The sequence below is a fragment of the Pseudorhodoferax sp. Leaf267 genome, assembly GCF_001422405.1.
Taxonomy (GTDB): Bacteria; Pseudomonadota; Gammaproteobacteria; order Burkholderiales; family Burkholderiaceae_C; genus Pseudorhodoferax.
The window spans coordinates 220,858-333,415 of sequence record NZ_LMMV01000001.1 but is presented as its reverse complement, the minus strand read 5'-3'; the positions used below and the strand labels follow the sequence as shown (position 1 = coordinate 333,415).

Sequence of the window (112,558 nt, the reverse complement as noted above, 5' to 3'; positions counted from 1 at the left end):
CCAAGTTGGCAGGCCATGCCCCGTGCCAGCGCGCGAAAAGCCTCATTTGATGAGTATTTGCGTGGCACGGCACTTGCACTGTCTCCTGCGTTCCGAGGCAGCGTTGCCCCGGACCGGGCGGCCCCCACGCCGCCCAACCCTCCGCCAATGATGGCGGAACCCCGCACGCACTCTAAGCCCCTCTAGGCCCGGCGCGGCGGACGTTCCAAGTTCATCAACCCCACGGCGGACGGATGCGCAAGCGCCACCGCCAGGGTCGGCCGAGGCGCAGTCTCCTGCACCCTTCGTGTCGATCCGAACGTGCAGGACTCCACATGAAGATCATCCTCGTCGGCCACGGCATGGTGGGCCACAAGTTCCTCGAAAGCCTGGCCGAAAGCGGCCTGCCAGACCTGGACGTGACCGTGCTGTGCGAAGAGCCGCGCGCCGCCTACGACCGCGTGCACCTGTCCGAGTTCTTCAGCGGCAAGACGGCCGAGGAACTCTCGCTCGTCGAAGCCGGCTTCTTCGACAAGAGCGGCTTCAAGCTGCGCCTGGCCGCGCGCGCCGTCGCCGTGGAGCGGCGCAACCGCACCGTGACCACGCTGGAGGGCGAAGTGCTGCCCTACGACAAGCTGGTGCTGGCCACGGGCTCCAACCCCTTCGTGCCGGGCGTGCCGGGCCGCGACCGCGACGCCTGCTTCGTCTACCGCACCATCGAAGACCTGGAAGGCATGCGCGCCGCGGGCGCCAAGTCCAAAAGCGGCGTGGTCATCGGCGGCGGGCTGCTGGGCCTGGAATGCGCCAAGGCCTTGCGCGACCTGGGCCTTCAGACACATGTCGTCGAGTTCTCGCCGCGGCTCATGGCCGTGCAGGTGGACGAAGGCGGCGGCCGCGTGCTGCGCCACAAGATCGAGGCGCTGGGCGTGCAGGTGCACACCGGCCGCAACACGGTGGAGATCACCGACGGCGCCACCGCGCGGCACCGCATGGTGTTCGCCGACGGAACCTGGCTGGAGACCGACATGATCGTGTTCTCGGCCGGCATCCGGCCACGCGACGATCTGGCCCGCCAGTGCGTGCTGGCCATCGGCCCGCGCGGCGGAGTGGCCATCGACAGCGCCTGCCGCACCAGCGACCACGACATCTATGCCATCGGCGAATGCGCATCGTGGAACGAGCAGGTGTTCGGCCTGGTCGCACCCGGCTACGACATGGCCCGCGTGGCCGCGCGCCACATCGCAGGTGACATGGACGCCGCCTTCGTCGGGGCCGACATGAGCACCAAGCTCAAGCTGATGGGCGTGGACGTGGCCAGCATCGGCGACGCGCAGGCCAGGACGCCCGGCTGCCGCAACTACCAGTACGTGGACGAGCGCAAGCAGGTCTACAAGAAGATCGTCGTCAGCGAAGACGGCAAGCAGCTGCTGGGCGCAGTGCTGGTGGGCAACGCCGACGAATACGGCACGCTGCTGCAGATGGCGCTGAACGGCATCGCTCTGCCCGAGGAGCCTGAATTCCTGATCCTGCCTTCCAGCGACGGCAAGGCCAAGCCCGGCCTGGGCGTGGACGCATTGCCCGACACGGCGCAGATCTGCTCGTGCAACAGCGTGAGCAAGGGCGCCATCTGCGCCGCCGTGGGCGAAGGTGCCTGCACGATTGCCGACATGAAGACCTGCACCAAGGCCGGCGCCACCTGCGGCGGCTGCGTGCCGCTGGTCACTCAGGTCATGAAGTTCGAGATGACGCGCCGCGGCATGGCCGTGAACAACCATGTCTGCGAGCACTTCGCCTACTCGCGCCAAGAGATCTACCACCTGGTGCGCGTGGGGCAGATCAAGACCTTCGACGAGCTGCTGGCCCGGCACGGCAAGGGTTTGGGCTGCGACATCTGCAAGCCCGTGGCCGCCAGCGTGCTGGCCTCCATCTGGAACGAGTTCGTGCTCAAGCCCCAGCTCGCGGCACTGCAGGACAGCAACGACTACTTCCTCGGCAACATCCAGAAGGACGGCACCTATTCCGTGGTGCCGCGCATGCCGGGCGGCGAGGTCACGCCCGATGGGCTCATCGCCGTGGGCTCCGTGGCCAAGAAGTACGGCCTGTACACCAAGGTCACGGGCGGCGCGCGCGTGGACATGTTCGGCGCGCGCCTGGAGCAGCTGCCGCTGATCTGGGAAGAGCTGATCGCCGCCGGCTTCGAGAGCGGCCACGCCTACGGCAAGAGCCTGCGCACCGTGAAGAGCTGTGTCGGCTCCACCTGGTGCCGCTACGGCGTGGACGATTCCGTGGGCCTCGCCGTGCTGCTGGAGAACCGCTACAAGGGCCTGCGCGCGCCGCACAAGATCAAGTTCGGCGTTTCGGGCTGCACGCGTGAATGCGCCGAGGCCCAGGGCAAGGACGTGGGCATCATCGCCACCGACAAGGGCTGGAACCTGTACGTGTGCGGCAACGGCGGCATGAAGCCACGCCATGCCGAGCTCATCGCCAGCGACCTGAGCAAGGACGCGCTGATCGCCTTGATCGACCGCTTCCTGATGTTCTACGTGCGCACGGCCGACCGGCTGCAGCGCACCAGCACCTGGCGCGACGGTCTCGAAGGCGGCCTGGCCTACCTGCAGGACGTGCTGATCCGCGACAGCCTGGGCCTGGGCGCCGAGCTCGAGGCCCAGATGCAGCACGTGGTCGACACCTACCAGTGCGAATGGAAGAGCGCCGTCACCGACCCGGCCGTGCGCCAGCGTTTCAAAAGCTTCGTCAACAGCGACAAGCCCGACGAGCACATCGTGTTCGTGCAGGAGCGCGGCCAGATCCGCCCCGCCCGTGCCGAAGAGCGCGAACCTGCCGCCACTGTCTGAGGACCCCACCATGCTGACCAAGACCGTGAACTGGACCGCCGTCTGCGCAACAGGCGACATCGTGCCCCACACCGGCGTCTGCGCGCGCGTGGACGCGCGCCACGTGGCCGTGTTCCGCCTGGGCGAAGACCGCTTCTTCGCCATCGACAACGTGGACCCGAAGTCCGGTGCCAGCGTGCTGTCGCGCGGGCTGGTGGGCAGCCTGGGCGCGCGCATCGTCGTGGCCTCGCCGCTCTACAAGAACCACTTCGACCTCGTCACCGGCGAGTGCCTGGAGGCGCCCGAACACTCGGTGCGTGTGCATGCCGTGCGCGTGGAAGACGGCCGCGTGCTCGTCGCCCTGAACTGATCACTCCTTCATTTTTCAAAGAGACTTCCATGGCCTACCTCGCCCCTACCGAATTCGTGACCAAGATGGTCGACGCCGGTGAATCCAAGCTGCTGATGTCCACGCGCGACACGCTGATCCGCTCCTACATGGCCGGCGCAATCCTCGCGCTGGCCGCGGCCTTCGCCGTCACCGTCACGGTCAACACCGGCAACCCGCTGGTCGGCGCCATGCTGTTCCCGGTCGGTTTCATCATGCTGTACCTGATGGGCTTCGACTTGTTGACCGGCGTGTTCACGCTGGCCCCGCTGGCCGTTCTGGACCGGCGCCCGGGCGCCACGTGGAAGGGCGTGCTGCGCAACTGGGGCCTGGTGTTCTGCGGCAACTTCGCCGGCGCGCTGACGGTGGCCGTGTTCATGGCCATCATCTTCACCTTCGGTTTCAGCGAGGCCCCCAATGCGGTGGGCGAGAAGCTCGGCCACATCGGCGAAGGCCGTACCGTGGGCTATGCCGCGCACGGCGCCGCCGGCATGCTCACACTGTTCGTGCGCGGCGTGATGTGCAACTGGATGGTGTCCACCGGCGTGGTGGCGGCCATGATGTCCACCACCGTATCGGGCAAGGCCATCGGCATGTGGATGCCGGTCATGATCTTTTTCTACATGGGCTTCGAGCACAGCATCGTCAACATGTTCCTGTTCCCCACCGGCCTGCTGTTGGGCGGCAACTTCACGCTCATGGACTACCTGATCTGGAACGAGATCCCCACCGTGCTGGGCAACCTGGTGGGCGGCCTGACCTTCGTGGGCCTCACGCTGTACGCCACGCACTACAAGACCGGCGCCAAGCGCAAGATCGCCTGATCCTTTGCATGGCCCCGTCGCTTCGCATCACGCTGGGCCAGCATTCGCAGCCCGGGGGCCAGAGGCCGAACCAGGACTTCCACGGCGCCGTCGTCCCGACCGGTTCGGCGCTGCAGACCAAGGGCATCGCCGTCGCGCTGGCCGACGGCATCGGCTCCAGCCCCGTGAGCCAGGTCGCCAGCGCGGCGGCCGTGCGCGGCTTCCTGGAGGACTACTACGCCACGTCCGACGCCTGGACCGTGCGCCGCGCCGCGCAGCGCGTGCTGGGTGCCACCAACGCCTGGCTGCATGCGCAGAACCAGCGCGGCGATGCGCGCTTCGACAAGGACCGCGGCTACTGCTGCACCTTCAGCGCGCTGGTGCTCAAGGGCCGCGAGCTGCATGTGCTGCACGTGGGCGACACGCGCATCTATTGCGTGCACGCGCAGGCGCTGGAGCAGCTGACCGAAGACCACCGCGTGCACATCGGCGCTGGCGAGTCCTGCCTGGGCCGCGCGCTGGGCGCCACGGCGCATGTGGAGATCGACCACCGGTGCCTGGAGGCGGAGCCCGGTGCGCTCTACCTGCTGGCCACCGACGGCGCCTACGAGCGGCTGGACGCCGCCGCCGTGCACACTGCGCTGGCCTGCTGGCCCGACGACTTCGACGCCGCGGCCCAGACCCTGGTAGCGGTGGCGCGCGAGCGCGGCAGCGGCGACGACGCCACCGTGCAATTGCTGCGCATCGACACCCTGCCCGAGCATGACGCCCAGCCCTGGCAGGCCCGGCGCGCACAACTGCGGCTGCCGCCACCGCTGGCACCCGGCATGTTGTTCGAGGGCTATGCCGTGGTGCGCGAGCTGCACGCCAGCGCGCGCAGTCAGGTGCACCTGGCCATCGACCAGGCCAGCGGCGCGCAGGTGGCGCTGAAGACGCCCGCCACCGAGCTGCGCGAAGACGCCGAGGCGCTGGACCGCTTCCTGCTGGAAGAGTGGGTGGCACGCCGGCTACACAGCCCGCATGTGCTGCGTCCCAGCACCACCGAGCGCCCGCGCGAGCACCTGATCGTGGCCATGGAGTATGTGGACGGCCAGACGCTGGGCCAGTGGATGACCGACCACCCGCGCCCGGACCTGGACCGCGTGCGCCAGCTCGTCGCGCAGCTGGCCAAGGGCCTGCAGGCCTTCCACAGCAAGGAGATGCTGCACCAGGACCTGCGGCCCGAGAACGTGATGATCGACCGTGGCGGCACGGTGAAGATCATCGACTTCGCATCGGCCCATGTGGCGGGCCTGGCCGAAGGCACGCACGCCGCGCGCGCCGATCGCATCGTCGGCACGCTGCAATACACGGCGCCGGAATACTTCATCGGTGGCGCAGGCACGGCCGCGTCCGACCTGTTCGCGCTGGCCGTGCTCGCCTACCAGATGCTGAGCGGCCAGCTGCCCTATGGCCTGCAGGTGACGCAGCTGCGCCAGTCGGCGGACCTGAAACGACTGCGCTACGTGCCGCTGCGCCACCACCGGCCCGATCTGCCGGCCTGGCTGGACGCGGTGCTCTCGAAGGCGCTGCAGCCGGAGCCGCGCAAGCGGCAGGAGGCCGTGTCCGAGTTCGTGCACGACCTGCACGCGCCCGGGGCAGCGTTCCACGGCGCACGGCGCATGCCGCTCGTGCAGCGCAACCCGGTCGTGTTCTGGCAGGCGTGCACGGCGGCGTTGGCCTTTGCGCTGCTGGGCTTGTCGGGTTACGTGTTCGGTCGGTGAGGCCGCGTCGGGTTATGGTCGAAGCCATGCCCCCTGCCATCCGCCACCTGATCGTTGTCCTGGGCGACCAGCTCGACCGCCAGTCCGCTGCCTTCGACGGCTTCGACGCGGCGCAAGACCTGGTCTGGATGGCCGAGGTGGCCGAGGAATCCACGCAGGTCTGGAGCACGCAGCCGCGCATCGCGATGTTCCTGGCGGCCATGCGCCATTTCGCCGAGGCCCTGCGCGCGCAAGGCCTGCCGCTGCACTACCGGCGCCTGGACGACGTGGCCAACCGCGGCACGCTGGCGGCCGAGCTGGCCGAGAGCCTGGCGGCGCTGCGACCGGCGCGCGTGGTGCTGGTGCAGCCTGGCGAGTGGCGTGTGCGCGAGGCGCTGCGCCAGGTGGTGGCCGAGGCCGGCGTGGCGCTGAACGAGTGCGAGGACCGGCATTTCCTGTGCACGCCGGCTGCCTTCGCGCGCCATGCCCAGGGCCGGCCGGAACTGTTGATGGAGACCTTCTACCGGGCCATGCGGCGCCGCCATGGCGTGCTGATGGACGGCGACCAGCCGGCCGGCGGGGCCTGGAATTTCGATGCCGACAACCGCTCGGCCTTCGGCCGCGACGGGCCGGGTTTCCTGCCCGAGCCGCCCGCGTTCGCGCCCGACGCCATCACGCAGGACGTCATCGCGCTGGTGCGCAGCCGCTTCGGCGAACACCCCGGCCGGCTCGACCGCTTCGCCTGGCCGCTCACGCGCGCGCAGGCACTCGCGGCGCTGGACGCCTTCATCGCCGACCGGCTGGAGTTCTTTGGCCACTGGCAGGACGCGATGTGGGGTGGCCAGCCCTGGCTCTACCACGCGCAGCTCAGCGCGGCGCTGAACCTCAAGCTGCTGGACCCGCGAGAGGTGATCGCGCGTGCCGAGCAGGCGTTCCGCGACGGCCGCGTGCCCATCGCCTCGGCCGAGGGCTTCATCCGCCAGATCCTGGGCTGGCGCGAATACGTGCGCGGCGTCTACTGGCTGCAGATGCCAGGCTATCTGGACCTGAATGCACTGGACGCGCACGCGCCCCTGCCGGCCTGGTACTGGACCGGCGAGACCGACTTGGAATGCCTGCGCGACACCATCACGCAGACGCTGGACCTAAGCTACGCGCACCACATCCAGCGCCTGATGGTGACGGGGCTGTACGCGCTGCTGCTGGGCGTGGAGCCGCGCCAGGTGCATGCCTGGTACCTGGCGGTCTATGTCGATGCCGTGGAATGGGTGGAGCTGCCCAACACGCTGGGCATGAGCCAGTACGCCGACGGCGGCCTGCTGGGCAGCAAGCCCTACGTGGCCAGCGGGCAGTACATCGCGCGCATGAGCGACCACTGCCGGCACTGCCGGTACCGGCCCGAGGAGCGCACGGGCGCGCGCGCCTGCCCGTTCACGACGCTGTACTGGGACTTCCTGTTGCGGCACGCCGAGCGCTTCGCGGACCACCCGCGCATGCAGGCCCAGGTGCGCAATGCCGCGCGGCTGCCTCAGGCGGAGCGCCGGGCGATCGCCGAGGCGGCAGCTGCGATCCGCGCCCGCGTCTAGGCGCCCTGCAGCCGCTCGTACAGCGTCGCGCGCGAGATGCCCAGCAGGCGCGCGGCCGCCAGCTTGTTGCCGCCGGTCTCGGCCATGGCGGCCGCGATGGCGCGGGCTTCCAGCTCGGCCACCTGCTCGCCCAGCGGGCGCAGAAGGCTGGCGCGGCCGTCGTCCGCATGGCGTGGCACGGGCTCGGCCGCGGCGATGGCGTGCACGCCGGTCTCGGCCAGCACGCGGCGCACCTCGTCAGCGTCCACGCGCTGGCGGTCGCTGCGCATGGCCAGCTGTTCCAGCACGTTGCGCAGCTCGCGGATGTTGCCGCGCCAATGCTGGCCGGCCAACAGCGCCAGCGCGTCGGGCGTGAGCTCGGGCGGGGCTTCGCCGCTGCGCTGGGCGAGGTCCTCGCTGAGCGCCTCGACCAGGGCCGGGATGTCGCTTCGGCGCTCGCGCAGCGCGGGCACCTGCAGCGGCAGCACGTTGAGCCGGTAGTACAGGTCTTCGCGAAACCGCCCCTGGCGCACCAGCGTGGCCAGGTCGCGTGAGGTGGCGGCGATCACGCGGGCGTCGAAGGCCACCAGCCGGTTCGAGCCCAGCGGCTCGATCTCGCCCTCCTGCAGCGCACGCAGCAGCTTGGCCTGCAGCGCGGCCGGCATGTCGCCGATCTCGTCCAGGAACAGCGTGCCGCCGTCGGCCAGCTTGAACTTGCCGTCGCGCCCGCGCCGGTCGGCGCCGGTGTACGCGCCGGGCGCGACGCCGAAGAACTCCGCCTCCAGCAAGGTGTCGGGAACGGCTGCGATGTTCAGGCTCACGAAAGGCCCGCGCGCGCGGTTCGACGCGGCGTGGATGGCGTGCGCCAGCAGCTCCTTGCCGGTGCCGGTCTCGCCCAGCAGCAGCACCGGGCTGGACGACTGCGCGGCGCGGCGCGCGTGGCGCTTCACATCGACCGCCGCAGGGCTGCTGCCGATGAAGCTGGCGAAGGTGTACTTGGCGCGGCGCTGGCCGGCACCGCCGTCGCCTTGCAGCAGCACCTGGCTGCGCTGGCTGGCCAGCTCGCGCCGCGCGTCGTCCAGGTCGCGTTGCAGCCGCGCGAACTTCTCGATCAGCGGCTTGAGCGTGGTCTCGGGGTGGTCGAACAGCACGATGCCGATGGCGCCGATCACCTGCTGCGCCTCGTCGCGCAGCGGGATGCGGCTCACGACGAAGGTGCCGGCCTTGTTGGTCAGCAGGTCCACCAGGATGGGCTCTCCCGTTTCCAGCACGCGGCGCATCTGGGTGTTGGGGATCACCTCGTCCACCGGGTGGCCCTGGAACTCGTCGATGGACGAGAAGCCCAGCGCCGGCAGGAAGCGGCGGTAGCCGTCGTTGACCCAGACGATGGTGCCGGCATGGTCGACCAGAAACATGCCCTGGCTCATGCTGGAGAACAGGTGGAACATGGAACGCGCGGCCAGCGCCAGGATGCCCTGGGCATCGAGGGGCAGCGCGCGGTTCGGCGGGTCGGTCGTCGGCATCGCGCGCATGGTAATCGGCGCGCCCGGCTGCGCGCTGCAGGCGCATACCGGTGAGAGCACAATGCCCCCCGATGGAAAAAGTTCGGATCGACAAGTGGCTCTGGGCCGCCCGGTTCTACAAGACCCGCACGTTGTCGGCGGAGGAAGTGAACCGGGGACGGGTGCAGGTGAACGGGCACGAGGTGAAGCCTGCGCGCGAGGTCAAGGCCGGGGACACCATTGCGGTGCGCCAGGGGCCCACCATACGCACCGTCACGGTGCTCGGGATCAGCGGCACGCGGGGGTCAGCGCCGGTGGCACAGGCCCTCTATGCCGAGACCGCGGAAAGCCTCGCAGCGCGCGCCCAGGCCGCCGAGCAGCGGCGCCTGGCGCCCGAGCCTGCCCTGGCCCACGAACACGGCCGCCCGACCAAGCGCGAGCGCCGCACGCTGGACCAGGCGCAGGACCAATGGGGTGAGCGCTGGAGCGCCTCCATCGACAACTAGAACGCCAAGGAGACCAGCCCGTGACCAAAACCGTCGTCATCGCCCTGTGGGCCATGGCCTTGCTGACCGGATGCCCGGACGCCAAGCCGCCCAAGGACCCGACCAAGCTGCCGATGCCGACGACGGCACCGGCAGGCGAACCCAAGAGCGGGGGCTGAACGTCGTCAGCCGCAGGCGGCCTTGACGACCTGGCCACGGCCGTCGAGCGTGAGGCTCAGGCGCGCCGCGTTGAACTCCATGGTGACGGCCTGGCCCGGGCTGAGCCAGCGCACGATGCTGGCGCCGGACCGGGCACGAACCTCGCGTTCGAGTTCCGGCCCGAAGGATTTGCCCAACGCGAACTGGGCCGCCGCGGCGTCGCAGGCCGCACGCGGTGCCGGCGGCGCACTGCCCGGCAGGCCCACACCCGCACAACCCGACAGCAACAGGGCCGCCGCAGCAGCGCCCATCCAAGGCCAAGATTTGAAACGCACCGTGAATTCCTTCCTGATTGTTCGATGACGACACATCCTACGCCCGCCCCCAGTAGCCCTGGCCCGGCGCGGCATGCCCCGTCGCCCTACACTGCCGCGGCCGCATGGCCACGCCGCGATGCCATCGCACCGTGCAACCCCCTCACGCCAGGTACCCCCAGTTGAGCATCGAAGAACGCCTGACGCAGCTCGAAAGAAGCAACGAAGAACTCATGGGCCTGGTAACGGGTTTGACCGCCGTGAGCACGGCGCTGGCTGCCACCCATCCGCAGCGCGCGATGCTGCTCGACGCGCTGGCGCGGGCCGCGCCCGGCGTGCGCGAGGCGACGCAGGCACATGGCGTCTCCGAGCGCACCCAGTTGGTGCTGGAGGCATTCACCAATTTGTTGCATCAGACCCTGACCGAGCCCGTGCCCGCGCAGCTGGACGAAGCGGAGCAGGTGATCCGCAGCCTTTTGCAGAATCCACCGCGGCGCGACGACGCGCAGGATTGACCGGCGAGGCGGCCCGGGACTTGCTATTTCCGGCTCATGCGCTCAGAGCCCACCGTCATCCTCGAAGTCGACAGACGCCTGGCGCACTTCATCCAGTCCTCCCGCCCCGCCCGCCCTGACCGCGCCTCGCCGCTGGAACTGGGCCGCTGGCATGCCGCGCTGGAGGTTCGCAGGATCCTGCAGGACGCCTGCCCCTACGACGCCAGCACGAGCGCGCGCCGCGCCTGGTTCGACGAGAAGTACGGCGACGCCGCCGACTCGGTCATCGGCGAGCTTTGAAATGCAATCGCCGCAGGCCCTGGCGGGCGCTGCGGCGATGCAGTGGAGCGCGGTACGCGATCAGTTTGGCACGGGCACCAGGAACTCGCGGCTGACGTAGCTGCCCAGCTCGTTCACGCGGTCCAGGAACTGCGTCAGGAATGCATGCAGGCCGGTCGCCAGGATCTCGTCGATGCGGGCGTACTTCAGGTCGGCGCGCAGCTTGCCGGCGCGGCGCAGCGTCTCGCTGGACGGGTCGCCCGACACCATCTCCAGGTTGGTCAGCACTTCGTTCAGGCTGGCTGCCAGCGAGCGCGGCATGTCCGAGCGCAGGATCAGCAGCTCGGCCACGCGCTCGGGGCGGATCACGTCGCGGTACACCTTGCGGTAGACCTCGAAGGCCGAGACGCTGCGCAGGATCGCGCTCCAGTGGTAGAAGTCGTATTCCTGGTCCTTCTCACTGGCGGCGCCGTAGAAGTCGCTTTCCACCGCATGGAACTTCACGTCGACCAGGCGGGCCGTGTTGTCGGCGCGTTCCAGGAAGGTGCCCAGGCGCAGGAAGTAGAAGGCCTCGTCCTGCAGCATGGTGCCCAGCGTGACGCCGCGCGACAGGTGCGAGCGGAACTTGACCCACTCGAAGAACTGCGCGGGGTCCGACTCGAACTCGCCGCTCTTGAGCATGCGGTTGACGTCCAGCCAGGTGGTGTTGGCGGTCTCCCAGACCTCGGTCGTCAGGCTGCCGCGCACGGCACGCGCGTTCTCTCGCGCGGCACGCAGGCAGGAGATGATGGACGAGGGGTTGCTCTCGTCCTTGACCATGAACTCCATGACGTTGCGTGACGTGACGCCATCGTGCTTGCTGGCATAGGCCTGGCGCAACTCACTGATGGACAGCAGGCCCTGCCAGCCGAGCTGGGCCACGGCGGCGGACTGCGGCAGCAGCGAGGACTGGTAATTCACGTCCAGCATGCGTGCGGTGTTCTCCGCGCGCTCGGTGTAGCGCGACATCCAGAACAGGTGATCGGCGGTGCGACTCAGCATGGCTTACTTCCCTTGGCTTTGTTTCTGGCTTTGCGCGGGCACGTCGGCGGGTGGCGCGGTGGGGCTGTCGTCCTCCAGGATCCAGGTGTCCTTGGTGCCGCCGCCCTGCGATGAGTTGACGACCAGCGAACCGTCCTTGAGCGCCACGCGCGTCAGGCCACCCGGCACCATCTGCACCTCCTTGCCCGACAGCACGAAGGGCCGCAGGTCGATGTGGCGCGGCGCGATGCCGGACTCCACGAACGTCGGGCAGCTGGACAGCGACAGCGTGGGCTGGGCGATGTAGCCACTGGGGTTGGCCTGCACGGCCTTGCGGAAGTCCTCGATCTCGGCCTGGGTGGCGGCCGGGCCGACCAGCATGCCGTAGCCGCCCGCGCCGTGCACTTCCTTGACGACCAGGTCCTTCAAGTTGTCGAGCACGTACTTCAGGTCGTCGGCCTGCCGGCACATGTAGGTCGGCACGTTGTTCAGGATGGGCTTTTCGCCCAGGTAGAACTCGATCATCTTGGGCACGTAGGGGTAGATCGACTTGTCGTCGGCCACGCCCGTGCCCACGGCATTGCAGATCGCCACGTTGCCCGCCTTGTAGGCTTCCATCAGGCCCGCGCAGCCCAGCGTGGACGTGGGGCGGAACACTTTGGGATCGAGGAAGTCGTCGTCCACGCGGCGGTAGATCACGTCGACCCGCTTGGGGCCGCGCGTGGTGCGCATGTAGACGAAGTTGTCCTTGACCAGCAGGTCCTGGCCCTCGACCAGTTCCACGCCCATCTGCTGCGCCAGGAAGGCGTGCTCGAAGTAGGCGCTGTTGTACATGCCGGGCGTCAGCACCACGACGGTGGGCTCGGCCGTGGCGGGCGGCGCCGAGGCGCGCAGGGTTTCGAGCAGCAGGTCGGGGTAGTGCGCCACCGGCGCCACGTGGTGGTGGCTGAACAGGTCGGGAAACAACCGCATCATCATCTTGCGGTTTTCCAGCATGTAGCTCACGCCGCTGGGCACGCGCAGGTTGTCCTCGAGCACGTAGTACTCGCCCTTGCCCTGGGCATCGGGCGCGCGCACGATGTCCACGCCGGCGATGTGCGAGTACACGTGGTTCGGCACGTCCACGCCCACCATCTCGGGGCGGAACTGCGCGTTGTTGACGATCTGCTCCTTGGGGATCAGCCCGGCCTTGATGATCTCCTGGCCGTGGTAGACGTCGTGGATGAAGCGGTTCAGCGCGGTCACGCGCTGCACGAGGCCCTTTTCCATGCTCGCCCATTCGGCGGCGGGAATGATGCGCGGGATCAGGTCGAACGGGATCAGGCGCTCGGTGCCCGAGCCGTCCTCGTCCTTGGCGCCGTACACCGCGAAGGTGATGCCGACGCGGCGGAAGATCACCTCCGCCTCCGAGCGGCGCTTGGCCATCATGTCGCCCGGCTGCTTGGCCAGCCAGGCATCGTAGACCTTGTAGTGGTCCCGGATCTGCGTCCCCTTCGAGAAGAACTCGTAGGGAAGCTTGGTATACATCTCGTCGTATTTCAGCATGCGGCCTTCTCCTGTACCGAGGATAGCAAGTTGCAAGCCAGCTTCTCACGCATTGGCTCGCCCATAGAGCAAATAAAAAAGCCGCCAAAACCTCGGCAGCCGTTCGGGGGCGAGAGCGCTCAAACGAACCCACGGACGCGGGCGCATCATCGCCGAGGACCGCCCGGCAAGCCGGCCGGTGGATCGAGATCGGCGCGCATCGGCACGGCTCCATCCACCGCGTGGTGCCAGTAGCGCGGTGCACGTGCACGCTCGCAATGCACGCGTGCGGGCGCGTCGCTGCGCCAGGCCATGGCGCCGCAGCGCGCCGATGCCTGCACCGCGATGCCATGGGCCTGCAGGCGCTGCACCACCTCGGGCGCCGGATGACCGAATCGGTTGCGGTAGCCCGCCTGCACCAGGGCGATGCGTGGCGCGACCTGGGCGAGGAAGCCGGGGCTCGACGACGTCTTGCTGCCGTGGTGCGGCACCAGCAGCACGTCGGCGCGCAGCGCGACCCGCGCAGCGACCAACGCGGCCTCCTGCGGTTGCTCGATGTCGCCGGCCAGCAGCACGGCCTGGTGCGCGTTCGCGATGCGCAGCACGCAGCTGTCGGCATTGGCCTTGGCACTGGCCGGCGCGCCGGGCGCGGGATGCAGCACCGTGAACGCCACGCCATCCCATTCCCAGTGCTGGCCTGCGGCACAGGGCGCACCGGGCCGCAGAGCGCGCAGCGCGTGCTCCGCCGGCAGGGAGGCCAGCAGCGCCGCCTGCGGCTGCATCGCCAGCACCGTGGCGGCGCCGCCGCTGTGGTCGCCGTCGCTGTGGCTCACGACCACCGTGTCCAGCCGCTCGCCGAGTGCGCGCAGCAGCGGCACGAGCACGCGGTGGCCGGCATCGCTGTCCTGGCCGTAGCGTGGGCCGGTGTCGTACAGCAGACTGTGGCGTGCCGTGCGCACCAGCACGGCGTTGCCCTGGCCGATGTCGGCCGCCAGCAGCTCGAAGCTGCCATGCGCCGGCCGCGGTGGCTGCCAGAGCAAGGCCGGCAGCAGCAGCGGCAGACCGGCCAGCCGCAGGCCCACCGGGGCGCGCAGCACCAGCAGCACGGCGCCGAGCAGCGCGGCTGCGCCGACGGCCAGCGGCACGGCCGGCGTGCTGAAGGTGGCGAACGGCCAGCGCGCCAGTTCGGCCAGCACCAGCGCCAGCGCCGCGACGGCCCAGGCGGCCACATCCCACAGCGGCGGCAGCAGCACGCCGAGCAGGGCCAGCGGCGTGAGCACCAGCGTGACCCAGGGGATCGCCAGCAGGTTGGCCAGCAGCCCCACGAGCGAGACCTGCTGGAACAGCAGCAGCGACAGCGGCGCCAGCGCGACGGTCACGATCCACTGCTCGCGCAGCATGCGCACGAACGCACCGGCCGCGCGCCAGCCGGGCGAGGCCGGCGCAGCACGCGGTTGCCCGGCATCGGTGGCGAAGAGCACGCCCACGGCCACGAAGCTCAGCCAGAAGCCGGGCTGCAGCAGCGCCCACGGGTCCAGCACCAGCACCACGCTGCAGGCCAGCGCCCAGACCAGCGGCCATGGCCACTGACGGCCCGCCAGTCGCAGCAGCGCGATGCTGGCCAGCATCAGCAGCGTGCGCTGCGCCGGCACGCCCCAGCCACTGAATGCGGCATAGGCGGCCGCCAGCAGCACGCCGCCGACCAGGCCTGCCTGCTGGGCCGGCCACCACAGGCAGGCGTGGCCGCCGCGCCAGGCCAGGCGGCGCCACGCGGCGGCGACAGCGGCACCGGCGAGCCAGGCAAACATGGTCACGTGCAGCCCCGACACGCTCAGCAGGTGGCTCACGCCTGTCGCGCGGAACAGCTCCCAGTCGGCGCGCTCCACGGCCCCCTGGTCGCCCATGGCCAGCGCGGCGACCACCCCGGCCTGCGCGCGGTCTGCAATGCGCGCAAAGATGGCCTCGCGCACCGCCTGGCGCGCACGCTCCACGGGATGGCGCCAGCCGCGCGCCATCAGCTGCGGCGGCAGGTCGCTCGGCCCGGCGCGCACGTAGCCGGTGGCCTGCACGCCGCGCTCCCACAGGTAGAGCTCGTAGTCGAAGCCGTGCGGGTTGAGGTTGCCGTGCGGCGCACGCAGCCGCACCTGCAGCCGCCACCGGTCGCCCGCGCGCAGCTCGGCGCTGCGCTGCACGGCCGCGTCCGGCTGGCCATCGGCGCCCGTGGACCACAGCGTGCCGTGGTACCAGGACAGGTCGATGCGCGGCGGCACGTCGACCGGCCGGCCCTCCAGCTGGGCGCCCTGCACGTCCAGCCGCAGCCGCGTGGCGAGCTCGCCAGGCTGCGGCATGGCCGACACCGTGCCAACGACGACGAGGTCGCGGCCCTCCAGTTCGGGGTCGAGCGCCGATCGCAGGTACCAGCCCGCACGCGCCCCGCACAGCGCGGCGACCAGCAACGCCATGCCCGAGAAGGCCACGAGTGCGCTGCCTCGCCACCCGCCGCGCAGCGGCCGCCCGGCCCAGGCCAGCAGGGCCGCACCTGCCAACGTCAGGCCGCCATAGGCCCACGCTGGCCACAGGCTGGCCTGCTGCACCTGCGCCGCCGTGCCCGCCAGCACACCCAGGCAGCACGGCAGCCACAGGCCGGCGCGCGCCTCGCCCGCCAGCCGTTCCTGCCCGCTTGCCACCTGCGCCGCCATAGACCCCCACTACACTGCCTGCAACGCACAGGGGGAGCCGCGACCCGCACGCACCCACTGGCTCGCCTCTTGCTAGCAGCCTGTTGCTAGTATCCAGCACCGCTGGCGAGGGCCAGATCTTTCTACGGCATACCAAGAGACACGCATGTCCACACACGCAGCGCTGAACCACATCACCCACTACCGCTACGACAGGCCTGTGCAGCTGGGGCCCCAGGTCATCCGCCTGCGCCCGGCGCCGCATTGCCGCAGCAACATCATTTCGTACTCGCTCACGATCGAGCCGGCGCAGCACTTCATCAACTGGCAGCAGGACCCATTCGCCAACTACCAGGCGCGACTGGTGTTCCCCGAGAAGTCCACCGAATTCAAGGTCACGGTGGACCTGGTCGTGGAGATGGCGGTCTACAACCCGTTCGACTTCTTCCTGGAGCCGACGGCCGAGAACTTCCCGTTCCAGTACGACGCACTGCTGAAGGAAGAACTGGCGCCATACCTCGCCGTCGACGCGATGACGCCGCTGGTCGAGCAGTACCTGAAGACCATCGACATGAAGGAGCGTCGCACCATCGACTTCCTGGTGGCGATCAACCAGCAGGTGGCCAAGGACATCCGCTACCTGATCCGCTTGGAGCCCGGCGTGCAAACGCCCGAGGAAACACTGGCCGCTGCCAGCGGCTCCTGCCGCGACTCGGGCTGGCTGCTGGTGCAGCTGCTGCGCCGCTGCGGCCTGGCTGCGCGCTTCGTCTCGGGCTACCTGATCCAGCTGACGCCGGACGTGAAGGCGCTGGACGGCCCCAGCGGCACCGACCACGACTTCACCGACCTGCACGCCTGGTGCGAGGTCTACCTGCCTGGCGCCGGCTGGATCGGGCTGGACGCCACCTCGGGCCTGCTGGCAGGCGAAGGCCACATCCCGCTGGCCTGCACGCCGCAGCCCTCGGGCGCCGCACCGATCGAAGGCCTGGTCGATGACGCCGAGGTCACCTTCGAGCACCACATGGGCGTGACGCGCATCTACGAATCGCCGCGCGTGACCAAGCCCTATACCGAAGAGCAATGGGCCGAGGTGCTGACGCTGGGCCAGCAGGTCGATGCTGAACTGGTTGCCGGCGACGTGCGCCTGACCATGGGCGGCGAGCCGACCTTCGTGGCCACCAGCGACCGCGACGCAGCCGAGTGGAACACCGACGCGCTGGGCCCGACCAAGCGCGGTTATGCCACCGAGCTCGTGCAAAAGCTGCGCGCCGAATACGGCGACGGCGGCTTCCTGCATTTCGGCCAGGGCAAGTGGTACCCGGGCGAGCAACTGCCGCGCTGGGCGCTGTCGATCTTCTGGCGCGCCGACGGCCAGCCGCTGTGGCGCAACCCGGAGCTGTTCGCCGACGAGCGCGTGCCCGCCCAGTACAGCAGCGAGGACGCGCGTCGCTTCACCGAGCTGCTGACCAAGAAGCTGCGGATCTCCGCCAACTACATCGAGCCGGGCTACGAGGACGTCTGGTACTACCTGTGGCGCGAGCGACGCCTACCCGTCAACGTCGACCCGTTCAACTCCAAGCTCGACGACGAGATGGAGCGCGTGCGCCTGCGCCGCGTGTTCGAGCAGAAGCTGGACGCCGTCGTCGGCTACGTGCTGCCGATCGCGGTCGATGAGGGCCCGGCGCTGGCCGGCCCGAAGTGGACCACCGGCCCCTGGTTCTTCCGCGACGAGCGCATGTACCTCATGCCCGGCGACTCGCCCATGGGCTACCGCCTGCCGCTCGATTCCCTGCCCTGGGTCAGCAAGGGCGACTTTCCCTACATGGTCGAGCGCGACCCGACGGCGCCGCGCGAAGCCCTGCCCGCGGCCGAGGCCATCCGCAGCCGCTATGTGTCGGCGCTGAACGCCGGCCAGGATCCGACGCGTTACCTGGCTGGCCAGCAGCCCCCTAGCGCATCGCCACGCCTGCTGCAGGACCGGCTGGGCTCCGGTGGCGTTGGTGCAGCCGCTGGCCCCGGTGGCCCCGGCGGCACCGGCGGCACCGGCCCGTTCCCGCAGACCGGGCCTGCAGATCCAACGCGCAGCCCGCACCGCTTCGAATCGGCCCACTGGATTACCCGCACCGCCCTGTGCGTGGAAGCGCGCGACCCGCGCCGCGCCAACGGCCCCAAGGCCGAGCAGATCGGCACCAAATCCGGCCAGCTCTACATCTTCATGCCGCCGCTGGCACGGCTGGAGGACTACCTGGAGCTCGTCGCCGCGATCGAGGTGACGGCCGAGGAGCTGGGCGTCAAGATCATCATGGAAGGCTACCCGCCGCCACGCGATCCGCGCCTGAAGATGCTGCAGGTCACGCCCGACCCTGGCGTCATCGAGGTCAACATCCACCCCGCGCACAACTTTCGCGAGCTGGTGGACCACACCGAGTTCCTGTACCAGGCCGCGTTCGAGACGCGCCTGTCGGCCGAGAAGTTCATGACCGACGGCCGCCACACCGGCACCGGCGGCGGCAACCACTTCGTGCTGGGCGGCGCCACGCCCATCGACAGCCCCTTCCTGCGCCGGCCCGAGTTGCTGGCCAGCCTGGTGCTGTACTGGCACAACCACCCCTCGCTGTCCTATCTGTTCAGCGGCATGTTCATCGGCCCGACCAGCCAGGCACCGCGCGTGGACGAGGCGCGCAACGACCAGCTGTACGAGCTGGAGATCGCGCTGCGCGAGATCAGCCGCAACCGCGAGGTGCATGGCCAGGACATGCCGCCCTGGCTGGTGGACCGCACGCTGCGCAACATCCTGATCGACGTGACCGGCAACACGCACCGCAGCGAGTTCTGCATCGACAAGATGTACTCGCCCGACAGCGCCACGGGCCGCCTGGGCCTGCTGGAGCTGCGCGCGTTCGAGATGCCGCCGCATGCCTGCATGAGCATCGTGCAGCAGTTGCTGCTGCGCGCGCTGATCGCCCGCTTCTGGAACAACCCCTACCAGGCGCCGGCCACGCGCTGGGGCACCGAGCTGCATGACAAGTTCCTGCTGCCCACCTTCGTGCAGATGGACTTCGCAGACGTCATGCGCGAGATGCGCGAGGCCGGCTATGCCTTCGACACGGCCTGGTTCGCGCCGCACCTGGAGTTCCGCTTCCCCATCGTCGGCCAGGTGCGCAGCGCCGGCATCGAGCTGACCATCCGCAACGCGCTGGAGCCCTGGCATGTGATGGGTGAGGAAGGCACGTCCGGCGGCACGGCGCGCTACGTGGACTCCTCGCTCGAGCGCGTCGAGGTGCGCGTGACGGGCCTGAACGAAAGCCGCTACGTCGTCACCTGCAACGGCCGCGCCATGTCGCTGCAGCCCACCGGCACCAAGGGCGAGTTCGTCGGCGGCGTGCGCTACCGCGCCTGGAACCCGCCCTCGGCCCTGCACCCCAGCATCGGCGTGCATGCGCCGCTGACCTTCGACATCGTCGACACCTGGATGAAGCGCTCGCTGGGCGGCGGCCAGTACCACGTGGCCCACCCGGGCGGTCGCAACTACGACACCTTCCCGGTGAACTCGTACGAGGCCGAGAGCCGGCGGCTGTCGCGCTTCCTGACCATTGGCCACACGCCGGGCACCATGCTGGTGCCGCCGGCCACCATCAACGTGGCGGGCAGCCGCGAGTTCCCGTTCACGCTCGACCTGCGCCGATGAGGCAGCTTTCCATGGCCGTGGTGTGACAATGCGGACCTGTGGACAAGTACAACAACAACCTCTTTGATGCGCAAACACAGGAGAGCCCCGCGGGGCTCGCCTCCTCGCTCGCGCGGCTGGCCATGCCGGGCCATTTCGATGAGCTGCGCGGCCGGGCCCGCACGGCCCATGAGCACGCCGCGCGCGCCGCAGCGGCGCAGCCCGATCTCACCAAGGACTGGGCTGCGTTCTTCGACCTGCTGGGGCGCGACGGTTTCTCCGACCTGAATCGCCGCACGGCGCAGCTGCAACGCCAGCTGCGCGACAACGGCGTCACTTACAACGTCTACGCCGACGCTGCGAACCCGCAGCGCCCCTGGTCGCTCGACCTGTTTCCGCTGATCGTGACACCCGCGAGCTGGCGCCAGATCGAAGCCGGCGTGCTGCAGCGCGTGCGCGTGCTCGACAGCGTGATGGCCGACGTCTACGGCCCGCAGCGCCTGCTGGCCAAGGGCCTGCTGCCGCCGGCACTGGTGCAGGGCCACCCGGGCTATCTGCGCTCCATGCACGGATGCAAGCCACGCGCCGACACGCACCTGCACATCACGGCTTACGACCTCGCGCATGGCGCCGACGGCAACTGGTGGGTGGTCTCGCAACGCACGCAAGCGCCTTCGGGCCTGGGCTACCTGCTGGAGAACCGGCTGGCCATCTCGCGCCTGTTCCCGCAAGCCTTCGAGTCGCTGAACGTGCAGCGCCTGGCCGCCACCTACAGCGCGCTGATCGACGGCATCAAGAAGATGAGCCCGGCCGGCGCCGACGCCCACATCGCGCTGCTGACGCCCGGCCCCTACAACGAAACCTACTTCGAGCACGCCTACCTGGCGCGCTATCTGGGCATCACGCTGGTCGAAGGCAGCGACCTGACGGTACGCGACCAGCGCCTGTACCTGAAGACGCTCAAGGGGCTGGAGCCCGTGCACGGCCTGCTCAAGCGCCTGGACGACCAGTACCTGGACCCGCTGGAGCTGCGGCCCGACTCGCGCCTGGGCGTGCCCGGCCTGCTGCAAGTGATCCGCGCCGGCAACGTGCTGATCGCCAACGCACCAGGCTCGGCCTTCCTCGAATCGCCCGCGCTGCTGGGTTTTCTGCCGGCGCTGGCGCGCCATCTGCTGGACGAGGAACTGCTGCTGCCGGCGCTGCCCACCTGGTGGTGCGGCGAGCGCGCGGCGATGGAGGCCGTGCTGCCGGACCTGTCCGGCTGCGTGATCAAGCCCACCTACGGCGACCACCCGGGCGCCGCGTCGTTCGAGGCCAAGCTGGGCGGCACGCTGTCGCGCCGCGAGCTCGACGAGTGGGCGGGCCGCATCGTGCGCCAGGGCGACGAGCACACCGTGCAGACCTACATGCCGCTCTCGCAGATGCCGACCTGGACGGCCAGCCCGAACCACCCGGCGCGCATCGCGCCGCGCTCGGTCATGCTGCGCGTGTTCGCCGTGTCCGACGGCCCGCGCTCCTGGCGCGTGCTGCCGGGCGGCCTGGCACGCATGGTCAGCGAACACCACAGCATCGCGTCCATGCAGCGCGGCGGCAGCAGCGCCGACGTCTGGGTGCGCACGGAGGGCGAGGTCGACCGCACCACGCTGCTGCCGACCAACCTGTCACCCACCGCCGTGGTGCACCGCAAGCGCATGGTCACGAGCCGCGCGGCCGAAAACCTGTTCTGGCTGGGCCGCTACGCCGAGCGCACCGAGAACACGCTGCGCCTGGCGCGCGTCACGCTGAACGTGCTGAACGGCGAGGACCAATCGTCCGCCTCCCTGCTGAGCTGGCTGCACGACATGGCCGTCTCGTTCGCGCTGGTGCTGCCGGCCGTGCCCTCGCCGCTGCAGGCGCGGCGCGTGTTCGAGCGCTCGCTGATCGCCGGCCTGGGCAGCACCGACCGGGTGCAGAGCGTGGGCTACAACCTGCGCTCCACGCGCCATGCGGCCTCGGCCGTGCGCGAGCGGCTCTCGCAGGAGCACTGGAACGTGATCGTGCGGGCCGAGGAAGACTTCCTCGCCCGCTGCGCCGACAGCGCGCGGGACGGCGACTTCTCCGCCGTCGAGGCGCTGCGCCTGCTCGAATCGACCAGCACCGCCACGGCTGCGATGACCGGTGCGCAGACCGACCGCATGACGCGCGACGACGGCTGGCGCCTGCTCAGCATCGGCCGCCATGTGGAGCGCCTGGGCTTCCTGTCGTCGGCGCTCGCGCGCGGTGTGGAGGCCGGCGCCACGGCCACCAATGGCGGCTTCGAGGCCATGCTCTCGCTGTTCGACAGCAGCATCACCTTCCACTCGCAGTACCAGCAAAGCCGCGAGATGGCGGCCCTGCTCGACCTGCTGGTGCTGGACCGAGACAACCCGCGCTCGCTGGGCTGGGTGGCGCACACGCTGCGCGGCCGTGTCGCCAAGCTGGCCGGCACTGCGCCGGCCGAACTGACGCCGCTCGCGCAGGACGTCGTGGCGCCTGACTCCTGGAGCCTGGAGGAGATCTGCGCGCCCGATGCCGACGACAAGTACCCGGTGCTGCTGGAGCGGCTGGAGCAGTGCACGCAGTGCGCCTACGACGTGTCGGACGCGATCGGCTCCATCTACTTCACGCATTCGCGCGATGTCAAGAAGAGCGTGGGCGCATGAAGCTGCAGGTCACGCACGAGACACGCTACCGCTATTTCCCCGCGGTGGAGACCGCGCAGCATGTCGCCCACCTGCGGCCGCGCGACACGCCCAGCCAGCGGCTGCTGGAACACAGCCTGCGCATCGAGCCCGAGCCCAGCGAGCTGCACAACGGCAAGGACGTGTTCGGCAACACCAGCGCTTTCTTTGCGCTGGCGGCCACGCACGAGAACCTGCGCGTGGTGGCCGATAGCCTGGTCGAGACCCAGCGGCCGACGCCGCCCGTCAGCCCCATGGGCTGGGAGCAGGTACGCGAGCGCTTTCGCTACCGCGCCGGTGCGGCGTTCGACGCGGCCTCCGAGTTCGTTTTCAGCTCGCCCTACGTGCCACGCCACACCGACTTCCTGGACTATGCGCGGCCCAGCTTCGTGCCGGGTACCAGCCTGCTGACGGCGGCCAACGACCTGATGCGGCGCATCTACCGCGATTTCGAATACTCGACCGAAAGCACCGAGATCAACACCCCGGCCGTGGAGGCCCTGGCACTGCGCAAGGGGGTGTGTCAGGACTTCGCGCACATCATGGTCGCGTGCTTTCGCATGATGGGCCTGCCGGCACGCTACGTCAGCGGCTACCTGCTCACGCAGCCGCCACCCGGCAAGGCGCGCCTGATCGGCGCCGACGCATCCCATGCCTGGGTCTCGGTCTACGTGCCCGACGTGCCCGGCCATGACGGCTGGTACGACTTCGACCCCACCAACGACCGCGTGCCGGGCGAAGACTATGTGACGCTGGCCGTGGGCCGCGACTATTCCGACGTTTCGCCCATGCGCGGCGTCATCCATGGCGGTGCCAGCCACACCCTGCACGTGGGCGTGACCGTGGCGCCTCTTTCAGAATCGGAACCGGCCCCAAGCCAAAGCCAAAGCCAAAGCCAAAGCCAAAGCCAAAGTCAGGAGCGCAATCCATGAGCATTTACGACAAGCTGAACCAACTGGGCATCGCCCTGCCCCCGGTCGCCACGCCCGCCGCCGCCTACGTCCCCTTCGTGCAGACCGGCAAACTGGTGTTCCTGTCCGGCCACCTGGCCAAGAAGGACGGCAAGGTCTGGGTCGGCCAGCTCGGCAAGGACACCACGACCGAACAGGGCAAGGCTGCGGCACGCGCCATCGCCGTCGACCTGCTGGGCACGCTGCACGCCGCCGTCGGCGACCTGAACAAGATCACGCGCATCGTCAAGCTCATGAGCCTCGTGAACTCCACGCCCGACTTCACGGAGCAGCACCTCGTCACCAATGGCGCCAGCGAGTTGTTCGGCGAGCTGTTCGGCCCGGCCGGCGCCCACGCGCGCAGCGCGTTCGGCGTGGCGCAGATCCCGATGGGGGCCTGCGTCGAGATCGAACTCATCGCCGAGGTGGGCTGAGCATGCCGGTCGCGATCGTCACGGCCGGCGGCAGCGGCATGGGCGCCGCCGCGGCCCGCGCGCTGGCGGCCCAGGGTTTCGAAGTGGCGATCCTGTCCTCGTCCGGCAAGGGCGAGGCGCTGGCCACTGAACTGGAGGGCATCGGCATCACCGGCTCGAACCAGTCGGACGCAGACTTGCAACGCCTGGTCGACGCCACGCTGGCGCGCTGGGGCCGCATCGATGCGGTCGTCAACAGCGCAGGCCATGGCCCCAAAGGCGACCTGCTCGCCATCTCGGACGCCGACTGGCACCTGGGGATGGAGTTCTACCTCCTGAACGTGGTGCGCATCGCGCGCCTGGTGACGCCGGTGATGCAGCAGCAACAGGCCGGCTCCATCGTCAACATCTCCACCTACGCCACCTTCGAGCCAGAGGCCGCGTTCCCGACCTCGGGCGTGTTCCGCGCCGGCCTGGCCTCGTTCGCCAAGCTCTATGCCGACCGCTACGCCGCCGACGGCATCCGCATGAACAACGTGCTGCCGGGCTACATCGACAGCCTGCCCGAGAAGGAAGAGCGCCGCGCGCGCATCCCGATGGGCCGCTATGGCACGGCCGCGGAGGTCGGCGAACTGATCGCCTTCCTGGCCTCGGACAAGTCGGCCTACATCACGGGGCAGAACATCCGCATCGACGGCGGCATCACGCGCGCGGTGTGAGATCGCCGGCCGCCACCTGCGGCCATCATTCGACCCGGATCACGGCCGCCGGCGTGAAGCCCAGCTCGGTCGCCTTGCCCTTGCGCCCGCGCCCGGCCAGCGCGTTGTTCAGCGAGCGGATTTCCAGCGTCACCTCGCGCGCCTTGCCGCCGCGGCCCACGCCTTCGATGCGCACGCTGCGGGTGTAGGCGGCGGCGCCGGCCAGGCTGTCCTTGTCGTCCAGGTCCATCAGCATCAGGCCGCGCCCGCCCTTCTCCATGAGCTTGAGCTCGCCGATGGCAAAGCCCAGGATGCGGCGGCCGGCCGTCGAGGCGCAGACCACATGGGTGGCATCGGGCAGCGTGAGCCCCTGGGCCACGCCGGAAACGTGCGACGGACGGCACAGCGTCTCGCCCTCGCCCAGGCTCACGAACGCCTTGCCGCCGCGCTGGCGCGACAGCATGTTCTCAACCGTGGCCAGAAAGCCGTAGCCGCCAGAGCTCGACAGCAACAGCGTGGCGCTGGGCGGCCCGGCGAAGAAGTGCGCCAGCTGCGTGCCGCTCTCCAGTTCGATCAGCGAGCTGACCGGCTGGCCGTCGCCCCGGGCACCGGGCAGCGTGGCCACTGCCACGGTGTAGACCCGCCCGTTGCTGCCGAACACCAGCAACGTGTCCACGCTGCGGCATTCGAAGGCCGCGTACAGGCTGTCGCCCGACTTGAAGCTGTAGTCGGCCGGGGCGGTGTTGGCGCGGTCCTTGGTCCAGCCCTTCTGTGCGCGGACCCAGCCCTTTTGCGAGACGACGACGGTCACGGGCTCATCGACGACGCGCACCTCGGCCACGGCGCGCTTGTCGGCCTGGATCAGCGTGCGGCGCGCGTCGGCGAAGGTCTTGGCATCGGCCTCGATCTCTTTCACCATCAGCCGGCGCAGCGACGCCGGGTTGTTCAGGATGTCTTCGAGCCGGCCCTGCTCCTCGCGCAGTTCCTTGAGTTCCTGCTCGATCTTGATGGCTTCCAGCCGCGCGAGTTGGCGCAGCCGGATTTCCAGAATGTCCTCGGCTTGGCGGTCGCTCAAGTTGAAGCGCGCGATGAGCGCAGCCTTGGGCTCGTCCGACTGGCGGATGATGGCGATCACCTCGTCGATGTTCAGCAGCACGATCTGCCGGCCTTCGAGGATGTGGATGCGGTCCAGCACCTTGTCCAACCGGTGCTGCGAGCGGCGCTGCACCGTGGTCTGGCGGAACTCCAGCCATTCGGCGAGCAGCTGGCGCATCGACTTCTGCATCGGCCGCCCGTCCAGGCCCACGCCGGTCAGGTTGATCGGCGCCGTGGTCTCCAGGCTGGTGTGGGCCAGCAGCGCGGTGGTCAGCTCCTGCTGCGAGATGCGGCTGGTCTTGGGCTCGAACACCAGGCGCACGGCTGCGTCCTTGCTGGACTCGTCGCGCACCACGTCGAGCACGGCCAGCAGCGCGGCCTTGAGCTGCACCTGGTCCTGGCTCAGCGCCTTCTTGCCGGCCTTCACCTGCGGATTGGTCAGCGCCTCGATCTCCTCCAGCACACGCTGGTTGCTGACGCCGGGCGGCAGCTCGTTGACGACCAGCTGCCACTGGCCGCGTGCCAACTCCTCGATCTTCCAGCGCGCGCGCACCTTGAGCGAGCCGCGGCCGGTCCGGTAGGCCTCGGCAATCTCGGCCGGGCTGCTGATGATCTGGCCGCCTCCGGCATAGTCCGGGCCGGGGATGAACTGCAGCAGCTCCTCCTCGGTCAGCTTGGGCGTCTTGATCAGCGCGATGCAGGCGTCTGCCACCTCGCGCAGGTTGTGGCTGGGGATCTCGGTCGCCAGGCCCACGGCGATGCCGCTTGCGCCATTGAGCAGCGTGAACGGCAGGCGTGCCGGCAGCTGGCGCGGCTCCTCGGTCGAGCCGTCGTAATTCGGGATGAAGTCGACCGTGCCCTCGTCGATCTCGTCCAGCAGCAGCCGCGTGATGCGTGCCAGCCGGGCCTCGGTATAGCGCATGGCGGCCGCGCCGTCGCCGTCGCGGCTGCCGAAGTTGCCCTGGCCGTCGATGAGCGGGTAGCGCTGGCTGAAGTCCTGCGCCATGCGCACCAGCGCGTCGTAGGCGGCCTGGTCGCCGTGCGGGTGGAAGCGGCCCAGCACGTCGCCGACCACGCGCGCGCTCTTCACCGGCTTGGCACCGACCGTGCCGTTGGCGCCGCCGAAACCCAGGCCCATGCGCGCCATCGAATACAGGATGCGGCGCTGCACCGGCTTCTGCCCGTCGCAGACATCGGGCAGCGCGCGGCCCTTGACCACACTCATCGCGTATTCGAGGTAGGCGCGCTGGGCGTAGCGGCCCAGGTCCAGCGAATCGTCGCCCTCGCCGTCGGCGGGGCCGCTCGCGCCCGGGCCTTGCGGCGGGCCGTCGGAAAAGTCCAGGGTGGAGGAATCAGTCATGTCCATGCGAAAAGCTGCGTGCAGCGCCCAGGGCGCCGACGTTCAGGAAAACGGATGCCGCAAGCGGCGTGGAAAGCCGCTCAGGGCTGCTGCGCGACGCGCGTGACGGCAGTGGCCGGCGGCTCGGGCAGGTTGCCACGGCCCTGGGCACCACCGCGCAACTCCATGCGCACACGCAGCGGCGACTCCCGGCGTGGCTCGATGGCGGGCGCGGGCTTGAGGCCCTGGTACAGCCGCATCACGGTCTGCACGTAGGCTTGCGTTTCCTTGTAGTTCGGGATGCGGTTGCCGGCACGCTGCACGGCGCCCTCGCCGGCGTTGTAGGACGCCAGCGCCAGCTCCAACTGGCCCGGGAACAGGTCGAGCAAGAAGCGCAGATAGCGCGCGCCGATACCGATGTTGGTCTTGGGGTCGGTCAGCTTGACTTCGATCGGAGCCTTGGCGTCGCCGGCCAGGCCATAGCGCTCGGCCGTGGCCGGCATGATTTGCATGAGCCCGACGGCGCCCTTGGGCGAGACGGCGGCACGGTCGAAACCCGACTCGGCCACGATCAGCGCCTGCAGCAGTTCGTAGTCGATGCGGTGCTTGAGCGAGGCCTCGCGCAGGTGCGGCTTGACCAGCTTGTAGCTGGGCGAGACCTCGAAGAAATTGAGCAGCTTGGCCGGCACGGGCACCGCCGGGCTCTCGGGGCCAGGGTTGAAGGCACCCACGCCGTCGCGCGTGTCGAAGCTGTCGTCACCCTTGTAGAACAGCGCGTAGCGCTCATCCACGCGCTCGGCCGAGAAGTGCGCCACGCCGCGCGCATCGATGTAGCCCCAGACATCGGCCTGCGCCGCCAACGGCATGCCGGCAGCCAGCAGCACCAGCCAGCCGGCCACCGTCCTGGTCACAAGATTTGCAAACATCAGATATCCACCTCGACCGCGTCGCCATGCAATTCCATCAGTTCACGACGGGATGCGGCTTCGCCCTTGCCCATGAGTTTGGTGATCAGCTGTTCGGTCCCCGTGAAGTCGACCTGGCCCAGTTGCACCGGCAACAGGCGGCGGGTATCAGGGTTCAGCGTGGTATCCCACAGCTGCTCGGCGCTCATCTCGCCCAAGCCCTTGAAGCGGCTGATGGTCCAGCTGCCTTCCCGTACGCCTTCCTTGCGAAGTTTATCCAGGATCGCCGTCAGTTCACCCGTATCCAGCGCATAAGCCTTGGAAGCCGGCTTCTTGCCGCGCGCCGGGGCGTCGATGCGAAACAGCGGCGGGCGGGCCACGAACACATGGCCGGCCTCGATGAGCTTGGGGAAATGCCGGAAGAACAGCGTGAGCAACAGCACCTGGATGTGCGAGCCGTCCACATCGGCATCGGCCAGGATGCAGACCTTGCCGTAGCGCAGGCCGCTCATGTCGGGGCTGTCGTTCGGGCCGTGCGGGTCCACGCCCACGGCGACCGAGATGTCGTGGATCTCGGTGTTGGCGAACAACCGGTCGCGCTCGACCTCCCAGGTGTTGAGCACCTTGCCGCGCAGCGGCAGCACGGCCTGGCATTCCTTGTCGCGGCCCATCTTGGCGCTGCCGCCGGCGGAGTCGCCCTCGACCAGGAAGACTTCGTTGTGCGAGGTGTCGCGGCTTTCGCAGTCGGTCAACTTGCCCGGCAGCACGGCCACGCCGGAACCCTTGCGCTTTTCGACCTTCTGGCCGGCCCGCTGGCGCGACTGCGCGGCGCGGATGGCCAGCTCGGCCAGCTTCTTGCCATAGTCCACATGCTGGTTCAGCCACAGCTCCAGCGCCGGCCGCACGAAGCTGCCCACCAGGCGCACGGCGTCGCGCGAATTCAGGCGTTCCTTGATCTGGCCCTGGAACTGCGGGTCCAGCACCTTGGCCGACAGCACGTAGCTGGCGCGCGCGAACACGTCCTCGGGCAGCAGCTTCACGCCCTTGGGCAACAGCGAATGCAGCTCGATGAAACTCTTGACGGCCGTGAACAGGCCTTCGCGCAGGCCGGCCTCGTGCGTGCCACCGGCGCTGGTGGGAATCAGGTTGACGTAGCTCTCGCGCACGACCTGGCCTTCTTCGGTGAAGCCCACGCACCACTGCGCGCCCTCGCCCTCCGCGAAGGTGTCATGGTTTTCGGCGTAGCCCTCGCCTTCGAACAGCGGGATGAACGGGTCGGCCGTCAGAGTCTGCGTGAGGTAGTCGCGCAGGCCGCCCTTGTATTGCCAGGTCTGGCTGTCCTTGGTCTTCTCGACCGTCAGCGACACGGTGACGCCTGGCATCAACACGGCCTTGCTGCGCAGCAGGTGGGCCAGCTCGTTCATGGGCAGCGTGTCGCTGTCGAAGTACTTGGCGTCGGGCCAGGCGCGCACGGTGGTGCCGGTGCGCCGGTCGCCCGCGTCGGCCTTGCGCACGACCAGGGGCTCGACCACATCGCCATGCGCGAACACGAGGCGCGCGACCTGACCTTCGCGGTAGCTGGTCACTTCCAGGCGCTTGGCCAGCGCATTGGTCACCGACACGCCCACGCCGTGCAGGCCGCCGGAGAAGCTGTAGGCGCCGCCCTTGCCCTTGTCGAATTTGCCTCCGGCGTGCAGCCGTGTGAAGACCAGCTCGATGACCGGCGCGTTTTCTTCGGGGTGCATGCCGAACGGGATGCCGCGGCCATCGTCTTCGATACCGATGGAGCCGTCGGCGAACAACGTGACGCGGATCCGCTTGCCGTAGCCGGCCAGGGCCTCGTCGGCCGCGTTGTCGATGACTTCCTGGATGACGTGCAGCGGGTTGTCGGTGCGCGTGTACATGCCCGGGCGCTGCTTGACGGGCTCCAGGCCCTTGAGCACACGGATGGAGGCTTCGCCATACTGCGGCTGGGCCTTCGAGGGAGGTTGGGTTGCCATGGCGCGGGATTGTAGGGGCCAGCCCCGCCAACCACTGGATGCAACCACATGCAGCCGCCACAACGGAGCGGACAGGTCGCGGCAAAGGTCGGCCAAATTCACTACAGTCGACGCCCATGACAAGCACAACAAAGACAACCTTGCCGCTTGCCCGCATCCTGATTTGCGGCGGGCTCATCGTGACCCTGTCCATGGGCATCCGCCACGGCTTCGGCCTGTGGCTGCAGCCCATCACGCAGGCGCAGGGCTGGACGCGCGAGGCCTTCGCGTTCGCCATCGCCATCCAGAACCTGGCCTGGGGCGTGGCAGGCATCTTCGCCGGCATGGCGGCCGACCGCTTCGGCGCGTTCAGGGTGCTGCTGGTCGGCGCGGCGCTCTACGCGCTGGGCCTGTTCGGCATGGCCCATGCCAGCACGCCAGTGCTGTTCGCGCTATCGGCCGGCGTGCTGCTGGGCATGGCGCAGGCCGGCACCACCTATGCCGTGATCTTCGGCGTGATCGGCCGCAATGTGTCGGCCGAGCGCCGTTCGTGGGCCATGGGCATCGCCGCGGCGGCCGGCTCGTTCGGGCAATTCCTCATGGTGCCGACCGAGGGCTTCCTGATCCAGCGCTTTGGCTGGCAGGAGGCGCTGGTGATCCTCGGGGTGGCTGCCCTGCTGATCGTGCCGCTGGCCTTCGCGCTGCGCGAGCCGGGCTTCGCCGGCAGTTCACCCGTGCGGCGCGAGCAGACCATCGGCCAGGCGTTGGCCGAGGCCTTCAAGTACCCCAGCTTCCAGTTGCTGATGGCTGGGTACTTCGTCTGCGGCTTCCAAGTGGTCTTCATCGGCGTGCACCTGCCCAGCTACCTGAAGGACAAGGGCCTGACGCCGGAGGTCGCCAGCTATGCGCTGGCCCTGGTCGGCCTGTTCAACGTGTTCGGCACCTACATCGCGGGCAGCCTGGGCCAGCGCATGCCCAAGAAGAACATCCTGGCCTTCATCTACTTCGCGCGCGCCGTGGTGATCAGCCTGTTCCTGCTGGCGCCGCTCACACCCATGAGCGTCTACCTGTTCGCCGCCACCATGGGCTTGCTATGGCTGTCCACCGTGCCGCCGACCACGGCCGCCGTGGCCTCGATCTTCGGCATCCAGCATCTGTCCATGCTGGGCGGCTTCGTGTTCTTCTCGCACCAGATCGGCTCCTTCCTGGGCGTCTGGCTGGGTGGGGTGCTGTATGACCGCCTGGGCAGCTACGACGTGGTCTGGGGCATCACGATCGCGCTGGGCGTGTTCGCCGGCCTGGTCAACCTGCCGGTCAAAGAAGCCGCGATCCAGCGGCCCCAGCTCAAGCCCACCTGACATGGCGCGCGGCAAGAAGATCGCCCTGTATGCCGCTGCCATGACCGCGCTGGCGGGCACGTTCGCGCTGTACCTGCGGCCGGACTTCCTGGTCGATTTGTCCAACCAGGTCTGGGCCTGCTTCTGATGGCCGTGCCTTCGGCATGGGTGCTGCGCTGGCAGCACCTGATCCCGGCCGGCGGCAGCGTGCTGGACGTGGCTTGTGGCCCGGGGCGGCACATGTTTCCACTGCACGCCGACGGCTTCCGTGTCATCGGCGTCGACCGCGACCCCCAGGCCATCGCCAGCCTGGGGCCACTGGCCGATGCTGGCGCCGAGATCGTGCAGGCCGACATCGAGGACGGTCCCTGGCCGTTCGCAGGGCGCCGGTTCGATGCCGTGCTGGTCACCAACTACCTGTGGCGCGCACGCCTGGCCGACATCGTGGCGGCCGTGGCGCCGGGCGGGGTGCTGCTGTACGAGACCTTTGCCCAGGGCAACGAGACCGTCGGAAAGCCGTCGCGGCCCGATTTCCTGCTCGCGCCGGGCGAACTGCTCGCGGTGGCCAGCGGCCTGCGCGTCGTGGCATTCGAAGACGGCTTCCTGGATGCACCAGCGCGATTCATCCAGCGCATCGCCGCGGTGCGCGAATTGCCGGGATCGGCCCTGGAACTCCCTGCGCGCCACCGGCTCTGAGCCTGCAGCCCGCGCATGGTGCGCTGGGTAGAATGCTCGTTTTTCCGTTTCAGACCGCGGACATGACACCCATCACCGGCAGCATCGTGGCGCTCGTCACCCCCATGTTCGAGGACGGCAGCGTCGATTACCCGACGCTGCGCACGCTCATCGACTGGCACATCGCCGAAGGCACGGACTGCATCGGCGTGGTCGGCACGACGGGCGAGTCGCCCACGGTCAATGTCGACGAGCACTGCGAGATCATCCGCGTCTCGGTCGAGCAGTCCAAGGGCCGTGTGCCGATCATGGCCGGCTGCGGCGCCAATTCGACGGCCGAGGCCATCGAGCTCACGCGATTTGCCAAGAAGGTGGGCGCCGACTGCCAGCTGCAGGTCGTGCCCTACTACAACAAGCCCACGCAAGAAGGCCAGTACCAGCATTTCAAGGCCATCGCCGAAGCCGTGGGCGACCTGCCCATGGTGCTGTACAACGTGCCCGGCCGCACCGTAGCCGATATGGCCCACGACACCGTGCTGCGCCTGGCACAGGTGCCCGGCATCGTCGGCATCAAGGAAGCCACCGGCAACATCGAACGCGCGCAATGGCTGATCCGCGACCTGCCCAGGGAGTTCGCCGTCTATTCCGGTGACGACCCGACCGCCGTGGCGCTGATGCTGTGCGGCGGCCAAGGCAATGTGAGCGTGACGGCCAACATCGCGCCGCGGCTGATGCACGAGCTGTGCGTAGCGGCCATCGCCGGCGATGCGCGCGGCGCGATGGAAATCCAGCGCCGGCTGCTGCCGGTGCACAAGCATCTGTTCGTCGAGGCCAACCCTATTCCGCTGAAGTGGGCGATGGCCCGCATGGGCCTGTGCGGGGGCACGATGCGCCTGCCGATGACGCCGCTGGCCGCCAGCAACGAACCCGTGGTCGAAGGCGCCCTGCGCGCAAGCGGCCTGCTCTGAGCAGGCCCGGTTTTTCAACAGGAATCCGTACGTGAACCCAACCGCAAGATTCGCGCTGCTGGCGCTGTCCTTGTCGCTCGCTGCCTGCTCGGTACTCGATGGCGACAAGATCGACTACAAGAGCGCCGGCAAGGCCCCGACCCTGGAAGTGCCCCCCGACCTCACACAACTCAGCCGGGACAGCCGCTACGTCGTGCCCGGCAGCGCCGTGACGGCCAGTGCCTACCAGACGGCCCAGCCGCAACAGACGGGCGCGCCCGTCGCCGCCAGCACACTGGGCGACGTGCGCATCGAGCGCGCGGGCAACCAGCGCTGGCTGGTCGTCGGCCGGACGCCCGACAAGCTCTGGGAGCCGGTGCGCGACTTCTGGCAGGAGAACGGTTTCCTGCTGACGCTGGACCAGTCCAACCTGGGCATCATGGAAACCGACTGGGCCGAGAACCGCGCCAAGCTGCCGATGGACTTCATCCGCAGCACGCTGGGAAAGGTCCTCGATTCCGTTTACTCCACAGGCGAGCGCGACAAGTTCCGCACGCGCCTGGAGCGCACGCCGAACGGCACGGAGATCTTCATCAGCCACCGCGGCATGGTCGAGGTCTATCCGGACAACCAAACGCGTGACAGCACCGTCTGGCAGCCCCGCCCGGTCGACCCGGAGCTCGAGGCCGAGTTCCTGCGCCGCCTGATGGTCAAGCTCGGCGCCAGCAAGGAACAGGTCCAGACCGCCGCCGCGGCCGACGCGGCCGCACGCCCGACCTCGCGCATCGCTACTGTCGGCAGCACGCCCGTCGTGCAGATCGACGACGGCTTCGACCGCGCCTGGCGCCGTGTCGGCCTGGCGCTGGACCGCACCGGCTTCACCGTCGAGGACCGCGACCGCAGCCAGGGCACCTACTTCGTGCGCTACGTTGAGCCCAATGCCGACCGCAAGGAGGCCGGCTTCTTCGGCAAACTGTTCAACTTCGGCAGCTCGCCGACCGAGGCGCCTCTCAAGTACCGCATCGCAGTGCGCAGCCAGGGCGAATCGACCACGGTCTCGGTGCTCAACGCCGAGGGCGCGCCCGAGTCGTCCGCGAACGCGCAGCGCATCGTCAAGGTCATCGCCGACGACCTGCGCTGAACCGCGTCCCGTGCTGCGCTTCAAGAACCTGGGGAGCGGCAGCTCGGGCAACGCCACGGTGGTGGAGGCGACGCAGGACGGCCGCCCGACCCGCCTTCTGGTCGACTGTGGCCTCGGCCCGCGCGCATTGGCCATGCGGCTCGGTCAAGCGGGCCTGGCCGTCGCCGACCTGGACGCGATCTTCGTCACGCACGAACACAGCGACCACATTGGCAGCGCCTGCAAGATCGCATTGCGCCACCGCATCCCGCTGTGGATGAGCCACGGCACCTTCGAAGCCATCGGCGCGCCGGCCCTGGACGGCCTGCTGCGCGTGGCCAGCGACGGCATCGCGATCACGCTCGATGGCCTGCAGGTGCGGCCCTTCACCGTGCCGCACGATGCGCGCGAGCCGCTGCAGCTGCGGCTCAGCGACGGCGCCGCCTGCGCAGGCATCCTGACCGACCTGGGCCACGCGACGACGCATGTGCTGGACCAGTTGGCCGGCTGCACCGCCATGCTGCTGGAGTGCAACCACGACCCCGACCTGCTGGCGGACTCGCCCTACCCCCTGTTCCTCAAGCGCCGTGTGGGCGGCTCGCACGGGCATCTGGCCAACACGCGCGCCGCTGGCATCGCATCGGCCCTGGCGCGCCACGGCCTGCGCCACATCGTGGCCGCGCACCTGAGCCAGCAAAACAACCGGCCCGAGCTCGCGCTGGCCGCGCTGGCAGGAGCCGACGGCTGCGCCGGGGTGGAGCTGGGTGTGGCCGACCCCGTGATCGGCACGCCCTGGATCAACGTCGGGCCATAAAAAAGCCACCTTGCGGTGGCTCGTTCGTAGCGCGGAGAAGCAACTTACTTCTTGGCGGCCTCGGCGGCAGCCTTGGCAGCGTCGGTCGCAGCGTTCGCAGCGTCCTTGGCAGCATCGGCAGCGTTGCTGGCGGTCGCAGCGGCTGCGTCCTTGGCAGCGTCGGTCGCGTTGCTCACGGCGCTGGCAGCGGAATCGGCGGCGGAGGAAGCAGCGGAAGCGGCATCGGCAGCGGCCGAGGCAGCAGCTTCAGCAGGCGCAGCAGCGGGTGCGGGAGCCGGCGTTTCCACGACGGGAGCGGGTGCTGCGGGCACGGGCTCTTCCTTCTTGCCACAGGCGGCCAGGGCGACGGCAGCCATCAGGGTGGCCAAGACGAGCGACTTGTTCATTGCAAAATTCCTTTGTTATGCGAGAGGTGACTCTTGAAGATGCAGACCCACGCAGGGCTTGCAGCGACCGAGCGGAAAGCACACGGCCGCTTTCAGCTCAGCCCGCGATTATAGCCAGCGGGCTTTTGTAATTAAGCGTAAACCCGTACGCGCGAACACTGGTCAGAGACCGAGCACTGACGACGGGAAGGCCGGTGCACTCTGGCGCAACCATTCCGCAACCGATTCACGAATGTGCACACGCCGATCTGGCTCATGACCGGCCACACCGGCGCTGTGCACCGTGTCGAGCCTTCGCATGGCCCAACCCGGGCCGATCATGGCGCTTGGCAACTCCTGCGCGTCGGCGGCGCGGCACGCCCGGGCGTCGACGAGGTGCGACCAGGTGGTGCGCCACGTGACGAAGCGCGCATGCCGCCGCACGACTTCGTCATAGCGGCAGGCCAGCATCACGAAGCTGCGGCCGGGCCGTGCCCAGGCCTGCAGATCGGCGCAGACCGAGCGCTCGCCGAGCGGCCAGTCCTCGAAACCGGGATCACTCACCACGATCTCGCGCCAGCCTTCCACCGCCGCCACGTGCAAGGCATTGCGGATGCCTTGCTGGAACGCTTCACGGCCCGCGAAGCGCCCTTGCAGCAGCGATGCGCCGGCGGGCGGCGGTACCGATGCGCAGTCGTCCATGCTCTGCCTCCTTGTTCACGCCGGGCGCACCCAGCCATCCTCGCACCAGCGGGCCAGCAAGGCGCGGGCGCCGGCGCCGGCACGCGCGATTTCGGCCGCCGACAGGCTGCGCTGGTCGGCCAGGCGCTGCATCAGGAGCGCATCGCGCCCGGCTGCGCGCCAGCTCTCGCCGTTCAGGAACACATGCTGGCCGTCATAGAGCATGCGGCTGCGCCGGTCCAGCACCACACCGCCAGTCAACCCGGCCTCGCCAGGCTCGAACCAGACCTGCGGCTTGGGCTCGCTCAGCACTTCGCCCAGCGCGCAGTCCAGTGCCTGCGGGTCGTCCAGCAGCGCCGTCAAGGCCTCTTGCGCAAACTCGCGCACGGCATCCGGCACATGGGCGGGCTGCGCCGTGGCCGCCTGGCGCGGGTCGCGGTACAGCGCCGTGCCCAGCGCATCCTCGGCGGTTTCGGCGATGCGCTGCAGCAGCTCACGCGCGATGCCGCTGCGACTCGGCGCGCGAAAGCCGATGGAATACGTCATGCACTCGCCGATCGCGACGCCGTCGTGTGCATAGCGCGGCGGCAGGTAGAGCATGTCGCCCGGGTCCAGCACGAACTCTTCTTCCGGCTCGAAGTTGGCAAGGACCTTGAGCGGCATGTCTTCCTGCAAGGCCAGGTCGCGCTGGCGACCGATGCGCCAGCGGCGCTGGCCGTGGGCCTGCAACAGGAACACGTCATAGCTGTCGAAGTGCGGCCCCACGCCGCCGCCGTCGGTCGCGTAGCTGATCATGAGATCGTCCAGCCGTGCGTCGGGCACGAAGCGGAAACTTTGGAGCAGCGCGTGCACGGCATCGTCGTGCAGGTCCACGCCTTGCACCAGCAAGGACCATTCGCGCTGTGTCAAGGGAGGCAGGGCGCGGCGTGCCAGCGGCCCGTTGCGCAGCTTCCAGCCCGCCTTGCCGTGCACGACCAGTCGCGACTCGACATCGTCCTGCGCCGCCAGCGCGAAAAGTGCGCCGCGGTCGAGCAAAGCGCGAAAATCCGGGATGGCGCCGCGCACCAGCAAGGGCTTCTTCTGCCAGTGGCGCTGCATGAAGCGCTCGGGGCTGAGGCCTCCGAGCAGGGGCAAATTCTGTGTGGTGTCCATCGGGTTCCTGGCAGCGCGCTCCGGTCGGCGCGCGGCATGCGGCTGCGAAAAGCCGGTGCGAAGCTGCGACAATTCTCCTATGGAAATCACCCAACAATGCGTCGTGGCGCTGACCTGGACCCTGCAGGACACGCTGGGCGAAGACCTGGACGTGCTCAGCGATCCGGTGGAGTTTCTCGTCGGAGGCGGCGACCTGCTGGCGAAGATCGAAGAGGCATTGCAAGGCCATGTCGCAGGCGACACCCTGCGCCTGCATCTGGAGCCGGAAGACGCCTTCGGCGACTTCGACGAAGAGCTGATCTTCCTGGAGCCGCGCGCACGTTTTCCCACCGTGCTCGAGGAGGGCATGAGCTTCGACGGCGGTGCGCTGCCCGAGGGCCTGAGCGAAGCCATCCCGCGCGACCGCATGTACACCGTGACCGAGATCTACCCGGAGCACGTGGTCCTGGATGGCAACCATCCGTTGTCGGGCATTGCGCTGCGGCTCAAGCTCACGGTGAACGCCGTGCGCGAAGCCAGTGAGGAAGAGATCGGCCGCGGTACGGCCGGCACCGGCTTCTTCAAGGTCCAGAGCGCCGAGCCTGGCAGCCCGACGCTGCACTGAGCGCGGCTCAGGCCGTCCCGGTCGAGCCGTAGCCCGCCTCGCCCCGCGCCGAAGCGGCAAACTCCTCCACGACGTTGAAGCGCGCCTGCACGACTGGCACGACGACCAGCTGCGCGATGCGCTCCATGGGCTGCACGGTGTAGGCGGTGGCGCTGCGGTTCCAGGCGCTGACCATCAGTTGGCCCTGGTAGTCGCTGTCGATCAGGCCGACCAGGTTGCCCAGCACGATGCCGTGCTTGTGGCCGAGCCCCGAGCGCGGCAGGATCAGCGCGGCATAGGACGGGTCTTCCAGATGGATGGCGATGCCCGTGGGCACCAGCTGCCAGGCGCCGGGTGCCAGGATCAACGGTTCCTGCAGGCAGGCGCGCAGGTCCAGGCCGGCACTGCCGGGCGTGGCATAGGCCGGCAGCTGCTCGGCCATGCGGGGGTCGATGATCTTGACGTCGATATGCATGTTCTGGGGTTCATTTCGGCGCTGAAGGCCGGCGCATTTTCTGTTCGGCTTCACGGCGCGCCGCCTGCGCCAGGTCGGCCCAGGGCAGCGCCTTGAGCCGAACGACCACGGCCACGATGAAGAAGACCAGCAAGGGCCAGCCGATCACGGCCAGCGGTGGGAAGAAGGCAGAGCCCACCGTGTAGGCGAGCCACAGCACGAAGCCCAGCTGCAGCACTTGGCGCACGGGCTTGAATCCCTGGGCCGGCGCCGTCCTGCCAGCGGCATCGGGCCGCGCCGTGCGCCCAGGCGTGCGCGTCGCAGCCGGAGCCGCGCCGCTGGCAGCCAGCAGTCGCGCCGCCGATTGCTGACCCAGCTCCTCCACATAGCGCGCGAAGTCGCCGTTGGGTGGGGTGTCGTAGACCGAGCGGGTGCTCATCGCGCGGCCAGGCGCGCCTGGATTTCGGCGATCAACTGCCGTGCCAGCACTTGCTTGCTCGCGCGCGGCAGTTCGCGCACGCCGACGGCATCGACGAGGAGCAACTGGTTGTCGTCGCGCCCGAAGGTGGCCGGGCCGATGTTGCCCACCAGAAGCGGCACGCCCTTGCGCGCACGCTTGGCCTGGGCGTGCGCGACCAGGTCTTCGCTCTCTGCAGCAAAGCCCACGCAGTACAGGGCGCCACTGCGGGCACGCTCGGACTGCGCCACGCGGGCGAGCACATCGGGGTTCTCGACGAAGGCCAGGGCCGGCACCTGGCCCGAGCCGTCCTTCTTGATCTTGTGCGCCGCAGCGCTGGCCGGGCGCCAGTCGGCGACGGCGGCCGTGGCGATGAAGACCGTGGCCGCGTCCACGTGTCGCTCCACGGCCAGCAGCAGCTCGCGTGCCGAACGCACGTCCACGCGCGTGACGCCACGTGGCGTGGGCAGGTGCACGGGGCCAGCGACCAGCGTCACCTGCGCGCCCGCCTCGCGCGCCGCGCGCGCAATCGCGAAGCCCATCTTGCCGCTGGACAGGTTGGTGATGCCGCGCACCGGATCAATGGCCTCGAAGGTGGGCCCGGCCGTGACCAGCACATGCTGGCCGACCAGGGTCCTGGGCGACAGCTGGGCGATCAGGTCTTCCACCAGCTCCGCCGGCTCCAGCATGCGGCCGTCGCCCGTCTCGCCGCAGGCCTGCTCGCCGCTGCCCACGCCCAGCAGCACGGCGCCGTCGGCGGCCAGCTGTGCCATGTTGCGCCGTGTGGCGGGATGCAGCCACATCTCGCGGTTCATGGCCGGCGCGATCAGCAACGGCACCCGCTGCGCGGGACGGGCCAGGCACAGCAGGCTCAGCAGTTCGTCCGAGCGGCCCTGCACCAGGCGGGCCATGAAGTCGGCGCTGCACGGCGCGATCAGGATCGCATCGGCCTCGCGCGACAGGTTGATGTGCGGCATGTTGTTGGGCTCGCGCGCATCCCACTGCGAGCCGTAAACCGGCCGATTGGACAGCGCCTGCATGGTCACCGCCGTGATGAAGCGCTCGGCCGCCTCGGTCATCACGACCTGCACGCTCGCGCCCTGCTTGATCAACAAGCGACACAGTTCGGCCGACTTGTAGCAGGCGATGCCCCCTGTCAGGCCGAGCACGATGTGGCGCCCCGCCAGGTCGCCGCGTGCGCCCTGCACAGTCGGCTCGATGGTGTCCATGGAGATCCTCTTTTGACGTCCGGGCGCAATGTAGCAGACACCTATAATCTCCGTTTACCACCTCCCCGGGAACGCTTTTCCCGACCCTGACATGACCAAATTCGTCTTCGTCACCGGCGGTGTGGTGTCTTCCCTCGGCAAGGGAATCGCCTCAGCCTCCCTTGCCGCGATCCTGGAATCGCGCGGCCTGAAGGTCACGCTCATCAAGCTCGATCCGTACATCAACGTTGATCCCGGCACGATGTCGCCGTTCCAGCACGGCGAGGTGTTCGTCACCGACGACGGTGCCGAAACCGATCTGGACCTGGGCCACTACGAACGCTTCATCGAGACGCGCATGCGGCGCGCCAACAACTTCACCACGGGCCGCATCTACCAGTCCGTGCTCGAGAAGGAACGTCGCGGCGACTACCTCGGCAAGACGGTGCAGGTCATCCCGCACGTGACCAACGAGATACAGGAATACGTCAAGCGCGGCGCCGGCTTCGGCACGCCCGATGCAGTGGACGTGGCCATCGTGGAGATCGGCGGCACCGTGGGCGACATCGAGTCCCTGCCCTTCCTCGAAGCCGTGCGCCAGATGAGCCTGCGCCTGGGCCCGAACCAGGCTGCTTTCGTGCACCTGACCTACGTGCCCTGGATCGCGGCCGCCGGCGAGCTCAAGACCAAGCCCACGCAGCACACGGTGCAGAAGCTGCGCGAGATCGGCATCCAGGCCGATGCCCTGCTGTGCCGCGCCGACCGCCGCATCCCGGACGAGGAAGCCGAGAAGATCTCGCTGTTCACCAACGTCGCGCGCTGGGGCGTGATCTCCATGTGGGACGTGGACACCATCTACAAGGTGCCGCGCATGTTGCACGAGCAAGGCCTGGACGGCCTGATCTGCGACAAGCTGCGCCTGAACACGCCACCGGCCAACCTCAAGCGGTGGGACGACCTGGTCTACGAGACGGCCCACCCGCAACACGAGGTCAGCATCGCCATGGTCGGCAAGTACGTCGACTTGTCGGACAGCTACAAGTCGCTGAACGAAGCGCTGCGGCACGCCGGCATGCGCAACCACGCCCGCGTCAAGATCAGCTACCTCGACTCCGAGAACATCACGCCAGAGAACGTCGACCAGCTCGCCCAATACGACGCGGTGCTGGTGCCCGGCGGCTTCGGCAAGCGCGGCGTCGAAGGTAAGATCTGCGCGGCCCGCTTCGCGCGCGAGCAGCGCGTGCCCTACCTGGGCATCTGCCTGGGCATGCAGGTCGCGACCATCGAGTTCGCGCGCCATGTGGCCGGCCTGGCCAACGCCAACAGCACCGAGTTCGAGCCGGCCTCGCCGCACCCTGTCATCGCCTTGATCACGGAATGGAAGGACGCGGACGGCAGCATCAAGAAGCGCGACGAGAAGTCCGACCTGGGCGGCACCATGCGCCTGGGCGCGCAGAGCTCCGACGTTACGCGCGGCACGCTGGCGTACGAGATCTACGGCGACGTGGTGACGGAACGCCACCGCCACCGCTACGAAGCCAACGTCAAATACCTGGACCGACTGCGCGATGCGGGCCTCGTGATCTCGGCTCTGACGCAGCGCGAGCAACTCACCGAGATCGTCGAGCTTCCCAAGGCCCAACACCCCTGGTTCATGGGCGTGCAATTCCACCCCGAGTTCAAGTCCACGCCCTGGAATGGCCACCCTCTGTTCAACGCCTTCGTGAAGGCGGCACTGGACCACCAGAAAGCCGGCGTCGAAGAGGTCGCCAGCGTATGAAACTGTGCGGCTTCGACATCGGGCTGACCCAGCCCTTCTTCCTGATCGCCGGGCCCTGCGTGATCGAGTCCGAGCAGTTGCAGATGGACACCGCCGGCCGGCTCAAGGAGATTACGGCCCGCCTCGGCATCCCGTTCATCTTCAAGAGCAGCTTCGACAAGGCCAACCGCTCTTCGGGCACCAGCTTTCGCGGCCCCGGCCGCGAGAAGGGCCTGGAGATCCTGGCCAAGGTCAAGCGCGAGCTGGGCATTCCGGTGCTGACCGATGTGCACACCGAGGACGACATCGCCGAGGCGGCCAAGGTCGTCGACGTGCTGCAGACGCCCGCCTTCCTGTGCCGCCAGACCGACTTCATCCACGCGGTGGCGCAGTCGGGCCTGCCGGTCAACATCAAGAAGGGCCAGTTCCTGGCGCCGCACGACATGAAGAACGTCATTGACAAGGCCCGTGCCGCCGCGCGCGACAAGGGCCTGCCCGAAGACCTGTTCATGGCCTGCGAGCGTGGCGCGAGCTTCGGCTACAACAACCTGGTCTCGGACATGCGCAGCCTGGCCATCATGCGCGAGACCGGCGCCCCGGTGGTGTTCGACGCCACGCATTCGGTGCAGCTGCCTGGCGGCCAGGGCACGAGCTCGGGCGGCCAGCGCGAGATGGTGCCGGTGCTGGCGCGCGCGGCCGTGGCCGTGGGCGTGGCGGGCCTGTTCATGGAGACCCATCCGGACCCCGCCAAGGCCCTGAGCGACGGACCGAATGCCGTGCCGCTGCAGCACATGGCGGCGCTGCTGGACACCCTGCGCGCGCTGGACGCCGTGACCAAGAAGAACGGCTACCTCGAAAACGACTTCGGAGCCTGATCCATGCCCAGCGCCTACATCATTGCCGACGTCACCGTCACCAATCCCGAGCAGTACGAGGACTACAAGAAGTGGTCGAGCGCGGCGATGCAGGCGCACGGCGCCGAAGTCTGCATCCGCGGCGGCAAGGTCGAAGTGATCGAAGGCGACTGGAGCCCCACCCGCATCGTGCTGCTGAAGTTCCCGAGCGTCGAGGCGGCCAAGGCGTTCAACGCATCACCCGAGTACGGCAAGGCGCGCACCGCGCGCCAGGGCGCTGCCGTCATGCGCATGATCGTGGTCGAAGGCGTCTGAGCCCCACGCACCGTTTTTTCATTCCCTAGAAAGTAGACATCCAATGAGTGCCATCGTAGACATCGTGGGTCGCGAGATCCTGGACAGCCGCGGCAACCCGACCGTCGAGTGCGACGTGTTGCTGGAATCCGGCACCATGGGCCGCGCGGCCGTGCCCTCGGGCGCTTCCACCGGTTCGCGCGAAGCCATCGAACTGCGTGACGGCGACAAGAGCCGCTACCTGGGCAAGGGCGTGCTCAAGGCGGTCGAGCACGTCAACACCGAGATCAGCGAAGCCGTGCTGGGCCTGGATGCCTCCGAGCAGGCCTTCCTGGACAAGACCCTGCTGGACTTGGACGGCACCGACAACAAGTCGCGCCTGGGTGCCAACGCGATGCTGGCCGTCTCGATGGCCGTGGCGCGTGCCGCGGCCGAGGAATCGGGCCTGCCGCTGTACCGCTACTTCGGCGGCATGGGCGGCATGCAGCTGCCGGTGCCGATGATGAACGTGATCAACGGCGGCGCGCACGCCAACAACTCGCTGGATCTGCAGGAGTTCATGATCATCCCGGTCGGCGCGCCCAGCTTCCGCGAGTCGCTGCGCTACGGTGCCGAGGTGTTCCACGCGCTCAAGAAGATCCTGCACGACCAGGGCATCAGCACGGCCGTCGGCGACGAGGGCGGCTTCGCGCCCAGCGTGGCCAGCCATGAGGCCGCGATCCAGATGATCATCCAGGCCATCGAGACCGCCGGCTACAAGCCCGGCGAGCAGATCGCCCTGGGCCTGGACTGCGCCGCCTCCGAGTTCTACAAGGACGGCCGTTACGTGCTCGAAGGCGAAGGCCTGTCGCTGACCGGCGAGGAATGGACCGGCATGCTGGCCAGCTGGGTCGACAAGTACCCCATCATCAGCATCGAGGACGGCATGGCCGAAGGCGACTGGGATGGCTGGAAGCACCAGACCGAGGTGCTGGGCAAGCGCGTGCAGCTGGTCGGCGACGACCTGTTCGTGACCAACACCAAGATCCTGCAGCAAGGCATCGAGCGTGGCGTGGCCAACTCCATCCTGATCAAGATCAACCAGATCGGTACGCTGACCGAAACCTTCGCCGCCATCGAGCTGGCCAAGCGCTCGGGCTACACGGCCGTCATCAGCCACCGCTCGGGGGAGACCGAGGACTCCACGATCGCCGACATCGCGGTCGGCACGAATGCCGGACAGATCAAGACCGGCTCGCTGTCGCGCTCGGACCGCATGGCCAAGTACAACCAGCTGCTGCGCATCGAGGAAGACCTCGGCGACGTCGCCAGCTACCCCGGCCGCCGCGCGTTCAACACGCTGCGCTGATCCGCGTCTGAGGCCTGCGTGATGGGTTCGCGTTTCGTGCCAGCCGTGCTGCTGGTCCTGCTCGTGGTCGTGCATGCCCAGCTCTGGTTCGGGCGCGGCAGCATTTCCAACGTCAGCGACCTGCAGCAGCGCCTGGAAACCCAGAAAGCCGACAACGCCAAGGCCCAGCTGGCCAACGAGCGGCTGTCGGCCGAGGTGGGCGACCTCAAGGAGGGCCTGGAAATGGTCGAGGAAAAGGCGCGCATCGAGCTGGGCATGGTCAAGCCGAACGAAGTCTTCGTGCAGCTCGTGCGCTGAATGCCCGACGCCCTGCTCGCGCCGTGGCACTGGCTGCTGTCGCCCGCCTTCACGCTGTGGGGCGCCGACACCAGCTGGCTGGAACTCGTCGCCGTGGTGCTGGCGCTGGCCATGGTGGGCTTCAACATCCGCGAGCGGCACTGGGGCTGGCCGCTGGCCATCGTGAGCTCACTGCTGTATTTCGGCTTGTTCTCGCGCAGCAGGCTCTACGGTGATGCGGCGCTGCAGATCTTCTTCGCGCTCGTCGCGTTCTGGGGCTGGGTCAAGTGGCTGCGTGGCCGCCGGCCTGATGGCACGGTGCTGCGCGTGACCAGGCTGTCGGCGCGCGGCGCCTGGGCGGTGGTCGCCGCCTGCGCCGTGCTGTGGCCGGCCGTGGCCCTGTTTCTGCAGCGTTTCACCGACACCGACGTGCCCTGGTGGGACGCCTTTCCCACGGCCGTGAGCCTGGTCGGCCAGTACCTGCTGGGCCGCAAATACATCGAGAACTGGCTTGCCTGGCTGGCCGTGAACACGGTCAGCGTGGGCCTGTTCGCCTACAAGGGCCTGTGGCTCACGACCGGGCTCTACGCCTTGTTCATCGTGCTCAGCTTTGTCGGCTGGCAGGCCTGGAAGCGACGGCTCGCCCCGGCCGCGCCGTGACGCCCTTGCGCATCGCGCTGCTCGGCGCCGAGAGCAGCGGCAAGACCGCGTTGTCGCAGGCCCTGGCCCAGTCGCTGCGCGGCCAGGGCCGGACCGTGGCGCTGGTGCCCGAGGTGCTGCGCGAATGGTGCGCCCAGGCCGGCCGCACGCCACAGCCGCACGAACAGATGGGCATCGCGCAGGAGCAGGCGGCCCGCGTGGCCCAGGCCGAGCAGGCCAACCCGACGCCCGACTTCGTGATCGCCGACACCACGCCGCTGATGATTGCGGTCTACAGCGACCTGCTGTTCGGCGACCGCACGCTTTACGGCTTCGCGCTCGCCCACCAACGCAGCTACGCGCGGACCCTGGTCATGGGCCTGGACCTGCCCTGGGTGGCCGATGGCCTGCAGCGCGACGGCCCGCATGTGCAGGCACCCGTCGATGCGCTGGTGCGCGCCGCGCTGGACGGCGCGGGCCTGCCCTACCAGACGGTCTACGGCAAGTCCATGGCGCGGCTGGCCCATGCCGAGCGTGCCTTGCGTGCCGACCCGCGCATCGCCGCGCTGGTCGGCCCCACGGCGCAGAGCGGGTCGCCCGTACGCTGGAGTTGCGACACCTGCGGCGACGGCGATTGCGAACACCGCCTGTTCCGGCGCCTGCTGGCGCCGTAGCCCGCTATTGGACGGACGAGGAGCCCGGCGTCAGCGAGCCGGGCGGCGCGAAGATCTGCGCGGCGTCCACCGGGTCGAACCGGTACTGCTGGCCGCAGAACTCGCAGGACACCTCGATGTCGCCACGCTCGGCCAGGATGCTCTCGGCCTCGGCCACGCCCAGGCCGCGGATCATGTTGCCCACGCGCTCGCGGCTGCAGGTGCAGGCAAAGCGCGGGCCGCTCTCGCCCGTCAGCGGGGTAAAGCTCATGACCTGCTCTTCCCAGAACAGCCGGCGCAGCACCGTTTCCACGTCCAGGCTCAGCAGCTCGTCGCGCGTCAGCGTCGAGGCCAGGTGGGCGATGCGGTTGAAGTGTTCGTTGCGGCCCTGCACGTCGGCGTCCTCTGCCACCGGCGCCTCGGCTTCGCCACGCGCGGCCTGGCCCGCCAGGTTGGCATCCCCCTTGACCGGCAGGCGCTGGATCAGCAGGCCCGCCGCGACCTCGTCGTTGGCGGCCAGCACCAGCAAAGTGTCCAGCTGCTCACTGCGCAGCATGTAGTGCCGCAGCACGTCGGCCACGCGCGTGAAGCTGCGGTCCTCGTCGCTGGTCAGCGCGACCACGCCCTGGTAGGGCTGCTGGCCGGGCATCTTGTGCGTCGGGTCCAGCGTGATCGCGCAGCGGCCCTGGCCGGTCTGGTTGACCATGTCGCCCAGGTCGGCATCGTCTGCCACATCGCCGACCACCGAGCAGGTGGCGCGCACGCGCAGGTCCGACTGCACCTCGACCACCGCGACCTTGACCGGCCCATCGCCGAAGATCTGCAACACCAGCGCGCCTTCGAACTGGATGCCCGACTGCATCAGCACGGCGGCGGCCGTCATCTCGCCGACCAGCGCCTGCACGGGCGGCGGATAGGCGCCGGTCGCCGCGTTGGAAGCGCGCCGGCGCAGGATCTCCTGCCAGGCGTCGGTCAAGCGCACGATGGCGCCGCGCACCGGCAGGCCGTCGAACAGGAACTTGCGCAGTTCGGACATCAGGCGATCTTCTTGAGGCCGGCGCGGAAGCGCCGCGCATTGGCGATGTAGTGCTGCGCGCTGCGGCGCAGGCCTTCGATCTGTTCGGGGCTCAGCTGGCGCACGGCCTTGGCCGGGCTGCCGATGATCATGGAGCCGTCGGGGAATTCCTTGCCTTCGGTCACCAGCGCGCCCGCGCCGACCAGGCAGTTGCGGCCGATCTTCGCGTTGTTGAGCACGACGGCGCCGATGCCGATCAGCGTCTCGTCGCCGATGGTGCAGCCATGCAGCATGACCTGGTGGCCCACAGTCACATGCTTGCCGATGGTCAGTGGCACGCCGTCGTCGGCATGCAGCACGCTGTTGTCCTGGATGTTGCTGCCCTCGCCGATCGAGATCGCAGCACTGTCGCCACGCGCCACCACGCCGAACCAGACGCTGCTGTCCGCGGCCAGCGAGACGCCGCCGATGACCTGCGCGTTGTCTGCCACCCAGGCCGTTGGCGCCACCTGCGGCGTGTTGTCATCCAATGCATACAGTGCCATGGGCTTTCCTCGTGTTGCGTGTGGATCTCATTGTAGGGAGGCACTTGCGGCCGCCACGCCACCCTGCAGCGCCGCCAGCTCGGCCTCGCTGAAGCCGGCCGCACGCCGCGCCGTCAGGTTGAACGGGCCGCGCAGCCGTGGCGCCCGGTAGCGCTGTGCGAGCTCCGCGTAGGTCGCCACCGGCTCCAGGCCGCGCTGGCCGCATAGCCAGCCATACCAATGGTTGCCGATCGCCACATGGCCGACCTCGTCGCGCAGGATGATGTCCAGGATCTCACCCGCCCGCGCATCGCCCGCGGCGATCAGCTTGGCACGGATCGGCGGCGCCGCATCCAGCCCGCGCGCCTCCAGGGTGCGCGGCACCAGCGCCAGCCGGGCCAGCACATCATCCTGCGTCTTCTCGGCCATCTCCCACAGGCCGTTGTGCGCGGGGAACATGCCGTAGGCAAAACCCAGGCCCTGCAGGTGCGCGGACAGCAGCTGGAAATGCAGCGCCTCCTCGCGCGCCACCCGCGCCCAGTCGCGGTAAAACGCCTCGGGCAGCCCGGTGAAGCGCCACAGCACGTCGCAGGCCAAGTTGATGGCGTTGAACTCGATGTGTGCCAGCGCATGCAACAACGTGGCGCGCCCCTGCAGCGTGTGCACGGGCCGGGGCTTGAGCTGCTGGTGCGGCACGAGCACGGGCGCCGCCGGGCGGCCGGGAATGCCCGGCGGCACGGGCAACGCCAGCGCGGCGTCGACGGCCATGTCCTGTGACAGGGCCAGTGCCTGTTCGGCCTTGCGTGCGGGGTCGGGCTGCAGCAGCGCCGACAGCGCGGCGGGGCGAAGACTCGTCATGACGCGCGATTGTCGCGCCAGTCGACCGGTGGATTGGACTGAATGAAGGCGCAAATCAAAAGGCCGAGCCCTAGAATCGAAGGCAGTTGCCGCATCCTCCTGCTCTTTCGCCGTCCATGCCCACCGCCACCGACACCCCCGTGCTGATCGCGCGCCAGCCCATCGTCGACGGCCGCCGCACGGTGTTCGGTTACGAGTTGTTCGACCGCTCGCATGCAGCCGACGACCATTCGGCCGCCAGCGATGTCACGCTGGTGTTCAACGCGCTGGCCCACACCGGCAGCGAGGTGCTGGTCGGGCAGTTCACCATCTTCGTCAACAGCACGCACAACAGCCTGGCCGGTGGCCACCTGGACCTGGTGCAGCCCGATCGCCTGGTGCTGGAGATCTCGCCCATCGAGGGTGACGACGCCATCGACATCGAAGGCCGCTCGCACGCGCTGGCGGCCCTGCGCAAGCGCGGCTTCCGGCTGGCCTTCAACCAGACCGTGCTGAAGTCCGCCTACGCGCCCTGGCTGGCCCTGGCGGACTTCATCAAGCTGGACCTGTCGGCCATCGACCCCATGCAGCTGCCGCAGATGCTGCAGGCCGCCAAGGCGCGCACCAGCGCCCGCCTGATCGCCGAGAAGACCGAGACGGCCGCCCAGTACGAGCAACTGTCCGGCTACGGCGTCGACCTGTTCCAGGGCTTCTGGTTCGCCAAGCCTGATCTGATCCGCACGCGCCTGCTGGCGCCAGCCCAGGCCAATGTCGTGCATCTCATCAATTTGGTGCGCAGCCAGGCCAGCACCGACGCGATCGAGGAAGTCCTCAAGAAGGACGCCATGCTGGGCTTCAATTTGATGCGCCTGATCAACTCCTCGGGCTTCGGGCTGGCGCGCGAGATCACCTCGTTCCGCCAGGCCGTCATGCTGCTGGGGCTGAAGAGGCTCTTTCGCTGGGCTGCGCTGCTGCTGACGGCCTCGCGCGCGGGCGGCGCCCCACCCGTCGTGGGCAGCACGGCTGTGGTACGCGGGCGGCTCATGGAACTGCTGGCCGCCGAATCCATGGGGCCCGAAGAGTGCGACAGTGCGTTCGTCGTCGGCGTGTTCTCGCTGCTCGACGCCATGCTGGGCATCCCGATGGACCGGGCCGTGGAACTGTTGTCACTGCCACGGCCCATCGTCGACGCGCTGCTGCACGGCACGGGCCCCTTTGGCGAGCTGCTGGCCCTGGCCAGATCCTGCGAGGCCGGCGACGACCCGAACTTTCGGCGCGCAGCGGCGTCACTCCACCTGTCGGACCGGCAGATCAATCTGGCCCACCTGGACGCCCTGGCCTGGGCGGACGCGCTGGTCGAGTGAATTTGTTACGAAAGGCGCCTGTCGATCGCTGGGTCGTCTTTCTAAAATCCGCCACTTGCGCCGCCTATCCATGACCACCATCCCCGATGCACTCCTGCCCACGAAAGTCGCTCCAGACGCGCAACAGGACAGCCAGGCCGTGATTGCACGCCAGGCCATCGTCGACGAGACGCGGGCGGTGCTGGGCTACGAGTTGTTCGACCGCTCGATCTCACCTGAGCAGCACACGGCCGAGAGCGACGCTGCGCTGCTGTTCAATGCGCTGTCCTTCGCCGACACCGAGGTGCTGGTCGGCAAGAAGCTGGTGTTCATCAATTGCACGCACGACAGCCTGGCTGGCGGCCACCTGGAGCTGATCCACCCCGACAAGGTGGTGCTGGAAGTGCCGCCCGTCGCCAACAACACGGCCGAGGAGATCGAAAGCCGGGTCGCCGTGCTGGAAGACCTGCGCAAGCGCGGCTTTCGCTTTGCCTTCAACCACACCGTGCTGACGCGCGGCTACGCGCCCTGGCGCGCACTGGCCTCGTTCATCAAGCTGGACATGATGGTGCTGGCGCCCGAGAAGATCGAGGCCTTCGTGCGCTTCGCCCAGGCCAACACCACCGCGCAGCTGATCGCCGAGAAGGTCGAGACCGCCGAGCAGCACAAGACGCTGGTCGGCTATGGCATCAAGCTGTTCCAGGGCTTCTGGTTCGCCAAGCCCGCGCTCGTGCGGGCCCAGACCATCCGGCCCTCGCAGGCGACGATTCTCCAGCTCATCAACCTGGTGCGGAACCAGGCCAGCACGGTGGAGATCGAGGAGCTGCTCAAGAAGGACCCGACGCTGTCGTTCAACCTGCTGCGCTTCATCAATTCCTCGGGCTTCGGCCTGTCGTGCGAGATCACCTCGTTCCGCCATGCGGTGATGATCCTGGGCCTGAAGAAGCTGTTCCGCTGGGCGGCCCTGCTCATGACCACCTCGCGCAGCGGCGGCCCGCCTCCGGCCGTGGGCCAGACCGCCGTGGTGCGCGGGCGGCTCATGGAGCTGCTGGCCGCGGAGCTGCTGGCCCCCGAGGAATGCGACAACGCCTTCGTGGTCGGCGTGTTCTCGCTGCTCGACACCATGCTGGGCGTGCCGCTGAAGCAGGCGCTGGACTCGGTCGCCCTGCCCCAGCCCGTGCTGGACGCGCTGCTGCAGCGCAAGGGCGTCTACGCGCCCTTCCTCGAACTGACCGAAGCCTGCGAAAGCGGCAACGACGAGGTCTTTGCGCGCGTGGCCAATGCGCTGCACCTGTCGAACCGCCAGGTCAACTGGGCGCACCTGCAGGCGCTGGCCTGGGCCGAGGTCGTCGACGCTTCCTGAGTGCGATGCGCAAGGCATCCGCGCGCGGCTTCAGCCCCGCGGGTGGTGCTTTGCGTGCAGCGCATGCAGCCGCTCGCGCGCCACATGCGTGTAGATGGTGGTGGTCGAGATGTCCGCGTGGCCCAGCAGCAGCTGCACGGCGCGCAGGTCGGCGCCATGGTTCAGCAAATGCGTCGCGAAGGCATGGCGCAGCGTGTGCGGTGACAGGGCCACGTTGATGCCGGCGGCCAGTGCGTATTTCCTGACGATGACCCAGAACATCACGCGCGTCATGGCATGGCCGGCATGCGGGCCGCGCGAGGTCACGAACAGGTCTTCGCTCTGGCGGCCCTCCAGCACCTCAAAGCGCGCGCCGTGCAGGTAGCGCTCCAGCCACTCCTGTGCGACCTGGCCGAACGGCACCAGCCGCTCCTTGCCGCCCTTGCCGGTCACGCGCACCACGCCTTCGTTCAGCCCGACCTGGAAGGTCTTGAGCGTGACCAGTTCGCTCACGCGCAGGCCGCTGGCGTACATCAGCTCCAGCATGGTGCGGTCGCGCACGCCAAGCGCGGTGTCCACATCAGGTGCAGCCAGCAAGGCCTCGACCTGGGCCTCGCTCAGGGTCTTGGGCACGCGCAGCGCCTGGCGCGCGGCCTGCAGCCTGAGCGTGGGGTCGGCCGTGATCGCGCGCTCGCGCAGCGCCCAGCGGAAGTAACGCTTGAACACCGTCAGGCGGCGGTTCGCTGAGCTGGCCTTGGTGGCGCTGTGGCGCGCGGCGAAATAGGCATGCAAGTCGGCCTCGCGCGTGGCGTCGAGTTCACGGCCCTGGGCCGTGAGCCACTGGCCGTACAGGCTCAGGTCGAGCCGGTAGGCCGACAAGGTGTTGCGCGACAGGCCTTGCTCCAGCCACAGCGCGTCGATGAAGGCATCGATGCGCTGCTGGCTCTGGGGCGAAAGAGCTGCCTCGCTCACTCCAGCGTCAGCTTGGAGTCGGCGACGACCTTCTTGTAGACCTCGTACTCGGCCTTGATCTGCGTTGCGAACTGTTCGGGCGTGTTGCCGATGATCAGCGAGCCGGTCTCTTCGATGCGCTTGCGCACGGCCGGGTCTTCCAGCACCTTGAGCACGCCGGCGTTGACCTTGTCGACGATCTCCTTGGGCAGGTTCTTCGGCCCGACGATGCCGTAGTAGGCCATGCGGTTCACGGGCTCCAGGCCGACCTCCTTGAAGGTGGGCACATTGGGCAGCACGGCCAGCCGCTGCGGCGCGGCCACGACGATCGGCACCAGCCGGTTGCTCTGCACGAAGGGCAATGCCGACGGCAGGTTGTCGAAGATCATGTTGACCTGGCCGGACACGGTGTCGTTGAGCGCCGGGCCTGCGCCGCGGTAGGCGATGTGCGTGACGAACAGGCCCGTCATGTTCTTGTACAGCTCCATCTGCAGGTGGCCGATGCCGCCCGTGCCGGAGGACGAGTAGGCGTACTTGCCGGGCGACTTCTTCATCTCGGCCAGGAAACTCTTGTAATCCTTGGCCGGGAACGAGGGGTGCACCGCGATGATGTTGGGCGTGGCCGCCACGTTCACGATGGGCGTGAAGTCGGTCAGCGGGTTGTACGGGATCTTGGTGTTGATGGCCGGGTTGGCCGCCGTGGTGGACACCGTGGCCACGCCCAGCGCATAGCCGTCGGGCTGTGCGCGCGCGGTCTCCGTGGCGCCGATGATGCCGCCGCCACCGCCCTTGTTGTCCACCACCACGGGCTGGCCAAGCACGCGGCCCAGCGGGTCGGCGATCACACGGGCGATGATGTCGGTCGTGCCGCCCGGGGCGAACGGCACCACCAGCCGGATCGGTTTCGTCGGATACGACTGCGCGAGCGCGGGGCCTGCTGCGGCCAGCAGCGCAAGGGTGAAAACGGTCCGACGTTGCATCGAGGAAATCTCCGGGAAGGTGGATCGAGGGGATGGCCGCGGCAACCGCCGGCCGCGTGCCGGGTGCGGCGGATTATAAAAACGCACCCTCTGGCGCAGGGCCTGATTGCACAGGGTTTGCACTGGTATTCTGGGCCGCCCGAACGAGCCCTGCCCCGTGAACTACGCGCAACTGCTGCTGCCCGATTTCTCGCTGATCCTGATCGGCTTTCTGCTGTGCCGCTATTCGCCGCTGGACCGCGATGTCTGGGTCCCGGTCGAGAAGCTCGTGTACTTCCTGTTGTTCCCGGTGCTGTTGTTCCAGTCGGTGCTCAGGACGCGCATCGACCTGGCCGCCACGTCCGGCCTGATGCTGGCCGGGGTCGGCATGAGCCTGGTCGGCATCGCGCTGGCCTACAGCCTGCCGCACTGGCCGGGGCTGGGCCGGCACATCGACCGGCGCGAGCACGCCGGCGCCGCGCAAATCGCATTTCGCTTCAACTCCTTCATTGCGCTCGCGATCGCCGAGCGCCTGGCCGGGCCGCAGGGCCTACAGATGATCGCCGTGCTGATCGGCGTGTGCGTGCCCATGCTCAACGTGGCCGCGGTCTGGCCCATGGCGCGCCACGCGCAGGGCGGCTTCCTGCGCGAGCTGCTGCGCAACCCGCTCATCATCGCAACCGTGTCGGGCCTGGCGCTGAACCTGGCGGGCTGGTCCATTCCGCCGTGGCTTGAGCCCACCACCGCGCGCATCGGCGCGGCGTCGCTCGCGCTCGGCCTGATGGCCGCCGGTGCCGGCATGCAGTTCGGCCCCCTGGCACGCGCCAAGGCCCTGGCCGTGGGCCTGCTCGCCATCCGCCACGGCGTGCTGCCGCTGGTGGCGCTGGGCCTGGCCTGGGCACTGGGATTGACGCGCGTGCAGACCACGGTGCTCATGATCTTCTCGGGCCTGCCCACCGCGTCGAGCTGCTATGTGCTGGCCGCGCGCATGGGCTACAACGGGCCGTATGTGGCAGGGCTGGTGACGCTGTCCACCTTGCTGGGCATGGCCAGCCTGCCCTTCGCGCTCGGGGTGCTGCGCTAGGCGCCGCAGGGCGGCTACTTCTGCGCCACTTCCTTGACGATCTCCGACGCCACGGCCTCGACCTGCTTGGGCGTCATCGCGGAGAACACGCCCTGCCAGGCGCTCGACGAGGTCGAGAACTTGCGTGTGCCGATCGACTGCTTGCCGGGGGCCGAGAAGAACTCGACATCGAGGTCCATGTAGGCGTTGCCGGCCATCACGCCCAGGCCGTAGCGCTTGGCCTGCGACACGTAGCGGTAGTCGTTGACGGTGACCCGGGCCAGCACGGTCGACGGCGCGATGGTCTGGGGCTCGCGCGGCAGCAGCGCCACGTCGACCTGCTGCGCCGCAGCGGCGCTCGCCAGGCTGGTCTGCCATTCCTCGCGCAGCGCCTCCCAGTTGGCGTCGGTCTTGGGCAGGTCTGCACCGGGCACGAGCACGACGAACAGCTTGCTGGTGGCCGCGGGGGCCGCGATGCGGGCCTGTGCCGTGGTCGCCGTGGGCCGGCTCACGCTGGCGGCGCAGCCCGTGAGGGCCACCGCGACGACGAGGGCCAGAGAAAGTTTGGATCTGTGCAGTGACATGCTGGGCTCGCGAAGATGAGAGGACGAACGCCATTCTGGCTGCACGGCACGCGACGCCTGTGACGCGGCCGATCAAAAAGCCTGCGCCAGCGCCCAGGCCACGTGTTCGCGCACCAGCGCGCTGCCATCGTCGGCGCGCGCTTGCAGCGCCTGCTGCAGCGCCGGCCGTTCTGCAGCGCCCGCCACGCGCACGGCGTTGCCCAGTGCCACCGCGATGTTGCGCAGCCAGCGTTCGTGGCCGATGCGGCGGATGGGGCTGCCCTCGGTGCGGCGCAGGAACTCGGCCTCGGTCCAGCCGAAGAAGTCCGTGAGTTGCGCGCCGGCCAGGCCGCCCCTGGTGTCGAAGTCGGGCAGCGTGGCGCGGCCGGCGAACTTGTTCCAGGGACAGACGAGCTGGCAGTCGTCGCAGCCGTAGATGCGGTTGGCCATCAGGGGCCGCAGCGCGACGGGGATCGGGCCTGCGTGCTCGATCGTCAGGTAAGAGATGCAACGGCGCGCGTCGACGCGGTGTGGCGCGACGATGGCGCCGGTGGGGCACACGTCCAGGCAGGCCTGGCACTGGCCGCAATGCGCCGTAACAGGGGCGCTGGCCGGCAGCGCGATGTCCAGGTAGATCTCGCCCAGGAAGAACATCGAGCCGGCTTCGCGGTGCAGCACCAGCGTGTGCTTGCCGCGCCAGCCCTGGCCGCTGCGTGCGGCCAGCTCGGCCTCCAGCACGGGCGCGGAGTCGGTGAAGGCGCGAAAGCCCAGCGGGCCCACCTCTAGCGCGATGCGCTCGGCCAGCTTGTGCAGCCGCGTGCGCAAGACCTTGTGGTAGTCGCGGCCCCGGGCGTAGAGCGAGACGACGGCCTCGGTCGGCCGGGCCAGCCGTGCAAACTCGATGCCCTGCCAGTCGGAAGGCGTGTCCTGCGGCAGGTAGTCCATGCGCGCGGTCAGCACGCTGAGCGTGCCGGGCACCAGCTCTGCCGGGCGCGCGCGCTTCATGCCGTGCGCGGCCATGTAGCCCATCTCGCCATGGAAGCCCTGGGCCAGCCAGGCCGCAAAACCCGGCTCGGCCGATGACAAATCGATGGGGGCCACGCCGATTTGGGAGAATCCGAGCGCACTGGCCCAGTCCCGAATGCGGGACACCAGTTGGAGAGCATCGATCTGGACCACAGCACCCGTCACCCGCCCATTGTAGAAACCGCCCCTGCGCCGCACCTGCGGCTGCTGTGGGCCGACGAGGGCGCGACCCAGGCCTTCGCCGAACGGCTGGCCCTGCAGGCCGACATCGCCGACGTGTTCATTGCCCTGCAAGGCGACCTGGGTGCCGGCAAGACCACGCTGGTGCGCCACCTGCTGCGCGCGCTCGGCGTGCAGGGCCGCATCAAGAGCCCCACCTACGCCGTGGTCGAGCCGCACCACATCGACAGCCGCCAGCCGCCGCTTCCCGCCTGGCATTTCGACTTCTACCGCTTCAACGACCCGCGCGAGTGGGAGGACGCAGGCTTTCGCGACATTTTCGCGAGCCCCGGCCTCAAGCTCGCGGAATGGCCCGACAAGGCCGGCGCGCTGTTGCCCACACCCGACCTGCACATCGTGATCGACACCCAAGCCGATGCCCAGCGCGCCGTCACGCTGACGGCCGGCACCACCACCGGCCAGCGCCTGCTGTCCGGCCTCGCCGCCCCGGAGACCCGCCAGTGAAGCGCCGCGCCCTGTTGCAGCGCGGTGCGCTGGTGCTGCTGCTGGGCGTGCAGCACGTGGCACGCGGCGCCGGCATCGTGGCCGTGCGTGTATGGCCCGCGCCCGACTACTCGCGCGTGACCATCGAGTCCGACGTGCCACTGGTCACGCACCAGACTTTCGTCACCGAGCCGCCGCGCCTGGCGGTGGACATCGAGGGCCTCACGCTGGATGCATCGCTGCGCGAGCTCGTGGGCCGCGTGCAGGCCGACGACCCCAACATCGAGCGCATCCGTGTCGGCCAATACTCGCCGAACGTGGTGCGCCTCGTGATCGACCTGAAGCGCCCGGCCAAGCCGCAGGTGTTCTCGCTGCAGCCCGTGGCCGCCTACCAGCACCGCCTGGTGTTCGACCTGTACCCCGCCGTGCAGGAAGACCCGCTGCAGGCACTGATCGATGAGCGCCTGCGCGAAAAGCCGCCCGCCGCGGCCGCTGCCGCGCCTGCCGGCACGCCCGACCCGCTGGACGACCTGATCGCGCGCCACACCGGCCCGGAGCTGCGCGAGTCGCCCCCGCCCGGGCAGATCAAACCCCTGCCCGACCCGGCCACCAGCACCGTGCGCCCGCCCTCGCCCACGCTGCCGCACGGCACACTGGCCGGCGCACCCGAGGAGCCGCCCAAGGTCGCCAGGCGCCCACCCGCACCGGCTGCCGCGCCCGCGCGCACCGACCGGCTCATCATCGTGGCGCTGGACCCGGGCCATGGCGGCGAAGACCCTGGTGCGATCGGCCCCAGCGGCACGCGCGAGAAGGACATCGTGCTGCGCGTGGCCCACAAGCTGCGCGAGCGCATCAACGCGACCAGCGTGAATGGCAACCCCATGCGCGCCTTCATGACGCGCGATGCCGACTTCTTCGTGCCCTTGCAGGTGCGCGTGCAAAAGGCCCAGCGCGTGCAGGCCGACCTGTTCATCAGCATCCATGCCGACGCGTTCACGACGCCGGCCGCGCGCGGCGCCAGCGTGTTCGCGCTCAGCGAGCGCGGCGCCACGAGCACGGCTGCGCGCTGGCTGGCGAACAAGGAGAACCAGGCCGACCTGATCGGCGGCGTGAACGTGAAGGCCAAGGACGCCCACGTGCAGCGCATGCTGCTGGACATGAGCACCACCGCGCAGATCAACGACAGCCTGAAGCTGGGCAGCGCCGTGCTCGGCGAGATCGGCGGCATGGCCCGCCTGCACAAGCCACGCGTCGAACAGGCCGGCTTCGCCGTGCTGAAGGCGCCCGACATCCCTAGCGTGCTGGTCGAGACCGCCTTCATCAGCAACCCCGACGAAGAGGCCAAGCTGCGCAGCGAGGCCTACCAGGACGACTTGGCCGACGCCATCATGCGCGGTATCCGCGCGTACTTCGCCAAGAATCCGCCACTCGCGCGTAACCGCACGGTGTGACGGGCAGCATCGGCCCACAGCAGCCGGCGGTCCATGCCTACAAGCTGCAGGACGACGCCCACCTAAAGTGTTGGCACAGGCCCGTTACAGCCTGCTTCGCAACAACATGAGGTGAACGACATGATCAAGACCATCCTGGCTCTGACCACCGCATCCGTGATCGGTTTGACGGGCTGCGCATCCAACCCCAGCAGCGCCCAGGTCGGCACCGGTGTCGGCGCGGTCGCAGGTGGCGTCGTCGGCAACGCCGTGTTCGGCAGCACGCTGGGCACTGTGGGCGGTGCGGCCGCCGGCGCGCTGGTCGGCAACGAAGTCGGCAAGCGACGCGACCAGCGCTGAGCGCGCTGCGCCACCACGCACGAGGGCCCCGAGGGGCCCTTTCTCTTTGGGGCGCACGGCCCGCATCCGCCGTGGCCTTTCAGCCGTCAACACCCTGCGTCCGGACCTGACCGGCCAGCCAACGTGTTCAGTGCCAGGGCCGTCTGCGCATCGGCCGGGAAGAACGATTCCACCGCCAGTTCCTGCAAGGTGACGTCCACCGGCGTGCCGAAGATCGTCGTCGTGCTGATGAAGCTCAGCACGCCGTCCGGCGTGCGCAGCTGGAACGGCACGGCCACGCTGGCCAGCTCGCCGGGCACATCGGCCGCGCCGTGGCCCGCGTCCGCCACCGGATAGGCCGCCAGTTCGTCGTGCAAGGCCTGCAGGACGGGGTCGCCCGTGGCGGCGGTCTGTTGCTGCAGCCGCTCGAGCAAGTGGGCCCGCCACTGCGCCAGGTTTGCGATGCGCGGCGCCAGGCCCTCAGGGTGCAGCGACAGGCGCAGTACGTTGACCGGCGCCTGCAACAGCTGGGCAGATGCACCGGCCATCAACACCGGGACCAGCGCGTTGGCGGCCACCAAGTTCCAGTGCCGGTCCACCGCCAGCGCGGGATAGGGCTCGTGACCCTTGAGCACCAGGTCCACGGCACGCCGCGCGGCGGCCAGGGCCGGGTCGTCGAGCGCGCGCTGCCGGTACATGGGCGCGAAGCCGGCCGCCATCAGCAGCGCGTTGCGCTCGCGCAGCGGCACGTCCAGCCGCTCGGCCAGGCGCAACACCATCTCGCGGCTGGGCGCTGCGCGGCCGGTTTCCACATAACTCAGGTGGCGCGTGGAGATCTCGGCCTCGCCCGCCAGGTCGAGCTGGCTCATGCGCCGGTGTTGGCGCCAGTGGCGCAGGTGCAGGCCGAAGGGGTCGCGGGCGCCGGGCAATCGCGCAGAAGGATGTGGCATGGCGGCGATTCTGGCGCCGCGGCCGCCGCGCGCCCATGACCTGCGAGGTCATGGCCCGGCGGCGCGGCACGCGCAACCATGCAGCCCAACGCCGCGGGATGGTCTCTCGGCGTGCAAACCCAAGGAGTTTCGCCATGTCCTCGTTCTTCGCCTCGCCCCGCTTCCTGCATCGCGTGATGGCCATCGACGCCGCGTCCTGCGCCGCCACTGGCACCTTGCAAGTGGGCCTGACCGACACCCTGGCGCGCCTGACCGGCCTGCCCGCCGGGCTGCTGCTGGGCACCGGCCTGTTCCTGCTGGCCTATGCCGCGGCGGCGGCTGCGATGGCCCGCGCGGCCACGCCACCGCGCATGTTGATCGGCCTGGTGGCCATCGGCAATTTCGGCTGGGCAGCGGCCTGCGCGGCCCTGCTGGCCAGCGGCCTGTTCGCCGTGACCTCTCTGGGCATGGCCTGGGTGATCGCACAGGCCGTCACCGTTGTGCTGCTGGCCGAAGCGCAGTGGATGGGGCTGCGTGCCACGCGCATGCCGGCCAACACCGCCACCGTCTGAGGGCAAAAAAAAGCCCGCCGAAGCGGGCCTCACGGGATTGCGCAAGTGCTCAGGCGCGGCGGCGGCGAGTCGAAGCCAGACCGACCAGGCCTAGGCCCATCAGAGCCAGGGAAGCCGGCTCGGGCACTGCATTCACGACAGGCTCGGACAGGTAGGTCACGGTGACCGACTGGTTCTGGGCGCCCGCCGCGCGAAAGCTCATGTCCGCAAGCGAGACGCGCAGGGAACCGCCGTGACCGAACGCCACGTCGACCGGCGACCAGTCGATGCTGAAATCGACACCGGCATCGCCGACGACGCCCAGGGTTGCGATGCCCGTGGCTGAGATCCGCACCACATCGCCAAAGGGATTGAGAAAGTTCAGTCTGGCGGTAACCCCCAGGTTGTCGGTCTCGTTGGCTTCGATGCCGCCGAAGACGAACAGAAAGTCCGGTTCGTCCAGCGTGATCGTGCCCATCGAGAACGTACGCGAGGCGCCGGCCGCAGCCAGCGTGAAGTTTTGTGCCGCGAAGGTCGCTGTACTGAACTTCACATCCAGCAGGGTAGGAAACAGCAGTTCTGAGACGTCGACGCCGTAGCCAGAACCAGGCGTGAAAGAGGCGCCGCCGATTCCGACTTGAACGGGAGCAGCAACGGCCGGGCCGGCAAGCGTCAAGGCGGTGACGGCGCCGAAAAGAGCTGACTTGAATCGCATGGATATGTCCATTGAGTTGAAGAGGATGCATATCTAACAATTTGTATGCCAACGTATCGTTTGCATACACATCAACCACTTGCGGACTGCCGACTGGACGCGTTGTCAAGCCTGCCGGCAGCGCCTCGTGAAATACGTCACGCCGGTCTCAGGCGACAACGCCAGGCGACCGGTCCTGCGTGGCATGGACAATTGCCGACCATGAGTGCCACGCCCCTGCCCCACAACCCCTCGATCTGGGCCACCTTGCGCCACCAGCAGTTCCGGGCCTTGTGGAGCAGCGGCGGCATCTATTTCATCGGCAATGCCATGCAGACCATGGCCGCCGCTTGGATGATGGTGGAGCTCACCGGATCGTCCTTCCTCGCGGCGCTGGTGCAGACCGCCGTGTTCCTGCCCATGTTCCTGCTGTCGCTGCCGGCCGGGGTGCTGGCCGACATCACCGACCGGCGCAAGCTGATCCTGACCGCGCTCATCGTGCAGGCCATCGCCGGCACCTTGATGGCCGTGCTGCTGCTAGCCGGCATCGGCGCTTCGGGCACGCTGCTGTTCATGATCTTCATCGCGGGCTGCTGCACGGCGCTGCTGTCGCCTGCGTGGAACTCGACCATCGGCGACTCCATCCCGCGCGAAGACCTGCCGCAGGCCATCACCGTCGTCTCCATCGCCTACAACGCGGCGCGGGCGCTCGGCCCGGCGCTGGCGGGATTGGTGTTCACGGCCGTGGGCGGCGCCTGGAATTTCGTGATCGCGGTGGGCAGCACCCTGGTCATGGCGGCTGCCGTGCGGCGCTACCCGCCCAAGCCGCACCCGCCCTCGCGCCTGCCGGCCGAGCGGCTGTGGGGCGGCATGCTCAGCGCCGTGCGCTTTGCCTGGCATTCGCAAACCGTGCTGGCGCAGCTCGTGCGCACGGTGGCCTACAGCGGCGCGGGCTCGGCCCTGTGGGCGCTGCTGCCCATGATCGGCCAGCAGAAGCTGGGCCTGGGCGCGGCCGGCTACGGCCTGCTGATGGGCTGCCTGGGCACGGGCGCCGTGCTGGTGGGCCTGGTGATCGGACGGCTGCGCAACCGCGTCGGGCTCGAAAAGCTCGTGGCCACCGGCTGCGTCGTCTACGCCGCGGTCAACCTGATCGCCGCCTTCGCGCCCTGGCCCGCACTGGTCTATCTGGCCCTGGTGGCAGGCGGCGCCGCCTGGATGGCGGTGATGTCCACCTTCAACACCGCCACGCAGACCAGCGTGCCACCCTGGGTGCGCGCCCGCGCTCTGGCCATGCACACGCTGTGCGCCCTGGGCTCTTTCGCGCTGGGCTCGGCGTTCTGGGGGGCCGCAGCCGACCTGTTCGGTCTGTCGTTCACGCTGGTCGTGGCGGCGGCCTGCATGGCCGGCGGCCTGCTGCTGGCCAAGCCCTTCCCGCTGCGCATGGGCGACCGGCAGGAGGTGACGCAGACCACGCCCTGGGACGAGCTTTACGTGCCCAACGAGCCGCCGCCCGAAGCCGGCCCCGTAGCCATCGAGATCAGCTACCGCATTGACCCTGAGCGCGCCACAGCCTTCCTGGAAGCCGCCAGCCACATGCGCGCACATCGGCGGCGCGACGGCGCCACGTTCTGGCGCATCTACCGCGACCTAGCCGACCCGTCGCGCTTCGTCGAGCGCTTCATCGTCACGTCCTGGGCCGACTACCTGCACCAGCGCGCGCGCCACACCATGGCCGACCACGAACTGGAAGCGACCGTGCGCGCCTTCATGCTGCCGGGCGAGGCCGTGCAGATGACGCACTACCTGGCCGAGGCATGAAGCACTTCGACGCCGCGGCCGTGCGCGCCGCCCTGCCCTTTCCCGTGGTGATCGAAGCCCTGCGCGCCATGTTCGCCACCGGCTGCCAGGTGCCGCTGCGCCACACGCACCAGGTGGAAGGCTTCACCTCGCTGATCATGCCGGCGTGGACGGCCCGCCACTACGGCGTGAAAGTCATCAACATCGCGCCGGGCAATGCCGCGCGCGGCCTGCCGGGGCTGCATGCGAGCTACCTGCTGCACGACGCAGCCACCGGCGTACCGCTGGCCTTGCTGGATGGCGACGAGATCACGGCGCGCCGCACTGTCGGCGCCTCGGCGCTGGCGGCGTCCCACCTCGCGCGCGAGGATGCGAGCCACCTGCTGGTGGTCGGCGCCGGCCGGCTCGCGCGCTGGCTGCCGGCGGCCTTCGCGGCCGTGCGGCCGATCACGCACGTGAGCGTCTGGGCGCGCGCGCCGCAACAGGCGCAAGCACTGGCCGCGCAACTGCAAGCGGATGGATTCGAGGCCGAGCCGGCCGGCGACCTGGCCGCCGCGTGCGCGCAGGCCGACATCGTGAGCTGCGCCACGCTGGCCACCGCGCCCGTGGTGCACGGCGCCTGGCTGCGGCCCGGCAGCCACCTGGACCTGATCGGCAGCTTCTCGCCTGCCATGCGCGAGACCGACGACGCCTGTTTCGTGGACGCCAGCCTCTACGTGGACACGCCCGAGGCGCTGCAGAAGAGCGGCGACCTGCTGGGGCCGCTGTCGCGCGGCATCTTCAAACCAGAAGATCTGCGCGGCACGCTGGAATCGCTCGTGCGCGGCAGCAGCACGGGCCGCCGCTCGGCCAGCGAGCGCACGGTGTTCAAGGCCGTGGGCACGGCGCTGGAAGACCTGGCCGCCGCGGTCGCCGTGGTCGAGGCCGCCGGCTGAGTTTCAGCCGTCCACGCGCACCTTCCCGTCGCGCACCACCTTGCCCCACTTGGCCGTCTCGCTCGCGATGAAGTCGCGGAACTTCTCGCGCGAGCCGCCGCCGTCTTCCGCGCCATAGGTGTCCAGCCGTTCCTGCACGTCGGGCATGGCCAGCACCGTGTTCACGTCCTGATTGATCTTGTCGGCAATGGCGGCCGGCAGCTTGCCCGGGCCGGCCAGGCCGTACCAGGTCGTCGCCTCGAAACCGTCGAAACCCTGCTCCTGCATGGTGGGCACGCCCGGGTGGCCCTTGGCGCGGCGCGTGCGCGTCTGCGCCACGGCCAGCACCTTGCCGCTCTTCACATGCGGCGTGGCGGCCGTCATGGTCTCGAAGCTGTACTGGATCTGGTTGCCCATGAGGTCGGCCAGCAGTGGGCCGCTGCCCTTGTAGGGCACGTGCATGGCGTCCACGCCCGCCTGCAGCTTGAACATCTCCAGCGCCAGGTGCTGGGCCGAACCGGCACCGGCCGAGCCGAAGCTGACCTTGCCGGGCTCGGCCTTGCACAACGCCACGATGTCCTTCAGCGTCTGCGCCTTCTGCCCCGGCCCTGCGATGAGCAGGTTGGGCGTCACGCCCACCAGCACCAGCGGCACGAAGTCGCGCTGCGCGTCGTAGCGCAGCTTGGGCTGCAGGCTGGGCGCCAGCGCATGGCTGTTGATGTGCGCCATCAGCAAGGTGCTGCCGTCGCTGGGCTGCTGCGACACGTATTCAGCCGCCAGCACACCGGCCACGCCGGGCTTGTTCTCCACGATGACCGACTGGCCCCAGATGGCCGTGAGCTTCTGCGCGACCACGCGCGCCAGCGCATCGGTACCGCCGCCCGGCGGGAACCCCACCACGATGCGCACGGGGCCGGTGGGCCAGCTTTGCGCGAACAGATGCGGGGCGCCGAGCGTGGCCGCCGCGGCGCCTACGGCCTGGATCAGGGAGCGTCTTTTCATCAGGGTTGTCTCCGGTGGTGTCGTGAGGGGCACGGACGCTTCAGGCAGCGTTCTTGAGCGGCGAGGGAGCGGGATGGCTGGCGAAGTGGTCCATGGTGGCCTGCACGCCACTGCCCGCCAGCTTCACGCCCGCCAGCTTCAGGCCCATCTCCACGCCGGCCACCATGGCCACCAGCGTGAGGTCGTTGCTGTCGCCCAGGTGGCCCATGCGGAACATGCGGCCCTTGAGCTTGCCCAGGCCCGTGCCCAGCGAGAGGTCGAAGCGCTCGTGGATCAGCTTGCGCAGCGCGTCCGCGTCCACCCCTTCGGGCGTGATCACGCCGGTCAGCACGGGCGAGTAGACGGCCGGGTCGGCGCACTGGATCGGCAGGCCCCAGGCGTTGACGCTCGCGCGCACGCCGGCGGCCCAGCGCTGGTGGCGTGCGAAGACCTTGTCCAGCCCCTCGGCAAGCAGCATGTCCAGCGCTTCCGACAGGCCATACAGCAGGTTGGTGTTGGGCGTGTAGGGCCAGTAGCCGGTCTTGTTCATCTCGACGATCTCGGCCCAGTCGAAGAACGCGCGCGGCAGCGTGGCGCGCTTGGACGCCTCCAGCGCACGCGGCGACAAGGCGTTGAAGCTGATGCCGGGCGGCAGCATCAGGCCCTTCTGCGAGCCGCTGACCGTCACGTCCACACCCCAGGCGTCGTGCTCGAAGTCAGCACTGGCCAGGCCCGAGATGCTGTCCACCATCAGCAGCGCCGGGTGGCCGGCCGCGTCGATGGCCTGGCGCACCGAGGCGATGTCGGACGTGACGCCCGTGGAGGTCTCGTTGTGCACCACGCACACGGCCTTGATCTTCTTCTCGGTGTCGCGGCGCAGCCGGGCCTCGATCAGCTCGGCCTGCACGCCACGGCGCCAGCTGCCGGCGCTCGGCAGGTGCTCGTCGCGGCCTTCCCAGGCCAGGAACTCGGTGACGACACCAAGCTTGGTGGCCATCTTGTTCCACAGGCTCGCGAAGTGGCCGGTCTCGTACATCAGCACGTGGTCACCGGGGCTCAGCGTGTTGAGCAAGGCCGCCTCCCAGGCGCCGGTGCCCGAGGCCGGGTAGATCACGACCGGGTGTTTCGTCTTGAAGATCTGCTGGATGCCCGTCAGCACCTTGCGCCCCAGCGTGGCGAACTCCGGCCCGCGGTGGTCGATGGTGGGCAGGCTCATGGCGCGCAGGATGCGGTCCGGCACCGGGCTGGGCCCCGGAATCTGCAGGAAGTGGCGGCCGGTGGGATGCATGTCGAGTTGGAGCATGGAGGGGTCCTCAGGGTGTTTTCCAAATTTTTGCATTCAAAAAACATTTAACGGGCATGGATAACCCTCATACGCCTCGCAATACACCGCTCATTTTTGAATGCAAAATCCATTCATCCGAGGAAACCCATGGCTGAAGTGATCGAAATCTCCCGCCTCGCGCTGCACGACCAGGTTGCCGCGCGGCTGCGTACCATGCTGGTCGAGGGCCGCATCGCGCCCGGCGCCAAGCTCAACGAGCGCGAGCTGTGCGAGCAGTTGCGTGTGTCGCGCACGCCGCTGCGCGAGGCCATCAAGCTGCTGGCAGCCGAGGGCCTGGTCGACCTGCTGCCCAACCGGGGCGCCGTGGCCGTCAAGCTGACCGAGGCCGACGTGCTCAACACCTTCGAGGTGCTGGCCATGCTGGAGGGCATGTCCGGCGAGCTGGCCGCGCAGCGCATCACGGATGCGGAACTGGCCGAGCTGCGCGCGCTGCACTTCGAGATGCTGGCCTGCCACGCGCGGCGCGACCTGTCGGGCTACTACCGGCTCAACGCACTCATCCACACCGCCATCAACGAGGCCGCACGTAACCCGGTGCTGGCCACCACCTACCGCTCCATCAACGCGCGCGTGCAGTCGCTGCGCTTTCGCACCAACCAGGACGACGCGAAGTGGGCCCACGCCGTGCAGGAGCACGAGCAGATGGTCGCGGCGCTGCAGGCGCGCGACGCGCCCGCGCTGCGCCAGGTGCTGGTGGCCCACGTGCTGCGCAAGCGCGACACCGTGCTGGCCCTGCTGCGCGCCGGCGAGATCTATCCGATCACGGCTGCCCGATAAAAACGAGAGACGCTCCACCATGCACATCGACCCCGCAAGCGCCCTGCTCCCCGCAGGCACCGTGCTGCCGCCCAACGAAACCTGCGAGGCGCTGGCGCGCCGATTGCGGGCGGAGACGGAAGGCGAAGTGCTGTTCGACGCGGGCTCGCGCGGCCGCTACGCCACCGACGCGTCGATCTACCAGATCATGCCGGCCGGCGTGCTCGTGCCCAGGACCGAGCGCGACGTGGCGATCGCCATCGACATCGCGCGCGACCTCAAGGTGCCCGTGCTCGCGCGCGGCGGCGGCACCAGCCAGTGCGGCCAGACCACAGGCGCGGCTCTCGTCATCGACAACAGCAAGCACATGCGCCGCGTGCTGGATGTGAACGTGCAAGCGCGCACCGCCACCGTAGAGCCGGGCCTGGTGCTGGACCACCTGAACGCGCAGCTGAGGCCCCACGGCCTGTGGTACCCCGTGGACGTCTCCACCAGCGCCCAGGCCACGCTGGGCGGCATGGCGGGCAACAACTCATGCGGCTCGCGCTCCATCGCCTACGGCAACATGGTGCACAACGTGCTGGGCGCGAGCGCCTGGCTGTCGAACGGAGAGCTGGTCGACTTCGGCCCCGTCGCCGGCCTCTCCGGCCGCGCCGCCAAGATCGCGGACCACGTGCGCCGCCTCGCCGCCCAGCACAGCGCCGAGATCGCCGCGCGCTGGCCCAAGGTCATGCGCCGCGTGGCGGGCTACAACCTCGACATCTTCTACAACCAGAGCGAAAAGCCGTACACCAGCGACGGCAGCGTGAACCTGGCCCACCTGCTGATCGGCTCCGAAGGAACGCTGGCCGTCACGCGCAGCCTCACGCTGAAGTTGAGCGAACTGCCGCGCGCCAAGGTGCTGGGCATCGTCAACTTCCCCACCTTCCACGCCGCCATGGACGCGGCCCAGCACATCGTGAAGCTGGGGCCGACTGCCGTCGAACTCGTGGACCGCACGATGATCGAGCTGGCGCTGGCCAACCCGGCCTTCCGCCCCACGGTGGAGACGGCGCTGATCGGCAAGCCCGCCGCCATCCTGCTGGTCGAGTTCTCGGGTGCCGAAAAGGCCGCGCTGCTGCCGCAGCTGCGCCAGCTGGTCGAGCTCATGGGCGACCTGGGCCTGCCGGGCAGCGTGGTGCAGATGCCCGACGACGCGCCGCAGAAGAACCTGTGGGACGTGCGCAAGGCCGGCCTCAACATCATGATGAGCCTGAAGGGCGACGGCAAACCCGTGAGCTTCATCGAGGACTGCGCCGTGCCGCTGGAGCACCTGGCCGAATACACAGACGGGCTTACCGAAGTCTTCGCCAAATACGGCAGCCGCGGCACCTGGTACGCGCATGCCTCGGTCGGCACGCTGCATGTGCGGCCCATCCTGGACATGCGCACCGACGGCGGCGCCAAGATGCGCGCCATTGCCGAGGAAGCCAGCGCGCTGGTGCGCAAGTACAAGGGCGCGTTCAGCGGCGAGCACGGCGACGGCCTGTGCCGCGGCGAGTGGATCGAATGGCAGTTCGGCCCTGCGATCAACGCCGCCTTCCGCGCGATCAAGCAGGACCTGGACCCCATCGGCCTGTTCAACCCCGGCAAGATCATCGACCCGCCGAAGATGGACGACGCGGCGCTGCTGCGCTTCCCCCCGCCCGAGTCGCCGCGCCCCTACAAGCGCATCGAGTTGAAACCCGTGCTCGACTGGTCGGCCTGGAACGTGCAGGCCGACCCGGTGACCGAGGTGACGACCGCGCCCGGCACCGGCGGCGACACCACGGGCGGCTTCGCCAAGGCCGTGGAGATGTGCAACAACAACGGCCACTGCAGAAAGTTCGACGCCGGCACCATGTGCCCCAGCTACCGCGTGACGCGCGACGAACAGCACCTGACGCGCGGGCGCGCCAACACGCTGCGGCTAGCCGTCTCGGGCCAGCTCGGCCCCGACGCGTTCACGAGCGAGGCCATGGCCGAGACCATGGACCTGTGCGTGGGCTGCAAGGGCTGCAAGCGCGACTGCCCGACCGGCGTGGACATGGCCAAGATGAAGATCGAGTTCCTGGCCCACTACAAGGGCAGGCACGGCCACACGCTCAAGGACAAGCTGGTCGCGCGCCTGCCCGACTATTCGCACGCGGCAAGCCGGCTGCCCTGGCTCATGAACCTGCGCAACCAGCTGCCGGGCGCGGCGTGGCTGGGCGAGAAGCTGCTGGGCCTCTCAAGCCGGCGCTCGCTGCCCGCGTGGCGCAGCGACACCTTCTGGCGCGCGCGCGATGCATCGATGTTCGCGAGCCGCGACGCCACCTTGGCCGCAGCCAAGGCCGGCCAGAAGACGGCCGTGCTGTTCGTCGACACCTTCAACGGCACGTTCGAAAGCCAGAACGCGCTGGCAGCCGCACGCGTGTTGCAGGCCGCCGGCTACGTGCTGCACACGGTCGAGAAGGCCGGCGGCCACCACTGCTGCGGGCGCACGTACCTGGCCAGTGGCATGGTGGACGAAGCGCGCGCCAAAGCCTCGGCGCTGATCGACGCCCTGGCCCCCCTGGCGCAAGCCGGCATCGCCATCGTGGGGCTGGAGCCCTCGTGTTTGCTCACGCTGCGCGACGAGGCGCTGGTCATGGGCCTGGGCGAGAAGGCCGTTACGGTGTCGCAGCAGGCCCTGCTGTTCGAGGAGTTCATCGCGCGCGAGGCCAAGGCCGGGCGCTTCGCCATCTTGCTGAAGCCCGCCGGAAAGCCCATCTTGCTGCACGGCCACTGCCACCAGAAAGCCTTCGGCGCCGTCACGCCCATCCTCGATGTGCTGAAGATGATTCCGCAAGCCAGGCCCGAACTCATCGAGAGCAGCTGCTGCGGCATGGCCGGCAGCTTCGGCTACGAGGCCGCCCACTACGAGGTGTCGATGCAGATGGCCGAGGCCAGCCTGCTGCCGGCCGTGCGCCAGCAGCCCGACGCCATCGTGGTGGCGGACGGCACGAGCTGCCGGCACCAGATCGCCGACGGCGCGCAGCGCGAGGCGGTGCACGTGGCGGTGCTGCTGGACCGCCTGCTGATGCACTGAGGCGCGCTCAGCGCGCACTCAGCGCGCGCACAGGCTCGCCTTGCGCTCGAACGCCTGCGTTGCCATCACGTCCGCCACCTTGTAGGGCGGGCACACGCCGGCATCCCGGTACGCCCCGGCCTGCACCAGCGGCGTGGTGTGGCTGGGCAGATAGGTCTGCAGCGGCAGGATGGCGCGCACCTGGATGCCCGAGCGCATCAGCGCCAGCGCCACGAGCTTCGCGTCGTCGACGGGCACGGGCGTGCCAAACCAGACGGCGTTGGTCGCATCGGGCAGCAGGGCCGGCCGCGTGCGCACGCCGAAGCCCAGTTCCGACAGCGCATTGCGCACCTTGTCCTGGTCCGCGTCCTTGGTCCAGATCTCCAGCGTGGTGCTGCGCCGGCGCTCACGGCCCGCCGCACCGCCGGCCTGCAGCAGGCTCTGGATGGCGGCGTCGGCCTGCACGGCGTTGTCGATCAGCCAGGCCTTGGTCTCGCCGGTCCAGCCGTAGCGCACCAGCAGCGTCACCTCCTGCAGGCGCTGGCGTGCGGCGGCGGCCTCCGCACTGGCCTTGGCCTCGGCTTCGCGCGCGCGGTCCAGCGCGGCGGCCAATTCGCTGGCCGAGCGCTCGGCCTGCTGCCGCGCCGCATCCGAGCTCTCGCGGGCCTGCACGGCACCCTGGCGCGCGCGGTTGGCCAGCAAGGCCGAGTACACCGCCACCACGGCCAGCACGCTGACCACGGCCAGCGCCGTGGCGATCCAGCGCTTGGCACGGCGCTGGCGTGCCAGGGCTTCCTGTTCGCGCGCCTGCTCGGCCTGCGCGTCCTCGGCGCGCCGTGCGGCGTCGGCTTGCTGCCGCGCGCGCCGCGTGTCGCGCGCCCGGCGCACCACCTCGACCACGCGGTCGTGGATCAGCTCGATGCGCGGCACGTTGCCGGCCGGGTCCACGCGCAGCAGCCGGTGCACCGAGGTCAACTGGTCGAGCTGCGCTGCGTCGATGAAGCCCTGGGCGATGGCGTCGTCCCGCGCATAGCTGCCGCGCGAACGGCCCTGCACCAGGTGGTCTTCAATGAACTGGCGCACCGCGTCGGGCAGGCCGTGCATGGCCTCCTCGTAGAAGTCTTCGATGATGTTCGGCCCGGCCGTGCGCAGCAGCTCGGCGTCGATCTGTTGGCCCGGGCCCCGGCGCCGGTTGAGCTGCGTGCAGCACAGGCTCAGCATCACAGGCTCGACCGTGGCCTCGCCGCCACCGGCCGGCGCGCTGGCCACGAAATCGACCACGGCCTCGGCCGCGCCCTCGGCCAGCACCGCGTGGCCGGCGCGCGCGACCGCGTCCAGCGCCTGCGCGCGCGCCATCGGCAGCAGCCGCATGGACTGGCGCAGCAACGAGGGCAGGCGCGGCTCCCAGGCGCGCAGGTCGGGCAGGTAGTCCTCGCGGAAACTCAGCACGATGCGGTAGCGGCAGCGGATCGCGTCCAGCGCCGCCAGCGCCGCCTTGTCCGACGCGATGGCCGACGGGATGCGGTTCTCCACCAGGTCGCCCAAGCCGTCGAACACGGCCGCCGAAGCGCCGTGCCCGGCCGTGCGCGAGAACACCTCCTCGAACTGGTCGATGACCAGCACCGGCGTCACCAGGTGGTTGTCGGCCGTCCACAGTTCGAAGTCGGGCCGGTGCAGGAACTGCCACAGGCCCTCGCCGGGCGCCGGGTCCGGGCATTCGAGGCCCGCCGTCGCGGCGGCGTCCAGCAGCAGGCGCAGCAGCTGGTCCCAGGGGCTGCCCGGCGCGGCGAAGTCCAGCCGCGCGTGCACGGGCAGGAAGCCGCGCGCGCGCAGCAGCGGAAAGCTGCCGGCCTGCAGCAGCGAGCTCTTGCCCAGGCCCGACTTGCCGTACAGGCTGACGACCGCATGCGCCTCGACCAGCTCGGCCAGTTGGCGCGACTCCTGCTCGCGGCCCTTGAAGTAGGACCGCGAGGCCTCGTCGTAGGGCGCAAGGCCTGGCCAGGGGCGCTGCTCGGTCAGCACGGGGCCGGCGTCGGCCGACTGGATCTGCGCTGTCACTGTTGAACCTTCGCGCTGCGCGCTGCGGTGCTGAGCACCTTGGGGCGGCCCGGCAGTGCTCACGCCGCCGCCCCCGCACGCGCCGGGTTGCGCGCATCGCGCAGCAACTGCCGCAGCGTCTTCAAGGCCGCCTCGTCGGGCATGCCGCCCGGCGCATGGCCCAGGTGCAGGTGGCCCCAGTCCACGACCCCGCCGCCGTAGCGCGCGGGCTCGTAGGCCACATCGACCACCAGCGGCACGACGAAGCTGCGGTTCAGCCCCTGTTCGCGCTCGCGCGCCGCGCGCCACTCGCGGAACACGAAGGCCTCTTCGCGTTGTAGGGCCGCCTGCGACAGCAGCGGCAGGAAGTAGCGGCACGAGCCGATGCCGCCCATGATCTCGCGCGCGAAGTCTTCGCCGGGCTCGATGGCGCCGCGGTCGAACCAGACCTCGGCCTCGGCGCAACCCAGCGCGCGCAGCGACGCCACCAGGCGCTGGGCGGCGGCGGCATCGGTGGCGCGCGAGTAGCTCACGAAGAACACGGCGCCGTGCGGCACCTCGGGCGCGGCCACTGCCCGCGCGGGCACCGGCTGGCGCTCGGCCATCCAGCGCGTGTGCAGCTCGTCGACGAAGGCCGCGGGCGACTGCAGCTCCAGGCACTCGGTGGACTCGCTGAACGACTTGAGGAAGTTGCCCAGTTCGTCATGCTCCTCGGCCGTGCGCGGCGCCTCGACCAGCCACTCGTGGCGCGTCTTCTCCGACAGCCGGTCCTTGTTCGTGAGCCGCAGGAAGAAGCGGCCCAGCCAGTCCGGCAGGCCGCAGCCCAGCATCAGCAGGCTGCGGTCCTGCAGCGCGCGCAGGAAGTTCACCGGCACGTTGCCGCCGCTCGCCATCAGGTTGTGCGCGTACTCGAGCACGTCCTCGTCGTGGATGGCGTAGACCGGCGCCGGCCGCACGCGGCCCAGCATGTACAGCACCCATGCCTGGCTGGACGGCAGCGCGCTCCAGTTCTCCGGCAGGTCGCGCCACTCGTCGGTGGGCAGCTTGGGCGCATGCACCACCTCGCCGACCGCGCGCTGCGCGCCCAGGGCGTTGGCCAGCAGCGTGTCCGGCGTCATGCTCACGAACAGGCGGAAGTCGGTGATCGCCGCCAGTTGGCGCAGCGGCTGCGGCAGCAGTTGGGCGTCGCGCGCGATCTCGTCGTGCAGGTCGGCCACGTCCACATACAGCGCCTGGGCCTTGGCGCGGCCACCGGCCAGCAGGCAGGACACGGCCGCATTGAGCTCGCGGAACGGCTGCAGCACCGGGCGCTGCGCGGCGGGCACGTCGTGCAGATCCAGCAGGCGCTCGGCCACCACCCGCTGGATCGACGACGCCCCGTCCGGCCCGGCCAGCAGCTGCGGCCCCAGCACAGGCACCACGTAGCCACCACGGATCTGGCGCAAGAGGCGTTTCCAGTCGCTTTCGGTCATGCGGGCGGACTCCTGTGTGCTTTCACGTCGTCACAACCGCGCCTTCCAGGCTGCGGCCGCTGTCGCCAGGCACCATGTTCTGGCTGCAAGCTCATTGTTGCGTGAAGTGGCTGTGCTGTCCCGCGCCAACCACCACGCACCCGCGCGCTGCAACGCAATCGCAACGGATTGATGCGCAGCCAACCCGGCCACGTGGGCCACTCGCACAATGCGACGGCCATCTGCAGCCCTGTCCGCCCATGCCGACCGCCTTCAACTTCGCAGCGTCGCCTTTCGACTGCCTGACGCCGGCCGAACAGGCCCTGGTCCGCGACCAGGTCGACATTGCCTACTTCCGCGCGGGCGAGACCGTCCTGGCCAGCGGCCAGGCGCCCACGCACCTGTTCGTGGTGATCAAAGGCTTCGTGCAGCAATTCGAGCCCGGCGACGACCAGCAGGCCGTGGCCAGCTACGGGCCCGACGACAGCTTCGACGGCCGCGCGCTGGTGGCCGGCCGCGCCAGCAGCCGCTTCGTGGCGGCAGAAGAGGTGCTGGCCTACCAGCTCGCCCACGCTGCCGTGAACGAGCTGATCGCGCGTAACGCCACGTTCGGGGCGCTGCTGTTCTCCGACCTGTCGAACAAACTGGGCGCGATTGCCGAGCGCCAGAGCCGGCACGAGCTGCAGTCGCTCACCTTGGCGCGCGTGGACGAGGCCTACCTGCGCCAGCCGGTGTTCATGGACGCCGACGCCGACGTGCTGTCGGCCGTGCGCCTGTTCCGCGAGAAGCGCACCAACACCGTGCTGGTGCGCGACGGCGGGCGCCACGGCGTGTTCACGGCCAACGCGCTGCAGCGCGCCGTGCTGGACGGCCGGCCGCTGGACCGGTTGCCGCTGCGCGAGGTGGCCAGCTTCGAGCTCGTCACCGTGCGCGCCAGCGACCCGGTGGGCGATGCGCTGACGGTGATGGTGCGCCACAAGGTGCACCGCGCCGTGGTGCTGGACGCGCTCGGCGCCGGCACCATCGTCGGCGTGCTGGAGGCGCTGGACCTGTTCAGCTTCCTGTCCAACCACTCCTACCTGATCAGCCGCGACATCGCCGAGGCCGGCGACCTGCCCACGCTGGCGCGCGCGGCCGAGCACATCACGCGGCTGGTGGCGTTGCTTGCACGTGGCGGCACGCGCGTGGGCCAGATCGCCAGCCTGGTGCAGGCGCTCAACGCACGGCTGTTCGAGCGTGCCTGGCAGCTCATTGCGCCGGCCGACCTGGTGGCCAACAGCTGCCTCTTCGTGATGGGCAGCGAAGGCCGTGGCGAGCAGCTGCTGCGCACCGACCAGGACAACGGCCTGCTGCTGCGCAACGGCTATGCGGCGCCCGACGACCTGCCGGCGCTGTGCGCGCGCTTCTCCGAAGCACTGGCGAGCTTCGGCTATCCGCCCTGCGCTGGCGGCGTGATGCTTTCCAACCCGGCCTGGCGCGGCATGGTGTCCGAGTTCGCCGAACGCGCGCGCGGCTGGCTGCTGCAGCCCACGGGCGAGCACTTGATGGCGCTGGCCATCTTTCTGGATGCGCACGCCGTCTGCGGCGACGCGGCCTTACTGGCCGAAGTGCGCGCGCGGCTTTTCGCGCTGGCCACCGACCACGACGCGATGCTGGCCCGCTTTGCGTCGGCCGTCGAGCAGTTCGCCGCCGAAGACGCGCACTGGTGGAGCCGGCTCCTGGCCCGCGACCAGCCCGAGCGCGAGGGCGTGGACCTGAAGAAACAGGGCCTGTTTCCCATCGTGCATGGCGTGCGCAGCCTGGCGCTGCGCGCCGGCGTGCCCGAGACCAGCACGGCCGCGCGGCTGGACGCGCTGGTCATGGCCGGCCAGATGGAGCGCGCCCAGGCCAACGACGTGCTGGACAGCCTGCACTTCTTCATGGACCTCAAGCTCAAGGCCGGGCTGCACGAGATGGACACGGGCCATGCCGTCAGCGGCCGGGTCGACCTGCGGCGCCTGTCCAGCCTGGAGCGCGACCTGCTCAAGGACACGCTCGACGTCGTCAAGCGCTTTCGCCGCAGCCTGCGCTCGCGCTTCCACCTCGACCAGATCTGATGCAACCGTTCGACCGCCCACCCGTCGCGCAGTGGGGCCCGGCCCTCAGGCGCTGGTGGGGCCGGCGGCGATTGAAAGACCCGCACTTCCGCTTCCTGTGGGACACAGCGCCGCCCGACGAATGGGTGTCGCTGGACTGCGAGACCACGGGCCTGGACCGCCAACGCGACGAGATCGTCGCCATCGGCGCCGTGCGCATCCGCGGCAACCGAGTGATGACCAGTGAGCGGCTGGAGCTGCTGGTCCAGCCGGCATTGCGCAAGCCGTCCGCCGACAGCGTGCGCATCCACCAGCTGCGCGAGCAGGACCTTGCGCAGGGCCTGCCCGCAGAGGACGCGGTGCGCCAGCTGCTGCACTTCATCGGCCCCCGGACGCTGGTGGGCTACTACCTGGAGTTCGATGTCGCCATGCTGAACCGCGTTGTGCAGCCGTTGCTGGGCACGCCCTTGCCGCAGCCACAGATCGAGGTCTCGGCCATGTACTACGACCACGTGAACCGGCAGCGCCCGCCCGAGCAGCGGCATGGCTATACGGACCTGCGCTTTGCCACCTTGATGGGCGACCTGGAGCTGCCGCAGCGGCCCGCGCACGACGCGGTGAGCGATGCGGTGATGGCGGCGCTGGCGTTCGTGAAGCTGCGGGCCATCGCCTGAACGCACTGCCTTCGCCATGGCGGCCACCCCTTGGGGGATATCGGCGGCAGAGCCCCTCGCCAGACGTACACTGCCCGCCTTCTCGCAAGCGCCCGCCCCTTCCCCGTCGACCGCCCTGGGCGCCTGCACCACCGCATTGCCCCAACGGAGGAAGAATGATCCAGCTACCCGCCCGCTACGACCACGTCGGCAGCTTTCTGCGCCCTGCCTACCTGCTGGAGGCACGCGAGCAGAAGGCCAGGGGCGCCATCACGCCCGAGCAACTGCGTAAGGTCGAAGACAAGGCCATCACCGAGATCGTGCAGTTCCAGCAGGACGTGGGCCTCAAGAGCATCACCGACGGCGAGTTCCGCCGCACCTATTTCCACATCGATTTCCTGGACCAGTTGGGCGGCGTGAAGACCGACATCCCGGTCACCATCAAGAAGCCGGACGGCACGGAAGAGCTGGCCCCGCCCGTGCTGCGCGTGATCGACAAGGTGCGCCACGTCAAGAACATCCAGCTGGCTGACTTCCAGTACCTGAAGAGCCAGGTGGCTGCCGGTCGCACGCCCAAGGTCACCATCCCCTCGCCCACCATGCTGCACTTCCGCGGCGGCCGCGCCGGCATCAGCCGGGAGGCCTACCCCGAGCTGGAGCCGGCGTTCTACGACGACGTGGCCCAGGCCTATGGCGAAGAGCTGCAGTCGCTGGCCGACGCCGGATGCACCTACGTGCAGATGGACGACACCAACCTGGCCTACCTGTGCGACGAGAAGATGCGCGAGGCCGCACGCCAGCGTGGTGACGACCCCAACGAGCTGCCGCACCGTTACGCCGCCTTCGTCAACAAGGTCGTGGCACGCAAGCCCAAGGGCATGCTGCTGGCCATGCACCTGTGCCGCGGCAACTTCAAAAGCACGCACGCGGCGGCCGGCAACTACGAGCCCGTGGCCGAGGCGCTGCTCAAGGAAATGGACCTGGACGCCTACTTCCTCGAATACGACGACGACCGCTCGGGCGACTTCAAGCCGCTGCGCTACCTGCCCAAGGGCAAGACCGTGGTGCTGGGCCTGGTGACCACCAAGTTCGGCGAGATGGAGAGCAAGGACGACCTGAAGCGCCGCATCGACGAGGCGGCCCGCTACGCGCCGATGGAGCAGCTGGCCCTGTCGCCGCAGTGCGGCTTCTCCAGCACCGTGCACGGCAACAACATCGCCGTGCAGGCCCAGCGCGACAAGTTGCGGCTGGTGGTCGAGACCGCACAAGAAGTCTGGGGAAGCTGACGAGGCGCCGGCGGCACACGGCGTGGCCCACGCCCTGATGGCCTGGCTGCCCAGCGTCTCGCAACACCTGCTGTTCGGGGCGCTGGCCGTGCTGGTCTACGTGCTGACCAACCGCGCGCGCCGCCAGCCGCGCGCGCCCACCACGGCCATCGCCTGGGTCATGGGCCTGGCGCTGCTGCCCTATGTGATGCTGCCGCTGTTCCTGCTGTTCGGCCGGCGCAAGCTGCGGCCAGCCGGCCGGCCCCGGCTGCGCGGCAACCGCACGCCGCGCTTCGCGCACTGGGCGGCCGACCTGCTGGACGGCTGCGAACTCGCGCCGCCCAGCCCCAACCTGTCGCGCTTCCACGCCAATGGCGCCGCCGCCCGCGAAGCGCTGTGGGCCGTGATCGCCGAGGCCAGGCACCGGCTGGACGTGTGCACCTTCATCATCGGCCGCGATGCCTTCGGCGACGAGGTGGTGCGCCGCCTGGTCGAGCGTGCCCAGGCCGGCGTCTCGGTGCGCGTGCTGCTCGACGGCTTCGGCGCGCTGCAGTTGCCGCGCCGCCACTTCGACCGGCTGCGCGAGGCCGGCGGCGATGTCGTGGTGTTCCGCCCGTTCCTGGGCCTGCGCAACACGGGCCCGCGCAACCTGCGCAACCACCGCAAGTTGGTCATTGCGGACGACCACTGGCTGTGGAGCGGAGGGCGCAACCTGGCCGCTGAGTACTTCGAGGGCGATGCCGACAAACCGGCCTGGACCGACCTCAGCTTCGACATCGAAGGCCCCGTCGCCAGCGCCGCCGCCTGGCAGTTCGAGCGGGACTGGGCGGCCGTGCGCCAGACCACGCCACGCCGCGTGGTGGCCGCCACTGCCCCGGTCGGCGCGGCGCAGGCCCAGTTCCTGCCCAGCGGGCCCGACCAGGCCGAAGACACGGCCCATGCGCTGCTGATCGACGCGTGCTACCGCGCCGAACACCGCATCCTGGCCGCCACGCCTTACTTCATTCCCGACGATGCACTGCGCGACGCCCTGCGCCGCGCGGCCCGCCGTGGCGTGGAGGTGGACATCGTGCTGCCTGCGGAGTCCAACCACCGACTGGCGGATTTCGCGCGCAGCCGCGCCATGCGCGACCTGGCCGAAGCCGGTGTGATGTTCCACCTGCTGCCCACGATGTCGCATGCCAAGGCGGTGGTGGTGGACGAGCAGTTCGCGCTGGGCGGCTCGATCAACCTGGACCTGCGCAGCCTGCTGTTGAACCACGAGGCCGGCGTGGTGTTCTACGGCGCGCATGAGATCGCCTGGATGGCGCAGTGGATCGATGCGCAGCGCTCACTTGGGCGCGCGTATGCGCCAGAAGCGCCAGGACTGGTGCAGGATGTGGCCGAGGGGCTGCTGCTGGCGGTGGCGTTCCAGCTGTAGGGCGCCGCGCGACCGTTTGGCGAGAATGCACGCCCGCATCACAGGAAATCGCCATGTCCTTGCGTCTCTACGTGTCGATCTGTGCCCTGGCCCTGGGCCTGCTGGCGCCGGGCCACGCCCCGGCGCTGCAACCGGCAGCCACGCCCGAAGCAGCGGGCCTGGCAAGTGAACGCCTCGCGCCCCTTGCCGCCGCCATCGAGGAAGGCATTAGCCGGCAGGACATCCCCGGTGCCGTCGTACTGCTCGCACGCCGGGGCCGGATCGCCTATCTGCAAGCCTTCGGGGCGCGCGATCCGGCGACGGGCGCGGCGATGACCCACGACACCATCTTCCGCATGGCCTCGATGACCAAGCCCGTCACGAGCATTGCCGCCATGGTGCTCGTGCAAGACGGCCGGCTCCGCCTGGAGGACCCGGTCTCGCGCCATCTGCCGGACTTCAAGGATCTGATGGTCGGCGTGCCGACGACCGATGCCACTGGCCAGGCCAGCCTCAGGCTCGAACCCGCGCGGCGCGAAATGACGGTGTTGGACCTGATGCGCCACACCTCGGGTCTGACCTACGGCTTCATCGGCAAGTCGCTGATCAAGGAACGCTACAACGCGGCGAAAGTCACGGACCCAGGCCAGTCGAACGCCGACATGGCCGCCAAGCTGGCGCGCCTGCCGCTGCAGAACCAGCCTGGTACGACCTGGGACTACGGCATGTCGACCGACCTGCTGGGCCACCTTGTCGAAGTGGTCAGCGGCATGACACTGGAACGCTTCTTCGCGCAGCGCATCTTCGGCCCGCTCGGCATGCATGACAGCGGCTTCACGCTGCGCGATCCGGCCCAGCTGGCGCGGGTCGCCGCGGCCGGCACCGACCCTGCGACCGGCAAGCCCGCGGTGCTGCGAGACGTCGGCATGCCCTCGTGGCAGTCCGGCGGCGGCGGACTGGTGTCCACCGCCCATGACTACGCCCGCCTGTGCCAGATGCTCCTGAATGGCGGCGAACTGGACGGCGTGCGCATCCTGTCACGCGAATCGGTCGAACAGATGACCCGCGACCAGCTGTCGCCTGACATGCACAGCACCAGCACCAAGTTCCCGGTCGTGGATGTGCGCCGTGAGGCGGGCAACGGCTTCGGCCTGGGCTTCATGGTGCGCACCGACGAGGGCCGCAGCGCGATCCGCGGCAGCGTGGGCGACTACACCTGGAACGGATTGCTTGGCACCTACTTCTGGGTCGACCCGCAGCGGGAGATGTTCGGCATCGTGCTGTTTCAGACACCACCTGCGGCCTATGTCCGCGCGGCAGGCTATTGGGTGCGCCTACGCAATCTGGCCTACGAGGCGCTGGCGGACTGATGCAAGCCCAGGCCAGCGCTGCGCCCACCCTTGCCTTCAACCCAACGAGAGATCCATGGAACCCATCAACTGGCTGCTGTTCGCCGTCTTCATCGTCATCGTGGTCTGGAAGCTGATCCGGCAGCGTGGCGGCGAGAAGCCGCCAAGCCATCGGCAGGACGACCCGCATCAACCCCGGTAGAGCCCCCGTGCCGACGCCGGGACGATCAGGCTGGCGTAGGCACCGGCACAGCGCGCCCCAGTGGCCGGACCTCCACCCGGTTGCGCCCTGCGCGCTTGGCCTCGTACAGCGCGGCATCTGCAGCAGCCACCCAAGCGCGTGGATCCTTGAAGTCAGCGCAGATCTCGGCGATCCCGATGCTGTTGGTGAAGCACAGGTCCGGGTGGTCGCGCAGGCGGTGCCTTTCGGCCGCAGAGCGGATGCGCTGCGCGATCTCCTGTGCCTGCGCCAGGTCGGCGCCGCGCAGCAGGATGGCGAACTCGTCGCCGCCGTAGCGCCCGGCGCAGTCGCTGCCGCGCACGTTGGCGCGCATGATCAGGCTCAGTGCACGCAGCACGTCATCGCCGACCGTGTGGCCGCAGCGGTCGTTGATGCACTTGAAATCATCGACGTCCAGCATCAGCAGGCAGGCCGACTCGCCATCGGCCGCATGCCGCAGCAGCGCCAGTTCGACCTGCTGCTCCCAGTACGCGCGGGCGTACAACCCGGTCAGGGGATCGAACCGGCGTAGTTCGTCCAGCAGGCGGTTCTGGTGCGAGATCCTGCGGATCAGCCCATGGCTGGACAGGCTCACCGACAAGGTGTGCAGCACCAGCAAGGGCAGGCAGGCGACGATCACGCGCATGCTGGTCTGCGGCGACACCGCCGCCCCCGTCATCCACAGTCCGAGCAAACCGGCCAACAGCATGCCCGGCAGCGACTGGAGCCACAGCCAGCGAATGCCGGTGGCGATCTTGTCGAGCAGGCACAGCGTGACCAGCAGCACGCTGGGCAACAGGTTGAAGTGCATCAGCGGGACGAACAGCGCCGCCATGGCAGAGTCGATCAGCAGATTGCGCAACTCTGCCTGCCCCGGCGCCGCGCTGCGCCGCGTCAGCCACCAGGCCAGGTGCGGCCAGACGAAGCCGCAGAACACGGCGAGCGCCCAGGGCAAGGGACCTGACTGCCGTTCGTGCAGCACCACCAGCACGACCAGCGAGCCCAACGCCATGCCGCACGCACGCAGCGGATAAATGAGCCGGGGCAGATGGTCGAGATCGTCAGCCATGCTAGGACAACCGCCTGAAAAGCCGCTGAGCAGTCTAGTGGCGTCGCACGCAAGGCTGAAGGCCAGGCCGCCGCGCGGCAGCCCGCGCAGGACGGACGGTTGCACGCGCGCCGAGACGCCGAGGCCGCAATGCGCGCGCCAGCTGGCGCCCGCAGCCGCGCGGGGCCTACTCCTTGACCGACCCCGTCATCCCGGAGACGTAGTACTCGACGAAGAACGAGTAGATGAAGGCCACCGGCAGCGAGCCCAGCAGCGCGCCGGCCATCAGCGGCCCCCACTGGTACACGTCGCCCTGCACGAGTTCGGTGACCACGCCCACGGGCACGGTCTTGACCTCGGAGGACGAGATGAAGGTCAGCGCGTAGATGAACTCGTTCCACGACAGCGTGAACGCGAAGATGCCGGCCGAGATCAGGCCAGGCACGGCCAGCGGCAGCACCACCTTGATGAGGATCTGCCAGCGCGTGGCGCCGTCGATCAGCGCGCACTCTTCCAGCTCCATCGGGATGGAGCGGAAGTAGCCCATCAGCAGCCAGGTGCAGAACGGAATCAGGAAAGTCGGGTAGGTCAGGATCAGCGCCAGCCGCGTGTCGAACAGACCCAGGTTGAACACCACGTTGGCCAGCGGGATGAACAGGATGGACGGCGGCACCATGTAGGCCAGGAAGATCGACAGGCCCACGTGCTTGCTGCCCTTGTAGCGCAGCCGCTCGATGGCGTAGGCCGCCAGCACCGAGGCCACCAGCGAGACGAAGGTGGAGACCACGGACACCAGCACCGTGTTCCACAGCCACTGCGGGTAGGTGGTCTCGAACAGCAGCTTGTGGAAGTGCGTGAGCGTGGGGTTGATGACCCAGAAGGGGTTGCCGTCGCGCGAGAGCAGTTCCGCATCCGGCTTGATGGAGGTGATCACCATCCAGTAGAACGGGAACAGCAGCACGATCAGGAACACGATCAGCGGCAGGTAGACCGTCACCGCCTTGCGCGGGATCGAGTCCAGGTAGGACATGCCGACGGCGTCGACTTCGGTGGCTTTGCTCATGTCAATCTTTCCCGCCCTGTTGCCATGCCCTGCGTTGCAGGCCGAAGAAGCTGAACAGCACGCAGGCTAGCAGGAACGGCACCATCGCGATTGCGATCGCCGCGCCCTCGCCTAGTGCACCGCCCGAGATCGCGCGCTGGAACGACAGCGTGGCCATCAGGTGCGTGGCGTTCAGCGGGCCGCCGCGCGTGATGACGTAGATCAGCTGGAAGTCGGTGAAGGTGAACAGCACCGAGAAGGTCATGACCACGGCGATGATGGGCGTGAGCAGCGGCAGCGTGACGTGGCGGAACTGCTGCCAGCGCGAGGCGCCGTCGATGGCCGAGGCTTCGTAGTAGGACGGCGAGATCGTCTGCAGCCCGGCCAGCAGCGTGATGGCCACGAAGGGCACGCCGCGCCACACGTTGGCGATGATCACCGCGATGCGCGCGTTCCACTCGTTGCCCAGGAAGTCGATGTAGGTGTCGATCAGCCCCATCTTCACGAGCGCCCAGCTGATGATGGAAAACTGCGAGTCGTAGATCCACCAGAAGGCGATGGCCGACAGCACCGTGGGCACGATGTAGGGCAGCAGGATCACGGCGCGGAAGAACGTCTTGAAGCGCAGGTGCTTGTTCAGCAGCAGCGCCAGCCACAGGCCCAGGCCGAACTTCAGGATGCTGGCCACCACCGTGTAGAACAAGGTGTTGAACAGCGCCAGCCGCGTGACCGAGTCGTTCCAGAGGTAGATGTAGTTTTCCAGGCCGACCCACACGCCGGCCCGGCCCACCTTGGTGTCGGTGAAGCCGAGCCAGGTGCCCAGGCCCAGTGGATAGGTCAGGAACAGCAGCAGCAGCACCGCCGCTGGCAGCATGAACAGGAAGCCGAGACCGTTGCGGCTGTTTTGCAGGCGGGCGAGCATGCTCATTGGATGACCCTGGCTTCCGTCCACATGAAGCGACGCTGATGGCAAATGCGCAAGCGGTGCATAAGGAACTCGTGGCAAGCGCAGCGAAGCCCGTTCGGGGGCACCCGCGGAACCGGCTCTGCCGGGCCGCCGGGTGCGCCCCCTCGAGGGGGGATTCGGCTACACGAAGTGAGCAAGAAACGGGGGTGGGAAAGCTAGACCTTGTAGTAACGCTCGGCGCGCTTCTGGGCGCGCTCTGCGGCTTCCTTGGGCGTCTTCGAGCCGCTGGCGGCCTCGGCCACCATGTTGGCGACGATGAAGTCCGCGCCCGCGCCGGCCGATGCATAGCCGAGCTTGCCCTCGTAGCCCGCAGGCCGCATGTTCTTCACGCAGTCGCGGTAGGGCGTGTGCTTGGGGTCGGAGGTCCAGATCGGGCAGGACTCGTAGGCCGCCAGCGGCTGGCCGATGTAGCCGCCCGCGCCGATCAGCCAGGCGTCGAACTGCTCGCGCTCCATCATGAAGCGCAGGAACTCCTTGGCCGCATTCGGGAACTTGGTGTACTTCATGATCATCTGGTTGAAGAACAGATGCGACTCTGTGGGCACACCCGCCGGCCCGATGGGGAACGGCGCGTGGTTGATGTCGGCAGCCATCTCCTTGATCCTGGCGTCGGGTGAGTTCTTCGCGGCGTAGTAGATGGAGATGCCGTTGTTGGTGACGCTGATCTGGCCGTCCAGAAAGGCCTTGTTGTTGTTCGGGTCCAGCCAGGACAGGGTGCCCGGGATGAAGGTGCCGTACAGCTCCTTGGCGTATTCCAGCGCCTTGAGGGTCTCGGGGCTGTCGATCACGACCTTGTTGGTCTTGTCCACCAGCTTGCCGCCGTGCGACCAGATCAGCCAGTTGGTCCACAGGCTGTCGCCCGTGGCATTGCCCAGTGCATAACCGCCCGGCGTGCCCTTTTCCTTGAGCGCCTTGTGCAGCGCCAGGAAGCCGGCCGTGTCCTTGGGGAAGGTGTCGAAGCCAGCGGCCTTCACCATGCTCTGGCGGTACACGATCATGGAGCCGGACGCCCCCAGGCCCAGGCCCAGCCAGCGCTTGCCGTCGGGCCGCAGGTATTGCTGCACTGCCGGGTACCAGCCGCCGTATTTCTTGCCCAGGTACTCGGCCAGGTCGGTCACGTCGAGCAGCTTGTCGGGGTACAGGTTGGCGTCGTCGTTGGTCGACAGGATGATGTCGGGGCCCGCGCCTGTGTTGGCCGCCACGGCAGCCTTGGGGCGCACGTCTTCCCAGCCTTCGTTGTCCACGCGCACTTCCACACCCGTGGCCTCGCTGAACTTCTTGACGTTGGCCATGTAGGCGTCGATGTCGCCCTGCACGAAACGGCTCCAGCGCAGCACGCGCAGCTTGGCGCCCTTCTCGGGCTTGAAGGTGAGGTTCTGCGCGCGCGCGAACGGCGAGAACATGACGCCGCCCGCGCCGATGGAAGCCGCGGCCGCCGCGCCGGCGGACCCTTTGAGAATGCTGCGCCGACGCTGTTGGAAGTCACTCATCGTCAAGTCTCCTGTGAAAGTTCAGAACGGTGCGATCAGGGAAGATTCAGGCCACCAGCCGTTCACCGGTGCCCGCGTCGAAAAGGTGGGCGCGCTGCAGGTCGGGCTGCAGGTGGATCACGCTGCCAGGCGCGAAGTCGTAGCGCTCGCGGAACACGGCCGACAGCTCGGCGCCCTCGTGCCGGCAGGCGACGAAGGTGTCCATGCCCGTGGGCTCCATCACGGCCACCGTGGCCGGGATGCCGGTGCCGGCCAGCGTGAGGTGCTCGGGCCGCGTGCCGTAGATGACGGCCTGGCCGTCCTGACCACCCGAGCCCAGCGGGGCCGCGAGACGCGTGCCGTCCTTGAGTTCGACCTCGGCCGCGCCCCCCGTGCGGCGCAGCGTGCCGGGCAGAAAATTCATCGAAGGCGAGCCGATGAAGCCGGCCACGAACTGGTTGGCCGGCCGGTCGTACAGCTCCAGCGGGTTGCCGGTCTGCTCGATGCGGCCGTCGCGCATGACCACGATCTTGTCGCCCATGGTCATGGCCTCGATCTGGTCGTGCGTGACGTAGACCGAGGTTGTCTTGAGCCGCTGGTGCAGCTCCTTGATCTCGCTGCGCATGGCAACGCGCAGCTTGGCGTCCAGATTGGACAGCGGCTCGTCGAACAGGAACACCTGCGGGTCGCGCACGATGGCGCGGCCCATGGCCACGCGCTGGCGCTGGCCGCCCGAGAGCTGGCGCGGGTAGCGGTCCAGCAGCGGCACCAGGGCCAGGATCTCGGCGGCGCGCTGCACCTTGGTGGCGATGACGCCCTTGTCGGCCTTGGCCAGCTCCAGCGAGAACGCCATGTTGTCGCGCACCGTCATGTGCGGATACAGCGCGTAGTTCTGGAACACCATCGCGATGTCGCGTTCCTTGGGCGGCAGGTCGTTCACGCGCTTGTCGCCGATGCGGATCTCGCCGCCGTTGATCTGCTCCAGCCCGGCGATCATGCGCAGCAACGTGGACTTGCCGCAGCCTGAAGGCCCCACCAGCACGGTGAAGGAACCGTCCTGGATGTCGATGTCCACGCCATGCAGGATGGGGACATCACCGAAGTTCTTCTTGACACCCTGAATCGTGACGCTCGCCATGCACTGGGCTCTTTTCGGAAGTTGATTTGCGTGGCCACGGTCAAACCATGGCACCTTGCGGCCCGCGCAGTATGGGCACTGCGAACTGCCATCGCCATCAGGGAAATCCGGTAGTAGACAAGTCGCTAAATTTGTATGATGACCTGACTACCGTCCGGCTTTTCCGTGTTGCATCGCCCCTCCTCTTCTCTCCCGCCGACCGTGACCGCCCCGCTGCGGCAGGAGGCCGACCGGCTGTCGGACCGGCTCGCGCTGCGGCTGGCGCAGCAGATCGAGTCCGGCGCGCTGCGCCCCGGCGACCGCCTGCCCACCGAGCAGCAGCTGAGCCAGGCGCACGGCATCTCGCGCACCGTGGTGCGCGAGGCCGTGCACCAGCTCAAGTCGCGCGCGCTCGTGGTGTCGCGCCAGGGCTCGGGCGTGTTCGTCGCGGCCGAGCCCCAGCACCAGGCGCTGGCTTTCGACCCGCGCGTGCTGGAGTCGGTGGACGCCGTGGTGCACGTGGTCGAGGTGCGCCGCGTGCTCGAAGGCGAGATCGCCGCGCTGGCCGCCGAGCGCGCCACGCGCAACCAGATCGCCGGCATGCGCCGCCAGCTCAAGGCCATCGACCTGGCGGTGGCCGAGGGCCGCGACGGCGTGGCCGAAGACCTGGGCTTTCACCGCCTGATCGGCGAGGCCACCGGCAACCCGCAATTCAGATTGCTGCTGGGCTTTCTCGAGCAGTACCTGCGCGAAGGCATGCGCATCACGCGCGGCAACGAGGCGCGGCGCAGCGACTTCATGCAGGCCGTGCAGCTGGAGCACCGTGCCCTCGTCGATGCTATCGCCGCACGCGACCCAGCCGCCGCACGGCACCACGCCGTGAGCCACATCCTGCAGGGCGAGCAGCGCCTGGTCGAAGGCGGCGTGATCGCCGGCCGGCGCCAGCGTGCGGCGCGCCGTGCGTCCTGACCACCCATTCCCAACAAGGAACCACCATGAAACTCCTGATCACCGGCGGCGGCGGCTTTGTGGGCGCCCGCCTGGCGCGCACGCTGCTGGCCCGCCCGCAACTCGATGGCCAGGCCATCACCCAGCTCGTGCTGACCGACATCGCCCCGCCGCCGGCCGACCTGCTGGCCGACCCGCGCGTACAGGCGCGTACCGGCACGCTGCTGTCGCAGACGCCAGCCATCAGCGGCGAAGACTTCGACGGCGTGTTCCACCTGGCCTCGGCCGTGTCGGGCGAGTGCGAGCTGGACTTCGAGCTGGGCCTGCGCTCCAACCTGGACAGCACGCGCGCCCTGCTGGACGCGCTGCGCGCACGCGGCGCCGAAAGTGGCAAGGTGCCCAAATTCGTGTTCTCCAGCTCGGTGGCTGTGTTCGGGCCCGATGCCTCCGTGCCCATGCCGCCGCGCGTGGCCGACGACACGCTGCCCGCGCCGCAGACCTCCTACGGCACGCACAAGCTGATGTGCGAATACCTGATCGCCGACTACACGCGCAAGGGCTACATCGACGGCCGCTCGGCGCGCCTGATGACGGTGACGGTGCGGCCCGGCCGGCCGAACGGTGCGGCGTCGAGCTTTTTCAGCGGCATCATCCGCGAGCCGCTGGCGGGCGTGGTGTCCGTCTGCCCGGTCGACCCCGAGGTGTCGCACCCCATGTCGTCGCCCTCGCAGACGGTGGACGGATTGATCAAGGTCTACGAGGCCACGCGCGAGCAACTGGGCGGCCGGCTCGCGCTCAATTTGCCTGGCCTGAACGTGCGCGTGGCCGACATGCTGGCCGCGCTCGAGGAAGTGGCCGGCCCCAAGGTGCGCGCGCTGGTGCGCTTCGAGCGCAACGAAGGCATCGCCGGCATCGTGGCCAACTGGCCCACCGGCTCCAGCGCCGAACGCGCCGGCAAGCTGGGCCTGAAGCCCTACACCCAGTTCGCCGAGATCATCCGCGAGTACATCGCCGACTGCCAGGCTGGCCCCAACGCACAAGACACCCTCAAAGGCATGCAATGAGCAAGAAGAACGACACGATGAAGATGGCCGCCAAGGCCGACAAGAAGGCCGCAAAGAAGGCCGGTGGCGGCCAGCCGCGGCGTCTGCGCTCGCAGGCCTGGTTCGACAACCCGTCCAACGCCGACATGACCGCGCTGTACCTCGAACGCACGATGAACTTCGGCCTCTCGTTCGACGAGCTGCAGTCCGGCCGGCCCATCATCGGCATCGCGCAGACCGGCTCGGACATCGCACCGTGCAACCGGCACCACATCGTGTTGGCCGACCGCGTGAAGGAAGGCATTCGCGACGCGGGCGGCATCGCGTTCGAGTTCCCCATCCACCCGATCCAGGAAACCTGCAAGCGCCCCACCGCCTCGCTGGACCGCAACTTGCAGTACCTCTCGCTGGTCGAGATCCTGTACGGCTACCCGATCGACGGCTGCGTGCTGACCACGGGCTGCGACAAGACCACGCCGGCCCAGCTCATGGCCGCGGCCACGGTGGACATCCCGGCCATCGCGCTCAACAGCGGGCCCATGCTGAACGGCTGGTTCCAGGGCGAGCGCACGGGCTCGGGCACCATCGTCTGGAAGGCGCGTGAGCTCATGGCCGCCGGTGAGATCGGCTACCCCGAGTTCCTCAAGCTCGTGGCGTCATCGGCCCCCTCCACTGGCCACTGCAACACGATGGGCACGGCGTCCACCATGAACGCGCTGGCCGAGGCGCTGGGCATGACGCTGCCGGGCAGCGCGGCGATCCCCGCGCCCTACCGCGACCGGCAGGAGATGGCCTACCTCACGGGCAGGCGCATCGTCGAGATGGTGCGCGAAGACCTCAAGCCCTCGGACATCATGACGCGCGCGGCCTTCGAAAACGCCATCGTCATCAATTCGGCCATCGGCGGCTCCACCAACGCGCCCATCCACCTGAACGCGATCGCCAAACACATCGGCGTGCCGCTGTCCAACGACGACTGGGAAAAGCACGGCTACAAGGTCCCGCTGATCGTGAACCTGCAGCCCGCCGGCAAGTACCTGGCCGAGGACTACTACCGCGCCGGGGGCCTGCCGGCCGTGGTGGCCGAGCTGATCGCCAAAGGCAAGATCCAGCCCGCCATCACCGCCAACGGCAAGACGCTGATCGACAACTGCACGGGCAAGTTCAGCAGCGACCGCGACGTGATCCTGCCCTACGCCAAGCCGCTCAAGAAGGACGCCGGCTTCCTGCACTTCACAGGCAACATCTTCGACTCGGCCATCATGAAGACCAGCGTGATCACGCCGGAGTTCCGCGAGCGCTACCTGGAGAACGCGGCCGACCCCATGGCCTTCGAAGGCCCGGCCGTGGTGTTCGACGGGCCGGAGGACTACCACCACCGCATCGACGACCCCAAGGTGGGCATCACGGCGCAAAGCGTGCTGTTCATGCGCGGCGTGGGGCCGGTGGGCTACCCCGGCGCGGCCGAGGTAGTGAACATGCGCGCGCCGGACTACCTGCTGAAGAAGGGCGTCACCGCCCTGCCCTGCATCGGCGACGGGCGCCAGAGCGGCACCTCGGGCTCGCCCTCGATCCTGAACGCCTCGCCCGAGGCCGCCACCGGCGGCAACCTGGCGCTGCTCAAGACCGGCGACCGCGTGCGCATCGACCTCAAGAAGCGCCGCGCCGAGATGCTGGTGTCCAACGAGGAGCTGGCAGAACGACGCGCGGCGCTGGAAGCGCAAGGGGGCTACCAGTTTCCGCCGAGCCAGACGCCGTGGCAGGAGATCCAGCGTGCGGTGGTCGGCGAGCTGTCCGAAGGCATGGTGCTCAAGCCGGCCGTCAAGTACCAGAAGATCCACGCGACCTTCGGAGTGCCGCGGGACAACCATTGAGGGCGTGACGCGGCGCAACGCGCCGTCATGCGACCGGCGCAAATGCAGCATGGGACTGCTGCAAATCCACCACCATCGACCTGGTGCGGCTCTGTGCCGCGCCATCCCCCTCCACGGCCTCGCTTGGTGCCCACACACCGGGCCGCGCTGCATGCGTGGCCCGGAGCGGGGCATCAGTTGAATTGCACCGTCTGGTCCTTGTAAGACCCGTCCAGGATCTTGTAGCGCCACTGCAGCGTGCGGCTCGTGTAGAACGAGGTCGTGAGCGCCGGGAACTGCCCGCCCCCCGACGCCGTGGCCGCCTGGCTGGAAGCGCTCTTGCCCACCGTGATCGACGGCGAATTGACGGTGCCCGTGGCGTCGCTGTAGCTGTAGACGTTGACCGAATCAACGCGTTGCGCGTAGGGGTTGATCACCCAATCGAGCGTTACCGTCGATGCGGCGGGCGCGCCGTCGCTGGCCAGTGCCCGCGTCGCGGCAGGGATCTCGTGCCACTGCTGGGTCGCAGCGTAGGCAGCGGGCACGACTGGCGTGACGATGCTGCTGCTGAACGTCACGCGAGGCGTCGGCTCGGTCGAACCATCGGGCGCGGCATAGAACAGCTCGAAGGCATAGCGTGACCAAGACGGCACCTTGCTCAAATCGAAGCGCCAGCTCGCGCTGGGCGCCTCGCCGTACATCGTGGGATGCGCCCAGAACAGGAACTGCGGTGTCGGCGAGGCCTGGTAGGGGTTGGTGCGCAGGTTGAACGCGTCACTGCCGACAATGCCCAGCGTGCGCTGCAGGTAGAAGATGTTCTGCGCGCCGTTGGCGAACTGCTGGGTCGCAGGAATCACACCCGTGGTGTTGAAGATCGTCATCCAGTTGTGCGGCAGCCCGTTCGCGTCCGCGTACACCAAGCCGGCGTCCGGCAGCCCTGGCCCTTTCACGCGCGCGTAGCGCAGGCCTTCGGAATTGGGGCCGCGGCCCGGGCGCGCGATGAAGATCTCCAACCCGGTCTGGTAGCGTGAGGGCGCTACGTCGTACTGCGCGTGAAAGGCCTCGGGCAACAATTGCTCCTGCTTGCGGATGGCGGCGCGCACATAGGCGTTGACCGTGCGCTGGTTGCCGTACAGCCACCATGCGCTGGTCCGCGTGGCGCTTTGCGTGCCGGGGAATTTTTTGACCGTCAGGATGCGGTTGTCGCCGACGCCGTTCTTGTCGGCAAAGCGCAGGTTGATCACGGCCTGGTCGCGCCCGTCGTTCATGACCGTGTAGCGCAACAGCTCGGGCCGGTTGAACTTGGCGCCATCCATGTCGGCGGATGCGACCAATGCGCCGAACGAACCCTCTGTGTCGTAACCGCTGTTGCGGTAAGTCGCCCCGCCGGTGCTTGCGCTGGGTGCATCGTCGACGAACAGACCATCGCAGGCGGCGGAGTCCGGGCGCGTGGCCGAGGGGACGGCAAAGCACGCTTCAAATGCTGTTTTGAAGACGTCGAGCTCCGTGATGGAGAAGCCCGTCACGGTGGTCGCTCCCACTGCAGGCGCGCTGGTGGTCGTGGCATCGGCCAGCGCCACCGGCGCAGCGCCAGGCGTCAGCACGTTGGCTACCACGGGCACGCCGTTCTCGAACGTCACGCGCACCTGGTCCAGCAAACTGTCGGCACCAGTGTTGGATCCGCCCACGAAAGGCGTGGAGACGAAGTCGAAGGTGGCCGGGTCCAGCTGCACGCTGCTGATGACGGCGGCCAGCTGGCGGACCACGTTGGCCTTGACGGCGTTGACCGATGCAGGGTCCAGAGCGGCCACGAGGGCTGGGTCGCGGGCCAGCGCAAACGCGTCACGGTTGGGCGCCAGTTGCGCCACGATGGCCGTGGTGAGCGGGCTGACGTTGGCCGTGCCGACCTGGCCGGCGGCGGGAACGGCGGTGGTGAGGCTCACCATGGGCTCGACCAGCCCGGCAGGGTCTGTCGCCACCAACAGCAAGGGCGCTGCAGCGCTGGGGACCAGCGTGCACCGGTAAGCACCTGCTGGGTCGGCCAGCACCGGCGATGCCGTGCAGGCACTGGTACCGGTCCGGTCCGTCACGACCACCGCAGCGCCCGCGAGTGCCGCGCCCGTGGCCACCGTGCCCGACAGCGTCGCCTGCGCAGGCGGTGACGGGGGTGGTGGCGGGGGCGCGGCTGACGAGTCGTCGCCACCCCCGCCGCCGCACGCCGTGAGCGCAGCGGACAACGCGAACACGGCGCATTGCAGCGCACGGGCCTTCGATAAGTTCTTCATGTATTTCTCCGAAGTGATGACACGGCTGCGTATGCAAAAGTTACGCGTTGTGAATGTGATCTCGCGCCAAAGCCGCGTCAACGCTTCGACGGATCACCATCCGTGCTTCGTCACTCCAATTGATGAAGGCCGGTCGGCAGGACCGGGAACCCTGGGCCACGCACGATTGCGCTGCAACGCCCGCACGACGCCGCAAACCAGCGTCTACCGCGAGGGCGCAGTTGCGCCGCCGAACTGCAACACGACGGGCTGCGCCCCCGGCAGCCCCTCATACGTGGCCGTCACGCCCAACCCCGCCTTGGGCGGCAGCAGCGGCGAGAACGAGCCCAGGCTGATCAGCTCGCCGGGCTTCATGGCCAGCCCTTCCCGCGCCAGTGCGCCAGCCAGCCAGACGACCGCGTTCAACGGGTGTTCCAGGATGTCGCTGCCCTTGCCGCGCGCCAGTTCGGTGCCGGCCTGGTCGTGCAGCCGCACCGTCATGTCGCGCAGGGCGTCCAGCAGGGCAGTTTGGGCCGCGGCGTCGGCCGGCACGGCGATCGGCGCGCCCTTGATGCCCAGGCGCGCGCCCACGTTGATGGCGGCCACGCCGGCACCGTTGAGCTTGGGCGGCGCCTGCACGGCCAGGTCCGGCAGCTCGATGAACGGGACGATCTGGTCCACGGCGGCCAGCACCTCGCCGGGCGTCTTTGCGCGGTTGATCGCCTCGCTCTTCACGCGCACCAGCAGGTCGGCCTCATAGAGCGGGCGCGCGCCGAAGGCCGGGTCGACCGTGGCGCCGCTGTCCAGCAGCATGCCCTGGTACAGCACGCCCCAGACCGGCTTGTCGGTATTGAAGCGCTTTTGCACCGCCGGATTGGTGAGGCCGGCCTTGTAGCCGATCACGGCGCCGTAGCGCGCGGCCTGGCGCTGGTTGAGCTTGGCGCGGGTGCAGGCAGCGTCGGCATCGTCCAGGCCTTCGGGCGTGACAGCCGGTGTCTTCGCCGCGATGGCATCGGCGAGCGCGGCCACCTCGGCGTCGCTGAGGCAGGCAGCGTGGACCGTGCCCAGGGCCAGCAGGCCGGCGAGCACGGTGACAGGAATGGTCAGATGGATGCGCACTTTTTGTCTCCTCGGGTTGTGCGCGCATCGTAGCGCCGGCCACTGCCCCGGGCCGCACCGCGGCGGCGGACGCGGCAGGCAAGCTTTTTGCATAGGGTAAGGGTAATCCCTTAGGAGGTCCACATGACGATGCCGCTGCACTTCCTGTGGCCACAGCTGCTGTGGCTGCTGGGCACCATTCCGCTGATGGTGCTGGCCTACCTGGGGCTGCTGCGCCGCCGGCGCCGGCAGGTGCTGCGCTACGCCAGTCTGGCCATCGTGAAGCAGGCGATGGCGCCGGGCCTGCCGTGGCGGCGGCACATGCCGCCAGCGCTGCTGCTGGCGGCCATCGCGCTGCTGCTGCTCGCCGCGGCACGGCCGCAGGCCGTGCCGCCGCTGCCGACCGAGCAGGCCAGCGTGGTGCTGGCGCTGGACGTGTCCTTCAGCATGCAGGCCGACGACATCCAGCCCAGCCGCATGGAGGCCGCACGCGAAGCCGCCAAGGCCTTCGTGCGCCGGCTGCCGACCGACGTGCGCGTGGGCATCGTCAGCTTTGCCGGCACGGCCCAGGTGGTGCAACCACCCACGCGCGACCGCGAAGACCTGATGGCCGCCATCGACCGGCTGCACATGCAGTACGGCACGGCCATGGGCAGTGGGATCGTCGTGGCGCTGTCCGAACTGTTGCCGGGCGCGGCGATCGACCTGGGCGACATGACGTACGGCGCTTTGGAACGCCCTCGGCCAGCCGCGCAGCCGAAGAAGGCGTTCGTGCCCGTGCCCGCGGGCTCGGACCGCTCCACTGCCATCGTGCTGCTGACCGACGGCCGCAGCACCGTGGGCATGGACCCGATGCAGGCCGCCGCCCTGGCCGCGCAGCGCGGCGTGCGCATCCATGCCGTGGGCCTGGGCACGGTGGACGCCGGGTCGACCGACTACGACAGCTGGGGCACGGCCATGCAGCTGGACGAGCCCATGCTCAAGGCCGTGACCGCCGCGACGCGGGGCGACTACTACCAGGCCTCCAGCGCGCAATCGCTGGTGCAGGTCTACGAGCGCCTGGGCTCGCGCATGCAGGTGGAGGTGCGGGCCACCGAACTGGCCGGCCCGCTGGCGCTCGGCGCGATGCTGCTGCTGGCGTGCGCGGCGGGGCTCTCGCTGTGGTGGTTCCAGCGCGTGGCCTGATGACGCGGCGTCGCGGGTGCGACCGCGGGCAGGGATGCCGCTCTACGCGGAACCGGCGGCCTTTGCTAGATTGGTCGCCCCTCTTTCGCACGAGCACCCCACCCCATGGCCTTGATCCAGTACCTGACCCAGATCCAGTTCGAGTTCGGCGCCATCCGCCTGCTGGCCGACGAGTGCCGGCGCATCGGCATCACGCGGCCCTTGGTCGTGACGGACGCCGGCGTGCGCGCCGCCGGCATCCTGCACAAGGCCTTGGACGCGCTGGGCGATCTGCCCGTGACCGTGTTCGACGCCACGCCCTCGAACCCGACGGAGGCCGCCGTGCGCGCGGCCGTGGCGCTGTACAGAAGCGGCCGCTGCGACGGGCTGATCGCGGTCGGCGGCGGCTCGTCCATCGACTGCGCCAAGGGCGTGGCCATCGCCGCCACGCACGAGGGCCCGCTCAAGCACTACGCCACCATCGAAGGCGGCTCGCCGCGCATCACCGAGGCGGTGGCACCGCTGATCGCCGTGCCCACCACGAGCGGCACCGGCAGCGAAGTGGCGCGCGGCGCCATCGTGATCGTGGACGACCACCGCAAGCTGGGGTTTCACAGCTGGTCGCTGATGCCCAAGGCCGCGATCTGCGACCCCGAACTCACGCTGGGCCTGCCGCCCAGGCTCACGGCCGCCACCGGCATGGACGCCATCGCGCACTGCATGGAGACCTTCATGTCGGCTGCCTTCAACCCGCCCGCCGACGGCATCGCACTCGATGGCCTGGAGCGCGCCTGGGGCCACATCGAGCGCGCGACGAAGGACGGCAGCGACCGCGAGGCGCGGCTCAATCTCATGAGCGCCTCGATGCAGGGCGCGATGGCATTCCAGAAGGGCCTGGGCTGCGTGCACAGCCTGTCCCACAGCCTGGGTGGCGTGGACCCGCGCCTGCACCATGGCACGCTGAACGCGCTGTTCCTGCCGGCCGTGGTGGCCTTCAACGCCGGGGCCGAGTCGGTACAGAAGGACCAGCGGCTGCAGCGCATGGCGCGCGCGATGCACCTGGCGACCGACGCCGGGCCGCCCCGAGGCGGTCGCGCCCCCTCCTCGGGAGGCGCCGAAGCACACGCAGTGGCGAGCCGGGAGGCTCACCAGCTTGCGCGCGATATCGGCGAGGCGATCCGCGACATGAACGCGCGGCTGGGCCTGCCCAAGGGCCTGGCCGAGGTCGGCGTGACGGCGGCGCAGTTCGAAGCCATCATCGACGGCGCCATGGCTGACCACTGCCACAAGACGAACCCGCGGCTGGCCTCGCGCGAGGACTACCGCGCGATGCTGGACAGCGCGATGTAGTTCAGTCTGGAGCCTCCTGCGCAGGCTCGGCCGGTGCGCCCGCAGGCCGCGGCTGGCGCTTGCCGGGCCTGGCCACGAGCTCGACATAGAACTGCGGCCCGCCCGCCTTCACCACGCCGTCGATCAGGCCGGTGATGGTGGCAAGGTGCACGACCTCGGCCGAGGCCTCGGCCGCGCCGAACCTGCAATCGAAATCCCAGAAGTCCGCACCCTCGGGCAGGTCGCGGCGCCGCTCGCGCTTGATGTACTTGCGGATCTCGTGCTTGATGGCTTCGAGATGGCGGTCGGGGTGCTTGCCCTCGACCTGGAGCTGGTACGTTTTTCTCATGGGTGATCCTAACCCGCGGCCTCGTCGCAGTGAGGGCCTGTGTACAGTGGGCGCTCTCCATCAGAGCAGGTGAACGACATGGCGCGCGGAAATGACTGGGCAGGCAAAGTGATGGTCTTGATCAACGGGGGCAACCCCAGCGCCGCCATCGCGCAGATCAAGGTCGCGCCCACGCTCAAGGACCTGCAGGCGCTGCAGACCATCATGACCATCTCCAAGATGAAGGGCCGCTATCCGCGCGTGGACGCGGCCATCACCGACGCACTGGCCCTGCTGGCCGCGCCCCGCCTGCACCGCTCGCCCTGAGCGCTCAATCCAACGGCCGCTGTCCCCAGGCCACCAACGCGCCGAGCAGCAGCACCACCGCCGACACCGCCAGCCCGCCGCGCAGGCCTGCCGCGCCATCGGCCACCCAGCCCACCAGCGTCGGCCCCACGATCTGCCCGGCCGCGAACACGATGGTGAAGGCGGCGATGCCCGCCGGCCAAGCGGCCGGCGGCAGGTTGTGGCGCACCAGCGCCGTGGTGGAGGCCACCACCGACAGGAACACGCCGCCGAACAGCAGGCCCGACGCAAACACCGCGAGCGGGTGCGCGCTGAGCACCGGCAGCACGGTGGCCAGCGCCAGCAGCGCGTTCAGCAGGCGCATTGCACCGCCGCCGCGCTCGCGCTGCAGCAGGCCGGCCCACCAGAACGACGAGCCGATCACCGCCAGCCCGAGCAGCGCGTAGAACACCGTGATGGCGCCGCTGCCCAGCTGCTGCTCACGCAGCAGGGTCACGACGAAGGTCATGTAGCCGATGTAGCCGAGCCCGAAGAGGAAGTACGACAGCAGCCCGCATGCAAAGCGCCGCTTCTCGAACGCAGCGGCGCCCGCCGCGGGCGCAGCGCCGGCCGGGTCGAGTTCGCGCGTGGCTGCCCCCGTGAGCGCGGTGGACAGCAGCGCCGTGGCGCCGAGCGCGAACCAGGCCAGTTGCCAGGCATGCGCGACGGGCCAGCCGCTGAGCGGCGGCACGAGCAGCGCCGACAGCACGATGCCCACGCCCGTGCCGCCGTAGTAGATGCCGAGCACGAGGCCCGCCGAGGGTGCGCGCGTGGCGCCAGCCGCCGGTGCGCGGCTGCTCAGCCGCGCGGCCAGCACGCCGCCGGAGACGAAGGTCGCTGCACTCGCCATGCCAGTCATTGCGCGCAACAGGTACAGCGCGGCATCGCTCACGACGGCGCCGTGCGCAGCCAGCAGCAGGGCCGAGCCGAAGCCGCCGGCCAGCAAGGTGCGGCGCGCACCAGAGCGCTTGAGCCAGCCCGGCGCCAGCAGCGCACCGAGCAGATAGCCCGCCGCGTTGACCGTGTTCATGGCGCCTGCCGTGGTGTAGCTCCAGCCCAGGTCGGCGCGCATGGGCGGCAGCAGCAGCGCGTAGGAGAAGCGCGACAGGCCCAGCGACACGGCGGCAGCCAGCGCCAGCGCGCAGGCGATCAAAAGCGTGGAGGCGGGTCGGTCGGCGGGGCGGGTCGGCGGCGGCATCGGGGCGCAGTCTGGCACAGGGCGCACAGTGCTGCAGCGGGTGCGCCCTGCCCCGCCTACTGCGCAAACTGCTTGACCATGCGGTACATGAACTCGCGCCCGTCGTACAGGCGCGGGATCGCCACGCGCTCGTCCAGCCCATGGGCGCGCGCGTCGCTGGGCTCGGTGAAGATGCCCGAGACGCCATAGGTCGCGATGCCCGCGTTGCGCAGAAAGCGGCTGTCTGTGGCGCCCGTGCTCATGGTCGGCACCACGGGGATGCCGGGCCACATCTGCTGCGTGAGCGACGCGATCACGCCCAGCACGTCGGCGCGCAGCGGCGATGGCGGGCTCTTGAGCGCGGGGTTGCTGGCCTCCATCGTGAGCCGGCTGCTGCCCAGCACCCGAGGAGCCGCGCGCGGTGTGGTCGCCGTCGTCTTCCTTGAGCTTGAACGGGTCGCTCTTCCAGTCCTCGCGCCTGCCCTCGACCACGTCGATGTGGGCCAGCAGCAGCATGGGCTTCTTGGCGCCACTGCCCTTGAAGCGCGCGACCATGTTGCCCTGCGCGGGAAGGGCTCGAAGACTTGCAGATCCTCGGGCGGGAAGCCGGCGTCCAGCAGGTGCTTGCGCATGGCCTGCGCGGCCTCGGTGTTGTTGCCCGCCGAATGCGTGGTGTTGATCTCCACCAGCTCCTTGGCGTCGCGCGCGGGACGCTCAGCCCTTGCGCTCAGCCCTTGCGCGCTTTTCTGGCGGCGCTGATGCGCTCTTGATCGGCCACCCGGTTGCCGCGCTGCGTGGCCGCCACGTCCTCGGCGGTCACGGGCGTGAAGCGGCTGGCCCACTCGGGCAAAGGCCGCGTCCAGCGGCCGCCCTCGAACGGCCAGACATGGTCGTACAGCACCACGTCGCTGGCATCACGCGAATCGCGCGCCATGCCCACCACCTGGTACAGGCCGCCGTCGGTGTGGCGGTAGTAGCCGGGCGCTGGCGCGCCAGGCACCGTGGGCGTCGCGTGTTCGGGCAAGGTCGACTGCCGTTCGCAAAAACGCAGCTTGTTCCCGAAGGGGTCTGCGATCTGCATCTGCACGCCCCAGTCCACCGTGTCCAGGCCGGGCTTGGCGTAGGCGTAGTCCTTGGCGATCAACTCGGCATGCAGCGAGGCGATGCCCTCGACGGGCAGGAACACGGCGGCGCCGGGCGTGGCGTCGCCATGGTGCTCGCTCAGGTGCAGCACCAGGCCGGCGCGGCTGACTTGCGCATACAGCGGGAAGTTCTCGCCGAAGCGGTGTTCCCAATCCAGCGTGAAGCCCAGGAAGCCGAGGTAGAACTCCTTGGCCTTGTCGACCGAGAAGATGCGCAGGATGGGGATGGGGGCGGCGAATTGCATGGGCGAGGTTGTACCCCTTATGCGGCGGCGGCCTTCCACCGCCACTGCACCGCCATCTCCATGGTTTCGCCGCGCGCCAGCACGCGCAGGCCCGGCCGGCCCGGCATGTGGAAGGCGTTGATCGGGTGCGTGATGGGCTCGAAGCAGAAGCCGGCGATGTGCGCCGGGGGCCGGTAGACCAGGCACTGGTGCGCCGCCGTGCCACCGTCGCGTTCGAACTGCGGCATGGCCACGTGCAATTGCAGCCCGCGCTCGGGCCAGGCGATGGTGGCACGGCCGCCCCAGCCGCTGTAGGCGTTGTCGATCAGGCTGCCGTGGGCGGAGATGCCGGCCGAGAGGTCACGGTCCGCCGGGATGTCGGCCACGTGGCCTGTCGGAATCGGGTCGTCGCCGCAGGTCCACAGCCCCTGCACCGGCGCCTGCACCGTGGTGCCGGGCGTGCGCGGGAACCAGGGGTGCAGCCCCAGGCCGTAGGGCATGGGGTCGTCGCCCAGGTGGCGCACGTGCAGGCTCTGGTCGAGCCCGCCGGGCACGAGGCGAAAGCGTTGCGTGGCCTCGTAGTGGTACGGATCGCCGCCGAAGTGGTGCGAGGTCAGCGCCATCGTGGCGGCGCCCTCGCCGTCCTGGTCGTGTTGCCAGGGCTGCAGCCAGCCGTCGCCATGGATGGGGTACGGCTCGCCCGCGCGGTTCGGCTGCATGGGGTGGAAGCGTCCATCCAACTCGAAGCCGCCCTGCGCGATGCGGTTGGACCACGGCACCATGGGGAAGGAGGCGAGCTGGTAGAGGTCTGGCGTCTCGCCGTCCCAGGGCCGCCACAGGTCCACGCGTTCCCCCGCGTGCTCGCACTGCCAGGCCGCGACGGCGCCGCCCAATGAGGGCACCAGGCCCAGGTGTTGGCCGGCGTGGCGCAGCCAGGTGATCGGATGCTTCATGCGACAGGTCCTGCAAACAAAGGGGCCGGCAGGCCAGGGCTGTCGAGCTCGACGGCGAAGACGGCGCCGGCCAGGGGCGCACCGGGCAAGCCGATGGCCGCGCTCGTGACATACAGCGTGCGCAACGCGGGACCGCCGAACGCGCAGTTCGTGATCTGGCTGGCGGGCAGCGTTATGCGCCCCAGCTCCTCGGCGGTCACGGGGTCGTGGCAGCTCACGCAGCCGCCGCCCCAGTGGGCGATCCACAGCCGGCCCGCGGCATCGGTGGTCATGCCGTCGGGCACGCCGTCGCCCTCGGCGAACTGCAGCCAGGGGCGGCGGTTGGCCAGCAGGCCGCTGGCCATGTCGAAGTCATACGCCAGCACGGTGCCGCGCACGGTGTCGTTGAAGAACATGGTGGTGCCGTCCTGCGACCACGTGGGGCCGTTGGTCACGGCGAACCCGGTGTCGTGGCGCGTGCAGCGGCCATCGGCATCGAAGCGGTACAGCGCGCCGGTCTCGGCCTGGCAATCGAAGTCCATGCTGCCGGCCCAGAAGCGGCCCTGTGCATCGCACTTGCCGTCATTGAAGCGGTTGCCGGGCGGCTCGGCTTCGACGCGGTGCAGGTGGCGCAGCGTGCCCTGTTCCGGATGGAACAGCGCGAAGCCGTGGCGCAGGCTGACCAGCAGGGCATCGCTGCCCGCGCATTCGGCCACGGCCGAGATGTATTCATCGAAAGCCCAGCTGCGCTGCTCGCCACCCTGCAGCCGGTGCAGCCGGCGGCCCAGGATGTCGACCCACCACAGCGCCTGCAGTCTTGACGACCACAACGCGCCCTCGCCCAGCTGCGCCTGCGCGTCCCAGACACAGCGCGGCGTGGACAGGGCCGTGGGCCTGGAAAACGAGGGTGGAGAGGACATGGTGCGCGATGGTGCTTGACGCGGCGCATCGTATCAAGGCACATTCATATTGGAAAGAAGCCGATCACAGCTTCTCAGATACAACTTTTGCAATCCATCGATTTTGGAGACATCGCCATGCCCAACGCCCCATCCACCTACCCCAGCCTGCGCGGACGCGCCGTCTTCGTGACCGGCGGGGGAAGCGGCATCGGTGCGGCCATCGTCAGCGCGCTGGCCGCGCAGGGTGCGCGCGTGGCCTTCGTGGACATCGCGGCCGAGCCCAGCCAGGCGCTGGCGGGCAGCATCGAGGCGGCAGGCCACGGCGCGGTCTGGTGGCGGGCCTGCGACGTGCGCGACATCGCCGCGTTGCAGTCTTCCATCGCTGACGCGCAGGCCGCGCTAGGCGACTTCTCGGTGCTGGTGAACAACGTGGCCAGCGACGACCGCCACACGCTGGAGTCCGTCACGCCCGCCTATTACGACGACCGCATCGCCATCAACGAGCGGCCCGCCTTCTTCGCCATCCAGGCCGTGGTGCCCGGCATGCGCCGCCTGGGCGCGGGCTCGGTCATCAACCTGGGCTCGACCGGCTGGCAGGCCAAGGGCAGCGGCTACCCGGTGTATTCCATCGCCAAGTCCTCGGTCAACGGCCTCACGCGCGGCCTGGCGCGCACGCTGGGCGCGGACCGCATCCGCATCAACACCGTCTCGCCGGGCTGGGTCATGACCGAGCGGCAGATCAAGCTCTGGCTGGACGCCGAGGGCGAGAAGGAACTCGCGCGCAACCAGTGCCTGCCCGACAAGCTGCAGCCGAACGACATCGCGGCCATGGTGCTGTTCCTGGCATCGGACGATGCGGCGATGTGCACGGCGCAGGAGTTCAAGGTGGATGCGGGCTGGGTGTAGGTGCTTTTGTAGCCCTTGAGCTACACTCCCCGGCATGCGAGTCGCGAAGACCAAGGCCTACGCCGCATGGATCGACGCGCTGAAGGACCGCACTGGCAGAGCCAGGATCCTGATGCGCGTCGAACGGCTGATCGGCGGCAATCCGGGCCTGCACCGCAACCTGAGCGACGGCGTGTCCGAGTTGAAGATCGATGTCGGGCGGGCTACCGCGTCTACTACACGCAGCGCGGCGAGCGCTTGCTGTTGCTGCTGGCCGGCGGCGACAAGTCGTCGCAGCAGAACGATATCCAGATGGCCATCCAGCTCGCCAAGAGCTTCCAGGAGTAGACCCCATGCCCCGCACCGCCAGCAAGACGCCCCAACCCACGGTGACCCCATACGACGTGGCCGACCACCTGCGCACACCCGAGGAGATGGCGGCCTACCTCGACGCCTGGCTGGATGAGGCGCCGGACGATGCCGCTGGCATTGCCAAGGCGCTCGGCGATATCGCGCGTGCCAAGGGCATGAGCCAGGTGGCCAAGGATGCCGGCCTCAGCCGCGAAAGCCTCTACCGTGCGCTCAGCAGCGACGGCAACCCCAGCTTTGCCACCGTGCTGAAAGTCGCCCGCGCCCTCGGGTTGAAATTGCACGCGGCAGCAGCCTGATCCTGGGCTACTCCACCTTCCTGCCATACACCGGCAGGCACGCCGTCTTCAAGGCCTTCAACAGCAACTGCGCCCCCGGCGACAGCATGCGGTCGCTGCGCGTGATGAAGCCGAAGTCGTCCATGTGGCAGGGCATCTCCAGCGGCACGATGGTCAGGATGCCGTGCGCGGCGTAGTAGCGCGCGACCTCCGTGGACACCACGCACAGCATGTCGCTTTGCTGCAGCATGCGCGTGATGAACAGCAGCGCCGCGGTCTCGATCACGTCGATCGGCGGCTTCAGGCCCGCCTCGGTAAACATCAACTCGAAGCGATGGCGCAGCACGCTGCCGGCCGGCGGCACGATCCAGCTGGCGTCCACCACGTCGGCCAGCGTCAGGCCCTGCGCGCCGGCCATCGGATGGCCCGGCCGCGCCACGGCGCACACGGGCTCGCTGGTCAGCGGCTCGTAGCGCAGATTGGTCTTGTCTTCCTCGGCGAAGAAGCGCGCCAGCAGGATGTCGAGCCGGCCCTGGCGTAAGTGCTGCAGCAGCACCGGGCTGGTCTCGATCTCCAGCACCACGCGCAGGCTGGGCTGCTCGCGCTTGACCATGGCGATGGCCGAGGGCAGCAGGGCCAGCGCCGGTGAGGTGATGGCGCCCACGCCGACCTGGCCGTAACGCCCGGCCTTGAGCGCCGTGAGCTCCTCGTGCGCCTGGTTCAGGCTGGCCAGCGCCTCGCGCGCATGGCGGATCATGGTCTCGCCGTACCAGGTGGCCCGCATGCCGCGCGGCAGCCGCTCGAACAGCGGCACCTCCAGCATGTCTTCCAGGTCCTTCAGCAGCTTCGATGCGGCCGGCTGCGTCATGTTCAGCACGCGCGCCGCGGCGTGGATGTTGCCCTCGTCCGCCAACGCCACGAGCAACAGCAGCTGACGCGTCTTCAGGCGCGCGCGCAGGAACCAGTGGGCGCTGTCGGCAACGTCGGTCACCGGGTTTTCCCGATGCGCGTAAGGATATGTTTTTTCATCAAAAAAGTATTGGATGGATACGCGTTTGATTCTTACACTGCGGGGCATGCGCTGGCAACCAGCCAACCTCAGGCAGCCAGGCATGCCAACAGGAGACAAGACCGATGCCCATCACACGCCGCCACGCCATTGCCGCCACCGCGGCCCTTTCCGCTGCCGCTCTGCACGGCCCGCTGTTCGCCCAGAAGAAGATCGTGCTGGGCTTCAGCCAAGTCGGTGCCGAGAGCGAATGGCGCACCGCCAACACCGAGTCCATCAAGGCGGCTGCCAAGGACGCGGGCATCGAACTCAAGTTCTCCGACGCGCAGCAAAAGCAGGAGAACCAGATCAAGGCCATCCGCGCCTTCATTGCGCAGAAGGTCGACGTTATTGCGTTCTCGCCCGTCGTCGAATCGGGCTGGGACAACGTGCTGCGCGAGGCCAAGGCCGCCAAGATCCCGGTGGTGCTGACCGACCGCGCCGTCAACTCCAAGGACACCTCGCTCTACGTGACCTTCATGGGCTCGGACTTCGTCGAGGAAGGCCGCAAGGCCGGCCGCTGGCTGGTGGACAAGATGAAAGGCCAGAGCGGCGAGGTGCGCATCGTCGAGCTGCAGGGCACGGTGGGCTCGGCCCCGGCCATCGACCGCAAGAAGGGCTTCGAGGAAATCATCAAGGCGGACCCCAAGTTCAAGATCGTGCGCAGCCAGACCGGCGACTTCACGCGCGCCAAGGGCAAGGAGGTGATGGAAGCCTTTCTGAAGGCCGAGGGCAAGGCCATCAATGTGCTGTACGCGCACAACGACGACATGGCCATCGGCGCGATCCAGGCCATCGAGGAGGCCGGCCTCAAGCCCGCCAAGGACATCACCATCATCTCCATCGACGCGGTGAAGGGCGCCTTCGAGGCCATGATGGCCGGCAAGCTGAACGTGTCCATTGAATGCAGCCCGCTGCTGGGCCCGCAGCTGATGACGGCGGTGAAAGACATCCTGGCCGGCAAGACCATCCCCAAGCGCATCGAGACGGTGGAGGGCATCTTCCCGATGGAGACCGCGGCGGCTGAATTCCCGAAGCGCAAGTACTGATCAACGCATCTCAAAAACAAACAACAGGAGACTCTCCATGAAACGCACATTCCTCAAGACCTTGGCCGCCAGCGCCGTCGTGCTGGCCCTCACCCCCGTGGCCCACGCCCAGGACAAGGGCATGGTCGGCATCTCCATGCCCACCAAGTCGTCAGCGCGCTGGATCGACGACGGCAACAACATGGTCAAGGTGCTGAAAGAGCGCGGCTACAAGACCGACCTGCAGTACGCCGACGACGACATCCCCAACCAGCTGGCGCAGATCGAGAACATGGTGACCAAGGGCGCCAAGGTGCTGGTCATCGCGTCCATCGACGGCACCACGCTCTCCAAGGCGCTGCAGAACGCGGCCGACAAGGGCGTGAAGGTCATCGCCTACGACCGGCTGATCAAGGGCTCGAAGAACGTGGACTACTACGCCACCTTCGACAACTTCCAGGTCGGCGTGCTGCAGGCCAGCTCCATCGTCCACGCGCTGGGCCTCAAGCAGGGCAAGGGCCCGTTCAACATCGAGCTGTTCGGCGGCTCGCCGGACGACAACAACGCCTTCTTCTTCTACGACGGCGCGATGTCGGTCTTGAAGCCCTACATCGACAGCGGCAAGCTGGTGGTGCGCAGCAAGCAGATGGGCATGGACAAGGTGGGCACGCTGCGCTGGGACGGCGCGGTGGCGCAGGCGCGCATGGACAACCTGCTCTCGGCCTTCTACGGCAATGCCAAGGTCGATGCCGTGCTGTCGCCCTACGACGGCCTGTCCATCGGCATCCTGTCCTCGCTCAAGGGCGTGGGTTACTGCACCAAGCAGACGCCCTGCCCCATCGTCAGCGGGCAGGATGCGGAGGTGCAGTCCGTCAAGTCCATCCTGCGCGGCGAGCAGTACTCCAGCATCTTCAAGGACACGCGCGAGCTGGCCAAGGTGGCCGCCAACATGGTCGACGCCGTGGTCTCGGGCAAGCAGCCCGAGGTCAACGACACCAAGACCTACAACAACGGCGTGAAGGTCGTGCCGTCCTACCTGCTCAAGCCCGTCACCGTGGACAAAACAAACTGGGAAGCAACGCTGGTCGGCAGCGGCTACTACAAGGCCTCGCAGATCAAGTAGACCCGCTGCGATGACCACGCTGCTGGAGATGCGGGCGATCCGCAAGACCTTCCCCGGCGTCGTGGCGCTGGACCGGGTCGACCTCGACATCCGCGAAGGGGAGATCCACGCGCTCGTGGGCGAGAACGGCGCGGGCAAGTCCACGCTCATGAAGGTGCTGTCGGGCGTCTACCCGCTTGGCGAGTACGAGGGCGAGATCGTCTACGACGGAGAGCTGCAGCGCTTCGGCGGCATCCACGACAGCGAGCGCGCCGGCATCATCATCATCCACCAGGAGTTGGCGCTGGTGCCCATGCTCTCGATTGCCGAGAACATCTTCCTGGGCAACGAGGTGGCCGAGCGCGGCGTGATCGACTGGATCGAAGCGCACCGGCGCACGCAGGCGCTGCTGACGAAGGTAGGCCTGCGCGAATCGCCCGAGGCGCCGGTGGGCGACCTGGGCATGGGCAAGCAGCAGCTGGTCGAGATCGCCAAGGCGCTGTCGAAGAAGGTCAGGCTGTTGATCCTGGACGAGCCCACGGCCAGCCTCAACGAGAACGACAGCCAGGCCCTGCTGGACCTGTTGATCGGCCTGCGCGCGCAGGGCATCACCTGCATTCTGATCTCGCACAAGTTGAACGAGATCGCGCGCGTGGCCGACTCGGTCACCATCCTGCGCGACGGCTCCAGCGTGGAGACCATCGACTGCCAGGGCCAGCCCGTCAGCGAAGACCGCGTGATCCGCGGCATGGTAGGCCGGGCCATGGCGGACCGTTACCCGCCACGCGCACCCAAGATCGGCGCCGTGGGCTTCGAGGTGCGCAACTGGTCGGCCCGGCACCCGGAGCACCCGGACCGCGATTTCCTCAAGGACCTTAATCTGAACGTGCGCCACGGCGAGGTGGTCGGCATCGCCGGGCTGATGGGCTCTGGTCGCACCGAGTTCGCGATGAGCGTGTTCGGCCGCAGCTGGGGCCGGCAGGTGCGCGGCCAGGTGCTGATGGAAGGTGCCGAGGTCGATGTGTCCACCGTCGGCAAGGCCATCGCGCACGGCCTGGCCTACGTGACGGAGGACCGCAAGGGCGCGGGCCTGGTGTTGGACGAGAGCATCCAGTTCAACACCTCGCTGGCCAACCTGCCGGGCGTCTCGCGCGCGGGCGTGATCTCCAATGAGCAGGAACATGCGGTAGCGGAGCGCTACCGCAAGTCCATGCGCATCCGTACGCCCAACGTGCAGCAGAAAACGCTGAACCTCTCAGGCGGCAACCAGCAGAAGGTGGTGCTGGGCAAGTGGCTGTTCACCGAGCCCAGGCTGCTGATCCTGGACGAGCCCACGCGCGGCATCGACGTGGGCGCCAAGTACGAGATCTATGCGCTGATCGCCGAGCTTGCATCGCAGGGCCGCTGCGTGATCGTGATCTCGTCCGAGATGCCAGAGCTGCTGGGCATCTCCGACCGCATCTACGTGATGAACGAAGGCCGCTTCGTGGCCGAGATGCCCACGGCCGAGGCTTCGCAGGAACGCATCATGGCCGCGATCCTCAAGGCGCATGCGCCACAAAAAGAAGAAGTGCAGACATGACAGAAGACACCCTCCCCGCTCCCACCACGAAGAACGCCCCGGCAGCGCCCACCCTGGGCAGCTACCTGCGCCACAACTTCCGCGAGTACGGCATGTTGCTGAGCCTCGTGGCGATCATGGTGTTCTTCCAGGTCATGACCGACGGCACGCTGATGCAGCCGCTGAACCTGACCAACCTGGTGCTGCAGAACAGTTACATCGTGATCATGGCGCTGGGCATGCTGCTGGTCATCGTGGCCGGCCACATCGATTTGTCGGTGGGCTCGGTCTGCGGCTTCGTCGGCGCGCTGGCAGCGGTGCTGATGGTGCAGCACGATTGGCACGTGGTGCCGGCCACGCTGGCCTGCCTGCTGTGCGGCGGCGTGATCGGCGCGGCGCAGGGCTGGTTCGTGGCCTACGCGCGCATTCCGTCGTTCATCGTGACGCTGGCCGGCATGCTGGTGTTCAAGGGCCTGGCGCTGGCGCTGCTGGCCGGGCAATCGGTGGGGCCGTTTCCCGAGGTGTTTCAGGGCCTGAGTTCGGGCTTCATCCCCGACCCCTTCGCCGCGCCGCCCACGCCGGGCCAGCAGAACCTGCGCATCTTCACGCTGCTGCTAGGCATCGCCGCCGCGCTGCTGTTCGCCTGGACCGGCTGGCGCGCACGCCAGCGCCAGCGCGCGCATGGCATCACCAGCGAGCCGGGTGGCTTCTTCGTGGCGAAGACGGTCGTGTTCGCCGCGCTGCTGATCGGCTTCTCGTGGCTGCTGGCCTCCTACCGCGGCCTGCCCAACGTACTGGTGGTGATGGCGCTCTTGATCCTGCTGTTCGACTTCGTCACGCGGCGCACCACCATCGGCCGGCGCGTGTACGCGCTGGGCGGCAACGAGAAGGCCGCGCGGCTGTCGGGCATCGACACGAAGCGGTTGAGCTTTTTGACCTTCGTGAACATGGGCGTGCTGGCCGCGCTGGCGGGCCTGGTGTTCGCGGCGCGGCTCAACACCGCCACGCCCAAGGCCGGCCTGGGCTTCGAGCTGGACGTGATCGCGGCCTGCTTCATCGGTGGGGCCTCGGCCTCGGGCGGTGTGGGCAAGGTCATGGGCGCTGTCATCGGCGCATTCATCATGGGCGTGATGAACAACGGGATGTCCATCCTGGGCATCGGCATCGACTACCAGCAGGTCATCAAGGGGCTGGTGCTGCTGGCGGCGGTGTTCATCGACGTGTACCACAAGAACAAGGCATGACGCCTGTTTTGCAGCTTGCCGGAGTGACCAAGCGCTTCGGCGACATCGAGGTGCTGCGCGATGTGCAGCTCACGCTCCACCCCGGCGAGATCCATGCGCTGATGGGCCAGAACGGCGCGGGCAAGTCCACGCTGATCAAGGTGCTGACGGGCGTGTTCCCGGCCAGCGCAGGAGAGATTCGTTTGGGCGGCCAGGTGGTTCGGCCCGACTCGCCGATCGCCGCGCAGCAACTGGGCATCAGCACGGTCTACCAGGAGGTGAACCTGTGCCCCAACCTGTCGGTGGCCGAGAACATGTTCGCCGGGCGTTATCCCAAGCGCGGGCTGCGCATCGACTGGGCCGCGGTGCACACCCAGGCGCGCGCGCTGCTGGCGCGCATTGGCCTCGCGATCGACGTCACGCGGCTGCTGTCCAGCTACCCGGTGGCCGTGCAGCAGATGGTGGCCATCGGCCGCGCGCTCGGTGTCAAGGCGCAGGTGCTGATCCTCGACGAGCCCACCTCCAGCCTGGACGACGACGAGGTGCGCAAGCTGTTTGGCGTGCTGCGCCAGCTGCGCGACGAGGGCCTGGCCATCGTCTTCGTCACGCACTTCATGAACCAGGTCTACGCCGTGTCCGACCGCATCACGGTGCTGCGCAATGGCGGCTGGGTGGGTGAGTGGCCGGTGGCCGAGTTGCCGGCGCCAAAGCTCATCGCCGCCATGCTCGGCCGCGAGCTGGCCGCCGCGCAGGCCCGCACGGCGCCGCCCCCGGTGGCAGACATGGTGGCTGCACCGCTGCTGCGCGCCGAAGGCCTGGGCCAGTCCACCCAGTTGCAGCCGCTCGACCTGCAGGTGCGCGCCGGCGAAGTCGTGGGCCTGGCCGGCCTGCTGGGCGCGGGCCGCACCGAACTGGCGCGATTGTTGTTCGGCCTGGAGACGCCCGACCGCGGCACGCTGCAGATCGACGGCCAGATGGTGCGTTTCGCCAGCCCGTCCGACGCGATTGCGGCCGGCCTGGCCCTGTGCCCCGAGGAGCGCAAGACCGACGGCATCGTGGCCGAACTCTCGGTGCGCGAGAACATCGCGCTGGCGCTGCAGGCGCGCATGGGTGTGCGCAAGTTTTTGTCGCACGCCGAGCAGACGCGGCTGGCCGAGCGCTTCGTCGCCCAGCTGGGCATCAAGACCGCCAGCGTGGAAACGCCCATCGGCCTGCTCTCGGGCGGCAACCAGCAAAAGGCCGTGATCGCCCGCTGGCTGGCGACGGCCCCGCGCCTGCTGATCCTGGACGAGCCCACGCGTGGCATCGACGTGGCGGCCAAGCAGGAAATCATGGAGCAGATCCTGCAGCTGGCCCAGGCCGGCATGGCGGTGGTGTTCATCTCGTCGGAGATCGCCGAGGTGGTGCGCGTGGCGCACCGCATCGTGGTGCTGCGGGACCGGCGCAAGGTGGGGGAGCTGCCGGCGGGCAGCACCGAGGACGACGTGTACGCCATGATCGCGGCGGAGCACGCCTGATGAAGCTGTTCCAGCACCGCCTGGCCTGGCCCCTGGTCACGCTGGCCATCCTGCTGGCCGTCAACGCCGCCTTCAACCCCGACTTCCTGCGCATCGAGTGGCGCGAGGGGCACCTCTACGGCAGTCTGATCGACATCCTGAACCGCGCCGCACCGCTGATCCTGGTCTCGCTGGGCATGACGCTGGTGATCGCCACGCGTGGCATCGACATCTCGGTCGGCGCCGTGGTCGCCATCAGCGCGGCCGTGGCGGCCTGGGCCATTGGCGGCAATGTGGACGGCACGGCGCGCTTCGGCCTGCCGCTGGCGATCGCGGCGGCGCTGGGCATCGCGCTGGTTAGCGGCCTGTGGAACGGCGTGCTGGTCGCCGGCGTGGGCATGCAGCCCATCATCGCCACGCTGATCCTGATGGTGGCCGGCCGCGGCATCGCGCAGCTGATCACCGACGGGCAGATCCTCACGGTCTACCACAAGCCCTTTTTCTTCCTGGGTGGCGGCTACCTGCTCGGGCTGCCGTTCTCCGTGTTCGTGGTCGCGGCCGTGTTCGGCCTGCTGTACCTCGCGGCCACGCGCAGTGCGCTGGGCTTGTTCATCCAGTCGGTCGGCATCAACCCCACGGCCGCGCGCGTGGCGGGCGTGCAGGCCCGGCGTCTGATCCTGGGGGCCTACGTGGTCTGCGGCCTGTGCGCCGGGCTGGCGGGACTGTTGATCAGCTCCAACATCAAGAGCGCCGACGCCAACAACGCCGGCCAGCTGCTGGAGCTCGATGCGATCCTGGCCGTGACGCTGGGCGGCACGCTGCTGACCGGCGGGCGCTTCAGCCTGGTGGGCAGCGTGATCGGCGCGCTGATCATCCAGACGCTGACCTATGCGATCTACTCGCTGGGCGTGCCGCCCGAGATCAACCTGGTGGTCAAGGCCGTGGTGGTGTTCGCGGTCATGCTGCTGCAGTCGGCCGAGTTCCGCGCCATGTTGCGCACCCTGGCCGTGCGGCCGGTGGAGGCGCCCCGGTGAAGCGCCTGGACCCGAAGTACCTGCCGCTGGCCGCCACCGTGTCGCTGTTCGTGGCCGTGGCCACGCTGGGCGGCCTGCGCTACGACGGCCTGTTCTCGGCCCAGGTGTTCCTGAACCTGCTGATCGACAACGCCTTCGTGCTGGTGGTGGCCATCGGCATGAGCTTCGTGATCCTCACCGGCGGCATCGACCTGTCGGTGGGCTCGGTCATCGCGCTCACCACCATGGTCTCGGCCGCGCTGGTGGAGCGGCACGGCTGGAGCCCATACGCCACCATCCCGCTGGTGCTGGTGATGGGCACGCTGTTCGGTGGCTTCATGGGGCTGTTGATCGAGCGCTTCCGGCTGCAGCCCTTCATCGTCACACTGGCCGGCATGTTCCTCGCGCGCGGGCTGTGCTACCTGATCAGCATCGACTCGATCAGCATCACGAACGAGGCCTACTCGGACCTGGCGCAGATCCGCATCCCGCTGCCCGGCGAGACCTCTCTGTCGCTGTCTGCGGTGATTGCGCTCGCGGTGCTGACGCTGGCGATCTTCGTCGCGCACTGGACACCCTTCGGCCGCACGGTCTATGCGATTGGCGGCAACGAGCAGTCGGCGCGGCTCATGGGGCTGCCGGTGCGGCGCACCCTGGTCGGCGTGTACGCGCTGTCGGGCCTGTGCTCGGCACTGGCTGGCGTGCTGTTCACGTTCTACATGCTGTCGGGCTACGGCCTGCATGCGCTGGGGCTGGAGCTGGACGCGATCGCGGCCGTGGTGATCGGCGGCACGCTGCTGTCCGGTGGCGTGGGCTACCTGGCCGGCACGCTGTTCGGCGTGCTGATGCTGGGGATCATCCAGACGCTGATCGCCTTCGACGGCACGCTCAGTTCGTGGTGGACGCGCATCGTCGTCGGCGCGCTGCTGTTCGTGTTCTGCATCCTGCAGCGCTTCATCACGGCGCGCGCACCCACCCACTAGGAGAAATGCCATGCCCCAAGCCCGCTACCGCGGCGTGTTCCCGGTCGTGCCCACGACCTTCTTCGAGGACGGCCGGCTCGATCTGCAGAGCCAGAAGCGCTGCGTCGATTTCATGATCGACGCCGGCTCGCACGGCCTGTGCATCCTGGCGAACTTCTCCGAGCAGTTCCTGATCGCGGACGACGAGCGCGAACTACTCACGCGCACGGTGCTGGAGCACGTGGCCGGCCGCGTGCCGGTGATCGTGACCACCACGCACTTCGCCACCAAGGTCTGCGCCGAGCGCAGCCGCCGCGCGCAGGACATGGGCGCGGCCATGGTCATGGTGATGCCGCCCTACCACGGCGCCACCTTCCGCGTGGGCGAGCCGCAGATCCACGCGTTCTACGCCGCGCTGTCGGACGCCATCGACATTCCCATCATGGTGCAGGACGCGCCGGCCGCCGGTACGCCGCTGTCGGCCGCGTTCCTGGCGCGCATGGCGCAGGAGATCGAGCACCTCGCCTACTTCAAGATCGAGACGGCGGGTGCGGCGAGCAAGCTGCGCGAGTTGATCCGGCTCGGCGGCGACGCGATCGAAGGGCCGTGGGACGGCGAGGAGGCGATCACGCTGATCCCCGACCTGGATGCGGGTGCCACGGGCGCGATGACGGGTGGTGGCTACCCCGACGGCATCCGCCAGATCATGGACCCGTACATGGCCGGCCAGCGCGAAGAGGCGATCGCGCAGTACCAGCGCTGGCTGCCGCTCATCAACTACGAAAACCGGCAGGCCGGCTTCCTGGCGGCGAAGGCGCTGATGCTGGAAGGTGGCGTGATCCAGTGTGATGCGCCGCGCAGCCCCTGGCCGGGCATGCACCCTGAGGTGCGCAAGGGACTGCTGGAGACGGCGCGGCGGCTCGATCCGCTGGTGCTGCGCTGGGGCAATTGATGCTCAGCGCCGCGCCACCAGCCAGGCCAGCAGGTCGGCGCGCACCGGCGTGAGCCCGCGGTAGCCCAGCACGGCCGGGCTCATGCTGGCCAGCGCGTCGTGCAGGCGCGTGGCACGCTGGGGCGTGTCGATGGCCTCGGCCAGCGGCTGCAGGTCGACCCGGATCGTGAACACGGCCTGCTGCCGGCCCGGCACCGGGATGAAGGTCTGGCGTTCGGTGCGCCACCAGGCATCGCCCACGGCCACACCGGCCCAGCGGTCCGGCGGCACGCGCTGCGGGTGCGCATGCAGGCGGCCGTGCGGCGTGATGGTCCAGACGAAGCGCTCCCAGCGCTGCTCGCCCGCCACCAGCCGCGACAGCGCCTCGGCTGCACCGACCAGCAAAGCGTTGTCGGCCACCGGCGCATGCACTTCGGCGAACGTGCGGCCGACTTTTTGTTCCGGTGCCCAGTGCGAGGGCAGCGCCACCGCCAGCCAGGGGACGCGCGTGTCGCGCGCATCCAGGACTGCGAAGTCTTCTGCGAAGGCCAGGCTCAGCAGCCCGGCCAGCCGCCAGTCGGCCGGCAGCGCCTGCAGGCAATGCCGGGCTTCGCCGCAAGGGAGGGGGTGAAGCGCGCGAACCTGGCCGTCAACCACGGCCAGCCCCAATGCGGGCGCTCGGGCCTGGCGGCCATCCCAGATCCAGGCAGACGGGTGCTCTGTGGCCGCGTGCCGGCACAGCGCGTCCAGCGCCGGCTGGGGGTCGAAGCCGGCCGCGCGGCACAAGGCCTGGTCGGCGTGCGCCGTCAGCACGGCCAGTTTCTCGCGCAGATGGGAGCTGCCGGGAACCACCGGAGTCAGTTGGCCGGCCCCCGGTGGCAGCCGGCGCAGGCCGGGCTGAATGCGGAACGGGGCCTGGACGGCGACGTCGAAATCGAAACACATTGTGTGTGCGACCCAGCGCAGGAAGGAGCGTTCATTGTGCTGCCGCGTGCTTGCATCACGGCATGCGGACACGGCATGCCGCCCAATGTGCAATCGGGCACGGTTCCTGTATCTTCCTGCGCGCTTGCGGCCCATGACGTGGTCGGCGCACCAAAAGACGGCGCGCATGCCTTGCCGATGGAACCGGGCAAAAACCCAAAATATCTGGAGCTTCCTCATGTATTTGTCTCCCCGCTTCCGCGCCTTCGCGGCCGGCGCCGCCCTGCTGACGGCCAGTGCGCTCGCCTACGCACAGCAACTGCCCAATGTCGTGATCCTGGCCACGGGCGGCACCATCGCCGGTGCCGGCGCCTCGGCCGCCAACAGCGCCACCTATGCCGCGGCCAAGGTGCCGGTCGACAAGCTGATCGCCGGCCTGCCGGAGATCTCCAAGGTCGCCAACGTCAAGGGCGAGCAGGTGTTCCAGATCGCCTCGGAGAGCTTCACCAACGACAACCTGCTGACGCTGGCCAAGCGCGTCTCGGCGCTGTCCAAGCAAGGTGACGTGGACGGCATCGTCGTCACGCATGGCACCGACACGCTGGAGGAGACCGCCTACTTCCTGAACCTGGTGGTGCGCACCACCAAGCCCATCGTGGTGGTGGGCTCCATGCGCCCCGG

At 68.9% G+C, this 112,558-nt stretch carries 105 protein-coding genes and 1 pseudogene (1 of these 106 cut by a window edge); 63 read left to right on the top strand and 43 right to left on the bottom strand.

Translation table 11 applies throughout. The annotated features are described in order from the left end of the window. Positions 1-314: 314 nt before the first annotated feature. The 5 genes from nirB to ASF43_RS01540 are packed head-to-tail and all read left to right on the top strand — an operon-like array spanning position 315 to position 7,332. Positions 315-2,834 (top strand): nitrite reductase large subunit NirB, encoded by a 2,520-nt coding sequence (nirB, locus tag ASF43_RS01560; RefSeq protein ID WP_056175725.1) that lies wholly within the window; start codon positions 315-317, stop codon positions 2,832-2,834. 10 nt (positions 2,835-2,844) lie between these two features. Then, positions 2,845-3,183, top strand: a complete 339-nt coding sequence (gene nirD / locus ASF43_RS01555; protein ID WP_056175722.1) for a nitrite reductase small subunit NirD — start codon at positions 2,845-2,847, stop codon at positions 3,181-3,183. 29 nt (positions 3,184-3,212) lie between these two features. Further along, complete coding sequence (locus ASF43_RS01550; protein WP_056175719.1) at positions 3,213-4,025, top strand: formate/nitrite transporter family protein; 813 nt, start codon at positions 3,213-3,215, stop codon at positions 4,023-4,025. A gap of 8 nt (positions 4,026-4,033) precedes the next feature. After that, positions 4,034-5,767: a bifunctional protein-serine/threonine kinase/phosphatase gene (locus tag ASF43_RS01545; protein ID WP_056175717.1), complete on the top strand. Its 1,734-nt coding sequence runs from the start codon at positions 4,034-4,036 to the stop codon at positions 5,765-5,767. Positions 5,768-5,793: 26 nt separating this feature from the next. After that, positions 5,794-7,332, top strand: a complete 1,539-nt coding sequence (locus ASF43_RS01540) for a cryptochrome/photolyase family protein (RefSeq protein WP_082497656.1) — start codon at positions 5,794-5,796, stop codon at positions 7,330-7,332. Here ASF43_RS01540 and ASF43_RS01535 read toward each other — a convergent pair. Then, on the bottom strand, positions 7,329-8,834 hold the full coding sequence (locus tag ASF43_RS01535) for a sigma-54-dependent Fis family transcriptional regulator (protein ID WP_156373089.1): 1,506 nt from the start codon (positions 8,832-8,834) through the stop codon (positions 7,329-7,331). The two genes, ASF43_RS01540 and ASF43_RS01535, sit on opposite strands and share 4 nt — an antisense overlap. 71 nt (positions 8,835-8,905) lie before the next feature. On the opposite strand from ASF43_RS01535, the gene ASF43_RS01530 reads away from it, so the two are divergent. Beyond that, a complete protein-coding gene (locus tag ASF43_RS01530) occupies positions 8,906-9,319 on the top strand; it encodes an RNA-binding S4 domain-containing protein (RefSeq protein WP_056175709.1) in 414 nt (137 codons plus the stop codon). 20 nt (positions 9,320-9,339) lie between these two features. Continuing rightward, positions 9,340-9,477, top strand: coding sequence for a hypothetical protein (locus ASF43_RS30315; protein ID WP_156373088.1), 138 nt, complete (start codon positions 9,340-9,342; stop codon positions 9,475-9,477). 6 nt (positions 9,478-9,483) lie between these two features. Here the strand turns inward: ASF43_RS30315 and ASF43_RS01525 are convergent, their stop codons facing one another. Continuing rightward, on the bottom strand, positions 9,484-9,792 hold the full coding sequence (locus tag ASF43_RS01525; protein ID WP_235578089.1) for an I78 family peptidase inhibitor: 309 nt from the start codon (positions 9,790-9,792) through the stop codon (positions 9,484-9,486). Positions 9,793-9,953: 161 nt separating this feature from the next. Between ASF43_RS01525 and ASF43_RS01520 the strand changes: the two genes are divergently transcribed. Next, the gene (locus ASF43_RS01520) at positions 9,954-10,286 is read left to right on the top strand and encodes a hypothetical protein (protein ID WP_056175703.1); all 333 of its coding nucleotides are present in this window, start codon (positions 9,954-9,956) and stop codon (positions 10,284-10,286) included. 36 nt (positions 10,287-10,322) lie between these two features. Next, complete coding sequence (locus tag ASF43_RS01515; RefSeq protein ID WP_056175702.1) at positions 10,323-10,565, top strand: hypothetical protein; 243 nt, start codon at positions 10,323-10,325, stop codon at positions 10,563-10,565. A gap of 60 nt (positions 10,566-10,625) precedes the next feature. Here the strand turns inward: ASF43_RS01515 and ASF43_RS01510 are convergent, their stop codons facing one another. From ASF43_RS01510 to ASF43_RS01500, 3 genes are all read right to left on the bottom strand, one after another. Further along, positions 10,626-11,585 (bottom strand): alpha-E domain-containing protein, encoded by a 960-nt coding sequence (locus ASF43_RS01510; RefSeq protein ID WP_056175697.1) that lies wholly within the window; start codon positions 11,583-11,585, stop codon positions 10,626-10,628. 3 nt (positions 11,586-11,588) lie between these two features. Beyond that, the gene (locus ASF43_RS01505; RefSeq protein ID WP_056175694.1) at positions 11,589-13,109 is read right to left on the bottom strand and encodes a circularly permuted type 2 ATP-grasp protein; all 1,521 of its coding nucleotides are present in this window, start codon (positions 13,107-13,109) and stop codon (positions 11,589-11,591) included. 146 nt (positions 13,110-13,255) lie between these two features. Next, positions 13,256-15,787, bottom strand: a complete 2,532-nt coding sequence (locus ASF43_RS01500) for a DNA internalization-related competence protein ComEC/Rec2 (RefSeq protein ID WP_056175691.1) — start codon at positions 15,785-15,787, stop codon at positions 13,256-13,258. Positions 15,788-15,932: 145 nt separating this feature from the next. On the opposite strand from ASF43_RS01500, the gene ASF43_RS01495 reads away from it, so the two are divergent. From ASF43_RS01495 to ASF43_RS01475, 5 genes are read left to right on the top strand one after another with little or no spacing between them, the layout of a single operon-like run. Continuing rightward, positions 15,933-19,454: a DUF2126 domain-containing protein gene (locus ASF43_RS01495; protein WP_056175688.1), complete on the top strand. Its 3,522-nt coding sequence runs from the start codon at positions 15,933-15,935 to the stop codon at positions 19,452-19,454. 38 nt (positions 19,455-19,492) lie between these two features. Next, entirely contained in the window at positions 19,493-22,114 is a 2,622-nt protein-coding gene (locus ASF43_RS01490; protein ID WP_056175685.1) for a circularly permuted type 2 ATP-grasp protein, read from the top strand. Further along, on the top strand, positions 22,111-23,064 hold the full coding sequence (locus ASF43_RS01485; protein ID WP_056175683.1) for a transglutaminase family protein: 954 nt from the start codon (positions 22,111-22,113) through the stop codon (positions 23,062-23,064). The genes ASF43_RS01490 and ASF43_RS01485 overlap by 4 nt, the downstream gene beginning before the upstream one ends. Next, on the top strand, positions 23,061-23,516 hold the full coding sequence (locus ASF43_RS01480; protein ID WP_056175679.1) for a RidA family protein: 456 nt from the start codon (positions 23,061-23,063) through the stop codon (positions 23,514-23,516). Before ASF43_RS01485 ends, ASF43_RS01480 begins: the two co-directional genes overlap by 4 nt. Before the next feature lie 2 nt (positions 23,517-23,518). Next, a complete protein-coding gene (locus tag ASF43_RS01475) occupies positions 23,519-24,214 on the top strand; it encodes an SDR family oxidoreductase (protein WP_056175677.1) in 696 nt (231 codons plus the stop codon). Between the two features lie 25 nt (positions 24,215-24,239). Here the strand turns inward: ASF43_RS01475 and parC are convergent, their stop codons facing one another. The 3 genes from parC to ASF43_RS01460 all read right to left on the bottom strand — a co-directional run bounded on the left by parC (position 24,240) and on the right by ASF43_RS01460 (position 29,532). After that, positions 24,240-26,648 (bottom strand): DNA topoisomerase IV subunit A, encoded by a 2,409-nt coding sequence (parC, locus tag ASF43_RS01470; protein ID WP_056175674.1) that lies wholly within the window; start codon positions 26,646-26,648, stop codon positions 24,240-24,242. An 80-nt stretch (positions 26,649-26,728) separates the two neighbouring features. Then, positions 26,729-27,553: a lytic transglycosylase domain-containing protein gene (locus tag ASF43_RS01465; RefSeq protein ID WP_235578088.1), complete on the bottom strand. Its 825-nt coding sequence runs from the start codon at positions 27,551-27,553 to the stop codon at positions 26,729-26,731. Continuing rightward, positions 27,553-29,532 (bottom strand): DNA topoisomerase IV subunit B, encoded by a 1,980-nt coding sequence (locus tag ASF43_RS01460; RefSeq protein ID WP_056175670.1) that lies wholly within the window; start codon positions 29,530-29,532, stop codon positions 27,553-27,555. Before ASF43_RS01460 ends, ASF43_RS01465 begins: the two co-directional genes overlap by 1 nt. A gap of 116 nt (positions 29,533-29,648) precedes the next feature. On the opposite strand from ASF43_RS01460, the gene ASF43_RS01455 reads away from it, so the two are divergent. The 6 genes from ASF43_RS01455 (at position 29,649) to ASF43_RS01435 (ending at position 34,404) form a co-directional block, all read left to right on the top strand. Further along, the gene (locus ASF43_RS01455; protein WP_056175667.1) at positions 29,649-30,869 is read left to right on the top strand and encodes an MFS transporter; all 1,221 of its coding nucleotides are present in this window, start codon (positions 29,649-29,651) and stop codon (positions 30,867-30,869) included. Between the two features lies 1 nt (position 30,870). After that, positions 30,871-30,996, top strand: a complete 126-nt coding sequence (locus ASF43_RS31965) for a hypothetical protein (protein ID WP_255358070.1) — start codon at positions 30,871-30,873, stop codon at positions 30,994-30,996. Continuing rightward, positions 30,996-31,544 carry a bifunctional 2-polyprenyl-6-hydroxyphenol methylase/3-demethylubiquinol 3-O-methyltransferase UbiG gene (locus tag ASF43_RS01450; protein WP_056175664.1) on the top strand — a complete coding sequence of 183 codons (549 nt, stop codon included), beginning with the start codon at positions 30,996-30,998 and terminating at the stop codon, positions 31,542-31,544. Before ASF43_RS31965 ends, ASF43_RS01450 begins: the two co-directional genes overlap by 1 nt. Positions 31,545-31,606: 62 nt before the next feature. After that, the gene (gene dapA / locus ASF43_RS01445; protein WP_056177983.1) at positions 31,607-32,491 is read left to right on the top strand and encodes a 4-hydroxy-tetrahydrodipicolinate synthase; all 885 of its coding nucleotides are present in this window, start codon (positions 31,607-31,609) and stop codon (positions 32,489-32,491) included. Between the two features lie 31 nt (positions 32,492-32,522). Then, complete coding sequence (gene bamC / locus ASF43_RS01440) at positions 32,523-33,611, top strand: outer membrane protein assembly factor BamC (RefSeq protein WP_056175661.1); 1,089 nt, start codon at positions 32,523-32,525, stop codon at positions 33,609-33,611. A gap of 10 nt (positions 33,612-33,621) precedes the next feature. After that, a complete protein-coding gene (locus tag ASF43_RS01435; RefSeq protein WP_056175659.1) occupies positions 33,622-34,404 on the top strand; it encodes an MBL fold metallo-hydrolase in 783 nt (260 codons plus the stop codon). A gap of 44 nt (positions 34,405-34,448) precedes the next feature. Here the strand turns inward: ASF43_RS01435 and ASF43_RS01430 are convergent, their stop codons facing one another. The 3 genes from ASF43_RS01430 to ASF43_RS01420 all read right to left on the bottom strand — a co-directional run bounded on the left by ASF43_RS01430 (position 34,449) and on the right by ASF43_RS01420 (position 36,602). Further along, positions 34,449-34,790 carry a hypothetical protein gene (locus ASF43_RS01430; protein WP_056175656.1) on the bottom strand — a complete coding sequence of 114 codons (342 nt, stop codon included), beginning with the start codon at positions 34,788-34,790 and terminating at the stop codon, positions 34,449-34,451. Positions 34,791-34,952: 162 nt separating this feature from the next. Then, the gene (locus ASF43_RS01425; protein WP_056175652.1) at positions 34,953-35,471 is read right to left on the bottom strand and encodes a hypothetical protein; all 519 of its coding nucleotides are present in this window, start codon (positions 35,469-35,471) and stop codon (positions 34,953-34,955) included. Positions 35,472-35,486: 15 nt separating this feature from the next. Next, a complete protein-coding gene (locus ASF43_RS01420) occupies positions 35,487-36,602 on the bottom strand; it encodes a JmjC domain-containing protein (RefSeq protein ID WP_056175649.1) in 1,116 nt (371 codons plus the stop codon). A 79-nt stretch (positions 36,603-36,681) separates the two neighbouring features. Here ASF43_RS01420 and ASF43_RS01415 point away from each other — a divergent pair, with 79 nt between their 5' ends. Further along, positions 36,682-37,206 (top strand): peptidylprolyl isomerase, encoded by a 525-nt coding sequence (locus ASF43_RS01415; protein ID WP_056175647.1) that lies wholly within the window; start codon positions 36,682-36,684, stop codon positions 37,204-37,206. A 7-nt stretch (positions 37,207-37,213) separates the two neighbouring features. Here ASF43_RS01415 and dut read toward each other — a convergent pair whose 3' ends face one another. Genes dut through coaBC form a run of 3 tightly spaced genes read right to left on the bottom strand, consistent with a single transcriptional unit; the run spans position 37,214 to position 39,325 of the window. Then, on the bottom strand, positions 37,214-37,660 hold the full coding sequence (gene dut, locus ASF43_RS01410; RefSeq protein WP_056175644.1) for a dUTP diphosphatase: 447 nt from the start codon (positions 37,658-37,660) through the stop codon (positions 37,214-37,216). A gap of 10 nt (positions 37,661-37,670) precedes the next feature. Beyond that, positions 37,671-38,078, bottom strand: coding sequence for a hypothetical protein (locus ASF43_RS01405; protein ID WP_056175641.1), 408 nt, complete (start codon positions 38,076-38,078; stop codon positions 37,671-37,673). Next, positions 38,075-39,325: a bifunctional phosphopantothenoylcysteine decarboxylase/phosphopantothenate--cysteine ligase CoaBC gene (gene coaBC / locus ASF43_RS01400; RefSeq protein ID WP_056175639.1), complete on the bottom strand. Its 1,251-nt coding sequence runs from the start codon at positions 39,323-39,325 to the stop codon at positions 38,075-38,077. The genes ASF43_RS01405 and coaBC overlap by 4 nt, the downstream gene beginning before the upstream one ends. Before the next feature lie 91 nt (positions 39,326-39,416). Between coaBC and ASF43_RS01395 the strand changes: the two genes are divergently transcribed. The 7 genes from ASF43_RS01395 to ASF43_RS01365 are packed head-to-tail and all read left to right on the top strand — an operon-like array spanning position 39,417 to position 45,148. Then, positions 39,417-41,084, top strand: coding sequence for a CTP synthase (locus ASF43_RS01395; protein WP_056175637.1), 1,668 nt, complete (start codon positions 39,417-39,419; stop codon positions 41,082-41,084). Further along, complete coding sequence (gene kdsA, locus ASF43_RS01390) at positions 41,081-41,938, top strand: 3-deoxy-8-phosphooctulonate synthase (protein ID WP_056175635.1); 858 nt, start codon at positions 41,081-41,083, stop codon at positions 41,936-41,938. The genes ASF43_RS01395 and kdsA overlap by 4 nt, the downstream gene beginning before the upstream one ends. A gap of 3 nt (positions 41,939-41,941) precedes the next feature. Then, entirely contained in the window at positions 41,942-42,232 is a 291-nt protein-coding gene (locus tag ASF43_RS01385) for a DUF1330 domain-containing protein (protein ID WP_056175630.1), read from the top strand. A 43-nt stretch (positions 42,233-42,275) separates the two neighbouring features. Next, complete coding sequence (eno, locus tag ASF43_RS01380) at positions 42,276-43,559, top strand: phosphopyruvate hydratase (RefSeq protein ID WP_056175627.1); 1,284 nt, start codon at positions 42,276-42,278, stop codon at positions 43,557-43,559. Between the two features lie 21 nt (positions 43,560-43,580). Beyond that, positions 43,581-43,856: a cell division protein FtsB gene (gene ftsB / locus ASF43_RS01375; RefSeq protein WP_056175624.1), complete on the top strand. Its 276-nt coding sequence runs from the start codon at positions 43,581-43,583 to the stop codon at positions 43,854-43,856. Next, positions 43,857-44,495 (top strand): nicotinamide riboside transporter PnuC, encoded by a 639-nt coding sequence (gene pnuC, locus ASF43_RS01370; protein WP_056175622.1) that lies wholly within the window; start codon positions 43,857-43,859, stop codon positions 44,493-44,495. Further along, a complete protein-coding gene (locus tag ASF43_RS01365) occupies positions 44,492-45,148 on the top strand; it encodes an AAA family ATPase (protein WP_082497536.1) in 657 nt (218 codons plus the stop codon). The genes pnuC and ASF43_RS01365 overlap by 4 nt, the downstream gene beginning before the upstream one ends. A gap of 4 nt (positions 45,149-45,152) precedes the next feature. Here the strand turns inward: ASF43_RS01365 and ASF43_RS01360 are convergent, their stop codons facing one another. Genes ASF43_RS01360 through ASF43_RS01350 form a run of 3 tightly spaced genes read right to left on the bottom strand, consistent with a single transcriptional unit; the run spans position 45,153 to position 47,524 of the window. Further along, positions 45,153-46,163, bottom strand: a complete 1,011-nt coding sequence (locus ASF43_RS01360; RefSeq protein WP_056175619.1) for an Hsp33 family molecular chaperone HslO — start codon at positions 46,161-46,163, stop codon at positions 45,153-45,155. Further along, positions 46,163-46,687 carry a gamma carbonic anhydrase family protein gene (locus ASF43_RS01355; RefSeq protein WP_056175615.1) on the bottom strand — a complete coding sequence of 175 codons (525 nt, stop codon included), beginning with the start codon at positions 46,685-46,687 and terminating at the stop codon, positions 46,163-46,165. Before ASF43_RS01355 ends, ASF43_RS01360 begins: the two co-directional genes overlap by 1 nt. 27 nt (positions 46,688-46,714) lie before the next feature. Then, entirely contained in the window at positions 46,715-47,524 is an 810-nt protein-coding gene (locus tag ASF43_RS01350; RefSeq protein ID WP_056175613.1) for a ferritin-like domain-containing protein, read from the bottom strand. 116 nt (positions 47,525-47,640) lie between these two features. Here ASF43_RS01350 and ASF43_RS01345 point away from each other — a divergent pair, with 116 nt between their 5' ends. Both ASF43_RS01345 and ASF43_RS01340 read left to right on the top strand, forming a co-directional pair. After that, entirely contained in the window at positions 47,641-48,867 is a 1,227-nt protein-coding gene (locus ASF43_RS01345) for an EAL and HDOD domain-containing protein (protein ID WP_056175609.1), read from the top strand. A 70-nt stretch (positions 48,868-48,937) separates the two neighbouring features. Then, positions 48,938-50,209: an EAL and HDOD domain-containing protein gene (locus tag ASF43_RS01340; protein ID WP_056175607.1), complete on the top strand. Its 1,272-nt coding sequence runs from the start codon at positions 48,938-48,940 to the stop codon at positions 50,207-50,209. A gap of 30 nt (positions 50,210-50,239) precedes the next feature. On the opposite strand, the gene xerD is transcribed toward ASF43_RS01340, so the two are convergent. Both xerD and ASF43_RS01330 read right to left on the bottom strand, forming a co-directional pair. Continuing rightward, positions 50,240-51,160, bottom strand: coding sequence for a site-specific tyrosine recombinase XerD (gene xerD / locus ASF43_RS01335; RefSeq protein ID WP_056175604.1), 921 nt, complete (start codon positions 51,158-51,160; stop codon positions 50,240-50,242). Beyond that, positions 51,157-52,119: a tripartite tricarboxylate transporter substrate binding protein BugE gene (locus ASF43_RS01330; protein ID WP_056175600.1), complete on the bottom strand. Its 963-nt coding sequence runs from the start codon at positions 52,117-52,119 to the stop codon at positions 51,157-51,159. Before ASF43_RS01330 ends, xerD begins: the two co-directional genes overlap by 4 nt. 157 nt (positions 52,120-52,276) lie before the next feature. On the opposite strand from ASF43_RS01330, the gene ASF43_RS01325 reads away from it, so the two are divergent. Then, positions 52,277-53,182 carry an AEC family transporter gene (locus ASF43_RS01325; RefSeq protein WP_056175597.1) on the top strand — a complete coding sequence of 302 codons (906 nt, stop codon included), beginning with the start codon at positions 52,277-52,279 and terminating at the stop codon, positions 53,180-53,182. Between the two features lie 14 nt (positions 53,183-53,196). Here the strand turns inward: ASF43_RS01325 and ASF43_RS01320 are convergent, their stop codons facing one another. After that, a complete protein-coding gene (locus tag ASF43_RS01320) occupies positions 53,197-53,745 on the bottom strand; it encodes a DUF4410 domain-containing protein (protein WP_082497535.1) in 549 nt (182 codons plus the stop codon). Between the two features lie 72 nt (positions 53,746-53,817). Further along, a complete protein-coding gene (gene queG / locus ASF43_RS01315; protein ID WP_369803238.1) occupies positions 53,818-54,831 on the bottom strand; it encodes a tRNA epoxyqueuosine(34) reductase QueG in 1,014 nt (337 codons plus the stop codon). 48 nt (positions 54,832-54,879) lie between these two features. On the opposite strand from queG, the gene tsaE reads away from it, so the two are divergent. The 3 genes from tsaE to ASF43_RS01300 all read left to right on the top strand — a co-directional run bounded on the left by tsaE (position 54,880) and on the right by ASF43_RS01300 (position 57,203). Continuing rightward, on the top strand, positions 54,880-55,434 hold the full coding sequence (tsaE, locus tag ASF43_RS01310; protein WP_369803209.1) for a tRNA (adenosine(37)-N6)-threonylcarbamoyltransferase complex ATPase subunit type 1 TsaE: 555 nt from the start codon (positions 54,880-54,882) through the stop codon (positions 55,432-55,434). After that, on the top strand, positions 55,431-56,864 hold the full coding sequence (locus tag ASF43_RS01305; protein ID WP_056175592.1) for an N-acetylmuramoyl-L-alanine amidase: 1,434 nt from the start codon (positions 55,431-55,433) through the stop codon (positions 56,862-56,864). Before tsaE ends, ASF43_RS01305 begins: the two co-directional genes overlap by 4 nt. 120 nt (positions 56,865-56,984) lie before the next feature. Further along, on the top strand, positions 56,985-57,203 hold the full coding sequence (locus ASF43_RS01300) for a glycine zipper 2TM domain-containing protein (RefSeq protein ID WP_056177975.1): 219 nt from the start codon (positions 56,985-56,987) through the stop codon (positions 57,201-57,203). 86 nt (positions 57,204-57,289) lie between these two features. On the opposite strand, the gene ASF43_RS01295 is transcribed toward ASF43_RS01300, so the two are convergent. Continuing rightward, positions 57,290-58,132: a helix-turn-helix domain-containing protein gene (locus ASF43_RS01295; protein WP_056175588.1), complete on the bottom strand. Its 843-nt coding sequence runs from the start codon at positions 58,130-58,132 to the stop codon at positions 57,290-57,292. Positions 58,133-58,266: 134 nt separating this feature from the next. Between ASF43_RS01295 and ASF43_RS01290 the strand changes: the two genes are divergently transcribed. Continuing rightward, positions 58,267-58,683, top strand: a complete 417-nt coding sequence (locus tag ASF43_RS01290; protein WP_056175585.1) for a hypothetical protein — start codon at positions 58,267-58,269, stop codon at positions 58,681-58,683. Between the two features lie 49 nt (positions 58,684-58,732). Here the strand turns inward: ASF43_RS01290 and ASF43_RS01285 are convergent, their stop codons facing one another. After that, complete coding sequence (locus ASF43_RS01285) at positions 58,733-59,377, bottom strand: PEP-CTERM sorting domain-containing protein (protein WP_200932401.1); 645 nt, start codon at positions 59,375-59,377, stop codon at positions 58,733-58,735. A gap of 201 nt (positions 59,378-59,578) precedes the next feature. Here ASF43_RS01285 and ASF43_RS01280 point away from each other — a divergent pair, with 201 nt between their 5' ends. Then, positions 59,579-61,174, top strand: a complete 1,596-nt coding sequence (locus ASF43_RS01280) for an MFS transporter (RefSeq protein ID WP_056175580.1) — start codon at positions 59,579-59,581, stop codon at positions 61,172-61,174. Further along, on the top strand, positions 61,171-62,088 hold the full coding sequence (locus tag ASF43_RS01275) for an ornithine cyclodeaminase family protein (protein WP_056175577.1): 918 nt from the start codon (positions 61,171-61,173) through the stop codon (positions 62,086-62,088). Before ASF43_RS01280 ends, ASF43_RS01275 begins: the two co-directional genes overlap by 4 nt. A 3-nt stretch (positions 62,089-62,091) precedes the next feature. On the opposite strand, the gene ASF43_RS01270 is transcribed toward ASF43_RS01275, so the two are convergent. Further along, positions 62,092-63,069, bottom strand: coding sequence for a tripartite tricarboxylate transporter substrate binding protein (locus ASF43_RS01270; RefSeq protein ID WP_056175575.1), 978 nt, complete (start codon positions 63,067-63,069; stop codon positions 62,092-62,094). A 40-nt stretch (positions 63,070-63,109) separates the two neighbouring features. Beyond that, entirely contained in the window at positions 63,110-64,351 is a 1,242-nt protein-coding gene (locus ASF43_RS01265; RefSeq protein WP_056175571.1) for an alanine--glyoxylate aminotransferase family protein, read from the bottom strand. 129 nt (positions 64,352-64,480) lie between these two features. On the opposite strand from ASF43_RS01265, the gene ASF43_RS01260 reads away from it, so the two are divergent. Then, positions 64,481-65,170 carry a GntR family transcriptional regulator gene (locus ASF43_RS01260; protein ID WP_056175567.1) on the top strand — a complete coding sequence of 230 codons (690 nt, stop codon included), beginning with the start codon at positions 64,481-64,483 and terminating at the stop codon, positions 65,168-65,170. Positions 65,171-65,189: 19 nt separating this feature from the next. After that, positions 65,190-68,237: an FAD-binding and (Fe-S)-binding domain-containing protein gene (locus ASF43_RS01255; RefSeq protein WP_056175564.1), complete on the top strand. Its 3,048-nt coding sequence runs from the start codon at positions 65,190-65,192 to the stop codon at positions 68,235-68,237. Between the two features lie 18 nt (positions 68,238-68,255). Here ASF43_RS01255 and ASF43_RS01250 read toward each other — a convergent pair whose 3' ends face one another. Together ASF43_RS01250 and ASF43_RS01245 are read right to left on the bottom strand one after the other, a co-directional pair. After that, positions 68,256-70,274, bottom strand: a complete 2,019-nt coding sequence (locus ASF43_RS01250) for a hypothetical protein (RefSeq protein WP_056175560.1) — start codon at positions 70,272-70,274, stop codon at positions 68,256-68,258. A gap of 59 nt (positions 70,275-70,333) precedes the next feature. Next, positions 70,334-71,725 carry a toll/interleukin-1 receptor domain-containing protein gene (locus ASF43_RS01245; RefSeq protein WP_056175558.1) on the bottom strand — a complete coding sequence of 464 codons (1,392 nt, stop codon included), beginning with the start codon at positions 71,723-71,725 and terminating at the stop codon, positions 70,334-70,336. 239 nt (positions 71,726-71,964) lie between these two features. Between ASF43_RS01245 and ASF43_RS01240 the strand changes: the two genes are divergently transcribed. From ASF43_RS01240 to ASF43_RS31960, 6 genes are all read left to right on the top strand, one after another. Beyond that, complete coding sequence (locus tag ASF43_RS01240; RefSeq protein ID WP_056175556.1) at positions 71,965-73,800, top strand: putative nucleotidyltransferase substrate binding domain-containing protein; 1,836 nt, start codon at positions 71,965-71,967, stop codon at positions 73,798-73,800. Beyond that, positions 73,800-74,453 (top strand): 3'-5' exonuclease, encoded by a 654-nt coding sequence (locus tag ASF43_RS01235; RefSeq protein WP_056175553.1) that lies wholly within the window; start codon positions 73,800-73,802, stop codon positions 74,451-74,453. Before ASF43_RS01240 ends, ASF43_RS01235 begins: the two co-directional genes overlap by 1 nt. Positions 74,454-74,608: 155 nt before the next feature. Beyond that, positions 74,609-75,718 (top strand): 5-methyltetrahydropteroyltriglutamate--homocysteine S-methyltransferase, encoded by a 1,110-nt coding sequence (locus ASF43_RS01230; RefSeq protein WP_056175552.1) that lies wholly within the window; start codon positions 74,609-74,611, stop codon positions 75,716-75,718. A 22-nt stretch (positions 75,719-75,740) separates the two neighbouring features. Further along, positions 75,741-77,117: a phosphatidylserine/phosphatidylglycerophosphate/cardiolipin synthase family protein gene (locus ASF43_RS01225; protein ID WP_056175548.1), complete on the top strand. Its 1,377-nt coding sequence runs from the start codon at positions 75,741-75,743 to the stop codon at positions 77,115-77,117. A 53-nt stretch (positions 77,118-77,170) separates the two neighbouring features. Then, positions 77,171-78,466 (top strand): serine hydrolase, encoded by a 1,296-nt coding sequence (locus ASF43_RS01220; RefSeq protein WP_056175545.1) that lies wholly within the window; start codon positions 77,171-77,173, stop codon positions 78,464-78,466. A 55-nt stretch (positions 78,467-78,521) separates the two neighbouring features. Further along, a complete protein-coding gene (locus ASF43_RS31960) occupies positions 78,522-78,647 on the top strand; it encodes a hypothetical protein (RefSeq protein WP_255358068.1) in 126 nt (41 codons plus the stop codon). 25 nt (positions 78,648-78,672) lie between these two features. On the opposite strand, the gene ASF43_RS01215 is transcribed toward ASF43_RS31960, so the two are convergent. The 5 genes from ASF43_RS01215 to ASF43_RS01195 all read right to left on the bottom strand — a co-directional run bounded on the left by ASF43_RS01215 (position 78,673) and on the right by ASF43_RS01195 (position 84,329). Continuing rightward, positions 78,673-79,734: a diguanylate cyclase AdrA gene (locus ASF43_RS01215; RefSeq protein WP_056175542.1), complete on the bottom strand. Its 1,062-nt coding sequence runs from the start codon at positions 79,732-79,734 to the stop codon at positions 78,673-78,675. Between the two features lie 166 nt (positions 79,735-79,900). Next, the gene (locus tag ASF43_RS01210) at positions 79,901-80,776 is read right to left on the bottom strand and encodes a carbohydrate ABC transporter permease (RefSeq protein ID WP_056175539.1); all 876 of its coding nucleotides are present in this window, start codon (positions 80,774-80,776) and stop codon (positions 79,901-79,903) included. A 1-nt stretch (position 80,777) separates the two neighbouring features. After that, the gene (locus ASF43_RS01205; RefSeq protein WP_056177974.1) at positions 80,778-81,677 is read right to left on the bottom strand and encodes a carbohydrate ABC transporter permease; all 900 of its coding nucleotides are present in this window, start codon (positions 81,675-81,677) and stop codon (positions 80,778-80,780) included. A 200-nt stretch (positions 81,678-81,877) separates the two neighbouring features. Then, positions 81,878-83,212 carry an ABC transporter substrate-binding protein gene (locus tag ASF43_RS01200; RefSeq protein WP_056175537.1) on the bottom strand — a complete coding sequence of 445 codons (1,335 nt, stop codon included), beginning with the start codon at positions 83,210-83,212 and terminating at the stop codon, positions 81,878-81,880. A 46-nt stretch (positions 83,213-83,258) separates the two neighbouring features. Further along, positions 83,259-84,329 carry an ABC transporter ATP-binding protein gene (locus tag ASF43_RS01195; protein ID WP_056175534.1) on the bottom strand — a complete coding sequence of 357 codons (1,071 nt, stop codon included), beginning with the start codon at positions 84,327-84,329 and terminating at the stop codon, positions 83,259-83,261. 201 nt (positions 84,330-84,530) lie between these two features. On the opposite strand from ASF43_RS01195, the gene ASF43_RS01190 reads away from it, so the two are divergent. From ASF43_RS01190 to ASF43_RS01180, 3 genes are read left to right on the top strand one after another with little or no spacing between them, the layout of a single operon-like run. Beyond that, the gene (locus tag ASF43_RS01190; RefSeq protein ID WP_056175531.1) at positions 84,531-85,277 is read left to right on the top strand and encodes a FadR/GntR family transcriptional regulator; all 747 of its coding nucleotides are present in this window, start codon (positions 84,531-84,533) and stop codon (positions 85,275-85,277) included. A gap of 26 nt (positions 85,278-85,303) precedes the next feature. Further along, the gene (gene denD, locus ASF43_RS01185) at positions 85,304-86,320 is read left to right on the top strand and encodes a D-erythronate dehydrogenase (RefSeq protein WP_056175528.1); all 1,017 of its coding nucleotides are present in this window, start codon (positions 85,304-85,306) and stop codon (positions 86,318-86,320) included. 23 nt (positions 86,321-86,343) lie between these two features. Further along, positions 86,344-88,173, top strand: a complete 1,830-nt coding sequence (locus ASF43_RS01180) for an IlvD/Edd family dehydratase (RefSeq protein ID WP_056177971.1) — start codon at positions 86,344-86,346, stop codon at positions 88,171-88,173. A gap of 173 nt (positions 88,174-88,346) precedes the next feature. Here ASF43_RS01180 and ASF43_RS01175 read toward each other — a convergent pair whose 3' ends face one another. After that, positions 88,347-90,437, bottom strand: a complete 2,091-nt coding sequence (locus ASF43_RS01175) for a hypothetical protein (protein WP_156373087.1) — start codon at positions 90,435-90,437, stop codon at positions 88,347-88,349. Between the two features lie 204 nt (positions 90,438-90,641). Further along, positions 90,642-91,523 carry a 2-keto-4-pentenoate hydratase gene (locus tag ASF43_RS01170; RefSeq protein ID WP_056177969.1) on the bottom strand — a complete coding sequence of 294 codons (882 nt, stop codon included), beginning with the start codon at positions 91,521-91,523 and terminating at the stop codon, positions 90,642-90,644. Between the two features lie 135 nt (positions 91,524-91,658). Between ASF43_RS01170 and ASF43_RS01165 the strand changes: the two genes are divergently transcribed. Beyond that, complete coding sequence (locus tag ASF43_RS01165) at positions 91,659-92,699, top strand: VWA domain-containing protein (protein WP_235578087.1); 1,041 nt, start codon at positions 91,659-91,661, stop codon at positions 92,697-92,699. Between the two features lie 105 nt (positions 92,700-92,804). Then, a complete protein-coding gene (locus tag ASF43_RS01160; protein ID WP_056175522.1) occupies positions 92,805-94,028 on the top strand; it encodes an iron-containing alcohol dehydrogenase in 1,224 nt (407 codons plus the stop codon). Position 94,029: 1 nt separating this feature from the next. Here ASF43_RS01160 and ASF43_RS01155 read toward each other — a convergent pair whose 3' ends face one another. After that, entirely contained in the window at positions 94,030-94,356 is a 327-nt protein-coding gene (locus ASF43_RS01155) for a DUF6172 family protein (RefSeq protein WP_056175519.1), read from the bottom strand. 111 nt (positions 94,357-94,467) lie between these two features. On the opposite strand from ASF43_RS01155, the gene ASF43_RS01150 reads away from it, so the two are divergent. Next, complete coding sequence (locus tag ASF43_RS01150) at positions 94,468-94,662, top strand: hypothetical protein (protein WP_235578086.1); 195 nt, start codon at positions 94,468-94,470, stop codon at positions 94,660-94,662. A gap of 4 nt (positions 94,663-94,666) precedes the next feature. Here ASF43_RS01150 and ASF43_RS01145 read toward each other — a convergent pair whose 3' ends face one another. The 6 genes and pseudogenes from ASF43_RS01145 to ASF43_RS01125 form a co-directional block, all read right to left on the bottom strand. After that, positions 94,667-95,878: a YbfB/YjiJ family MFS transporter gene (locus ASF43_RS01145; RefSeq protein WP_056175517.1), complete on the bottom strand. Its 1,212-nt coding sequence runs from the start codon at positions 95,876-95,878 to the stop codon at positions 94,667-94,669. Positions 95,879-95,934: 56 nt separating this feature from the next. Continuing rightward, entirely contained in the window at positions 95,935-96,261 is a 327-nt protein-coding gene (locus ASF43_RS31510) for a M20/M25/M40 family metallo-hydrolase (protein ID WP_056175514.1), read from the bottom strand. Positions 96,262-96,584: 323 nt separating this feature from the next. Next, entirely contained in the window at positions 96,585-96,857 is a 273-nt protein-coding gene (locus ASF43_RS31505; protein ID WP_255358090.1) for a DUF1653 domain-containing protein, read from the bottom strand. 36 nt (positions 96,858-96,893) lie between these two features. After that, positions 96,894-97,244 (bottom strand): annotated as a pseudogene (locus tag ASF43_RS31500) (glyoxalase superfamily protein); the annotation flags it as partial. Positions 97,245-97,261: 17 nt separating this feature from the next. Then, entirely contained in the window at positions 97,262-98,176 is a 915-nt protein-coding gene (locus ASF43_RS01130; protein WP_056175511.1) for an aldose 1-epimerase, read from the bottom strand. Continuing rightward, the gene (locus ASF43_RS01125; RefSeq protein WP_056175508.1) at positions 98,173-99,075 is read right to left on the bottom strand and encodes an SMP-30/gluconolactonase/LRE family protein; all 903 of its coding nucleotides are present in this window, start codon (positions 99,073-99,075) and stop codon (positions 98,173-98,175) included. The genes ASF43_RS01130 and ASF43_RS01125 overlap by 4 nt, the downstream gene beginning before the upstream one ends. A 117-nt stretch (positions 99,076-99,192) precedes the next feature. Between ASF43_RS01125 and ASF43_RS01120 the strand changes: the two genes are divergently transcribed. From ASF43_RS01120 to ASF43_RS01110, 3 genes are all read left to right on the top strand, one after another. Then, entirely contained in the window at positions 99,193-99,963 is a 771-nt protein-coding gene (locus ASF43_RS01120) for an SDR family NAD(P)-dependent oxidoreductase (RefSeq protein ID WP_056177963.1), read from the top strand. 66 nt (positions 99,964-100,029) lie between these two features. Beyond that, entirely contained in the window at positions 100,030-100,290 is a 261-nt protein-coding gene (locus ASF43_RS01115; RefSeq protein ID WP_235578085.1) for a hypothetical protein, read from the top strand. 5 nt (positions 100,291-100,295) lie between these two features. Next, positions 100,296-100,610 carry an addiction module antidote protein gene (locus ASF43_RS01110; protein ID WP_056175505.1) on the top strand — a complete coding sequence of 105 codons (315 nt, stop codon included), beginning with the start codon at positions 100,296-100,298 and terminating at the stop codon, positions 100,608-100,610. A gap of 7 nt (positions 100,611-100,617) precedes the next feature. Here the strand turns inward: ASF43_RS01110 and ASF43_RS01105 are convergent, their stop codons facing one another. Then, on the bottom strand, positions 100,618-101,580 hold the full coding sequence (locus ASF43_RS01105) for a LysR family transcriptional regulator (protein WP_056175502.1): 963 nt from the start codon (positions 101,578-101,580) through the stop codon (positions 100,618-100,620). 143 nt (positions 101,581-101,723) lie between these two features. Between ASF43_RS01105 and ASF43_RS01100 the strand changes: the two genes are divergently transcribed. The 8 genes from ASF43_RS01100 to ASF43_RS01065 are packed head-to-tail and all read left to right on the top strand — an operon-like array spanning position 101,724 to position 110,974. Further along, positions 101,724-102,686, top strand: a complete 963-nt coding sequence (locus ASF43_RS01100) for an ABC transporter substrate-binding protein (RefSeq protein ID WP_056175500.1) — start codon at positions 101,724-101,726, stop codon at positions 102,684-102,686. A 37-nt stretch (positions 102,687-102,723) separates the two neighbouring features. After that, positions 102,724-103,788 carry a multiple monosaccharide ABC transporter substrate-binding protein gene (gene chvE / locus ASF43_RS01095; protein WP_056175497.1) on the top strand — a complete coding sequence of 355 codons (1,065 nt, stop codon included), beginning with the start codon at positions 102,724-102,726 and terminating at the stop codon, positions 103,786-103,788. Between the two features lie 10 nt (positions 103,789-103,798). After that, a complete protein-coding gene (gene mmsA / locus ASF43_RS01090) occupies positions 103,799-105,349 on the top strand; it encodes a multiple monosaccharide ABC transporter ATP-binding protein (RefSeq protein ID WP_056175494.1) in 1,551 nt (516 codons plus the stop codon). Next, a complete protein-coding gene (gene mmsB / locus ASF43_RS01085) occupies positions 105,346-106,572 on the top strand; it encodes a multiple monosaccharide ABC transporter permease (protein ID WP_056175491.1) in 1,227 nt (408 codons plus the stop codon). Before mmsA ends, mmsB begins: the two co-directional genes overlap by 4 nt. Next, complete coding sequence (locus tag ASF43_RS01080) at positions 106,569-108,068, top strand: sugar ABC transporter ATP-binding protein (protein ID WP_056175488.1); 1,500 nt, start codon at positions 106,569-106,571, stop codon at positions 108,066-108,068. Before mmsB ends, ASF43_RS01080 begins: the two co-directional genes overlap by 4 nt. Next, positions 108,068-109,081: an ABC transporter permease gene (locus tag ASF43_RS01075; RefSeq protein ID WP_056175485.1), complete on the top strand. Its 1,014-nt coding sequence runs from the start codon at positions 108,068-108,070 to the stop codon at positions 109,079-109,081. The genes ASF43_RS01080 and ASF43_RS01075 overlap by 1 nt, the downstream gene beginning before the upstream one ends. After that, the gene (yjfF, locus tag ASF43_RS01070; protein WP_056175482.1) at positions 109,078-110,043 is read left to right on the top strand and encodes a galactofuranose ABC transporter, permease protein YjfF; all 966 of its coding nucleotides are present in this window, start codon (positions 109,078-109,080) and stop codon (positions 110,041-110,043) included. Before ASF43_RS01075 ends, yjfF begins: the two co-directional genes overlap by 4 nt. 10 nt (positions 110,044-110,053) lie before the next feature. Next, positions 110,054-110,974 carry a dihydrodipicolinate synthase family protein gene (locus ASF43_RS01065; RefSeq protein WP_056175479.1) on the top strand — a complete coding sequence of 307 codons (921 nt, stop codon included), beginning with the start codon at positions 110,054-110,056 and terminating at the stop codon, positions 110,972-110,974. Positions 110,975-110,977: 3 nt separating this feature from the next. On the opposite strand, the gene ASF43_RS01060 is transcribed toward ASF43_RS01065, so the two are convergent. Beyond that, positions 110,978-111,898: a heme-dependent oxidative N-demethylase subunit alpha family protein gene (locus tag ASF43_RS01060; RefSeq protein ID WP_056175476.1), complete on the bottom strand. Its 921-nt coding sequence runs from the start codon at positions 111,896-111,898 to the stop codon at positions 110,978-110,980. 217 nt (positions 111,899-112,115) lie between these two features. Between ASF43_RS01060 and ASF43_RS01055 the strand changes: the two genes are divergently transcribed. Further along, positions 112,116-112,558, top strand: the 5' end (the start) of a protein-coding gene (locus ASF43_RS01055; protein WP_056175473.1) for a type II asparaginase. 622 nt of this gene lie beyond the right edge of the window; only the first 443 of its 1,065 coding nucleotides appear in the window; the start codon lies at positions 112,116-112,118; its stop codon lies off the right edge, out of view.

Coding starts and splice junctions, on each gene's coding strand:
- nirB (WP_056175725.1), top strand. CDS start 315: ATGAAGATCATCCTCGTCGGCCACGGCATGGTGGGCCACAAGTTCCTC.
- nirD (WP_056175722.1), top strand. CDS start 2,845: ATGCTGACCAAGACCGTGAACTGGACCGCCGTCTGCGCAACAGGCGAC.
- ASF43_RS01550 (WP_056175719.1), top strand. CDS start 3,213: ATGGCCTACCTCGCCCCTACCGAATTCGTGACCAAGATGGTCGACGCC.
- ASF43_RS01545 (WP_056175717.1), top strand. CDS start 4,034: ATGGCCCCGTCGCTTCGCATCACGCTGGGCCAGCATTCGCAGCCCGGG.
- ASF43_RS01540 (WP_082497656.1), top strand. CDS start 5,794: ATGCCCCCTGCCATCCGCCACCTGATCGTTGTCCTGGGCGACCAGCTC.
- ASF43_RS01535 (WP_156373089.1), bottom strand. CDS start 8,834: ATGCCGACGACCGACCCGCCGAACCGCGCGCTGCCCCTCGATGCCCAG.
- ASF43_RS01530 (WP_056175709.1), top strand. CDS start 8,906: ATGGAAAAAGTTCGGATCGACAAGTGGCTCTGGGCCGCCCGGTTCTAC.
- ASF43_RS01515 (WP_056175702.1), top strand. CDS start 10,323: ATGCGCTCAGAGCCCACCGTCATCCTCGAAGTCGACAGACGCCTGGCG.
- ASF43_RS01510 (WP_056175697.1), bottom strand. CDS start 11,585: ATGCTGAGTCGCACCGCCGATCACCTGTTCTGGATGTCGCGCTACACC.
- ASF43_RS01505 (WP_056175694.1), bottom strand. CDS start 13,109: ATGCTGAAATACGACGAGATGTATACCAAGCTTCCCTACGAGTTCTTC.
- ASF43_RS01500 (WP_056175691.1), bottom strand. CDS start 15,787: ATGGCGGCGCAGGTGGCAAGCGGGCAGGAACGGCTGGCGGGCGAGGCG.
- ASF43_RS01495 (WP_056175688.1), top strand. CDS start 15,933: ATGTCCACACACGCAGCGCTGAACCACATCACCCACTACCGCTACGAC.
- ASF43_RS01485 (WP_056175683.1), top strand. CDS start 22,111: ATGAAGCTGCAGGTCACGCACGAGACACGCTACCGCTATTTCCCCGCG.
- ASF43_RS01480 (WP_056175679.1), top strand. CDS start 23,061: ATGAGCATTTACGACAAGCTGAACCAACTGGGCATCGCCCTGCCCCCG.
- ASF43_RS01475 (WP_056175677.1), top strand. CDS start 23,519: ATGCCGGTCGCGATCGTCACGGCCGGCGGCAGCGGCATGGGCGCCGCC.
- parC (WP_056175674.1), bottom strand. CDS start 26,648: ATGACTGATTCCTCCACCCTGGACTTTTCCGACGGCCCGCCGCAAGGC.
- ASF43_RS01465 (WP_235578088.1), bottom strand. CDS start 27,553: ATGTTTGCAAATCTTGTGACCAGGACGGTGGCCGGCTGGCTGGTGCTG.
- ASF43_RS01460 (WP_056175670.1), bottom strand. CDS start 29,532: ATGGCAACCCAACCTCCCTCGAAGGCCCAGCCGCAGTATGGCGAAGCC.
- ASF43_RS01455 (WP_056175667.1), top strand. CDS start 29,649: ATGACAAGCACAACAAAGACAACCTTGCCGCTTGCCCGCATCCTGATT.
- ASF43_RS31965 (WP_255358070.1), top strand. CDS start 30,871: ATGGCGCGCGGCAAGAAGATCGCCCTGTATGCCGCTGCCATGACCGCG.
- ASF43_RS01450 (WP_056175664.1), top strand. CDS start 30,996: ATGGCCGTGCCTTCGGCATGGGTGCTGCGCTGGCAGCACCTGATCCCG.
- dapA (WP_056177983.1), top strand. CDS start 31,607: ATGACACCCATCACCGGCAGCATCGTGGCGCTCGTCACCCCCATGTTC.
- ASF43_RS01430 (WP_056175656.1), bottom strand. CDS start 34,790: ATGAACAAGTCGCTCGTCTTGGCCACCCTGATGGCTGCCGTCGCCCTG.
- ASF43_RS01425 (WP_056175652.1), bottom strand. CDS start 35,471: ATGGACGACTGCGCATCGGTACCGCCGCCCGCCGGCGCATCGCTGCTG.
- ASF43_RS01420 (WP_056175649.1), bottom strand. CDS start 36,602: ATGGACACCACACAGAATTTGCCCCTGCTCGGAGGCCTCAGCCCCGAG.
- ASF43_RS01415 (WP_056175647.1), top strand. CDS start 36,682: ATGGAAATCACCCAACAATGCGTCGTGGCGCTGACCTGGACCCTGCAG.
- dut (WP_056175644.1), bottom strand. CDS start 37,660: ATGCATATCGACGTCAAGATCATCGACCCCCGCATGGCCGAGCAGCTG.
- ASF43_RS01405 (WP_056175641.1), bottom strand. CDS start 38,078: ATGAGCACCCGCTCGGTCTACGACACCCCACCCAACGGCGACTTCGCG.
- coaBC (WP_056175639.1), bottom strand. CDS start 39,325: ATGGACACCATCGAGCCGACTGTGCAGGGCGCACGCGGCGACCTGGCG.
- ASF43_RS01395 (WP_056175637.1), top strand. CDS start 39,417: ATGACCAAATTCGTCTTCGTCACCGGCGGTGTGGTGTCTTCCCTCGGC.
- kdsA (WP_056175635.1), top strand. CDS start 41,081: ATGAAACTGTGCGGCTTCGACATCGGGCTGACCCAGCCCTTCTTCCTG.
- ASF43_RS01385 (WP_056175630.1), top strand. CDS start 41,942: ATGCCCAGCGCCTACATCATTGCCGACGTCACCGTCACCAATCCCGAG.
- eno (WP_056175627.1), top strand. CDS start 42,276: ATGAGTGCCATCGTAGACATCGTGGGTCGCGAGATCCTGGACAGCCGC.
- ftsB (WP_056175624.1), top strand. CDS start 43,581: ATGGGTTCGCGTTTCGTGCCAGCCGTGCTGCTGGTCCTGCTCGTGGTC.
- pnuC (WP_056175622.1), top strand. CDS start 43,857: ATGCCCGACGCCCTGCTCGCGCCGTGGCACTGGCTGCTGTCGCCCGCC.
- ASF43_RS01360 (WP_056175619.1), bottom strand. CDS start 46,163: ATGTCCGAACTGCGCAAGTTCCTGTTCGACGGCCTGCCGGTGCGCGGC.
- ASF43_RS01355 (WP_056175615.1), bottom strand. CDS start 46,687: ATGGCACTGTATGCATTGGATGACAACACGCCGCAGGTGGCGCCAACG.
- ASF43_RS01350 (WP_056175613.1), bottom strand. CDS start 47,524: ATGACGAGTCTTCGCCCCGCCGCGCTGTCGGCGCTGCTGCAGCCCGAC.
- ASF43_RS01345 (WP_056175609.1), top strand. CDS start 47,641: ATGCCCACCGCCACCGACACCCCCGTGCTGATCGCGCGCCAGCCCATC.
- ASF43_RS01340 (WP_056175607.1), top strand. CDS start 48,938: ATGACCACCATCCCCGATGCACTCCTGCCCACGAAAGTCGCTCCAGAC.
- ASF43_RS01330 (WP_056175600.1), bottom strand. CDS start 52,119: ATGCAACGTCGGACCGTTTTCACCCTTGCGCTGCTGGCCGCAGCAGGC.
- ASF43_RS01320 (WP_082497535.1), bottom strand. CDS start 53,745: ATGTCACTGCACAGATCCAAACTTTCTCTGGCCCTCGTCGTCGCGGTG.
- ASF43_RS01300 (WP_056177975.1), top strand. CDS start 56,985: ATGATCAAGACCATCCTGGCTCTGACCACCGCATCCGTGATCGGTTTG.
- ASF43_RS01295 (WP_056175588.1), bottom strand. CDS start 58,132: ATGCCACATCCTTCTGCGCGATTGCCCGGCGCCCGCGACCCCTTCGGC.
- ASF43_RS01290 (WP_056175585.1), top strand. CDS start 58,267: ATGTCCTCGTTCTTCGCCTCGCCCCGCTTCCTGCATCGCGTGATGGCC.
- ASF43_RS01285 (WP_200932401.1), bottom strand. CDS start 59,377: ATGCGATTCAAGTCAGCTCTTTTCGGCGCCGTCACCGCCTTGACGCTT.
- ASF43_RS01280 (WP_056175580.1), top strand. CDS start 59,579: ATGAGTGCCACGCCCCTGCCCCACAACCCCTCGATCTGGGCCACCTTG.
- ASF43_RS01275 (WP_056175577.1), top strand. CDS start 61,171: ATGAAGCACTTCGACGCCGCGGCCGTGCGCGCCGCCCTGCCCTTTCCC.
- ASF43_RS01270 (WP_056175575.1), bottom strand. CDS start 63,069: ATGAAAAGACGCTCCCTGATCCAGGCCGTAGGCGCCGCGGCGGCCACG.
- ASF43_RS01265 (WP_056175571.1), bottom strand. CDS start 64,351: ATGCTCCAACTCGACATGCATCCCACCGGCCGCCACTTCCTGCAGATT.
- ASF43_RS01260 (WP_056175567.1), top strand. CDS start 64,481: ATGGCTGAAGTGATCGAAATCTCCCGCCTCGCGCTGCACGACCAGGTT.
- ASF43_RS01255 (WP_056175564.1), top strand. CDS start 65,190: ATGCACATCGACCCCGCAAGCGCCCTGCTCCCCGCAGGCACCGTGCTG.
- ASF43_RS01245 (WP_056175558.1), bottom strand. CDS start 71,725: ATGACCGAAAGCGACTGGAAACGCCTCTTGCGCCAGATCCGTGGTGGC.
- ASF43_RS01240 (WP_056175556.1), top strand. CDS start 71,965: ATGCCGACCGCCTTCAACTTCGCAGCGTCGCCTTTCGACTGCCTGACG.
- ASF43_RS01235 (WP_056175553.1), top strand. CDS start 73,800: ATGCAACCGTTCGACCGCCCACCCGTCGCGCAGTGGGGCCCGGCCCTC.
- ASF43_RS01230 (WP_056175552.1), top strand. CDS start 74,609: ATGATCCAGCTACCCGCCCGCTACGACCACGTCGGCAGCTTTCTGCGC.
- ASF43_RS01220 (WP_056175545.1), top strand. CDS start 77,171: ATGTCCTTGCGTCTCTACGTGTCGATCTGTGCCCTGGCCCTGGGCCTG.
- ASF43_RS31960 (WP_255358068.1), top strand. CDS start 78,522: ATGGAACCCATCAACTGGCTGCTGTTCGCCGTCTTCATCGTCATCGTG.
- ASF43_RS01215 (WP_056175542.1), bottom strand. CDS start 79,734: ATGGCTGACGATCTCGACCATCTGCCCCGGCTCATTTATCCGCTGCGT.
- ASF43_RS01210 (WP_056175539.1), bottom strand. CDS start 80,776: ATGAGCAAAGCCACCGAAGTCGACGCCGTCGGCATGTCCTACCTGGAC.
- ASF43_RS01205 (WP_056177974.1), bottom strand. CDS start 81,677: ATGCTCGCCCGCCTGCAAAACAGCCGCAACGGTCTCGGCTTCCTGTTC.
- ASF43_RS01200 (WP_056175537.1), bottom strand. CDS start 83,212: ATGAGTGACTTCCAACAGCGTCGGCGCAGCATTCTCAAAGGGTCCGCC.
- ASF43_RS01195 (WP_056175534.1), bottom strand. CDS start 84,329: ATGGCGAGCGTCACGATTCAGGGTGTCAAGAAGAACTTCGGTGATGTC.
- denD (WP_056175528.1), top strand. CDS start 85,304: ATGAAACTCCTGATCACCGGCGGCGGCGGCTTTGTGGGCGCCCGCCTG.
- ASF43_RS01180 (WP_056177971.1), top strand. CDS start 86,344: ATGGCCGCCAAGGCCGACAAGAAGGCCGCAAAGAAGGCCGGTGGCGGC.
- ASF43_RS01175 (WP_156373087.1), bottom strand. CDS start 90,437: ATGAAGAACTTATCGAAGGCCCGTGCGCTGCAATGCGCCGTGTTCGCG.
- ASF43_RS01165 (WP_235578087.1), top strand. CDS start 91,659: ATGACGATGCCGCTGCACTTCCTGTGGCCACAGCTGCTGTGGCTGCTG.
- ASF43_RS01160 (WP_056175522.1), top strand. CDS start 92,805: ATGGCCTTGATCCAGTACCTGACCCAGATCCAGTTCGAGTTCGGCGCC.
- ASF43_RS01155 (WP_056175519.1), bottom strand. CDS start 94,356: ATGAGAAAAACGTACCAGCTCCAGGTCGAGGGCAAGCACCCCGACCGC.
- ASF43_RS01150 (WP_235578086.1), top strand. CDS start 94,468: ATGGTCTTGATCAACGGGGGCAACCCCAGCGCCGCCATCGCGCAGATC.
- ASF43_RS01145 (WP_056175517.1), bottom strand. CDS start 95,878: ATGCCGCCGCCGACCCGCCCCGCCGACCGACCCGCCTCCACGCTTTTG.
- ASF43_RS01130 (WP_056175511.1), bottom strand. CDS start 98,176: ATGAAGCATCCGATCACCTGGCTGCGCCACGCCGGCCAACACCTGGGC.
- ASF43_RS01125 (WP_056175508.1), bottom strand. CDS start 99,075: ATGTCCTCTCCACCCTCGTTTTCCAGGCCCACGGCCCTGTCCACGCCG.
- ASF43_RS01120 (WP_056177963.1), top strand. CDS start 99,193: ATGCCCAACGCCCCATCCACCTACCCCAGCCTGCGCGGACGCGCCGTC.
- ASF43_RS01115 (WP_235578085.1), top strand. CDS start 100,030: ATGGATCGACGCGCTGAAGGACCGCACTGGCAGAGCCAGGATCCTGAT.
- ASF43_RS01110 (WP_056175505.1), top strand. CDS start 100,296: ATGCCCCGCACCGCCAGCAAGACGCCCCAACCCACGGTGACCCCATAC.
- ASF43_RS01100 (WP_056175500.1), top strand. CDS start 101,724: ATGCCCATCACACGCCGCCACGCCATTGCCGCCACCGCGGCCCTTTCC.
- chvE (WP_056175497.1), top strand. CDS start 102,724: ATGAAACGCACATTCCTCAAGACCTTGGCCGCCAGCGCCGTCGTGCTG.
- mmsA (WP_056175494.1), top strand. CDS start 103,799: ATGACCACGCTGCTGGAGATGCGGGCGATCCGCAAGACCTTCCCCGGC.
- mmsB (WP_056175491.1), top strand. CDS start 105,346: ATGACAGAAGACACCCTCCCCGCTCCCACCACGAAGAACGCCCCGGCA.
- ASF43_RS01080 (WP_056175488.1), top strand. CDS start 106,569: ATGACGCCTGTTTTGCAGCTTGCCGGAGTGACCAAGCGCTTCGGCGAC.
- ASF43_RS01075 (WP_056175485.1), top strand. CDS start 108,068: ATGAAGCTGTTCCAGCACCGCCTGGCCTGGCCCCTGGTCACGCTGGCC.
- ASF43_RS01065 (WP_056175479.1), top strand. CDS start 110,054: ATGCCCCAAGCCCGCTACCGCGGCGTGTTCCCGGTCGTGCCCACGACC.
- ASF43_RS01060 (WP_056175476.1), bottom strand. CDS start 111,898: ATGTGTTTCGATTTCGACGTCGCCGTCCAGGCCCCGTTCCGCATTCAG.